Source organism: Paraliobacillus sp. JSM ZJ581 (genome assembly GCF_044383835.1).
In the GTDB taxonomy this organism is placed as follows: domain Bacteria; phylum Bacillota; class Bacilli; order Bacillales; family Amphibacillaceae; genus Paraliobacillus.
In genome coordinates, this window is the sequence record NZ_JBISEP010000006.1 from 57,226 (window position 1) to 139,616 (window position 82,391).

An 82,391-nucleotide genomic window follows, 5' to 3' on the forward strand; every position below is an offset into this window, starting at 1 on the left:
AAGCAAAAAGAACGATCATGGCTGGTCTAGTTTTTTCAGAAGAAAATCGCTTGGACAAACCAGGGATGAAAGTGGATGCTGATTTATCATTAAAAGTAAAAGGTAAAGCAATCCCTTATGTAGGTAGAGGTGGATTAAAATTAGAAAAAGCATTGCAGCGATTTAATATAAATTTAAATGACCGGACAATGGTCGATATTGGATCTTCAACAGGTGGGTTTACTGATTGTGCACTACAAAATGGTGTGGAAAAATGCTATGCCATTGATGTTGGGTATAATCAATTGGATTGGAAATTAAGGAATGATCCCCGTGTTGTTGTAATGGAGAGAACTAACTTTAGACATGTAAAAAAAGAGATGTTTACAAATGGTGTTCCTAATTTTGCAAGCATTGATGTTTCATTTATTTCTTTACGCCTAATTTTACCTGTCTTACAGACTATATTAGCGTCTGAAAGTGATGTTATTGCATTGATAAAACCACAATTTGAAGCTGGTAGAGAACAAGTTGGCAAAAAAGGAATTGTTAGAGACAAAAAAGTTCACAAACAAGTTGTTACTAAAATTATTTCCTTAGCAAATGACTTGGATTATACTTTAGAGAATATCACTTATTCACCGATTACTGGTGGAGATGGTAATATTGAATTTCTTGCCCACTTGTCTTGGAGAAAAAGTAGTCAAGCGGATCTAGCTGGTCAAGAACTTGAAAACCTGATTGATCAAGTAATATTAGAGGCACACAAAGTACATGAATAGGTATGAAATATGGAGATGTTTTTTGTATTTTGCTTAACTGAAACACTACAGGAGGTTTAACAATGACAAAGGGGCAACGTCATATAAAGATACGCGAATTAATTACTGAGAATGATATAGATACACAAGATGAATTAGTAGAGGCATTGCACAATCTCGGATATAATGTAACTCAGGCTACTGTTTCAAGAGATATAAAAGAACTTCATTTAGTAAAAGTCCCCATGGCTGATGGAAGATACAAATATAGCCTACCCGCAGATCAACGCTTTAATCCATTAGAAAAACTAAAAAGACTGATGCGCGATGCGTTTATTCGTATGGACCAAGCAAACAATCTTTTAGTATTGAAAACATTACCAGGTAATGCAAACGCGCTTGGTGCGCTGATTGATAATTTAGATTGGGTCGATATTTTGGGCACCATTTGCGGTGATGATACGATTCTTATTATTTGTAAAGATGAAGATATCGCTTTACAAACTCAAAATCGTTTTTTAGACATGTTGTAAAAGTAAAGGAATCTAATGAAAATGTGAGGTGTAACAAGTGTTAACCGAACTTTCAATTAAAGATTTTGCAATTATTGAAGAGCTAACTATTACGTTTAACAAAGGATTAACTGTTTTAACTGGTGAAACTGGTGCAGGTAAATCGATTATTATTGATGCTATTCAATTACTTGCTGGTGGAAGAAGCTCTGTTGAGTTTGTTCGACATGGAGCTAAAAAAGCAAGTTTAGAGGGACTATTTTCAATCGATAACGATCGTCATGCTGTATATACCATTAGTGAAACATTTGGAATTGATATTGATTCTGATGGAATGGTTGTTTTATCAAGAACAATCAGTTCAAATGGTAAAAGCATCTGTCGTGTAAACGGGCATTTAGTGACATTAGGGATTTTGAAAGAATTCGGAAAATCCTTGATTGATATTCATACACAACATGAAACACAGTCTTTAATGGATGTTGATCGTCATATTGAGTTATTAGATTTGTATAATAAAACACAAATGGAAGAAGCTAAGCGTGATTATCAAATGCTTTATCAAAAATTAATCACGATTCAAAGCAGATATAAGCAATTAAATGAAAACGAACAAGAAACAGCACAACGTCTTGATTTATTAACTTTTCAATTAAATGAGTTAGATCAAGCGAATTTAACCCCTGGTGAAGATGAACAGCTAAGAGATGAACGTGAGAAATTGTTAAATTATGAAAAAATTTTTACGGGTGTTCGTGATGCATATGAGTCCTTGAGTGGTGAACAGCGAGCAATTGATTGGCTCAGTATGGCGTTATCTGGTTTAGAAACAGTTAGTGAATATGATGCATCCTTTAAACAACAAAAAGAAGCATTCACAAATTATTTTTATCTTATTGAAGAGATGTCAATTGAGCTACGCAATTATCTAGATACACTGGAGTATGATTCAGAAAGATTGAATGAATTAGAGGGCAGGTTAAATGAAATAAACCGCCTTCAAAAAAAATACGGTTCAACTGTTGATGACATGCTTGAATACGCATCTGTTATCGAAGATGAATTGGATGAGATAAAGAATAAGGATTCATCTATTGAAAAACTGGAGCAAGAACTAACAGAAATCGGACAAGACGTATTAGTTGAAGCAAAGCATCTTAATGATTTGAGAATACAAGCAGCCAATGAATTAAAGCAGGCGATACAGCAAGAGTTAAAAGATTTATATCTAGACAAAGCAGTATTTGATATTAATATTTCCATAAAGAAAGGAAAAGTAGGGAATATTGAATTAGATGGCATACCGATTCAATTGAGCGAAAGTGGTTATGATCATGTCCAGTTTTTAATATCAACTAATCCTGGCGAACCGGTCAAAGAGTTAAATAAAGTGGCTTCTGGCGGTGAGTTATCTCGTATTATGCTTGCCATGAAAAAAATATTTGCGAATCATCAAGGAGTTACTAGTGTTATTTTTGATGAAGTAGATACAGGTGTAAGTGGAAGAGTTGCACAGGCTATTGCAGAGAAAATTCATAACATTTCTGTTGGATCACAAGTGCTATGCATCACACATCTACCTCAAGTAGCGGCGATGGCAGACACACATATGCTTATTCAAAAACAAGTAAAAGATAATCGTACAATGACATCGATAGAGTCCCTCTCCACCGAGAACAGAATAACAGAAATTGGGAGAATGATAACGGGAACTGAATTAACTGCTACATCACGAAAACATGCGCGTGAATTAATCGATCAAGCAGGAAAATTAAAGTAATTATATACATTTATATCTAATGAATCAACCATGTAGATTAAGGGCTACATGGTTTTGTCTTTTATGAACGAAAAATTATTATGTAATTAAGGAAATCATCTCCGTTTTTTCTGATCTTTGCAGGGTTTAAAAACACAATGGAAAGGTCACATTAGAAATACAGAAAAAATAAAAATGGGTCAAGGAACGAGGAGCGTGAATGATGAGAAAAATAAATATACGTGCAGTCGTAGGAATATTACTCCTTGTTACTTTCCTAAGTATGCCTTTTATTACACCTATTCAAGATTATGTTTCAATTCCTGACAAAATCACGATTTTCCACAATGATGATGATGTACTTGACTTACCTAAAATAAATGAAGTACAACAAACTACCGCACAAAGTGATGAAGTAATTAAAGCGATAGATGCATCAACCTTTAAATCCGTAGATGATGGTAAAAGTTCAATTATTTATGAATTTGCGGATTTCCCAATAAAAAAAATTGATGTTGATGTATTAAATCAGTATAAAGTAGTTCCAGGCGGACAATCTGTTGGTGTTAAACTACAGACATTGGGAGTGTTAGTAGTTGGCCATCATCTAATCGAAACAAAAGCTGGGGAGAAATCACCAGGGGAAGATGCTGGTTTGCAAGTAGGAGATGTAATATTGAAAATAAACAATCAAGAGGTCAAGCAAATGGAAGAAATAACACCATTTGTAAAACAGGCTGGTGAAAAAGGAGAAGCCGTTCAGTTATTAATTAAACGTGGAGATAAAACAATGGAAAAAAAATTATTTCCTGCATTAGATAAAAATGAACAGGCTTATCGAATTGGATTATATATTAGAGATTCGGCAGCAGGTATTGGGACAATGACATTTTATGATCCGAAAACAAAAAAATATGGTGCGCTTGGGCATGTCATTTCAGATATGGATACAAAAAAACCAATTCAAATTCACAATGGGTCGATTGTAAGGTCGTCAATTACTAATATTCAAAAAGGTAATAATGGCGTACCTGGTGAAAAACAAGCTTCCTTTGATGAAGAAAATCAGCCGTTAGGTTCGATTGTAAAGAACAGTCCATTTGGAGTATTCGGAGAAATAAACCAAAAACTACAGGACAGTAATTGGAATAAACCGATGCCAATCGCATTGTCTCATCAAGTGGAAGAAGGAGAAGCACAAATTTTAACCGTTGTAGATGGAGAAAAGGTTGAAGCTTTTGATATAGAAATTGTAAACAGTGTAGAACAAAATAATCCAGCAACAAAAGGGATGATTATTAAAATCACTGATAAAGAATTGCTAGATAAAACTGGTGGTATTGTGCAGGGGATGAGTGGCAGTCCAATTATTCAAAAAGGAAAGATAATTGGTGCAGTAACGCATGTATTTGTCAATGACCCTACAAGTGGATATGGTATACACATTGAATGGATGCTACAAGAAGCAGGTATTGATATATACAAAAAAAATAAAAAAGCAAGTTAATAAAAAAACTCTTATTGTTACATGCAATAAGAGTTTTTTGGTGTATGTATGTGACTTATAAATTATTGTATTAATTTGTCGTAAATAAACGGATATGGTCGAAATCATTAGAAAACAAGAGTAAATCTAAAAAAAAATAAGTTTTTTCAGTAATTTGAAGGAAAAAAATAACTTATGTCGAAAATAATTAACTGAGATTAAATAGAAATAGGGAGGATAAAAATGGTTGAAAAAATTAAAGTTTGCTTGGTGGATGATAATCAAGAGTTAATTGAGTTAATGGAAGATTACTTCGAAAGTCAGTCAGATATTGAAGTTATTGGAACTGCTTATAATGGGAAAGATGGGCTGAATTTAATTCAAGAGAAAGAGCCGGATATCGTTGTGTTAGATATTATCATGCCACATATAGATGGATTGGCAGTATTGGGTAAGCTAAAAGAAATGAATTTGCATAAAAGACCAAATGTTATTATGCTTACGGCTTTTGGACAAGAAGAGGTCATGAAAAATGCTGTAAACTTAGGTGCTTCCTATTTTATTTTAAAACCTTTTGATTTAGATAGTTTAGCTGAACAAATTAGGCAAGTATATGGCATACCTGTTTCAAAGGCAATAGAAAAGCCAGCAAAGGAATACAATAAATTTGATTTAGAAACAAGTATCACACATATCATTCATGAGATAGGTGTTCCAGCACACATAAAGGGTTATATGTATTTACGAGAAGCGATCACAATGGTTTATAACGATATAGAACTATTAGGATCTATAACAAAAGTATTGTATCCGGATATTGCTAAAAAGTTTAACACGACAGCTTCACGTGTAGAACGTGCAATTAGACATGCTATCGAGGTGGCATGGAGTAGAGGAAACATTGATTCGATTTCCGCACTTTTTGGCTATACGATTAATGTTTCTAAAGCAAAGCCGACAAATAGTGAATTCATAGCAATGGTTGCTGATCGACTTAGATTGGAACATCGTGTTTCCTAAAGCTATCACCTGCTAAGTAATCCCTTCTCTTTTGACATATTTTTATGTGAAAAGAGGAGGTATTATTTTATTGCATACAAACATTTTACATGTATAAATTTCCTTTTATGTGACACCTTAAACAAAAAAGGAGGTAATAAATTGAGAAAATTAATATGTATTGCTGTATTATTGAGTAGCTTTTTTATGCCTATACATGTATTTGCAAGCACAAGTTATACGGTGCAATCAGGTGACACAATGTGGAAAATTGCAGTTCGTTATCAAATTGGTGTTACTGAAATTATTGAAGCTAACCCTCAAGTTAAAAATCCTGATTTAATTTATCCAAAACAACAGCTAACTATACCAGACATAGACGCTGTGAAACGTACGGAACATTTGGTCATACAATTGACAAATCAAGAGCGAGCGAAATATGGTCTACCTGCTTTAAAACCTGATTGGGAACTATCTCGTGTAGCACGATATAAATCGACAGATATGAAGAACAAAAACTATTTTTCCCATCAGAGTCCAACATACGGCTCACCGTTCACTATGATGAAAGATTTTGGGATTTCATACAAAAGAGCAGCAGAAAATATTGCAAGAGGACAACAGACGCCTCAACAAGTTGTTAGAGCTTGGATGAATAGTGCGGGACACAGAAAGAATATCTTAGGAGATTTTTCACATATTGGTGTAGGGTATGTATCAAACGGAAAGTATTGGACGCAATTATTTGTGAAAAAATAAATGAAAAGCCTTGATTTTTATATCAAGGTTTTTTTAAAACGTGTATAAGTGTATATTTCAGTGAATAAAGGTATCTAATCGATTCTAATGACCTAGATAGCTGAATACGCAAAGATAATCTTGAATAATCAGAATTTTATCATAACATTTTTTGAAAAAGTATGGTAATATTTAATACTATAGAAAATATAAATGGAGAGGTTTTTTAATGAAAGTATCAAAATTCGGAGGAAGTTCAGTAGCGAGTGCTGAGCAACTAAAAAAAGTAGCAACAATTATTCATGAGGATTCAGATAGAAAAGTGATTGTCGTCTCAGCACCAGGGAAACGCACATCAGACGATACGAAAGTAACAGATTTATTAATAAAATTAGGAGAAGCATATGTAAATGGACAGCCTTATCAGTCACAATTGGAACTTGTGTTAGACAGATTCCATTCTATTTTAAAAGAACTTGATCTTACAGATAAGGTAATCACTGAGATAAAAGATGATTTTGAAGCAGTCATTGTTAGTCATTATTCTGTACCATTTAAACTAGAAGCAATTAAGTCGATTGGAGAAGACTCTCTAGCTAAAGTATTAAGTGAATATCTTGTGAAAATAGGTCTGAATGCTACATATTTAAATCCAAAAGAAGCCGGAATTATACTTAGCGATCAACCTGGTAGTGCCCAAATTTTAGATGAAAGTTTCGATCTGCTATATAAATTGCATGAGCGCAAAGAAATTGTTGTCATCCCTGGATTTTTTGGTTACACAAAAGAAGGAAAATTAGTTACATTTTCTCGTGGTGGTTCTGATATCACGGGTTCTATTGTAGCTGCAGGAGTGAAAGCTGATTTATATGAGAATTTCACAGATGTTGATTCTGTTTATTGTGTTAACCCAACTATTGTTGATAATCCAAAAGAAATTACATCCTTAACCTATAAGGAGATGCGTGAGTTGTCCTATGCTGGTTTTTCTGTATTTCATGATGAGGCACTTTTTCCAGCATTTAAAGCAAAAATTCCTGTATGCATTAAAAATACAAATAATCCTGATGGTCTTGGTACAATCATTGTTTCTGAAAAAGAAGTCAGAGGAAACCCTGTTGTAGGAATTGCATCAGATACAGGATTTTTAAGTTTATATGTTAGTAAATATTTAATGAATAGAGAGTTAGGATTTGGTCGTCGCTTACTGCATATTCTTGAAGATGAAAATATTTCTTATGAACACACACCATCTGGTATCGATGACCTTTCTGTTATAATTAGAGAAAGTCAATTGCCTCTTAAAAAAGAAGCAAAAATAATTAAACGTATTCAAGAAGAACTAGAACCAGATTTAGTTTATACAGAAAGAGATTTGGCATTAATTATGATTGTAGGAGAAGACATGAATAGTACGATTGGAGTTGCGTCAAAAGCTACAGAAGCTTTTTCACGCGCGAACGTTAATTTAGAGATGATTAATCAAGGATCTTCTGAAGTATCATTGATGTTCGGGGTGAAAGAAGAAGGGGTAGAACGAGCAGTTCGTTCATTATATCAAGCTTTTTTTAATGAAGAATAAAAGGAATTACACTAATAAATTTAAAAAGTATTAATTTAATAAAAAGTGATATGGCAGGGATACGCTAGACATTGATATGACGTGCGCCTGCCTTTTTTATTATTTTGAAAAGTTATTTATGATAACATAACTTGCTAAAAAGAATATAAATAGCTATGATGGAACTATATAAAATACAAAGACAAGTATTTTTTGTAATTAGAGTTAAGGAATGGCTATTTCAAATCGCTTATACACTTCATTAAAAGTTAATACATTAGCGTAGAAGTGCCCCTTTCTTGCTTTAGGAGGTGCAACAATGGGAATTTTAAATTACATGGAAACGTATGATTATGAACAATTAGTCATTTGCCAAGATAGACAGTCAGGCTTAAAAGCAATCATTGCGATACATGATACGACACTAGGACCAGCTCTTGGTGGGACTAGAATGTGGAATTATGATTCTGAAGATGCAGCAATTGAAGATGCGCTTCGCTTAGCAAGGGGTATGACATATAAAAATGCTGCTGCTGGATTAAATCTAGGCGGAGGAAAAACGGTCATCATAGGTGATCCAAAAAAAGATAAGAATGAAGCAATGTTCCGAGCATTCGGAAGATATATTCAAGGACTAAATGGTCGTTATATAACTGCCGAAGATGTGGGGACTACAGTGAAAGATATGGATATCATTCATGAAGAAACGAACTATGTTGCGGGAATTTCACCTGCTTTTGGCTCTTCAGGAAACCCTTCACCAGTAACTGCATATGGAGTCTATAAAGGAATAAAAGCAGCAGCGAAAGAGCAGTTTGGTACTGATTTATTAGAAGGAAAAACAATTAGTATACAAGGTATTGGTAATGTAGCTTTTACTTTATGCGATTATCTTCATAAGGAAGGTGCTCAGTTAATTGTAACTGATATTAATAAAGCAGCAGTGGAAGCAGCAGTTAATACATATGGTGCAAAAGCAGTAGATCCAGCTGATATATATGCAGAGGAGTGTGATATATATGCCCCTTGTGCACTAGGTGCTACTATTAATGACGAAACCATTCCTAAAATAAAAGCTAAAATTATTGCAGGAGCGGCAAATAATCAATTGAAAGATAAGGCGCATGGGGATAAGCTTCATGAGCGAGGAATATTATACGCACCTGATTTTGTTATAAATGCTGGTGGAGTAATTAATATTGCTGATGAACTAAATGGATATAATAAAGACAGAGCACTGAAAAAAGTAGATATGATTTATGATAATTTATTAGAAATATTCACAATTGCAAAACGAGATAATATACCTACGTATGCAGCGGCAGAGAGAATGGCTGAAGAAAGAATACAACGTATAAGTCGTGCGCGTAAGCAATTTTTACAGAGTGAGCACCATGCTATCAGTAGATTTTAATAGAAGATAAGAATGAATAATATGTTAGATTTAAAAAAGTATGTTTTTTGAGCAATTGAATGAATGTGTAGGTAATTCCTTATTTTTTACCTTATATTTAAGGAGGGATTTTTATGGCTAAAAATTATGACCTAGTCATAATAGGTGGTGGTACTGGTGGTTATGTTGCGGCAATTCGAGCTTCTCAATTAGGGTTGAAAACAGCTATCGTAGAAAAAGAAAAATTAGGTGGTACATGTCTGCATCAAGGTTGTATACCATCAAAATCTTTATTAAAAAGTGCAGAAATATATCAACAATCTTTGGAAGCATCCATTTATGGTATTGATATAAATGATATAAGTATTGATTTTCTTAAAGTTCAAACAAGAAAGCAAGCAATAGTGAATCAACTATATCAAGGTATTATCGGGCTAATGAAAAAAGGGGAAATTGATATATATGAAGGTGTAGGCAGAATATTAGGACCATCGATTTTCTCACCAACTGCAGGAACTGTCTCTGTAGAAATGAATGATGGGACAGATAACGAAATGCTTGTAAGTAAAAATGTTGTCATAGCAACAGGTTCTAATGCTAGAACATTAAAACACCTTGAAATAGATGGTGATACGATACTATCCTCCAATGAAGCATTGCAGATTCAACAATTACCAGATTCTATGCTGATTGTTGGAGGAGGGGTAATTGGGGTAGAATGGGCATCGATGCTTGCAGACTTCGGTGTACAGGTTACCTTGATTGAAACCGCAAAGCAAGTTTTACCTACTGAAGATCGTGCTGTTGCAAAGGAAATGCAACGTTTACTAAAGAAAAAAGGTGTCATCATTTATACAGATGCGCATTTACAAGTAGATACACTTAAAAAGAATAATGATGTAAAGGTTCAGGTGAAACAAAAGCAGAAATTGATTGATTTGCAAGCAGAAAAGCTACTAGTCGCAATTGGACGTACTCCAGCTGTAAATGGTATAGGACTTGAAAATACTGCTATCGCGCTAGATGATTCCGGATTTATTAAAGTGAACCAACATTACCAAACGAAAGAATCACATATTTATGCTATTGGGGATTGTATTGGTGGTATGCAGCTTGCTCATGTAGCTTCTCATGAAGGCAAACATGCAATAGAGCATATCGCTGACTTACATCCAACACCAATAAATTATCAAACTGTTCCTTCGTGTATCTATGCAAACCCTGAAGTTGCCCACATCGGTTATACAGAGCAAGAAGCGAAAGAAAAGGGTTATCAAATCAAAAAGGGAACCATTCGATTTGGTGCTATAGGTAAAGCCCTGATTAATGGGAAGTCTGATGGCTTTGTTAAAATAATTTCTGATCAACAGACAGGAGATTTGTTAGGAGTTCATATTATTGGTGGAAATGCAACAGAATTAATTTCAGAAGCAGGTCTTGCGAAAATGTTAGATGCAATTCCTTGGGAAATTGGAGAAACGATTCACCCACATCCTTCCATGTCAGAAGCATTAGCCGAAGCGGCATTAGATATTAATAAAATGAAAATTCATGGATAAGAGGAGGAAGATATATGAGTGAAAATAAACACCAAAAGCTTGGATTATCAAATCAAGATCTGATAGAAATGTATCGTGTGATGTTGTTAGCACGCCGAATTGATGAGCGGATGTGGCTTTTAAATCGATCTGGAAAAATACCGTTTGTTGTTTCCTGTCAAGGACAAGAAGCACTACAAGTAGCGGCTTCGTTTGCATTAAACCGTTCTGAAGATTACGTTGCACCTTATTACCGTGATGTTGGCGTAGTGCTTTCATTCGGAATGACGACAAAAGAACTAATGCTTCAAGCATTTGCAAAAGCAGAAGATCCAAACTCAGGTGGAAGACAAATGCCAGGACATTTTGGGCAAAAGAAGAATCGTATGTTAAGTGGTTCCTCGCCGGTAACTACACAAGTTCCTCATGCAGTAGGTATTGGACTAGCTGCGAAAATGGAGAATAGATCTATCGTTAGTTTTGTAACACTTGGAGAAGGATCTTCCAATCAAGGTGATTTTCATGAAGGGTTAAATTTTGCTGCTGTACAAAACCTTCCTGTCGTTACCATGGTTGAAAATAATCAATATGCTATATCTGTTCCTTTAGATAAACAAGTGGCATGTAAAAATATTTCTGATCGTGCGATTGGTTATGGCATGCCAGGAATCACTGTTGATGGTAATGACCCATTGGCTGTGTATGAAGCGGTGAAAAAAGCAGCAGATAGAGCAAGGAATGGTGAAGGTCCGACCTTGATTGAAGCTGTTTCCTATCGATTAACACCGCATTCTAGTGATGATGACGATCGAAGTTATCGAAAAAGAGAAGAAGTAGAACAAGCAAAAAAGAAGGATGGCTTACTTACTTTTGCAGTGTATTTGCAACAGCAAAATATATTGACAGATGAGCTTCTAGAACAGATGGAGCAGAAAATAAAAGAAGAAATTAATCATGCAACAGATTACGCAGAAAATGCTGCCTATGCCAGCCCAGAAACAATTTATGATTTCGTATATGGAAGCTAAGGGAGGGGAAATAATGCCAGTTTTATCATATATTCAAGCAATTACAAAAGCATTACAAGAAGAAATGGAACGTGATGAAAAAGTATTTGTCCTAGGAGAAGATGTGGGAGTCAGAGGTGGAGTGTTTCGTGCCACTGATGGCTTATATGAGCAATTTGGAGAAACGAGAGTAATTGATACCCCCTTAGCTGAATCAGCTATTGCTGGAGTAGGAATAGGAGCAGCAATGTATGGCATGCGACCGGTAGCTGAAATGCAATTTGCTGATTTTATATTACCTGCAGTAAACCAGATCATATCAGAAGCAGCAAAGATGCGTTACCGATCTAATAATGATTGGACATGCCCGATTACGATACGCGCACCATACGGTGGTGGTGTACATGGGGCACTTTATCATTCCCAGTCGATCGAGGCAATTTTTGCAAATCAACCAGGCTTGAAAATTGTAATGCCGTCTTCCCCTTATGATGCAAAAGGATTATTAAAAGCAGCAATTCGTGATGAGGATCCTGTATTGTTTTTAGAACATAAACGTGCCTACCGTTCAATAAAAGAAGAGGTTCCAGATACCGATTATACCTTACCTATTGGGAAAGCAGACATCAAACGAGAAGGTACTGATATTACCGTAATTACTTATGGTTTATGCGTGCAGTGGGCTTTACAAGCAGCAGAAAAATTAGCATCAGAAGGAATTGATGTGCACATCCTAGATCTTCGTACGATTTACCCTTTAGACCAGGAGGCAATTAAACAGGCAGCATCAAAAACAGGAAAAGTATTATTAATTACTGAAGACAATAAAGAGGGCAGTATTATCGGTGAAGTAGCAGCTATCATAAGTGAGCATTGCTTATTTGATTTAGACTCACCCATTAAACGTTTAGCTGGTCCTGATGTACCTGCTATGCCATATGCTCCACCGCTAGAAAAAGAATTTATGATTAACCAAGATAAAATAGAAGATGCGATGCGAGATTTAGCTGAATTTTAAAGGAAACATGAGGTGATAGTATGGTTCTTGAAAATATAACAATGCCACAACTTGGTGAAAGTGTAACAGAAGGAACAATTAGTAACTGGCTAGTTCAACCCGGTGATCACATAAGTAAGTATGACCCAATTGCAGAAGTTCTGACTGATAAAGTAAATGCAGAAGTACCATCGTCTTTTACTGGAATTATAAAAGAGATTATTGCTGAAGAGGATGAAACGATTGCTGTCGGTAAGGTAATATGTACAATCGAAACTGCAAGCAAAGAACAATCTAACTCTACTGATCAGACAAACAAGTCACCATCAAAAATAGAGAGCACTCAATCCATTGAAACAGATCAATCGGATATGAAAAAAAGATATTCGCCGGCTGTTTTACGTTTAGCGCAAGAAAATGATATTGATCTTTCAGAAGTAAAAGGAAACGGGCGTGCAGGCAGAATTACGAGAAAAGATATAGAAAAAGTAATAGCAGATAAAGGAAATCAAAAAGATTCAGCACCGATATCCATGGACAAACCAAAAAAATCAAGAAACATCATACATGCAAAAACAGGAGATAAAGAAATTCCGGTTACAGGTATTAGAAAGGCAATAGCAAGTAATATGGTGCGATCTACTACTGAAATTCCTCACGCGTGGATGATGATCGAAGTAGATGTTACTAACTTAGTCAAGTATCGCAATGCAGAAAAAGACCTATTTAAAGAAACAGAAGGATATAATTTATCGTACTTTGCTTTTTTCTTAAACGCGATTGCAAAAGCATTGAAAAAATTCCCTGAATTAAATAGTTCTTGGGCTGGCGATAAAATTATTCAACATAAGGATATTAATTTATCGATTGCTGTAGCTCATGGAAAAGAACTATTTGTTCCTGTCATTAAAAATGTAGATGAAAAAAGCATTAAAGGAATAGCAAAAGAAATCGCTCAACTATCTCAAAAAGCTAGGAACGGTAATCTTACGCAAGAGGATATGAAAGGTGGCACCTTTACTGTTAATAACACTGGTTCATTTGGGTCTGTCCAATCAATGGGAGTAATTAATTACCCACAAGCAGCAATTATACAAGTCGAATCAATAGTTAAACGACCTGTTATTATTGATGATATGTTTGCTGCAAGAGACATGGTTAATTTATGTCTATCGCTTGACCATCGCGTATTAGATGGAGTTATTTCTGGTCAATTCATGTCACATATTAAAGAAATATTAGAAAATATTTCCGTTGATACCACACCAATTTACTAATATAAACTATTTATTTTGTTTTGATATAGTTGCGTTAAATAGTAATAAAAGTCTAAGAGATGATACTAGCATCTCTCAGACTTTATTCTTTATATGCCGAGAAGCTAAAAATTATTATAGATAGAGTGGCAATTTTTCCTTCATAAAGCATGAAGGAAAATGATAAAATATTAGATAGTAAGTTAATGAAGGAATGAAAAACAATAGGTGAGGTGATTAGATGAGGAAACTACAATTAGGAAAAAGTGCATTGGAAGTTGGTCAAATTTCATTAGGTTGCATGAGAATGAATGCCCTTTCAAAGAAAGAGGCTAGTGATGTCATTGATCATGCATTAGATTTAGGGATTGATTTATTTGATCATGCCGATATTTATGGGGATGGAGAATCGGAAAAAGTTTTTGCTGAAGCGATACAAGAGAATCGAACCATTCGGAATAAAATTTATTTACAATCAAAATGTGGCATTCGCAAAGGGTTTTTTGATTTTTCAAAAGAGCATATCCTATCATCGGTAGAAGGAAGTTTAAGACGACTACAAACAGATTATTTAGACGTACTACTTCTTCATCGACCTGATACTTTAATGGAGCCTGAAGAAGTTGCTGAAGCATTCAGTAAATTAAAAGAAAGTGGTAAAGTTCGCTATTTTGGTGTGAGTAACCAGAACCCTTATCAGATCGAGTTGTTAAAAAAGTATCTATCAGATGATTTGATCGTAAATCAAATGCAATTAAGCCTCATGCATACACCAATGATTGATGCTGGCTTAAATGTTAATATGCAGCATGAAAAAGCAGTCGATCGCGATAATGGTGTATTAGAATATTGTCGTTTAAATGATATCACGATTCAAGCATGGTCTCCGTTTCAATACGGAATGATTGAGGGGCCTTTTATAGGTAATGATGATTTCCCGCAAGTAAATAATAAGTTAAATGAATTAGCTGAGAAAAAAGGTGTGACAGCAACTACAATAGCTATTGCATGGATTTTACGACACCCAGCAAAAATACAACCTGTTGTAGGGAGTATGAATATACAAAGATTAAAACAGATTGAACAAGCATCTCAGATTGAACTAACAAGAGAAGAATGGTACGAGCTTTATCGATCTACTGGTAATACATTACCTTAAATTGAAGCGTGTTTCTTTTTTAGGAACACGTTTTTTTATTGGAAAATTTTATTTGAATTTAGTGATAGTAGGTAGTTTAGTGGTATTTTTACTCTTTTTTAAAAAATAATGAAATATTTCACAAAATTGACATTAAATCAATGTTATCTTTCATGTATAATTTTCTTTAATGTCTATATTTCAAGTAAATAAATTTCTAATAAAGGTAGGGAGATAATGTTAAAGAAAATTAAAAACAAATGGAAAAACAGAGGGATTCGTAGTACGCTCATTACATATTTTAGTTTTATTGCGATATTACCCATTTTGATTATGGGCATAATTACTTACTTTCAATCATCACAAGCTTTGGAACAAGAGGTTGGTCATAAAGTAAAAGACTTTGCTGCTGTACATATGGAGAAATTAGACAGGATGATGTATGAAAGATCGAGGGATATAAAGCTTTTAGCAAATGAATTATCAAATATAGATAGTAATGATTTGGAGCAATCATTCTTTGCAGGCTTTTTTGATCGTCAAGTAAATCAAATGGAGTATTTTTCTTCTCTTTCTTTCACTAATGAAGACGGAGATTTAGTTGGCTTTTCGAGTAACTTAACTAATGAATATCAAATGAAACAAGAAACAATTGCTAAATCATCAGATGAAATGGCTTATTCTGATGTGTATTACAATAGTGAGTTAGATAAACATGTTATTGCGATTTCTATTAATGTAATGAAAGGTCAAACTAAAGTTGGTACTTTGGAAGGTACATTTAATGTAGCGTATATTTGGGAAGATGTTAATCGTATTTCTACAGATGATATGGTTGTTGAATTGATTAATCAAAGCGGTGAGAAAGTAGCTGATACAGTTACAAGTGCCAGTGCAACAGATGAAGAAACAAGCGAGTTGGCATTTCAAGTATCTCCTGCAATGTTAAATCGCTTAGAAGCAGTAAAATCTGGCGACTCAGCATATTATTCTGGTGAAGGGCATCATAATCAAGAAGCGATTATCGGATACGCTAAAAGTGATGGTTATCTAGATTACCCGGGATTTGAATGGACATTGGTTGTAACTGAAGCGAAAGCAGAGGCATTGTCTTCAATTGCGTCGATTAGAAATGTTATTTTAATCATTGCTATCTCTACATTTGTTAGTGTTGTAATTATATCTATCCTATTATCTAAAATGATTGCAAAACCATTGATTCATTTGAAAAATAAAGCGCGTACGATTGCAGCAGGAAATCTTACTGATCGTGTAGATGTAAAAGGTAAAGGTGAAGTAAAACAGCTTTCACATGCAATGAATCAGATGGTTGATCATTTAAGAGAAGCAATTTCTTATACTAAAATAGCATCTAATCGTATTAATGACCAAAGTAATGCTTTAAAAGATATTAGTTATAAACTACGAGATGGCAGTGAACAACTTACTTCAACGACGCAAGAGTTAGCGGCAGGAGCTGATGAACAAGCTAGTTCTTCTGCTCAAATAGCTATAGCAGTACAATCTTTTGACAATAAAGTGAAGCAAGTAAAGCAAAATGCAGATCAATTAAAGCTGTCTTCTACAGAAGTTTCTGGGTTGGCGATCAAAGGAAATAATCAAGTGAATCATTCTATCGAGCAAATGGACACGATTAATAATAATGTGAAAAAAGCAGTTGATAATGTGAAAGAGTTAGAGGAACAGTCACAGTCGGTTGCGCAATTAACAACGGTTATTAACAAAATTACAGAACAAACTAATTTACTTGCCCTCAATGCAGCAATTGAATCTGCAAGAGCGGGTGAGGCCGGAAAAGGCTTTACAGTAGTTGCAAATGAAATTAAAAAGTTGGCAGAACAGGTTAGTGTTTCCGCGATTGATATTGCTGAAGTGATGGGAAATATGCAAAAAGAAACAAATCGTTTGCAATTATCGCTTGAAAACACTTATGAACAAGCAGATATAGGTGTTCGAGATATTAAAGAATCTGCCTCCTATTTTTCAACAATAACGACTAAGGTTGAAGGGATGAATCACCATATTAGTACAGTTGCAGATAACTTACAATCAATCGAATTAAATAGTAATGAAATGAATAAAGGAATTGAACAGATCGCATCTGTTTCTCAAGAAAATGCTGCAAATATGGAAGAAACGACCGCTTCTATTCAACATCAAAAAGATGCTGTGCAATACTTAGCCAATCAGTCAACTATATTAGAAAACTTGTCAAAAGAGTTAAAGAATATCATAACTAAATTTACTATTGAATAACGACAAATAATGAATAAAGTAGATAACAATTCTACTTTATTCATTTATTTTTATTACTTGGTATTGCGATTTGTTCAAAGTTATCAAATAAATGTTTCAACCCTTTATCTAGCAAATCTCCTTCCATTGGTAAACCATGACCAGCTAATAATAATTTTGGTCGTAATTTGATAATGTGAGCAATTGTTTGTTTAGCGATATCCCAATTATCTGTAAAAAAGGCAGGAGGCCCGTATACTTTACTAATTGGAAAAACCATCGCTAAAGCAGATTCCGGATTTTCAGTTGCTACTGCATCTCCAGCAATTAGCGTCCGATTTTTTTTATTAAATAGCGAAATGTGACCAGGAGTATAACCGGGAGTATGAATGATACGCCAATCATCTATTAGTCCCTGTTCCATTTTTTCTGTAATTGGTTTTAGCCACTTTGATAGTTGAATTGGCTTTTTTGGAAAAAGAGGAGACATTAACGAGATCAATCCTCCTCCCACAGTAGGATCAGCTGGTGGGTATGCCAACGATCCATTTAGATAAGGAATTTCTTGCGGGTGTGCATAGATTGGGACATCCCAATATTTAGCCAAGGCTTTGGCTGAACCAGCGTGATCAAAGTGTCCGTTAGTAAGGATAATTGCCTTTGGTGGAATGTTTGGAAACCGTCTTTGAGCAGCAACTAGAATTCTTTCATGATATTGAGCCACCCCTGTATCTATTAAATACCATAATTGATTTGAAGGCTTACCTACCATATATATATTGGATACGAGTGTACGATACATAGCGATATCATCTGAAATTTCTTTTACTCTAGCGTTATCAAATTCATCTTGATGTTTCTCCATTAGTTTATTAATATCCATAAATTAATATGTCTCCTTCTATCTAGATAAAACGTAAACATAGGATGTCACTAAATCCATTACTTTATACAATAGAGAAGCATACTTAAAAGCTGTAATCATATTACGAAAGGAATTGCTGCTGTATATATGCGTAGGTTAATGCATTATTTTATCTAACCAATACGATTTTTGCGCTTTCCCAGGAAATATTAAAAAGGATTAAATGATAAAAAACTTCTTTATTCACATACTAATGAAAAAAAGGAATGAACAGTTAAAATGAAATTATTGCACCTTACTATCTTATTATTTCTGTCCCCATTATGGCCTTTAGGCGAAAATCCAACAGATCAATCTCCCTTTGTCATCGTTAACAAAGCAACGTTACAATTGGCGTTTATAAATGAAGGAGAAGTAAAAAAAGTTTATTCAGTTGCAACTGGTGTAACAAAAGAAAAAACACCAGAAGGGATGTTCAACATTATTGTGAAAGCAGAGCAACCGTACTATCGAAAAAAAAATATTCCAGGTGGGAATCCCAACAATCCTTTAGGAGCTAGATGGATAGGGTTTGATGCTGAAAACACAAATGGTAGAGTATATGGAGTACATGGAACGAATCAACCAGAAACGATTGGACAGCGTGTCTCTGCAGGTTGTATTCGTATGAAAAATAAGGATGTAATTGTTCTATTTAACAAAATCCCTATAGGAACAAAAATTTGGATTGTAGATACAACAGCTAGCTTTGAAAAATTGGCAAAGTTAAAAGGTGCGATAAAAGAATAGAAATTGTAGGTGGTTGATTGCCGATGTATGAATTTAAACGCCATCGTTGTAAAGAAAGAGAAAGCTTACCAATCAATGGGCATAGCTAACTTTAACTCGATATATAATATTTTAAATATATTACTAAGCAAAAATAAAACCAGTCATTGATCGACTGGTTTGATATTATGAATTAATAAAATGAGCTAGCCCTGCTGTGAATGCGGAGAGTACCATCGCTGTAATCATAAGGTAAACAATTATTTTATTGCGTCGCTGACGTTTCGATAACTTTTTGGATTTACTTTTCATTTGTTTGTTTTGATTTGTTGATTTAGCCATTCATTCTGCCTCCTTTATCCTATAAGTATTTTATCGTGAAATAAGAAAAGGTACAACCCTGATTTGTAAGTTGAACTGGGAGGACACAAATCGTCTTTATCATGCTCTGTAACGGTATCCTTTCAGTCTCACCTAGTGTTAGGTGGCTTTGAAATAAAGTTGCGAAGGTTTATTCTTTTAGATATGATTGTCTAAAGGAGTGTTCACATGAAAGTTAATAAAGAAAGATTATTAAAAGAGTTTCTAGAATTGGTTCAAATAGATTCAGAAACAACCGATGAAGCTAAGATTGCAAACATATTGAAACAGAAGTTTACTGATCTGGGCGTCGATGTGTATGAAGATGAAAGTGCTGAAATAACTGGGCATGGTGCCGGTAATTTAATCTGCACCTTAAAAGGAGACCCATCTATTGAACCCATTTATTTCACATCTCATATGGACACCGTAGTGCCAGGACGAGGGGTGAAACCACAAGTAACGGAAGACTATGTTACTTCTGATGGAACAACGATTTTAGGAGCAGATGATAAAGCGGGATTAGCTGCAATATTAGAGTCGATCCGCGTTTTAAAAGAGAATAACGTAAGTCATGGTGATATTCAATATATTATCACTGTAGGTGAAGAGTCTGGTTTAGTTGGTGCAAAAGCACTAACGAAAGAAAAAATTCATGCATCATTTGGTTATGCAATCGATAGTGATGGGGAAGTGGGCGACATTGTTGTTGCAGCACCAACACAAGCAAGAATAAAGGCCATTGTAAGAGGTAAGACTGCGCACGCTGGTGTCGCTCCAGAGAAGGGAGTTTCCGCAATTACAATAGCTGCTAAAGCGATATCTAATATGCCATTAGGAAGGATCGACAAAGAAACAACCGCTAACATTGGTCGATTTGAAGGTGGACAAAAGACAAATATCGTATGTGATTACGTCGAAGTCTTGGCAGAAGCCCGTTCGTTAGTTCCGGAAAAAATGGAAGCACAAGTTAATGCGATGAAAAAGGCGTTTGAAGATGCAGCATCTGTACTTGGTGGTGAAGCTGAAATAGAAACGACTGTTATGTATCCAGGGTATAAACAACAGTCAGGTGATCTAGTTGTCGAGGTTGCTAGACGTGCTGCTAAAAAAATAGGAAGGGAGAGTGAATTAAAACAAAGCGGTGGTGGAAGTGATGCGAATGTCATTTCTAGCTTAGGTATACCAACGGTCAATTTAGCGGTTGGTTATGAAGATATTCATACGACTTCTGAAAAAATGCCAATTAGTGAATTAAACAAAATTACTGAATTAATTGTAGCTATTGTTGAAGAGACAACGATCAGCTAATACTTTCTTTTTCTAAGATTGTTTGATTTGATAAGGCTAGAAGTTTTTATCGATATATGCTATATTAATGTGGACAGAACGCACGTTCCTAAAGGAAGAGATAAATGTCTAAATGGTATCCTAAAAATGGTAGGGTTATTTTTCATGTTGATATGAATAGTTTTTATGCATCTGTAGAAGCAGCGTACAATCCGTCACTAAAGGGAAAGCCATTAGCTATTGCAGGCAATCCAGAAGAACGACGAGGGATTGTTGTGACGAGTAGCTATGAAGCTAGAGCAAGAGGTGTGAAAACGACGATGCCACTTTGGGAGGCAAAACGATTATGCCCAAATTTAATTGTGATGCGTCCGAACTTTGATCGTTATCGAAAGGCTTCTAGTGAAATGTTTAAAATGTTAGCAGAGATCACACCTTACGTACAACCTGTATCTATAGATGAAGGATATATGGATATTTCGTCTTGTGAAGCGCTTGGCTCACCTTTAGAAATTGCGAAAAGCATACAAAACCGTATAGCAAATGAATTAGATTTACCATGTAGTATTGGGATAGCTCCGAATAAATTTCTTGCAAAAATGGCTTCGGATATGAAAAAGCCGATGGGAATAACGGTTCTAAGACTTCGTGATTTACGGGATAAACTATGGCCGCTTCCAATTGAAGAAATGTATGGTATAGGTTCAAAAACTGCAGAAAAATTGCATAAGTTAGAGATCAAAACGATAAAAGATGTCGTTGAAGCAGACGTGTATGTATTAAAACGTGTGCTTGGTATTAATGGTGAACGATTACAGAATCGTGCAAAGGGAATTGATCCGAGTATTGTCGACCCAGACGCGATTTATGATTTTAAAAGTATTGGCAACTCGGAAACATTACCAGAAGACACGACAAACGATCAGGAAATTAGGCAGCTGCTTAGAAAACTCTCTCGTAAAGTCTCCATAAGGCTTAAACGAAAAAAGGTAGTAGGCCAACATATCCAGCTGACAATTCGTTTTCATGATCGAAAGACGATTACTAGAAGTAAGAAGTTAGTTGACTTTATTGAGGAAGAGACATCGATATTTAATTATGCTTTAGGTTTATTAGATGAACATTGGAATGGAAAACCTATCCGATTGTTGGGTGTTACGGTGCAAGATTTACAAGATAAACAAGAACTCGTCCAGCAATTAGATTTATTCACATATGAAAAAGAAGCATCTAAAGAAAAGCTTTATCAAGCGATGGAGCAGTTAACAGAGAAGTATGGTGCAGATACGTTTAAAAAAATGAATGATCCCGAAGATAAAACACAACCAAGCACAAGCTTTCAAAAAGATTATTTAGACGACTATAAAAAATAGCGAAGCATTTAAGCCTCGCTATTTTTTATTAAATAAGAAAGCGTAAGTTTGATTTTGTTATGTGCTTGTATAGGAAATATCGATGTTCGGTTTCAGCGCCAAGTAAAGCTTTCACGTTATTAAACAATCGCTTACGCCTTTCTTATTTCGTATTCAAAAAAATCATAAGCTATTTGGACATCTGGGAAAATAGTAGCTGCTTCAACCTGTAATTGTTCACTTTTGTCACCAGCATAACGCGAAGAAATATGGGTCAGTAATAAATGCTTGACTTGCGCTTGATTCGCTAATTGTGCCGCTTGTTCAGTTGTAGTATGAAAGTAATCGTGAGCTAAGTCTTTTCCATCTTTGGCAAACGTGGCTTCATGTACTAGCACATCACTATTTTTAATGAATTCAATAAAACTTTTATCATACCGAGTGTCACCAAGAATGCTAATTATGTTTCCACTTTTATTTGGCCCGAGTACGTCATTTCTATGAATGACCTCACCATTCGGCAAGGATGTCATTTCGTTTTCTTTTATGTGTTGATAAATAGGGCCAGGACTGATCCCCATTGCTTGTAACTTATCGATTAATAGTTCTCCTGGTTGATCTTTTTGTTCGATTCGGTAACCATAGCTTGGAATGCCATGCTGTAGTTTTTTTGCATAAACAACAAAGTCATTGTCAGCAAAAATTATTCCATCGTCTACTTCTTTGAAATAAAGCGGATATCTTAAATGTGTTTCACTAACTTCTAGGCTAGTTTTAACAAAAGCTTCTATTCCTTTGGGACCGTATATGGTAACTGGAGTAGTACCATCTTGAAAGGAACGGCTACTTAGAAAGCCAGGTAAGCCATAAATATGATCTCCATGTAAATGTGTAATAAATATATTTTCAATTTTTCTTGGTTTAATCGTTGTTCGTAAAATTTGATGCTGTGTCGCTTCACCACAATCAAATAACCATGTTGTTCCTCTTTCTTGCAAAAGATCTAAAAGTATAGCAGAAACATTTCTTTCTTTAGAGGGAATACCTGCTCCGGTCCCTAAAAATATTAGCTTCATTTATAACCAACCTCGCTCATATGATTTAGGTGCATCTAAATCAAACTGTAATTCGTTCGCTGCTTGTTTTGCCCAATAAGGATTACGTAATAGTTCACGACCTAAAAAGATTAAATCTGCACGATTATTTTGTAATACTTCTTCTGCTTGTATACTTGATGTAATTAATCCGACAGCACCTGTTGGGATAGCTACATGTTTCTTTAATATCTCAGCTTTTGGCACTTGATAGCCAGGGAATGGCTGAATCGTTGCAGGAACAACACCACCAGTACTACAATCAATCAAGGAAACACCTTGTTTTTTTAATTGTTCAGCATAATAAATAAAGTCTTCCATATTATTGCCATCTTTGTGATATTCATCTGCTGAAATTCGTACAAAGATTGGTGCTTTCCAGATGGTTTTTATCGCTTCAAGAATTTCTGATAGAAAACGATAGCGGTTTTCTTTAGCACCACCATAGCTATCTGTTCGTTTGTTAGTTAATGGTGATAAAAATTGATTAATTAAATAGCCATGTGCCGCATGAATTTCTATCACATCAAATCCTGCTTGATTTGCCCGATCCGCAGCAACTTTAAATGATTGAATCGTTTCATTTATTTGATCGATTGACATCGCATTCGGTGTTTTATAATTTTCATTAAAAGCGATCGCACTTGGTGCCAAAATATCATTAGGTAAATTAGCTTTTCTCCCGGCATGGGCTAATTGTATACTACTCTTTGCGCCGTGAGTGTGAATGCGATCACTAACTTTTTTTAGTCCTTCAATATGTTTCTCACACCATATGCCTAAGTCTTTCGTAGAAATTCTACCCTCTGGTTGTACAGCAGTTGCTTCTAGCATAATTAGTCCTACCTGACCAACTGCTCTTGATTCATAATGCGTTACATGAAAATCTTGTACGGTACCGTCTTCTGGTTCACAAGCATACATGCACATCGGTGACATGACAATTCTATTTTTTAAAGTAACTTCTTTAAATGTAATTGGACTAAATAATTTATGCTCCATTTTCTATCCTCCATTATTGGATAATATCTTGTTCGAATAGTTCCCTCGTCTCTATTGCAATATAAGGTAAATCAGTGAAAATAGCATGACATCCGGTATGATAGCATCGCATCATTTGTGAGACTCGATTCACCGTATATGTAGCAACATAGATATCCTCTTGTTTCGCTTTATTGATAAGACTTTGATTCATTAATCTATTTTTTATATGAATACCTTTTGCACCTAGACGCTTTGTATAATTGATTAAATCTACTTTTTTCTTAGATGTTAAAAATGCAGTTGTAACTGTAGCGTCGATCTGGTGCATGTTTAATAAACTATCAGGATTAAAGCTAGAAATTACTGTGTGACCTAATTGGTCGTATTTAACAAGCAAGTCATACACAATTTGTTCAATGTGCTTGTATGAAATAATATTTGTTTTTAATTCCAAATTTAATATTAAGTTTTTATTTGTTGTCCACAACAAAAATTGCTCAAGAGACATAATTCGTGTGTTCGCATAATGCTTAGAGAACCAAGCTCCTGCATCTAATTTTTGTAACTGTTCAAAGGTATAATCTTGGATAAACCCGGTTCCATTTGTTGTTCGCCTTACCGTTTCATCATGAAACAATATAGGGATACCATCTTTTGTTAATTGAACATCTGTTTCAATTCCGTCTGCTCCTGATTCATATGCGAGCTCGAACGCAGGTAATGTGTTTTCCGGCGCATGTTTACTTGCTCCTCTGTGTGCATAAATAATCGTTTTCATCACTTCACCTCATAATCAAGGTATTCTTAATGATTGTGTAATATTTCAAAAAAAAAGTCAATCGAAGCAAAACTAGGATGATGGTGATTACAATGAAAAAGCATGTTATATTATGATATAGATTAACAGATCAGAAGAACGGGGGATATTATGCGCAATTTTTTAAATAAAACGATTTTAATTACTGGAGCTTCAAGTGGAATAGGGGAAGGCTTAGCAACATCGCTCGCTGCTCATGGTGCTAATTTAATATTGCTTGCACGTTCAACTGATAAACTTGATGCTTTAAAACAATCTTTAGAAAACAATTATTCAATACATTGTGATGTTTATTCCGTAGATTTAGCGAACAGGAAAGCAAGGACTGATACATTTAAAAAAATTTATCAACAATATCCAACAATCGACGCATTAATTAATAATGCTGGTTTTGGAATTTTTGATTCGATAGAAGAAGCAAAGATAAGTGATATCGAACAAATGTTTCAAGTTAATGTTTTGTCGCTAGTTGAAAGTATTCAGCAACTGCTTCCTTCTTTATCAGCAGCTAAAAAAGGTCATATTATTAATATAGCATCCTTCGCTGGAAAAATAGCAACCCCAAAATCTTCTATTTATGGCGCTACAAAGCATGCTGTATTAGGATTCAGTAACGCATTACGCTTAGAAATTGAACAACAAGATTTATATGTGACTACAGTGAATTTAGGACCTGTAAAAACAAACTTTTTTCAAACAGCTGATCCAAGTGGGAATTATCAAAAAAATGTAGAACGCTATATGCTATATCCAAATGATGTAGTAGATGCGATTGTTCATGCATTATTCAAGCGGAAAAGAGAAATCAATTTGCCTAAATGGATGGAGATTGGAAGTCGATTGTATCATTTATTTCCTGTGATGACAGAACGATTATTAAAAAAACAATTTAATAAAAAGTAGCAAACAATAAAAAAAGGAAATGGCTATTACTATTAATTAGCCGTTTCCTTTTGAATGATAAAATAAATAGATGGTGTAGTTAGCGATGATTCGCATAGAATGTTTGTTTCGTTATTTTTTGTAACTTTTCATACAATGATGTTGGTAAGGCATGTGATTGTAAAATAGCAGACACATTGGCATCAAGCTGTTTCAACGAGCTAGCTCCTGTTACGACACTTGCTACTGCAGGGTGGTCTAATACATAACGTAATGCAGTAGAAGTTAATGAATCATTAGCTAAGTCTGTTTGATTCAATTCATTAATGATTGTGCTCAATTCATCACTAGAATAGGAAAGATATCCTTCGTCCCCTTTGTTTTCTACGACTGCTTTTGCCTGATCAGTTAAAAAGCCTTTCGCTAATGAACCTCTTGTAACGACACTTATACCTTCTTGATGTAAGAAGTCTAGCATGGATTCTTCTGGTCTACGGTCGAATAAGCTATACTGCATCATGACAGAAACAATGGACGAGCGTCTTGCATACTCTTTAATCACGTTTGGTCTGATAGAGGAGATGCCATAATAACGAATCAATCCTTCTTGGATTAACTCTTCAAAGGCTTCAATCGTTTGGTCAATTGGATCATTAATCGTTCCACCATGGAGTTGATATAAATCAATATAATCGGTCTGTAATCGCAGCAGGTTTGATTTTACTTGTTCTTTTATATAAGCTTTCGACGGATCCCAAAACCAAGTTCCGTCTGGTTGGAGATGATTTCCCACTTTCGTTGCAAGGATGATCTGTTCTCTTTTTCCTTTCAGCGCTTGACCAACAATCGATTCATTTACGGTTTGATCATATAAATCTGCTGTATCTAGATAATTAATTCCGACGTCAATTGCTCGGTCAATCATAGTACTCGCTTTTCGGCGATCGGTACCTAGAGACATACAACCGATCCCCATTTCAGATATATACAAGTTTGATTTTCCAAGTTGATTTTTCCTCAATATAAACACTCCTTTCATTCATATTCTAAAAATAAAAAGAATGAAATACAACCATTACAATCAGTATGTTAAAATAAGTAATAATATATGAATGAAAGAAGGAACCCGCCGTGAGTAATACATTTGAGGAAAAAACAATTGCAACGACGCAAATTTTTAATGGGAAGATCGTACAGCTACAAGTTGATGATGTCACATTGCCAGATGGAAATACTTCTAAAAGGGAAATCATTAAACATCCTGGTGCGGTTGCAATTATTGCAATGACGGATAATGATGAGTTGTTAATGGTTGAGCAATATCGTAAACCATTGAATAAGAGCATCATTGAAATACCAGCGGGAAAGCTAGAACCAGGAGAAGAGCCAGCAGTAACTGCAATACGAGAGTTAGAAGAAGAGACGGGATACACAACTGAAAAAATAGACTATGTTACATCGTTTTATACGACACCTGGTTTTTCCAATGAATTATTATATCTTTATTTCACGAAAGAGCTGATCTTGTTAGACGAAAAAAAACAATTGGACGAAGATGAATTCGTTGTTGTACATACAATTTCCTTGTCTGAAGCGGAAAGATTGTTACAAACACAAGCGATTCATGATGTTAAAACAGCATATGCACTTTTGTATGTTAAAGAACAAATAAACAAAAGAGGTTAACTATCGATGCATTTACAATCAATTTATGCAGACTTACATGTGCATGTTGGTCGTGATAAGTACAACAAACCGGTTAAAATCACTGGTGGGAAATCACTGACATTAACAAACATTTTAAAAGAAGCTAGTCGAAATAAAGGTATTCAAATGGTAGGAGTGATTGATTGTCATTCACCTGCTATTCAAGAAGAATTGTCAGATTTAGTTCAAGTAAGTAAAGCAGAAGAGTTAAAAGGTGGAGGGATACGATTTGAGGAAGTTACTCTTATTCTAGGTACTGAAATCGAGATTTATGATGAAACATGTGCTGGACCGATTCATGTGCTATGTTTCTTGCCAACTTTACAACAAATGAGACAATTTACTTCTTGGCTTAGCACACGAATGACAAACATAAACTTGAGTTCACAACGATTTTATGGTAGTGGAAAAAGTTTGCAACAGCAAGTGAGAGAACTTGGAGGATTATTTATTCCTGCACATATTTTTACGCCGTTTAAAAGTTTATATGGTAAGGGTGTTGTTCGATCCTTAACAGAAGTTTTAGATCCTGAGATGATCGACGCAGTAGAACTTGGATTAAGTTCTGATACAAGTATGGCAGATCAAATCAGTGAATTACATGGTTACACATACCTGACAAACTCTGATGCACATTCTTTAGCTAAAATCGCACGAGAGTATCAAGAACTTAGGCTAAAAGAAGGAACATTTTCGGAATTGTCTCTTGCTTTACAAGAAAAAGAAGGAAGGAAAGTTGTAACAAACTATGGTATGCACCCTAAGTTAGGAAAGTATTATCATACAGTCTGTAAAAATTGCCTTGCTCCAGGTAAATTTGGTTTCACGTGTCCCGATTGTGGTTCGGATAAGGTGATTAAAGGAGTTGCTGAACGCATTCAAGAATTAGTATCAAAGCATGAGCAACTCCAACATAGTAATCGTCCGACTTATATTCATCAAGTTCCATTAGAATACATCCCTGGTTTAGGGGAAAAGTCATATCATAAATTATTAAAAAACTTTGGAACAGAGATGGAAATCATTCATCATGCTACGAAAGAGCAATTAAATGATGTTGTACCAGATAACATCACAAAACATATTTTACAAATGAGAAAAGGAATCCAGCACGTGAAGTCGGGTGGTGGAGGTAAATACGGAAAGTTACTAGAATAGATTATAGATTTGCTGGTCTATTTATTACAATTTCCTCATAGATTTTTACTATAGTCAGTAAGAACGGAGGAACTGTGATGAATCGTAGTCAATCAATTGTGTACAATCATATGAAAAAATATCATTTAATCTACTTTTTTATGATTGTTTTATTCCTAATTGGTGTTGTTTTTGGTGCAGTGATTGTAAATAGTATGGACTTTATCCAAAAACAAAATTTATCCTTCTATGTCAATCAATTCTTAAACCGATTACTCGAAGGGCCAATTGTAGGGAATAGTGAGATTCTTAAAACTTCTTTTATTTATCATTTCCAATACTTAGCTCTTTTTTTTATTTTAGGCTTATCCGTAATTGGTCTACCAATTATATGGATTCTCATTTTTATAAAAGGTGTTGTTGTTGGATTTTCAGTTGGATTTTTTGTAACTGAATTAGAGTGGGGTGGACTTTTATTTTCTGCTGCGTCTATTGCTCCTCAGAACTTAATTATTATACCAGTCTATTTACTTGCAAGTGGAATTGCGATGATTTTTTCTTTAGCATTGATTCAAAAAATATTCTCTAGAAAACTGCAAAAAGAACCGATTGGACAATACTTTGTTCAATATTTTGTTATTTTTATTATATTAATAGTTATTGCCGCAATTGCCTCAGTCATAGAAGCATTTGTATCTGATCAAATGATGAAATGGGTAATTGAATGGTTAATTTAAAATCAATATAATATAAAAATAATTATTTGTTGTGATTAATAATAATTTTAATTGACACAATTTCTTGCTGTGCTTATAATTGATAGAAGAGGGAGGTTTTATATATGGAACATCGTATTGATCGTATTAAAAAGCAACTACACGCGCAAAGCTATAAACTAACTCCCCAACGTGAGGCAACGGTTAGAGTACTTCTAGAACGTGAAGAAGATCATTTAAGTGCAGAAGATGTCTATTTATTAGTGAAAGAAAAATCTCCGGAAATTGGATTAGCTACAGTGTATCGAACACTAGAAATATTGTCCGAGTTAAAGATTGTTGATAAAATAAATTTTGGAGATGGTGTATCACGATATGATTTGCGTAAAGAGGGCGCTACCCATTTTCATCATCATTTAGTTTGTACAGAATGTGGGTCTGTTGAAGAAATAATGGATGATTTATTGGAAGATGTAGAAGAAATTGTAGAAAAAGATTGGAATTTTAAGGTAAAAGATCATCGTCTTACATTTCATGGGATCTGCAAAAAATGTCAAGAACAAGAATGGAAAGCTTCTTCCTAAGAGCCTTTATTGAAGAAGGCTTTTTTGTTTAATAAAAAAGTGATGTATAATATCTCTCCTTTTTGGCATATCTTTTAAAAGAGCTGCGATTTATTAGACTCTTATGATATTAAAAAAGGAGTAATCGGGATGCGTGGATTATTAACGTATACAAAAGATGTAATTAAACTATTCTTCTTATTTATTTTATGTACTTCGCTTTTTTATTTTGGCTTACAAGCAATCCATCAGGAATATGAAAATTATCATCGCTATGATCCACCAGAAGGAAATGCTGTAAAAGTAGATAAACAAGTTAGGTATGAGTGGATTGATCGAATATCTATTTTTTTTCGATTAGGGGAATAAAAATGAAAGATGCATTAACAGATTTTTTTCATTATCTTCAAATAGAAAGAGGATTATCAGATAATACACTGCAATCCTATCAACGAGATATGAAGCAATATAAGCATTTCTTAGAAAACGAGTTACAGATTCATACATGGGAACAAGTAGAAAGAAATCATACTTTAAAATTCTTGTATCATTTAAATGATCAAGACCGTTCGCAAGCTACGATGGCTAGAATGTTATCCACGATACGATTGTTTCATCAATTTTTAGTGCGTGAGTATCATTTACCTCATGATGCGAGTTTACATATTGAAACACCTAAAAAAACGCGCAGTTTACCTAAAGTACTATCCAAACAAGAAGTAGAAAAGTTGTTATCCATTCCAAGCGACTCCCCGCTGAATATTCGTAATAAAGCGATGCTTGAAATGCTTTATGCCACTGGATTAAGAGTCTCAGAATTGATGCAATTAAAGCTAGAAGACATTCATTTAACAATGGGCTTTGTCAGGTGTGTTGGTAAGGGAAACAAAGAGCGAATTGTTCCACTTGGTAATATAGCCAAAGAAGCAGTTGAAGAATATTTGATGATGTCTCGTAGTGCGTTAGTTAAGCAAAAAAAAATTGAACAAATATTTGTCAATCATCACGGTAATCCATTATCAAGACAAGGTTTTTGGAAAATATTAAAAACGTTAGCAAAACAAGCAGGAATAAAAAAAGAAATTACGCCACACACACTGAGACATTCTTTTGCAACACATTTATTAGAAAATGGTGCTGATCTTCGTTCTGTGCAAGAAATGCTAGGTCATGCCGATATTTCCACTACACAAATATATACACATGTTACACAAGCGAGATTAAAAGATATTTACACTAATTTTCATCCTAGAGCTTAAACTCACTTCATTAAATGGAGTGAGTTTTTTTTGTTATAAAAATTGATGAACATGGAGAAACTAGGAACATTACATATTTGGAGGTACTAACATGAAAAAAATAATAAGCTCACTTTTTGTTTTATTGTTTACCATTTTCTCTGTTCAAACTGTACATGCTAACGAAAAAAATACAGCTGATTTGTCTTTAGCAGATTCGGCGAGTTCAGCAATATTAATTGAAAGAGATTCGGGTGGAATTATGTATGAAAAAAATGCACATGAACAACTGCCACCAGCAAGTATGACAAAAATGATGACATTATTATTAATTATGGAAGCACTAGATGATGAAAAAATTACGTTAGATGAAAAAGTTCGTGTTAGTGAGCACGCAGCCTCTATGGGTGGATCGCAAATTTTTTTAGAAGAAGGAGAAGAAATGTCAGTAAATGATTTGTTAAAAGGTGTTGCGATTGCATCTGGAAATGACGCTAGTGTTGCCTTAGCAGAAAGAGTTGCGGGAAGTGAAAAAGCATTTGTCGTTATGATGAATAAGAAGGTAAAGGAGTTAGGGTTAGAAAATACCATTTTTCAAAATACAACAGGATTACCGGCAGACAATCATTTTTCTACAGCTTACGATATGGCCGTCATTGCAAAGGAACTATTAAAATACGAACAAGTAACAAATTATACAAAAATTTATGAAGATTATTTGAGAAAAGATACAGAAGATGAATTCTGGTTAGTGAATACAAATAAACTAGTCAAATTTTATCAAGGGGTAGATGGTTTAAAAACTGGTTATACATCTGAAGCAAAGTACTGTTTAACTGCAACAGCCAAAAAAGATAACATGCGTGTCATTGCAGTTGCAATGGGTGCAGAGTCACCAAAGGAGAGAGCGAAATCAATTACACAAATGTTAGACTATGCCTTCTCGCAATATAAAACAGAATTATTGTACAAAAAAGATCAACCTGTTACACAAATTTCAATGCTAAAAGCTGATAAAAATAACGTTAATGTTATTACCGGAGATTCGGTATCTGTACTTTTAGAAAGAGGAACGGATGTATCAGGTGTTGAAACCACTGTGAAAATAAATAAGCACATGACATTGCCACTTGAAAAAGGAAGTAAGGTTGGGGTTTTACAAGTGAAGCATAACGGAAAAATAATAACTGAAACCCCTTTATTACTTGAACACTCAATGAAACAAGCTAATATGTGGAAGCTGTTTAAATACTCAATGAGAAAATTGGTGAAAATCTAATAAATGTGTAGCTTATGCACTAGTTTTGTCAAGAGGCAGGAAACTAGAGAAGAGAAATAGAAAGATAAGCTTAGAAAAAATAAACGTTCACAAGATAGAGATAAATTGTAACGTTTACAGGATAAGTAAGCTATTCTGTTACCGAAATCACATAAGGTAAAAGGAGGAGACATAGTGAGTTTAAAGGTAGATTGGAATGTTAAAGAAAATGTGTTATTAGTGCGACTTTCGGGTGAATTGGATCACCATGAAGCGGAGCGATTTAAAACAGACTGGCAAAGAATACTGTATGAGGTAGATGTACAACATGTGATACTTAATTTAGGTGAGTTAACGTTTATGGATAGTTCAGGTCTTGGAGTCATATTAGGACGCTACAAAGAGTTGAAACAAATTAAAGGAGAAATGATTGTTTGCTCCATTTCTCCGGCAGTTAAACGATTATTTGAACTATCAGGCTTATTTAAAATTATTCGATTGGAAGATAGTGAGATGCATGCGCTTATTCGATTGGGGGTTGCATCATGAGAAATTCAATGGAATTGTCGTTTACTAGTATAAGTGAGAATGAATCATTTGCTCGTGTGACTATTGCGGCTTTCGTTGCTCAGTTAGATCCAACCATGGAAGAATTGACAGAAATAAAGACGGTTGTTTCAGAAGCGGTAACAAATGCAATTATTCATGGGTATAACAATGATGACAGTCAACGAATCCTTATGACTTGTTCTATTGACGAGAATAAAGTAGAACTTACAATTGAGGATCATGGTATTGGTATTGACAATATTGATGAAGCTATCCAGCCATTGTATACTTCTAAGCCTGAACTAGAGCGATCTGGTATGGGTTTTACGATTATGGACAACTTTATGGACAACGTAGAAATTGAATCAAAATTAGGAGAAGGAACCAAAATATGTTTAATAAAATACTTTAATAAGTCCAAAACCTTATGTAATTAAGGGGTTAAGACAATGGAGATGAAATATAAACGAAATGACGTTCAATTAACCGATGAAGAAGTAAAGACGTATATAAGGAATAGCCAAAAAGGCGATCAATCAGCAAAAGATATTTTAGTAGAACGGAATGTCCGTTTGGTATGGTCTGTTGTGCAACGATTTATGAATCGTGGATATGATCCAGACGATTTATTTCAAATTGGCTGTATTGGCTTATTAAAATCTATTGATAAATTTGATCTATCCTATGAAGTGAAATTTTCGACGTATGCAGTGCCGATGATTATTGGAGAAATACAACGTTTTATTCGAGACGATGGTAGCTTAAAGGTAAGTCGTTCATTGAAAGAAGTCGGTAATAAAGTAAGAAAAAAGAAAGATGAGCTTACTAAATTACTAGGAAGATCTCCAACGATATCTGAGATAGCGGAATCATTAGATCTTTCGATAGAAGAAGTGGTACACGCCCAAGAAGCATCGAAATTACCGCATTCCATTCATGAAACTGTTTATGAAAATGACGGTGATCCAATAACATTAATGGACCAAATTTCAGATCAGGACAGTAAGTGGTTTGATAAAATAGCAATACAAGAAGTAATACGAGAAATGAATGAACGAGAACGACTTATTGTCTATTTGCGTTATTACCAAGATAAAACTCAATCAGAAGTAGCGGAGCGATTAGGAATTTCACAAGTCCAAGTGTCGCGGTTAGAGAAGAAAATTCTAGAATGGATGAAAAGCCAAATAGGGGTATTAGAATGACAAGCCATTGAAAAATTTCAATGGTTTTTTGTTGTTTCATTTTAGAAAAGCTTCATCTTTTGATAACTATGCACGATGTATGATTTTATCATACTTGCCTTATACTAATTGAGGGAAGGGACAGATGAAAGGAGTATTATTGTGCAAAACAATTTATATATGCGTCTAAAAAAATATGCCTATATTAAACCACCACAGAGAGTCACGGTTAAGGACTTAGCATTTATAACAGGACCAGAAAAGTTAGTTTCAATTTGTAACGAAATAATCATTCACCATAAAAAAGAGTTAAAAAATAAATCTTATGTAATAGAAGCATTAACAATAATTCAAATCATTCAAAAATACCTTCCAAATGTGGATATTCAACTTCTAGGGTCCAATCAATGTATCATTCATAAAAAAGAAGCAAAAAACAAATCAAACTTACTGCTTGTATTAATTGTGTGGTTACTCTTATTCATTGGTTCAGCAATGGCGATAATGAATTTTCACTATGATGTAAGTATGCAAAGCGTTCAACAACGATTGCATTATTTGCTAACAGGACAACAAGTTGAATACCCATTATGGTTGCAAATACCATATTCAGTCGGATTAGGGTTAGGAATGATACTTTTTTTTAATTATTTATTTAAAAAAAGGTTAAATGATGAACCTAGTCCTATGGAGATAGAAATGTACAAATATCAACAGGAAATTGATCAGTATATACAATATTATGAAAATCCATTAAATCAAAAAAATGATGATCAATCATAGTATGGATATCATTGTAGGATTAGCTTCTGGTTTAATAGTTGGCACCGGGTTCGTAGCTTTTATTACTGTACTAGGCATCATCCCTCGACTAATTCAACTAAGTAAAACAAATAAGTTTCTACATTTCTATGAATTTGGAGTTGTAAGTGGTGTGATGTTTGGTAGCTACTTATCTTTTACACCTTTTCATCTCAAAGTTGGTGTTCCATTTGTTTTAATTTGGGGCTTACTTCACGGTGTGTTTATTGGTATGTTGGCAGCCGCATTAACAGAAGTTCTTAATGTGTTTCCTATATTGGCAAAACGAATAAATGTTGATCAACAAATTATCTGGCTAATGTTAGCAATTGTACTTGGAAAAATAGCTGGCTCTCTATTTCAATGGTTACTATTTGTGAAATAATAGTAAAATTTACTATCGAAAGGATATATCATGAAGCGTAAAGAAATAATAATTATTACAGATGGTGATCATTATGCTAGGGAAGCGATAAAGTATGTCTCAAAGCAACTTGGTGGTACGGCATTAATTACATTAGCTGATAATCCAAGTAAAATCACTCCTTCCGAGATGATTCATGCGATTAAGCAAGCTAGCACGAAGCTTGTATACGTGTTAATAGATGATGCAGGATTTTCTGGAGTAGGTGCTGGAGAGATTATTTTACAAGCTTTAGCTAATGATCAATCGATTGTAATTATTGGTGCCGTTGCAGTTGCAGCGCACACGAAAAATAAGGAATGGACTCGAATAAATTTTTCAATTGACCGAGATGGAAATGTAATAAATGACGGTGTAAATAAAGCAGGTATTCCGACATATGAGCGTGGACGGATTAATGGTGACACGGTATATTTGCTTGATCAATTAGCTATTCCTACAATAGTTGGGGTTGGAGATATAGGGAAGATGGATGGTCATGACGATGTGAGTAAAGGATGTCCGATTACAACAAAAGCGATTGAACTTATTTTGGAAAGGAGACAACAGGGACATGACGAAAAAAACTCCAATAACTGCTAATATTAAAGAGAATCAAAAACAAATGACTAAAAGATTAGGTATCGGTACATCTTTTGATATAGGTTTTCGTGAAATCATTTTATTAGATCAAAAAGTTCAACTTTATTACGTTACAGGACTTTGTGACACATCCATTGTTGTAGAGTTATTGAAAAAATTAACAGCTATTAATGATGAAGAACCGAATAAAGACCAATTATCAACTATTATAGAAAACAGGCTTGTCCATCAACAGGTAGAGAAAAAGCATGAGCTTAATGAAGTGATTACACAATTGTTGTCAGGTTTAATCGTCATTTTTGTGGAAAATACAGATCATGCATTTATAGTTGATGTAAGAAACTATCCTGGTAGAGGACCAGAAGAGCCAGATACGGAAAAAGTTGTTCGAGGCTCTCGAGATGGATATACAGAAAATATAATAGAAAACACTGGTTTAACAAGAAGGCGTGTTCGGGATGAGCGTTTACGCAATCGAATTCTTCAAGTAGGTGAACGATCGAAAACAGATATTTGTGTTTCTTATATTAAGGATATTGCTGATGATGGATTGGTGAAAACAATTATTAAAGAGATTAAGAAAATTGATATTGATGGGTTAGCAATGGCAGATAAAACGATTGAAGAGTACCTTGTGAAGCAGGGGATGAATCCTTTTCCTTTAGTTAGATATACTGAGAGACCAGATGTAGCTGCCAATCATTTATTTGAGGGCCATGTACTAATTATGGCAGATACATCACCTAGTATGATCATCACACCAACAACCTATTTTCACCATGTGCAACATGCTGAGGAGTATCGACAGTCACCAGTAGTAGGCTCGTTTATTAGATGGATTCGTTTTATAGGTATGCTCGCCTCTGTGTTCTTATTACCGTTGTGGTTAATATTGACAATGGAGCCAAGCTTGTTACCTGAATCACTACATTTTATTGGACCGAATGAAGTTGGTAATATTCCAATAGTTATTCAAATCATTTTTGCTGATATTGGTATTGAATTATTACGTATGGCAGCTATACACACGCCAACACCTTTATCTACAGCAATGGGATTGATTGCAGCAGTTCTCATTGGTCAAATAGCTATTGATGTAGGCTTATTCAGTGCTGAAGTCATTTTGTATGTGGCTATTAGTGCAATCGGTTCTTATGCAACGCCAAGTTATGAATTGAGTATAGCAAATAAAATAAGTCGTGTACTATTAATAATAGCAACAGCATTATTTGGAGTGAAAGGTATAATTATTGGTTTTACGCTTTATGTCATGCATTTAATACATACTAAATCAATGAATACGCCATATCTCTGGCCATTTGTTCCGTTTAATGGTGCTGCGTTAATCCAAATTATATTTCGTTTTTCTGTACCGACTACAAAAAAACGCCCAAGTATTGTCCATCCTAAAAATAACTATAAACAACGATAAACATGATCTATTCAATAAATAATACTATCTCCCTCTTAATATTGTTGAATAGGTTTAGAAGTTGTGGTAAATTAACGATATTAGTTTAAATTACTATTGCTAACATGTTCTAGTTATACAATACTGAGAAAGAGTTAAATCCCTTCCTTTATGCAGAGGTAATACATTTTTTGTGTTAATTGGCAAGGGTTTTTATAGTTCATGGGTATATGAGGGGAGGGGAGGTGTATCGATGTACGAAAATCAAAAAATCAATGATCAGGGACATCTAACAATTGGTGGCGTTGATACTGTTTATTTAGCGGAAAAGTATGGTACACCATTGTTTGTTTATGATGTAGAAAAAATTAGAGAAAACGCGCGTGCATTTGTAAACACATTTGATATGTTTGGTGTGAAGGCACAAGTTGCCTATGCAAGTAAAGCATTTTCATCTATTGCTATGCTACAAGTTGCTAAGCAAGAAAATTTGAGCCTTGATGTGGTATCGGAAGGAGAGCTTTATACTGCTTTGCAAGCTGGATTTCCAACAAACAAGATTCATATGCATGGCAATAATAAAAGTAGAGCAGAACTAGAAATGGCAGTCCAAAACGATATAGGTTGTATTGTAGTAGATAATTTTTATGAAATAGATTTATTAAATGATATTTTATCAAATAATCATAAGAAGATGGAAGTTTTACTTCGAGTAACTCCAGGAATTGAAGCCCACACACATGATTACATATTAACTGGAAATGAAGATTCAAAGTTTGGTTTTGATTTAGCGAATGGGCAAGCTGAAGAAGCTTTTAACAAGTTACAACATCTTGAGTATGTTCATGTAAAAGGGCTTCACTGTCATATTGGTTCACAAATATTTGAGACAGATGGTTTTGTTATGGCAATTCGTCGTTTGTTTGACGCACTTAATAAATGGAGTAAAAAGTATAATTTTGCCCCTGATGTACTTAATCTTGGTGGTGGTTTTGGGATTAAGTACACGAGTGAGGATGAGCCATTAGCTTTAGAAGAATATGTGAAGGCACTTATAAAAGAAATAGACATGCAAGTTAATGATTTGAATATGGATTTCCCTGAGATATGGATTGAACCTGGTCGTGCGATTATAGGCAATGCAGGATTAACGTTATATACGATTGGGTCTCAAAAGAAAATTCCCAATGTTCGTGATTATATTGCGGTCGACGGTGGAATGACTGATAATATTAGACCAGCACTATATCAGGCAAAGTACGCTGCTGTTGTAGCCAATAAAATGAATCATCCAACACGTAATATAACCTCTGTTGCTGGTAAATGCTGTGAATCAGGTGATATGCTTTTGTGGGATATTTCACTCCCTGAAGTTATTTCTGGAGATATTTTAGCTGTGTATAGTACAGGGGCATACGGTTATTCAATGTCTAATCATTACAATCGATTCCCTAAAGCCGCAGTAGTCTTTGTTGAAAACGGTAAAGACAGGCTAGTAATAAAAAGAGAAACATATCAAGACATATTAAGAAATGATTTATCTTATGAATAAGAGGAGGAGTTTAGATAATGAAAACAGCAACGATTTCTTTTGAAAATGGTGAAAAAATAATAATTGAAATGTATGAAGATGCAGCTCCAAATACAGTGGCTAATTTTGAAAAATTAGCAAATGAGGGTTTTTATGATGGGTTAACTTTCCATAGAGTCATTCCTGGGTTTGTTGCACAGGGGGGTTGTCCTCATGGAACAGGAACAGGAGGTCCGGGTTATACGATTAAGTGTGAAACAGAAGGAAATCCACATAAACATGTAGCAGGTTCTTTATCAATGGCTCATGCTGGGAAAGATACTGGTGGCAGTCAATTCTTCCTTGTTCATGAACCTCAGCCACATTTGAATGGTGTCCATACAGTATTTGGGCAAGTTATTGAAGGAATGGACACAGTTTTAAGAATCAAACAAGGTGATCGTATGGAGAAGGTAATGATAACAGAAGGTGAGTAAGCCATTTAAGGCTTGCTTTTTCTGTTTATTGTAGGTTAAGTCATAAAATTGTTAGATTTTCCACTTAAACATTTATCTTTATCATGACAATTAATCAAAAAAGTAGTATGATTTTAATATAATAAATTATAATCTGTTTTTTTGAAACATTTCTTTTTGTATTTTCGTTATACTATATAAAAGATTTATATGATGAGGGGTAACTATGTTAATTCGATATAAAAAGTCGCTAGAAAAAATTGCTATGGGGCTATTATCTTTTATGCCTGAAGAGAAAGATGTGAAAAAACTGCAACAAACAATTAAGGCTTATGAAGATAATGAGAATTGGTTTTTACACCTTTGGAAAGAAGAAGATGTTGTAGGTGCTATTGGTGTATTTGTGAATGAGCAGGAAAAGAAGTTAGTCGTTCAGCACATTTCAGTTAATCCATCCCATAGAAATTCAGGTATAGGTAGAAAAATGGTTCAGGCAATTAGAGAACAATACAGTGATAAGTATTTTATATGCGCAAACGATGTCACGAATCATTTTTTCGAAAAATGTAATGACAATGATGACCAACTCTAATTGAGTTGGTTTTTTTATCTGTTGTTATTGTTGCTTATTAGTATATAAGGTAAGAAAAACATCTTAAGTTTATGCTAACAATTGTGGTAGAATAAAAGAATAAATAAAAAGAATGGCAGAAGGAGAAGGAAGTTATGCACGAATCTTATCAAGTGAAATTAGATGCATTCGAAGGGCCGCTAGATCTTTTATTGCATTTGATCAATCGTTATGAAATTGATATTTATGATATTCCTGTCTCTGAAATTACCGAACAATACATGCAATATATTCATACAATGAAACAATTGGAATTGAATATAGCGAGCGAATATCTTGTGATGGCATCCACATTGCTTGCTATGAAAAGTGCACTATTATTGCCAAATCAAGAGCTTGATGAAGCGGATGATGTATATGAAGAAGATCCTCGTGAAGAATTGATGCATCGTTTAATTGAATATCGTAAATATAAAGAAGCTGCGACGCAATTTAAAGAAAGAGAATTAGAAGCTAGTTATAGTTATACTAGATCGCCACAACCATTGCAGAAAAATCAACAGCACGTACCGATTCAAAACAATGGAGAGGTTTCCATTTATGATATGTTATTCGCTATGCAAAAAGTTTTGACTCGAAAGAAGTGGAATCGTCCGATGAATGCAACTGTCCAGCGAACAGAAATACCTATCAAACAACGAATGAAAGAAATATTAATACATCTTCAAACACATACTGATGGTGTAACATTTGACACCTTGTTTACATACCCAACTCGTTCGCATATTGTTGTTACATTTGTTGCCTTATTAGAGTTGATGAAAAATAAAGAAATACAGTGTACACAACATAAACATTTTGATACACTTACGATTTATCCTAACACGTAAGTATATTTTTTAATTATATATATTAATATAGCCTCAACTTATTTTATGAAATTTAGAAACACGTATGACTTGGAGGAACATGTTGTGAGCAATAATAACTTTAAAGCTATTTTAGAAGGTTTGCTATTTGCAACTGGTGACGAAGGATTGAGTATACGTCAATTGAAATCTGTATTAGAGCTAGATAAAGATACAATTATGTGCATCATTGACGAATTAAAATATGATTATGAACACACGGATAGAGGAATCATGTTGGTTGAAGCGAAAGGAGTCTATCATCTTGCTACTAAACCAGAGCATACGGCTTATTTTCAAAAATTGATGGAATCACCTCATGCATCTAAATTATCTCAAGCAGCATTGGAAACACTAGCAATAATCGCCTATAATCAGCCGATAACCCGAACGGAAATTGAAGATATTCGGGGAGTAAAAAGTGATCGTCCAATACAAACATTAGTATCAAGGGCTTTGATTGAAGAGATAGGCCGGAAAGACGCAATTGGTAGACCAATCATGTTCGGCACGTCTGTTGATTTTTTAACGTATTTTGGATTGCGATCTATTGAAGAGCTACCTCCTTTACCAGAAGATATAACAGATTCAGATGTAGCGGAAGAAGCAGATTTGTTTTTTAGTAAACTTGATTCTGACATGAATGAATAAATCAATTAGAAAAAGTTAGTGTCACAATGGCACTAACTTTTTTTGTCTGCATAGGCTAATTTGAGGTGAGAGTATATGAATCAACAGAACAAAAATTATTTAGCAAAAGTAATTACATGGTCAAAACAAATAGATGAATTATTTCTTGATCGTAGTGAAGAAACTATTCTAAAAGACTGGAATAAGTGGAAAAGTAAAATTAACGATATTTGGCGGAAAGAATCGCTCTCTGATCATAACGTTTTAAAAATAAAACAAGAAGCAGAATCATATTATGATCAATGGCTTCAAAGATTGAATGAACAAGAAGTTCCCATTGGAAAACATAAACTACCGAATCTACCCTATGCATATGATGCACTAGAGCCCTACATCGATGAAAAAATAATGAAATTACATCACCAAAAGCATCATCAATCCTATATAGATGGGCTTAATCGTGCAGAAATAGCATTATACAGCCCTACGAACGATTCAGTTAATCAAAAATATTGGTTGCGAGAACAAGCCTTTAATGGATCAGGTCATTATTTGCATACTATATTTTGGTTTAATATGTCTCCCTATCGTGGAGAAGTTCCCAACAAAAATCAATCCATACTAAAGCAAATCAATCGCGATTTTGGTTCCTTCAAGATGTTTATAAAGAAGTTTACTGAAGCTGCATCATCTGTAGAAGGAAGTGGTTGGGTTATTTTAGCATGGAGTCCTCGCTCTCGTAGGTTAGTCATTCACATATTGGAAAAACATCAACATTTTGCTTTAGCTGATACTATTCCTTTATTAGTTTTAGATCTTTGGGAGCATGCTTATTATTTGCAATACAAAAATGTAAGAAACGATTATATTAAAGCTTGGTGGAATGTTGTAAATTGGGATAATGTCAATCAACGCTTTATTCAAGCTAATAAGGTTATATGGCAGCCTTTTTAAAAATAATATAAAGAAAAGCTACGTATACTTTTGCAATGGTGTCACACATAACAATTATTCTTCTATCAAAATTTAAATTATTAACTGATTTGGATAACGGTTTATGCTCACTCAACAAAGATAGATGTATTATTTGTGCGTTATCATACGCTTGTCCTTTCTGCATATACTTTTATAGAAAAGTGTGGAGAGGGTGAACGAATGGTGCGCATATTTATTTTTATATTAGTTACATTTTCAATGATTTTGTTTCCAATTAATTCAGTTGCGAAACCAGATGTTACAGCTAGAAATGCAATTTTAATTAACCAAGGAACTGGAGAAGTATTATATGACAAAGCCGCACATGAAAAACATCTCATCGCTAGTATTACAAAAATGATGACAGCAATCATTGCAATTGAGTCAGGTAAATTAGAAAAAATGGTTACAATAACAAAAGAGGCAGTCTACACAGAAGGATCTTCTATTTATCTTGAAATAGGAGAAAAAATATCATTAGAGGACTTAGTTTATGGCTTAATGCTACGATCTGGTAATGACGCGGCTACAGCCATTGCAGAATATGTGGGAGGAAGTGTGGAAGGATTTTCTTATCTAATGAATGAAAAAGCAGAATGGTTGGGGATGGATAACACACATTTTGACAATCCCCATGGACTGGACTCTAAAACTCATTATTCAACAGCCTATGATATGGCGCTTTTAACAAAGTATGCAATGAATAATGACACGTTTGCACGTATAACAAGGGCAAAATCATACAAATCGAAGCAACGAATGTATACATGGGCTAACAAACATAAGCTATTAACACATTATTATCCATATACGATTGGTGGAAAGACAGGCTATACGAAAGCAGCTGGTCGAACGTTGATTTCCATTGCTGAAAAAAATGACGTTATATTAATAGCAGTCACACTACAAGATCCCAATGATTGGCAGGATCACGTTCGTTTATTTGATTGGGGATTTGATCACTTTACAACTACTACAACGAAACATACAACAACTAAATCTATTGAAAAAAAAGGATTTTGGCCACAAGTTGTAACGACCTTTACGCAGTTAATAGGTGTGAAATGAAATGGTTAATTACATTTGGGCAGCACTAGCGATTATTGGGATTGTTTATGCAATGTTTAATGGAACAATGGAGGAAGTTAATCAAGCTTTGTTTTCCAGTGCACAAGAAGCTGTTACCTTAGTTATAGGTTTAGTTAGTATTCTAATATTTTGGCTTGGATTAATGCGTATAGCAGAAAAAGCTGGCATTTTATCTTTGTTAGCAATGGTCTTTAAGCCTTTTATTACCAGGTTATTTCCGGAAATACCCAAAGATCATCCGGCCATGGGATATATTTTATCTAATTTTATTGCAAATCTTTTTGGATTAGGTAATGCTGCAACACCAATGGGAATCAAAGCAATGGAAGAAATGAAGAAGCTTTCTAAATCTAATCATGCTAGCAGATCAATGATTACTTTTTTAGTAATTAATACCTCAAGTTTAACACTCATTCCTACAACTGTTATTGCAATCCGGATGCAATATGAATCAACTGCTCCAACCGAAATCGTGGGAACAACGATTATTGCAACATTTTTCACAACAATAGTTGCCATAATGGTTGATCGATTATTTCATTATAGAAGGGAGCGGAAGAATAAAAAATGAATGTGATTTCAATGATCAGTATATGGATTATACCTGTTATTATTTTGTTGATCCTAATAACTGCAGTAATGAAAAAGCTCCCTAGTTATGAATTGTTTGTAGAAGGTGGTAAAGAAGGAATAACAATGGCCGTGTCACTTTTACCGTATTTATTAGGAATGATTGTTTCAATCACAATATTTCGTAGTTCTGGAGCAATGGATGCTTTAATTAATATGTTCCAGCCAATTCTTCAATGGATTGGTATTCCTAGTGAAATTGTCCCTTTATCATTTACTAGACCGTTATCAGGAACTGCCGCGTTGGCAATTACTGCCGATTTAATTAAAACCTATGGACCTGACTCTTTTATTGGTAGACTAGCTTCCACCATGCAAGGGAGTACAGATACTACGTTTTACATTATCACGGTTTATTTTGGTGCAGTTGGGATTAAGAAAATGGGTGATGCATTAAAAGTTGGACTTATAGCTGATTTTGTTGGTATAATAACATCGATTATCATTATTTCAATGGTATTTTCAAATTGAGGCGTTAACACATGTGTTAACGTTATTGTTTTGTATAGAAGTTTCTGTCAAAATGGATATGTTAATATAGAAGGGTACAGTGATGATATAATGACGAATAAACAAGAACGCCTGCAAAAGGTGATTGCTCAAAGTGGGGTAACTTCTAGAAGAAAAGCAGAAAAATTAATTGAAGAAGGAAAAGTAAAAGTAAATGGGAAAGTTGTCAATCAACTAGGCACGAAAGTAATACCAGATGATAAAATCGAAGTGAATAATATTCCTCTAGAAAAAGAAAAACGAGTATATTATATGCTTTATAAACCTAGAGGAGTCATTTCAAGTGTAAAGGATGAGAAAGGAAGAAAAGTAGTATTAGATTTGTTGCCAAATATTGATCAACGTGTCTATCCGATCGGTCGCCTTGATTATGATACTTCTGGGATTATTTTACTTACTAATGATGGAGAATTTGCTCAGTTATTGATGCATCCTAGTTATGAAATAGATAAAGTATATGTAGCAAAAGTAAAAGGGATACCAACAAATGATGCATTAAAACAATTAAAAAAAGGGGTGCAAGCAGATGGCGAACGATTAAAGGCGGTACATGCTCAACTCCTATCAACAGATCGAACAAAAAACACCGCTATTATTGAATTAACACTTCATCAAGGTAAGAATCGTCAAGTTCGTAGAATGTTTGAAAAAATTGATTTTCCAGTAATGAAATTGAAACGAGAAAGATATAGCTTTCTCACACTTCAAGGATTACAACCAGGCGAATTTCGAGAATTAACACCGTATGAAATTAAGCAACTTAGACACGTTGCTACAAAGGGTAAATAATTGATAAAAGAATGAAAAGTCATTCACTTTGTAATTATGTTAATCAATTATTTATTTTATGAAATAAATATATAGATATATAAATGTAATATGGGGTTAGCTAGGAAGGGGTTATTGGGATGGATGAATTAAACAAAATCCTCGTCATTGAGGACGAAGAAAGAATTCGAAGATTGTTGAAAATGTATCTTGAACGTGAAGGTTATGCTATTGATGAAGCAAGTGATGGAGATAAAGGTCTCCAATTAGCAATGGATAATGACTATTCATTGATTCTTTTGGATTTAATGCTACCAAAAAAAGATGGCATTGAAGTTTGTAAAGCATTGCGAACTAAGAAAACAACACCAATTATTATGCTTACAGCCAAAGGAGAGGAAGCTAATCGAGTAGAAGGTTTCGAAGTAGGGACGGACGATTATATTGTAAAGCCATTTAGTCCAAGGGAAGTGGTTTTAAGAGTAAAAGCACTATTACGTAGATCTGCTACTACCTCTTTAACGAATGTAAGCACGACAACAAAAGATGTATTAGAGTTTGAGCACATTGTAATAGACAATGATGCTCATCGAGTATTAGCGGATGGACAAGAAGTTAATTTAACACCTAAAGAATACGAGTTATTACTTTTTTTAGCTAGTTCACCAGATAAAGTATTTGATCGAGAGCAATTATTAAAAGAAGTATGGCAATACGAATTTTTTGGTGATTTGCGAACCGTTGATACACACGTCAAGCGTCTACGTGAAAAGTTAAATAAAGTTTCAGAAGGTGCAGGTAAAATGATTTTGACTGTTTGGGGTGTAGGTTACAAGTTTGAAGTGACAGATGAATGATTTTTCTACGTGGTGTTGTCGTTAAACTATGGTTTACTTTTTTAATTGTCATTTTTGTTGTTTTAGCGATCATTAGCTTTTTATTACTTGAATTTTTTAATGGCTATCATTTAAACCAAGCAGAAAATCAACTACTCAATCAAACAACCAAAATTGCTGCATTATTGGAAGATACTTCTCATCAAATGGATATCGATAAAATTGCAGAAACAATAAAAGATGATAGTAGCCGTATTACCATTGTTTTGAATGATGGTAATACGTGGACTTCTTCTAGTGATGAAGATTTGCCAATGATCACAGTTGAATGGCTTAAAGAAAATGATAAATTTAACTCGGTTATCACACACGAAAACAGTGTAACTGACCAAGTGACTTTACCATCTAACATGGAAGTTTTAATGGCTGGATCAAGTCTTTATGATGGAAAGGGTGCAGTATTTGCCTATCAATCTTCTGAAGTAGTTGCCAAAACAACGAAACAAACAAGTGAAATAATCTTATTAGCTGCAGGAATCGCAATTGTATTAATGACTATCTTCGCTTTCTTTTTATCTACACGTATTACGCAACCGTTAATTAAGATGAGGGAAGGGGCATTAGAGCTAGCTAAAGGTGAATTTAAAACGAGGGTGCCTATCTTAACACATGATGAAATTGGGGAACTTGCCATGGCTTTTAATCGGATGGGAAGACAACTAAATTACCATATTGAAGCCTTGAGTCAAGAAAAAGAACAATTATATAGTATTCTACGTTCCATGGCTGATGGCGTGTTAACATTTAATCGAGAAGCTGAAATTATCCTTTCTAATCCACCCGCACAGAAATTCTTACATGATTGGCGATATGAATACGATGTAGATTCAGTAAATTTTTTACCGGAAGACATATTACTTTTGTTAAAAAAAGTTATTGCTTCAGAAACCGAACAAGCCCAAGAAGTTACTGTACAAGGACGGAATTGGGTGATGGTTATGACTCCTTTATATGCTGAAACTAAGGTTCGTGGAGTTGTGGCCATCATACGTGATATGACAGAAGAGCGTAAAATGGATCAGCTACGTGAGGAATTTATTGCAAATGTTTCTCATGAATTACGCACACCTATTGCTATGATGCAAGGGTACAGCGAAGCGATAGTAGATGATATTGCTGTATCTACAGACGAAAAAAATGAGCTGGCATCTATCATTAGAGATGAATCGATGCGAATGGGACGTTTAGTGAATGAGTTGTTAGATTTAGCTCGAATAAAAGCCGGTCATGTACAACTGAACAAAGAAAAAATAGATTTAGTGCAGTTTATTGAACGAATTATCAGGAAGTTTCAGGGTCCGGCTAATGATCAAGGCATCGAGTTAGATGGAGCTGTTAAAACAGATGTAGGAATGATGTATGTTGATCAAGATCGGATAGAACAAGTTTTGACAAATCTAATTGATAATGCAATGCGCCATACGCAAACAAACGGGAAAGTACAGCTACTTGTTGAAAGTGAGCATGAAAAAATACGCTTTTCTATTATCGATACCGGATCTGGTATTTCGGAAGAAGATTTACCTTTTGTATTTGAGCGATTTTATAAAGCGGATAAATCAAGAATGAAAACAGAAAAACGCAAAGGCACTGGTCTTGGTTTATCTATTGCAAAAAATATTATTGAAGCACACCATGGTACTATTTCTGTCCAAAGTAAAATAGAGGAAGGAACGACATTTACCTTCGTGATACCGACGAAATGATGTGCATGGAGTATTTGGTGCATAAGTATAGGGAATCTGGTGTAAATCCAGAACTGTCCTCGCAACTGTAAATGCAAACGAAATGAACGTAACCACTGTATCAGCAAGGTATGGGAAGGGTTCAAAGTAGACAAATGCACAAGTCAGTAGACCTACCAATACTCCGAAAACTATCAAACCTTCGAGGGTTGAGCGTTTGATTAAGATTAATAAATGATCAAATAAATAAACGTTTAATCCTCCACTATACTTGTTGGAGGTAGAAAATGAAGAAAATAACAAAATTTTTTTTACTATTATTATTGAGTGTGTTTATTGTTGGTTGTGGGCCTAATGAGCAAACAAATAAAGCGAACGAGAACGTAACTATAACTATATCTGAGAATAAACAGCAAGAAATAATTTCTGAAAAAGTGATTCAATTAAAAGAAGAAACCAATTTGTTAACTATACTGAAAGAAAATTTTACTATTGTAGAGGAAGATGGATTTATTACTTCGATTGAAGGAAAAAAGCAAGATGCTAGTGAAAACAGGTATTGGATGTATACAGTTAATGACGAGCATGCAAATGTTGGAGCAGGAGAATATGATCTATCTCCAGATGACAAAGTGAATTTTGATTTGCAAGAAGTGAGTTATTAATGTCAAAAACGTACCGAATAACTTTAATTGCAATGCTAACTGGAATGGCAATTAGTGGACGATTTATATTTCAGTTTATACCTAACGTACAGCCAGTAACATCACTTGTGATATTAACTGGTTTTTTTTTCGGTCCAGCCTCGGCAATTTTTCTAGGTGTCATCACAGTGTATGTAACTAATTTATTTATGGGAATGGGGATTTGGACTTTTTGGCAAATAGCTGCCTATATCTTTATTGGATTATTAAGTGGTATCATCGGTTTTAAGTTGAAAAGAAACCAGTTTATTGTATTGATCTTTTTATCAATTGCTTCAGGTTTTTTGTATGGTCTGTTCTTTGCTTTAACAAATTATATGATTACGGGATTCTTTTGGGGTTATTATTTAAGTGGTTTGCTATTCGATGGCTATCATGCTTTTGGTAATGTACTATTTATACTTGCAAGTTATAAACCGTTTAAATATTTAGCAAATCGATATAAATATATCCATCAATTATAGAAAGTATGTAACTTTAAACAAATGTAAAACGACTGATTAATGAATGACGGGAGTTCTTGTAAATGAAGACCACTTTCGAGTCACTGTACGATAACTATCATAACGATATAAAAAATATATTTCAATATATTTTTTATATCGTTAAAAACGTGAACAAGCAGAAGATATTATTCTAGTAGTGTATATGAAAGTTCTGAAGTCTATGCAGACTTTTAGAGGGGATAGTAGTGAAAAAAACTTGGTTATTTTCAATTGCTAGACATACAACTTTAGATTTTTTTCGAAAGCGAAATCGGGTGAATGATTTTTTTCCTGGGAAACGGAGGAGCAAACATTACCAAATCACAACGCATTACCAGAAGAAATGGTTGTAATAGATGATGAAATGAAGCATATTTATGATAAATTAAATCAATGTAGTGAAGATCAGAAGCAGATTATTATATTACGTTATATCCAATCATTCTCGATTCAAGAGACCGCAGCTATCATGTTTAGGAAATTTTATTGAATGCTTTTCTTTGGAATCATTATAGTAGAAGAACAATAAGAATAAAAACCCTATTGTTCTTAACGAAAACATTAGTCGAATAATAAAGGATTGCCATTAAAACATTTTTTTGATAATTTAATCGAGTCTGTTGGACAACCTTCATATGCATCGAGCATATCATCCTCTAATACTTCAGGGATTTCGACAATACCTTGATTATCATCTAAAAGTACATAGGCAATTCCTTCATCATCATAATCATATATATCAGGAGCAGAAGCACCACATGCTCCACATGCAATGCAAGTTTCTTTATCAACGATTGTATAGTAAGCCATAATGATGCACCTTTCAATGAATTAAAGTTATCTTGTCCAATTTTACATCTGATTTCTCTCTTTTGCAATATTCACTTATAAAAGGCTTCATGGTATGGTATGATCAGATGATTTTTAAAAAAATCGAATGATGTGTTTTTATGTAAGGTTAAATAAGAAGGTGATTATACTGTTTTTTTATATCCTATTAGAATGTTTGTATAAAATAAGCGAAGAAAGAACAACAGCTTCTGTTTATCATTTGTTAAAAGGTAAACGATCAAGCCAAACGATTCAGGATGCTAATATTTATCAGCTTTCTAGTTATTTCGGGATTTTAAAACATCTGAATCGTTCAGTTTTTGAACAAGCCATTGTTGCTTTGAAAGAAAAAGAATTGCTTACAATAAAAGAAAATAACATAGCTGTTCCAACGATAAAAGGTGTTCGGTATCTAGTGTCACATAAAAATCAATTTCCTATCGGATTTTTTAATGGAATGGAATTTTCGAGTGAAATTGATGCATTTTATACGAAATTGCAATTAGCAATTCAAACATATTCGAATGTAGCCAACGATAATCATCAATTTATTCCTATAACTGACGATAGATTGATACAAGAATTTGTAAAAAAACATTATCACTATCATATTAGTAATTTAGATGGATGGTTGTATGATGTATACCAAGAGTTATTGCGTTTTTTAGATCAATTACCTTCTGAACAAGCACAGTTATTCGTTGATAGATTAAGTGGTTATAATAAGATTGGTTTGTCACTAAATCAATTAGCCTATAAAAATAGTATGTCAACAACCGATGTATCACTAAATTTGACCTGTATCCTTCACCAACTATATGCTTATTTAAAAACTGAGAGCAATCGAACACTTCAGTTAAGTAGATTTGTTTCTGCTAATCGTCAAACTTTGGTGATTACGCAATCTGCACAACAAACAAACCAATGGTTACTAAAAGGCTTTTCTATTGCTCAAATTGCAAAGATTAGAAAACTAAAATTAAGTACAATTGAAGATCATATTATAGAAATTGCTTATGCGGATCCGCAATTTAATTTATCATTGTTTATTGACGATCCAACATACGATACTATTTCAACCGCTATTAAGCAAACAAATACAACAAAATTAAAAGAGATCAAAGAAATGCTAAATGATAAATATAATTATTTTCAAATTCGCTTAGTTTTAGCTTATGTTAAAGATCGAAAAAGGAGTATAAAATAATGAGCAAGCTAAAAGAAGTATTATACAATTACTTTGGCCATCATACCTTCCGAGAAGGACAGCAAGCCATCATTGAAGATGTATTAAATAAAAAATCCGTTTTAGGTGTTTTGCCTACTGGATCAGGAAAATCGATTTGTTATCAAATACCATCTATTATGCTAGAAGGAAGTGTTATTGTCATCTCTCCCTTATTGTCTTTAATGGAAGATCAGGTGAAACAATTGAAAACAAAAGGGTTCAAAGATGTTGTAGCAATCAATAGCTTTATTCGTCGAAATGAAAAAAAGAAAATAATTAACAATCTCTCACGTTATAAATTAATATATGCGTCACCAGAAATGGTTCAAAATAAGCAACTATTAGAACGTTTAAAGCAAATGCGCCTTTCTTTATTTGTTGTAGATGAAGCTCACTGCATCTCTCAATGGGGTCATGAATTTCGACCAGATTATTTAAAACTAGTAGATGTTATTGCACAACTGGGCAACCCGTCGGTATTAGCTTTAAGTGCGACAGCGACACCTGATGTACAAAAAGACATTCTGAAATATTTAAATACACCAGATATGAAAAAACATATCTATCCAATGGATCGGGAGAATTTAACTTTTACTGTTCAAGCATGTGATCATAAACAAGAAAAATTAAGTTACATGAAAGTTCTGCTAAAAAAGTTTGATGTGCCAACAATGATATATTTTTCAAGTAAAAAAGAAGCTGAAGTAGTAGCTGATCAATTAAGTCGTGATTTACCTGATTTACGAATTGCATTTTATCACGGTGGGATGGATGGAATGGATCGAACGTTAATTCAACAGCAGTTTATGCAAGATCAGTTAGATGTTATTTGTTGTACGAGTGCGTTTGGAATGGGAATTGATAAATCCAATGTGAGATTAATTATACATTACCATTTACCAACCCAAATGGAGTCATTCATTCAAGAGGTTGGCCGTGCGGGGAGAGATGGGGAATCGAGTGTATCTGTAGTTTTATATGCACCATTTGATGAAATGTTACCTCAGCGATTAATTGAATCTGAGTTGCCTAACATGGATCAAGTAGAGTCCCTGCTCTTTATGCTAGAAAAAAAATATCAATCAAATATTAAAACGATAGATAAACATGAAATGATGATGTATCTTCAGTTAAGTGAAATACAATGGAGATTTATCGTCTATCATTTAGAAAATCATGATATACTTAAGGAAAGTCAGATCTTGCCGATATATAATCAAAAAGAAATGTTTTTGTCAAAGGTTGAAACAGTTATTAATGAAAGATATACATATAAGTTTAAAAAATTAAACGAGATGGTTGCATGGGTGACAGCAACAACTTGCCGAAGGAAGTCACTATTTCGCCCGTTCCAAACATCCACTAAAAAACCAAAATACGCTTGTTGTGATTATTGTGGTTTTGACTTTACTCATTGGGAACCACTATATGAAACAAAGAAAGCAGCTACGATAAAAGATTGGAAGACAGATCTAGCTATGTTGTTTTTGCAAAGTAATAGTAACTAATTTTTAAGAGGTTAAATGGTGTGTCTAATATTATGTTATCGGAGGGATACAATCATGAATAAACAGGAAGATCAAGCTGCAAATTTAAGAGAACATATGAAACATAAAGATCCAATAGATCAAAATGAAGAAATAGAGCATAAAGAAATAGATGTATTAGATTTACCACCTAGGAGTGAAATTCATCAAGGTAAAAGTAAAAAAACACGTTGGAAAATTAATTTGATTTTTCTGCGATTTTTATTCTTGCTGTTTATAATAGTCATTATTTTGGTCATAACCTATCAGTATTGGGGCAAAGATTTGTTGGATAAAGCTGTGCAAGAAGATAATTCAAAACGTACTAGTGCTGAGACAGTACAAGTTGTCTCTCCAACGAATGAATTATCAGAAGAAGTGACTATTCAGCTTGAATTAGGAGAAAAGGTGACAGATCAAATCGAATTAACAGGTAGGTATTACTTCATTTCAAACGAAGAAACATTAGAGGACATTGCCATGGAATATTATAATACACTAGAGGTCGTAGAGATGCTAAAGCGTGTAAATCAACTAGAAGCTGAAACGATTAAGCAAGGAGAAAAATTGTTTCTTCCGACAATTGACGAGCTATAAACCAAAGCTAGAAAACTAGCGTGTGTTTTTCTAGCTTTGATAAACTATTTTTTACAACGTTTTCTGTTTAAGTTGCTATACATGTTTATCACTGCATTCACAACTAAAAAAATTGTTTTTTGTCTTTTTCATCAATTAACATTTGTGCTGCTTCTCGGAAGCGTTGTGAGTGAATAATTTCTCGTTCTCTCAAAAATTTCAGACTATCATTTAATTCTGGGTCGTCTGACAAATTAATAATCCACTGATAAGTAGCTCTAGCTTTTTCTTCTGCTGCGATATCTTCATAAATGTCTGCTATCGGATCACCTTTTGATTGAATATAGGTAGCTGTCCATGGATCCCCAGCCGAGTTGTGGTAAAATAATGCATGATCACGATTTGCATAACTCGATGCTAACCCTGCTTCCTTCATTTGTTCAGGGGTTGCATCTTTCGTTAATTTATACACCATTGTAGCAATCATCTCTAAGTGAGCAAATTCTTCTGTACCGATATCATTAAGTAGTCCGACAACTTTATTAGGGATTGTATAGCGCTGATTTAAATAACGTAATGCGGCAGATAATTCTCCATCGGCTCCCCCATACTGTTCTATTAGATATTTTGCAAGTTGTGGGTTACATTCTCTAACACGAACAGGATATTGTAATTTTTTTTCATAATACCACAAATTTCATTCCTCCTTTTACACTTGCCAAGGCCAAGGAGTATCATTCCAATCCCAAGGATACCGTGAATAGCTTTGACCAAAATGCATAAGTGGCCCAAATTGTTTTTCAAACTGTTTTTTTAATTTTTTACTTTCATACGCATGTTGATTAAATTGTTGAATCGCATTTGTGTCATTTGGATGTGTGTCGAGATAAAGGTTCAGTTCGACCAATACAAAATCAATTGCCTGAATTTCTTCTAATAAATCATAATAAGCTTGAGGTACTTGTTGAGGTGTACTCAAGTATCTTCTCTCCCTTCTTTTGATGGATAGGAATCATGAAATGCAGGCCATAGTGTGCCGCAATATAGTGCTTGTTTTGCTGTGTTAAATTGTGCTAGATTAGGTGGCTGAAATCCCATGTACAATTGTGGTGGTGTAGAATAGCTTTTTCTAATAATAGGAGGACAAGGGTCAAACGGACTTATATAGGGGTAATAATATTTTGTGTTCGTTTGATGCATTTATTAACCTCCCTCATTTTTAAATTTTTAACATCAATTAATTGTATGGCATAGAAGCATAACTTATGTATATAATGTAATTGACTAATAGTGTTTAACGTTTTACAGGACGGGAATAATATAATAATTGAAAAATAAAATTATTTAAAGTGAGGTGTTGGACATGTTTGTACGCAGCACAATGAAGCCCATTTATCAATGTCATGTTGCCTTACCAGATTACTCTTTAAAAGACGCACTGAGCAAACTGGAAGAAAAAGAAATCCATGCAATGCCAGTGATTGACAAAAAGGAAACGTTTTTAGGTATGATTTCTGCACAAACAATTTATAAAGCTTCTTTTCATACGGATAAAAAGCAAGAATCTTTTTTAAATAATACAAAAGTTTCAGATATTATGACACATCCTAACCTGTATATTTTAGAAGATGAAGTATTTGAAAAAACATTGACTACGTTTAAAGGCTACCCAATACTTGCTGTTGTAAATGAAAAGAAAAAATTCTTAGGTATTGTTACACGATTTGATGTGTTGGAGCAGTTTGAAAGTGTTTTTGGTATGAATAAGTCTGGTGTGAGAATTGCTTTTACATCTGAAGAGTCATCTGGACGCTTTGCAAAACTTGCGGACATCTTACGACATTTACATGCGAATATAATTTCCATAACTACTTTTGATGAAACGGATAAATTGGCAAGAAGAATTGTTTTAAAAGTTGATAAAAATGTAAAAACTGAAAAATTGGAAGTTAAATTAGAAAAAGCAGGATTCCGTGTGCTTGATATAACTAACTTCTAAATATAATATAAAATAATACTTTTGGTTTTTAAAACATAATGTTGTATAATATAGAATCATCCGCAGAGTGCTTTGGTATGAAGAAGTACTCTGTTTCTTTTCATTCTCAAGATCAAGATGTACAGCATATATTATTAAAGGTAATAGGTAAAGGGGGCATGAATATGCGGTTGGAGCGGATTTCATCTAATCAATTTAAAATATTTCTAACTTTTGATGATTTAATCGAGAGAGGATTAACTAAAGACGATTTATGGCGTGATCTACCAAGCATGCAAGCACTATTTCATGACATGATGTTTGAGGCAAGCGATGAGTTAGGGTTTGAATTAGAAGGTGTTTTGTTAGTTCAAGTTCATGTGCTCCAAGCTCAAGGTATGCTAATTATCGTTACACAAAATGAAATGGAACAAGAAGATGACGAATATTTAGAAATGAAAGTAACACTGGATGAGAGTAATGAACTAATCTTTTTGTTTGATACATTTGAAGATATTATACAATTTTCAAAATCAGTGATTCGTTCTGAGGTAAACGGTGGGTCAGTGGTGTATTATGACAACCATTACTATATGTTGCTTACGGATAAAGATGTAGAAGGTGCAAACCGGGAAAATATAATTGCTTTACTGTCAGAATATGCCTCACCAAGTGTTGTTACTTCTTACCGACTACTTGAGTATGGTAAAATAATAATAGATAAAGATGCAATTGAACAATTAAACACCTTTTTTTAACATTGATTTAGCTTTCGTATTTTAGGGGGATAACAATGCAGAAAGAACAAGTTATCATTATTGGTGCTGGTCCATGTGGAATGTCAGCAGCTTTGTCACTTCAAGATAAAGGAATAAAGCCATTACTAATTGAAAAAGGGAATATTACAAATTCTATTTACAACTATCCAACTCATCAAACCTTTTTTAGTTCTAGTGAACGTTTAGAAGTAGGTAATATTCCGTTTATTACGGAAAAGAAGAAGCCGGTTCGCAATCAAGCCTTAGCCTATTACCGAGAAGTTGCAAGTAGAAGGTTGTTGCGAATTAATAGCTTTGAAAGAGTTACTGATGTTGCAAAAGATGGTGATGCATTTATAGTTAACACACTGTCAAATAAACATGAAAGTCAATCATACAAAGCTAAATTCGTTGTTGTAGCGACAGGTTATTATGATCAACCGAATGAATTAGGAGTAAAAGGTGAAAGTTTTCCTCACGTGTATCATTATTTCAAGGAAGCACATCCTTTTTATCGAAAGAAAGTAGTTATTATTGGTGGGAGAAATTCAGCTGTCGATGCAGCATTAGAGTTACATAAAGCAGAAGCGGATATAACCGTTTTATACCGCGGATCTGATTATTCAGAAAGTGTGAAGCCTTGGATTCTGCCGGAATTTAAAGCTTTAGTTGATAAAAACCATATTTCAATGGAGTTTAAGGCAACGATAAATGAAATAACAGACAATCAAGTTGTGTATCAAGTGAATGGTGAAACGAAAGTAGTGGAAGCATCTTTTGTATTTGCGATGACTGGCTATCGACCAGACCATCAATTTATTCGATCGATGGGAGTAAACATTGAATTGGATACAGGAAGACCTGCTTTTAACGTAGACACAATGGAAACGAATGTGAAAGGTATTTATATCGCTGGCGTAATTGCAGCTGGATATAACAATAACGAAATATTTATTGAAAATGGCCGTTATCATGGTCCATTAATTGCCGATGACATAGCAAAAAAATACTAAAATAGAGAGCAGTTCCATATGAGCTGCTCTCTATTATTATTCAAAATAAGCGTGAACATCTTGATTGCGTGTTGATTCCAAAACCATTAATAATTTTATACGAGCTTTTTGACCGTTTAATCGTTTAGCGAATATGATTCCCATGTCGTGTAATTGCTTCCCCCCTCCTAGATAAGAGTAGGTAGGTTGTACAACGCCTTTAAAACTTCTAGATACTAATACAACAGGGATATGATTGTTAAGTAGTTTTTTTAATGGGTCAACCATTTCTGGTGGTAGGTTTCCTTGTCCGAATCCCTCAATAACTAATCCATCTATATTCATTTCTAATAATGCCTCAAACAATCCTTTATCCATTCCAGCGTAGGCTTTGAGCAAAGGAACTTGTTTTGAAATTTGTTCACATTCATATTTTTCATATGAAATCCATTTATGATAAAAATAAATGTCTTGTTTGGTTATCATTCCAATAGGGCCAAATTGTGGGCTTTGAAATGTAGCAACATTACTCGTTGCAGTTTTGGTAACATAAGCGGCAGTATGAATTTCATCGTTCATCACAACAAGTACCCCCTTTTCAAAGGACTCATCAACTGTTGCGACACGAATTGCACAATTTAAATTATAAAGTCCATCTGAGCCAATTTCATTGCTAGAACGCATCGCACCTGTAATAACAATTGGTTTTTTCGTTTCGATATATAAATCTAAAAAATAAGCAGTTTCTTCTAATGTGTCTGTTCCATGAGTAATGACAACACCATCAAATTCGCCTATTCTTGATTCAATGTACTTACCAATTTCAAGCATATGATTTGGTGTAATGTGAGGTGAGGGGAGATGATATAACACTCTTTCTTCTATTTTTGCAAATTGTTTAATTAATGCTTGTCCTTCTATAAGTGGGTTCGATGCAGTTGTACTGACTGCACCAGTCTCTTGATCTTCTGACATTGCTATCGTTCCACCTGTATGTATTAGTAAAATGTTTTTCAATTTATTCACCAACTTTTCATATTTTCATTTTTCTTATTTCATGATACGATGAAAGTAATTTTTATGGAAGAGGGTATCATAGTATGTTAGTACTTCTATCAGCTGGAATAGCGCCTGCATTAGCGTTAATGACCTTTTTTTATTTAAAGGATCGTTTTAATACAGAACCCATTTTACCTATTGTTCAATCGTTTGTTTATGGTGCTTTACTAGTATTTCCAATTATGTTTATTCAATATGCATTTGCCGCTGAAGAAGTTGCACAAGGGTTTTTTCTTTCTTCATTTATATTGACTGGGCTTTTAGAAGAATTTTTTAAATGGTTTATTTTTGTTTATACAGTATATAAATTTACAACCTTTAATTCTTTTTATGATGGAATCATATATGGCGTGGCAATTAGTTTAGGTTTTGCAACTGTTGAAAATATATTATATCTTGTTGCTCACGGGATAGAGTATGCTCTTGCTAGAGCTTTTTTCCCTGTTTCGTCTCATGCATTATTCGGTGTGGTAATGGGTTATTATCTAGGTAGGGCACGATTTAATCCTCTAAAGCCGAGGTTAATGATGTTTGTAGCATTATTATTACCTTTTCTATTACATGGTTTGTATGATTATATTTTACAAACAACGAAAGGAAATTGGTTATACATATTAACTCCATTTATGATTCTATTATGGTTAAATGCAATAAAAAAAGTGAAGCAAGCAAATCACTATACAAGATGGAGTAACCATCCGACATCAAAACAGAATATCGATCTATTATAAAGTGTGTGTAGCGTGATTTAACCAATCATAAAACACACATTTTTTTATGTCATCACATTAAACGTATAGATTAAAACAAAATAATGAATAAAAAAAAGAATTAGCCTAAAAATACCACTAACGAATGTATTTAGATAGCAGGAGGCTTCGTTATGTCTATGAAAACAAAAAAGTTATGGTTAATTGGTTTTTTCCTTTTAGTATTTACATCAATGGCTATGCAACCAATTGAAGAAGTGAACGCTTTTAGTCCGCAAATTATACAACATGGTGCAACAGGAGAAGATGTCATTGAATTACAAGCAAGGTTACAATATGTAGGCTTTTATAACGGAAAGATTGATGGGGTGTTTGGATGGGGGACCTATTGGGCACTTCGAAATTTTCAATATGAATTTGGAATGAAGATAGATGGATTGGCAGGACAGCAAGTGAAAGATAAGTTAGTAAAAGTATCAAAGTATGATAAACAATTTATTAAAAAAAATATAGAATCGGGAAATAAGTTTACTTATTACGGAGGCACCCCTAAGCAAGAACAAGTAAAACAGAATAATAAAAATAATACAAACAAAGCAAATGATAATAAACAAGCAACAGATAACCAAAATACATCATTAGAGCCTACTTCGGTTAATGTTCCAAATGGTTATTCTCAAAATGATATACAGCTAATTGCGAATGCGGTTTATGGTGAAGCAAGAGGGGAGCCTTATGAAGGTCAAGTAGCGGTTGCTGCTGTTATTTTAAATCGTGTTCAGAGCACATCTTTTCCAAACACAATTTCTGGGGTTATTTTTGAACCACGCGCATTTACAGCTGTTGCAGATGGTCAAATTTGGCTCACACCGAATGATACTGCAAAAAAAGCAGTAGTTGATGCTTTAAACGGATGGGATCCTACAGGTGATGCAATCTATTATTTCAATCCAAACACCGCAACGTCTAGTTGGATTTGGTCTAGACCACAAATTAAACGAATTGGAAAACATGTATTTTGCATGTAAGAAAGGAGTAAACTTAGTATGTTTAGATGGATTTCGATAACATTATTATCCATTGCGATTTTTGCAACAGCTGCATGGGGCTATCAAGAGCACCAAGAGAAAAATGCGATATTAGTGCAGGCAGAAAATAATTACCAACGTGCATTTCACGATTTAACTTATAAAATTGATTTACTACATGACAAAATTGGAACAACATTAGCATTAAATACGAAAGAGACGTTATCTCCTCAACTAGTTGAAATATGGAGAATTACTTCAGAAGCGAACACGGACGTCGGTCAATTACCACTAGCTTTATTACCATTCAATAAAACGGAAGAGTTTTTGTCTAATATTGGTGACTTTACTTATCGGACAGCTGTTCGAGATCTGGAAAATAACCCACTGTCAGACGAAGAAATAAAGGACTTGAAAGATTTATATCAAACATCTGGAGATATTAAGAAAGAGCTACGAAAAGTACAGCATGTTGTATTAGAAGATAATTTACGGTGGATGGACGTGCAGTTAGCTTTAGTTAATAATGATGAACAACAAGATAATACGATCATCGATGGTTTTAAAACAGTAGATCAGACAGCAAGAGAATATGCTGAAAGTACGCTTTCCACTAATATTACAGGTATATCAAATGAGAAGCATGATTATCGATTTATTTCAGGAAAGAAAATAAAAGAAAATGAGGCCGAAAAAAAAATTCGTCAGCTGTTTTCATTACCAAAAGAAACAAACGTAGTAGTTGCAAAAAGTGGGAAAGGTGCGACATTACCAACGTATAGTGGTTCTTTTAAATCAAATGGTGTTCATGGTTATATTGATTTATCTGAAAAAGGTGGAAACACACTTTCCTTTATGCTAAACAGAAAAATAAAAAAGCAACAGTTAAGTTTAAATGAGGCAGCAAAGAAAGCTTCCACGTTTTTAGAAAAAAATGGTTTGACAAAAATGGAGCTTTTTCAAAGTAGTCAATATGATCATGTCGGTGTATTTCAGTTTTTGTATAAACAAGATGATGTGCGAATGTATCCTGATAAAGTTCAATTGAAGGTTGCATTAGATAACGGTGAGATATTAGGTTATATGGCAAATGACTATTATCGCAACCATCAGGAAAGAACGATCAAAGAACCAACGATTTCTTTGGATGATGCTAAAGCAAAGGTGAATCCATCTGTTACTGTTCAAGATCAACATTTAGCTGTAGTAGAAAATGATGTAGCAGAAGAGGTATTGGCATATGCATTTTTAGGAACAATGGGTGAGGAAACGTATCGAATATTCATTGATGCAAACAATGGAAATGAATTACAAGTGGAAAAATTAAAAGCTGTAGAAACAAAATGGAATTTAGATTAGGGAGTGGATGTAAATCCTTCCCTTTTTTCTTTCATTTTAGGTAAAAATGTTGTATAACTATAATGAGTATTTATTCTTAGTACTAAATAAGCAGAAGAAAACTAATGCTTCTTATAGGAGGGTTTTTGAAAGTTGATAAAAATAGGTATGACATTAAGACTACAAGCATTAGAAGAGGAAGAGTCGTCAAATTATCGTAGCAAAGTGGTTGAACAAGAAGGCTCTACAATATATATTGATTACCCGATTAATGAAACGACTGGCAGAACGAATATTTTCCCGAAAGGAACAACTTTTAATGTAAGTTTTGTTGATCAATCCCAAACTGTTTATCAGTTCAAAACAGAAATCATTGGTAAGAAAATGGGGAAAATCCCAATGCTAATGATTTACTTCTCACAAGATGATATGATACGGATTCAGAGAAGAGAATATGTAAGAGTAAATAGTGCTTTAGATATTTCGATCCATGACATGAAAAGTATCAAAAAACCTTTTCATTCGATTACCACCGATATTAGTGGTGGAGGGTTATGTGCACTTTATCCAATTGAGGAGTTATATCATAACGGAGATGTTGTAGATATATGTGTTGTATTACCAATGGAAAATGAAAGAACAGAATATATTATGACAGAGGCATCCGTCATTCGTATCTTCAAGAAGGATGAGGCAGATAAGCCGTTGCTTACTCTTGAATTTAAGGATATTTCTGAAAGGGATCGACAACTCATTATCCGTCATTGTTTTGAAACGCAATTAAAAAATCGAAGACGTGAATTATAATTTTTGAGGAAACGTATCTAACATTATGTTAAAAATATGTTATCCTTTACTTATGAAATACATAAGTAGACGATTATTTTGTGGTTTATGCAGAGAGGAAGTAGAATGATGAAAAACAACAAAATTGCTATTGCAATTGATGGTCCAGCAGCTGCCGGTAAAAGTACAGTAGCAAAAAAGGTAGCATATCAATTAGATTACATATATATTGACACAGGAGCAATGTATCGTGCATTAACTTATAAAGCTTTACGACATAATATACCGCTATCAGATGGTGATAAGCTTTTTGAATTAATTAAAACGTCGACTATTCGACTACAACAAGTGAATAATAAACAAATGGTGTTAATCGATGAAGAAGATGTGACGGATGCTGTTCGAGGAGAAGATGTAACGAACCATGTTTCCGTTGTGGCACAGCATCGACTGGTACGTGAAGAAATGGTTAAACAACAAAAACAATTGGCCGCTAAACGTGGAGTTGTAATGGATGGAAGAGATATTGGAACACATGTCATACCCGATGCAGAGGTGAAAATATTTCTTATTGCGTCTGTAGAAGAGAGAGCTATCCGCAGACATGATGAAAATGTATCAAAAGGTTTCACATCGGATTTAGAAAAATTAAAAGTAGAAATCGCTAATCGAGATAAATTGGATTCGGAACGTGAAGTATCTCCACTTATTAGAGCAGAAGATGCAATTGAAATTGACACAACATCACTGTCTATCGAAGAAGTGACACATAAAATTTTAACAATTGTTTCTAATACAAAGGAGTAAAACAATGAGTTTTTATCGATTTGCTAGATCAGTCGTTTATATCATACTACGCCCTATTTATCGCTTTAACGTTATTGGAAAAGAAAACATTCCAAAAAAAGGGCCAGTAATTATTTGTTCCAATCACATATCTAATTTAGATCCACCTGTTGTTGGAATTACGTGTCCAAGAGATATTTATTTTATGGCAAAAGAAGAATTATTTAAAAACAAGTTTTTAGGTGGTCTACTTTTGAAGTTACATGCATTTCCAATCAAAAGAGGAATGAAAGATCGAGATGCATTAAGAAGTGCTTTAGCTATTTTGAAAGACGGAAAAACATTAGGATTATTTCCAGAGGGCACAAGAAGTAAGACAGGAGAAATTGGCAAAGGGCTTTCTGGTGTTGGTTTTTTTGCATTACGATCTGAGGCGACAGTTATACCATGTGCTATTATTGGCCCGTATCAAAAAGGCAAGCGTTTGAAGGTAGTGTATGGAAAAGAGATCGCGATGGATGATTTAAGGGAAAACAAGGTCAAAGCAAGTGAAGTGACGAATGTTATTATGGAAAATATAAAACAATTAAAAGCTAAATACTCGTAGTTTTTATTGTCTATTGCTTGACAAATAAGCAAAAATGTTAGAAGTTAGAAAAAAAGACAAGTTACTTTTAAGTTTTGTCACAAATTCAAGGAGGCCGTTTTTATGGATGAGTTAAATAAAGAAGTAACAGATTTCAAAGGACTAACAGAAGGTGATACAGTTACAGGTAAAGTTGTAAAAGTAGAAGAAAAACAAGTGTTGGTCGATATTGATTACAAGATGGATGGTATTGTGCCAATAAGTGAATTATCAAGTCTTCACATTGAAAAGGCTAGTGACCTTGTGAATGAAGGAGACGAATTAACTTTAAAAGTTAAAAAAATCGAAGAGGAAGAGGTTATACTTTCCAAAAAAGCGATCGATGCGGAACAAGCATGGAATGACTTGGAAGACAAATTAGATAAAGGTACCGTTTTTGATGCTACAGTAAAAGAAATTGTAAAAGGTGGATTAGTTGTAGATGTTGGTATAAGAGGATTTATACCTGCTTCATTAATTGAAACTTACTTTGTTGAAGATTTTTCTGATTATCAAAATAAAACAATTTCTTTAAAAGTCGTTGAACTAGATAAAGCTAAAAATCGTGTCATTCTTTCTCACCGTGCTGTTGTTGAAGCCCAAGAAACAGAGAAAAAACAACAATTACTGGGGTCTATTGAGGTAGGTCAAACCTTAGAAGGAACAGTAGCTCGTATTACTTCATTTGGAGCTTTTGTTGATTTAGGTGGAATTGATGGATTAGTGCACATTTCACAACTTTCACATGAGCATGTGGAAAAACCAACAGAAGTAGTATCAGAAGGTGAAACAGTTAATGTGAAAGTATTATCCGTTGATGAAGATAATGAACGTATTTCGCTGTCCATTAAAGATACTTTACCAGGGCCATGGGAAAATATAAGTGAAAAAGTACAACCTGGCAGTATTGTTGAAGGAACGGTTAAAAGGTTAGTTAACTTTGGAGCTTTTGTTGAAGTATTGCCTGGTGTAGAAGGTCTTGTCCATATTTCACAAATATCGACTGAACATATTGGTACTCCTCAAGAAGTCTTAGAGGTAAACCAACAAGTTAATGTGAAAGTATTAGATGTGAGTGAATCGGATCAGCGTATTTCTTTAAGCATTAAAGAAGTTGAAGCTGAAAAAAATCAACAAGTATTTAAAGCATACGAGAAGGAAGAAGATAATGCTGGGTTTCAATTAGGTGATATGATCGGTGACAAATTAGACAAATATAAATAAACTATTAAAAACTGGGTAAACAAAAAGTTACCCAGTTTTTTGTTTGTGAGGTTTAGAAATATTGTTTTTAGTTATACTTTTTAATGGTGATGAAAATGATCGTAGTTTATTGGTTTCTCTGGATATATTGGGTAATTGTAACTTTCTTAATGGAAAAAGGAAAAAAACGAAATAACATCGCTTGTTTTATGTTGTTATTAATTACATGTAGCTCTTTTAACTTAAGGTGGTTTGGTATTACAGTAAATCTATCCGTTATATTTCTGTTTATTGTGAGTAATATATTGCTAGTTTTAGCAAGAAGAAAGCTGTTTTTGTTTTTAGCGTGCTTATTTATTGCACATGCTTATGCTGCACTTCAATTGTGGGATATTACGAATCCGGTGTGGGTGTTTGCTCCAAAAATAATCATATTTAGTTTGATTTTAGCATTTTTGGTTTTGTTTATTACTTCTAATATGGTCGAACGATTCATTATTGCTTGTACATCTATTATTATCGGAGAGATTGTATATAGTTTGGTGGTCTATCGTCTAGAGTGGGATGTTACCATTGGAGACACATTTATGTTCCTCTTACTCTGTTCATTAACGTGTACGATTTTGCTTTATCATTTTTTCCTTGAAATAAAAATAAAACTCCAGGACATACTACATATGTTAGAACAGCAAAATAAGAGGTGGACAAATGAATGAATATACAATGCCAATTATATATGGCGTAACTGTCGGAACGATTGCTAGAGCACTTATGTTACGCACAGATTATCGGCAATATCCAACCTATTTACACGGTAAAGTAATTCATCTGGCATTGGGGTTTATTGCTGCAGGACTAGGATCTGTAGCAATTCCCGCAATTATGGAAAAAGAGTTTACTGCTGTAACTTTTTTAACCATCGCAGCATCACAATTTAGAGAAGTAAGAAACATGGAAAGAAATACTTTGGCAGAGTTGGATGGATATGAACTAGTTCCGAGAGGTAATACATATATCGAAGGAATTGCTATTGCATTTGAAAGCCGAAATTATCTAGTCATATTTACTGCCTTTTTAACTACTTTTGCATATATCGTGATGAATTGGTCCGGGGCAATCGTTACAACCATTATTTGTTTTATTCTTAATAAAAAATTAATGAGTGGTTCAACATTAAAAGAAATTGTAGATATTTCTTTATCAGAGATTTATTTTGATGGAGCAGGTTTATATGTTGATAACATCTATATTATGAATATTGGTTTACCGGAGAGACAAGAAGAAATAAAGAAATTTGGCATGGGGTTTGTTTTAACACCTAAAAATTTTGACGTGCGTTCAACGATTGCAAATTTAGGCCAACGACAAGCAATTTTACATGATGTGTCTGTTTCCTTAGGTGTTTTCAGAGATTCTGGTACGCCAGCTTTAGTCCCTTTAATAAAACGTGATTTAGATGATGGTCGAATCGGTGTATTTATTTTGCCACAAAATCAAGATCCAAAAAAAGCGGCAAAAATTATAGGTGCAGTACCGGTTTTAGAAAATGCGATACGTATGCCGTCAGAATCGAAAGTTAGTAAAAAAAATCGAGGTGTATAGCATGACCATAGATAAAGCAATTTTAGCGGTTATTACTACGAATCAACAAAAGATAGATGGAGGTGCACCAATCTTTTGTTGCGAAACAAGGGAGGAAATGAACAAAGTTGCTGCGAATTTAGAAGCCATTCTAGATGGAATTAGTCATGCATTAAGTGATGAATTATACATAATTGTAAAGCATTAAATAAAACAATGTTGTTTCTATGCATTGCTTTTGCTAAACTATATAGGTTAAGAACTATAATTTTCAAAAAGAAAGTTACGATGCATCAATGAAAATGCAAGTATAAAAGAAAGGATGTACCTTTCATGAGAAAATCAATTGTAGCAATAGTAGGTAGACCCAACGTTGGAAAATCAACCATTTTTAATCGACTTGTAGGAGAACGAATATCTATTGTCGAGGATACACCTGGTGTAACAAGAGACCGGATTTATGCTCAAGCTGAATGGCTGACCACTACGTTTAATTTGATTGATACTGGTGGTATTGAATTAGGTGATGAGCCATTACTTGTTCAAATGCGGGAACAAGCAGAAGTGGCGATTCATGAAGCGGACGTTATTATTTTTATGGTAAACGGTCGTGAAGGTATTACTGGTGCAGATGAAGAGGTTGCTAAACTATTATTTAAATCAAATAAACCTGTCGTACTTGGGGTAAACAAAATAGATAATCTAGAAATGAAAGAGCACATTTATGAATTTTATTCTCTTGGATTTGGTGAGCCTTTTCCAATTTCAGGAACACATGGCTTAGGATTAGGTGATTTATTAGACCAAGTAGTAAGTTATTTTCCTACAAAACAAACGGAACAAGTGGAGGAAGATACGATTTATTTTAGTTTAATCGGTAGACCAAATGTAGGTAAATCATCATTAGTAAATGCTTTATTACAACAAGAGCGAGTTATTGTTAGTGAGATTGCAGGAACTACTAGAGACGCTATAGATACACCGTTCACTAGAGACGAACGTGATTATGTGATTATTGATACTGCTGGCATGCGTAAACGAGGTAAAATTTATGAAACTACTGAAAAATACAGTATATTACGTGCGTTGAAAGCGATTGAACGTTCAGATGTTGTTTTGACGTTAATTGATGCTGAAACAGGAATTATAGAACAAGACAAAAAAATTGCTGGTTATGCACATGAGGCAGGTAAGGCAGTAGTTATTGTAGTGAACAAGTGGGATACTGTTGATAGTAATGAGAAAACGATGAAGGCATTTGAAGATAAAATTAGAGCTCATTTTCTATTCTTGGATTATGCTCCAATTGTATTTTTATCTGCAAAAACGAAAAAACGAACACATACACTTCTGCCACAAGTATTAGAGGCAAGTGAGAATCATACAAAAAGAGTGGAAACAAATGTACTAAACGATGTAATCATGGATGCACTTGCAGTGAATCCAACTCCGACGATTAAAGGGAAACGCTTGAAAATACTCTATGCAACACAAGTAGGAGTAAAGCCGCCTAGTTTTGTTGTTTTTGTAAATGACCCAGAACTATTACATTTTTCATATGAACGTTTTTTAGAAAATAGAATACGCGAAGCATTTGGATTTGAAGGAACTCCGATAAAAATTTTCGCAAGACGTAGACAATAGAGGAGGATAAGCATGGAAAAAATAGCTGTTTTAGGTGCAGGTAGTTGGGGAACTGCATTGGCAATGGTGTTAAAGGATAATGGACATGATGTGCGATTATGGACACATAATCAATCACATGCAGATGAAATTAATCATACACATACAAATAAAAATTATTTACCAAATGTTGTATTACCTGAGTGTCTTAAAGCTTACACATCATTAGATGAAGCGTTGAAGGATGTATCGACGATTGTGTTTGTGCTACCTACAGAAGCGATAAGAGAAGTGTGCCGAAAAGTAGCTAAGATCTTAGAACATCGTGTAACTATTATACATGGTACAAAGGGGATTGAACCTCAATCGCTAAAACGAGTATCTGAAATGATGGAGGAAGAGTTACCTCAAGAATGTTATACAGACATCGTTGTTTTATCAGGACCAAGCCATGCAGAAGAAGTTAGTCTCAAACATCCGACAACGGTAACAGCATCTTCTAAAACGATGGCAGAAGCAGAAAAAGTACAGGATCTATTTATCAATGAACATTTCCGTGTGTATACAAGTGCTGATATGATTGGTGTTGAACTTGGTGGATCACTTAAGAATATTATTGCATTAGGTGCGGGTATTTCTGATGGGCTAGGTTATGGTGATAATGCAAAAGCAGCATTAGTTACGAGAGGATTAGCAGAAATTGCGCGTTTAGGGACAGCAAAAGGTGCTGATCCACTAACATTTGTAGGATTAAGCGGTGTGGGTGATTTAATTGTTACTTGTACTAGTGTACATAGTCGGAATTGGAAGGCGGGGAATCTTTTAGCAAAAGGTAAAAATCTTGATGATGTCTTGGGTGAAATGGGGATGGTAGTTGAAGGTGTTCGCACAACTAAAGCAGCTTATGAGCTAGCTGAAAAAGAAAATGTTGAAATGCCTATTACTAAAGGATTGTATAAGATTTTGTTTGAAGATGCTAATCCAAAAGATGTTGTTGATCAATTAATGACACGTATGCGCCGACACGAAATGGAAGATTTATCAAACGTTTTATCTAATAGATATCAGCAATAATGAACAATGATAATCCGACTTGCATATAGTATCTAGAAGATATTAGTCAAGGAGGAGAGCGTGTGAGCGATTTTCAAAAAAATATGTTTGATCAGATTCAAAAAAACTCTAACATAAGTCCCGATCAAATTTTAAACGTTGCTAATTCAGTACAAAATGCTGATTTCTCAAATGAAAAAACAGTTCGTGATCTTGTGAGACAACTTGCCAAAATGGCAAACAAACCAATTTCAAAAGAAAAAGAAGACAAATTGGTGCAATCCATTACTAAAAATAACGTACCTAAGGATATAAACGCATTAGGACAATTATTTAAAAAGTAACCGAATTGGGCTGATGAGGATACAAACACTCCAGAATCCGCATAAAATAAAGCGCACAGGTATTTATTTTAGGGTTGCTTTGGGTATTATTTAGTCATACCGAGATAGAGATTTAAATACTCTATCTCTTTTTTTGTTTAACATAGCATATAACTAATTCTTTTTAAAAATCGATAAAATTAAAATAATCTATAATTCCCCTTCTATTATTTGTTTAATTGGCATAACTATTTAAGAGAGATCGATAAGAATCGGCTTTGTGAATGATCATGAACTACATTTGCTCCATTATCTTAAATTTTTCATATGATTAAGTCATATTTTAATGGGACAATGTCATAGAATGAAATTGTCAAAGGTTCGTAATCGTGAAGGCGTTAAGGAGATCAGGAGGGGATCACTTGGAAAGAGTTGATATTTTTAAGGATATTTCAAAACGAACAAATGGTGATATCTATTTAGGGGTTGTAGGAGCTGTACGTACTGGTAAATCAACTTTCATTAAAAAATTTATGGAGCAAGCTGTTTTACCGAACATTACCGACGAAGGTGAACGAGTAAGAGCACAAGATGAATTACCTCAAAGTGCAGCAGGAAAAACAATTATGACAACAGAGCCCAAATTTGTCCCAAATCAAGCTGTAAGTGTACAAGTCGATGAAGGATTGGATGTGAATGTTAGATTAGTTGATTGTGTGGGCTATGCGGTAAACGGTGCGCAAGGATTTGAAGACGAGAATGGGCCAAGAATGATTCATACGCCATGGTACGAAGAATCGATACCGTTTCATGAAGCGGCGGAAATCGGAACAAGAAAAGTGATTCAAGAGCATTCCACAATGGGTGTGGTTGTAACAACAGATGGAACAATTGGTGACATTCCAAGGGAAGAATATTTAGATGCAGAAAAAAGAGTTGTAGAAGAACTACGAGAAGTAGGGAAGCCGTTTATCATGGTAATTAACTCTGTACAGCCTTATCATCAAAATACAGAGCTTTTAAGACAAGACTTAGCAGAGACATACGATATTCCCGTTTTATCTATGAGTGTTGAAAACATGCGAGAACATGATGTGTATAATGTACTTAGAGAAGCTCTATATGAATTCCCTGTATTAGAAGTTAATGTGAACTTACCGAGTTGGGTCATGGTTTTAAATGAAGAGCATTGGTTGAGGGAAAGCTATCAATTAGCTATACAAGAAACTGTAAAAGATATCAAGCGGCTTCGAGATGTAGATAGAGTGGTTGGCCAATTTGATGATTATGACTATATTGATCAAGCTAAAATAGCCGGTATTCAAATGGGTGAAGGTATTGCTGAAATTGATTTAGAAGCTGCTGATTATTTATATGATCAAGTCTTAAAAGAGATTGTTGGAGAAGAAATCAGAGGTAAAGATCATCTGCTTCAATTAATGCAAGATTTCACTGAAGCCAAAAGAGAATATGATCAAATAGCCGATGCCTTACAAATGGTCAAGCAAACGGGCTATGGTGTGGCTGCTCCATCGATCAACGATATGCGTTTAGATGAACCAGAAATTATTCGACAAGGAGCTCGCTTCGGGGTACGATTAAAAGCAGTTGCGCCATCTATTCATATGATAAAAGTAGAAGTAGAATCAGAATTTTCTCCAATTATTGGTACCGAAAAACAGAGTGAAGAATTAGTTAGGTACTTAATGCAAGATTTTGAGGAAGATCCTTTATCTATTTGGCAGTCTGATATCTTTGGCAGGTCATTAAGCTCAATTGTAAGGGAAGGTATTCAAGGAAAGCTATCATTAATGCCTGAGAATGCTAGATATAAACTAAAAGAGACCTTGGAACGTATTATAAATGAAGGTTCCGGAGGTTTAATAGCAATAATTTTGTAACGACTTGTAAATCAAGTCGTTTTTTGTCTGAAAAAAAAGTGTGAAAAGCTAATATATCAATGTTTGTAAACACTTGCAATATAAGTTTTCTTATGGTAAGATTCAATTGAAATTAGCAAGATTGGCAGGTTATTACTAGGACGAAAGAACAAATTATTATAAATTTTTCTATTTTTTGTTGAATTTAAAGGAAAAGTCGTTTATTATAAGCCTTGTCATCATTTAATTGATGATTGGAAGTATATGTACTATCTTTGTGAACAAATGGTATATGTATATCATTTATGTTCGTACGCTTCAAAGGTAATTGATTTTGGGAGGAGGTGAATATCATGAACAAAACAGATTTAATTAATTCAGTCGCTGAAAAAAGCGAACTATCCAAAAAAGATGCAACAAAAGCTGTAGATTCAGTTTTTGAAACTATCATGGATTCACTAAAAGACGGTGAAAAAGTACAATTAATCGGTTTCGGTAACTTCGAAGTACGTGAACGTGCTGCTCGTAAAGGTCGTAACCCACAAACAGGTGCTGAAATTGAAATTCCAGCTAGCAAAGTACCTGCGTTTAAACCAGGTAAAGCCCTTAAAGATAGTGTAAAATAAACATTTACATATGGGCGCAAAAAAAAGGGTGCATTATGCACCCTTTTTCTATTATATGAAAAAATGAGAGGGATGCTAATATGAAGGAGATATCGCAAGGGGATTTTTTTATTGTCAAAGCACTAGAAAATGGCGTACAAGTAATTGGCTTAACGAGGGGAATGGATACAAAATTTCATCACTCTGAAAAACTTGACCAAAATGAAATGTTAGTCGTTCAATTTACAGAACATACTTCAGCTATTAAAATTAAAGGAAAAGCTATTATTGAATCTAGCGTTGGTCAAGTGCGAAACGATCAATAATCAATTGCTACATACAAAAGCAAAATGATATAACTTATGTTATACTATTTTTAATGAAATTCCGTTTTCGGTATGGTTTTTTGGAGAAAGGGTTTAGGTGATCCTATGACAGACGTATCATTTAATAGCATAAAAGTAGAGTTAGAAGATAAACTTCAACATCCATACTTAAAAAAGTTTATTAAAAAGCCAGTTATAAACAACGATAAGCTTGTGATCTTATATAACTTGATAGAACAAACATCTTATTCAGAAGAAAAGAAGAAAAATTACATTTTAACTACGATGCTAGTACAAATAGCATTAGATACACACGATTTAGTATCAGAAAAACATGATCAAGAATCAAAACAAACAACAAAAAGCAGACAGTTAACCGTTTTGGCAGGCGATTATTTTAGTGGCATATATTATTATATGCTTTCTAAGCTTGAAGATATTGCTATGATTGCTACGTTGGCGTCTACCATTAAAGAAATCAATGAAATAAAAATGACATTGTTCTATGAGAAGAAACAGTCTTTAAATGATTGGGTGGATGGAGTAAAAGCATTGGAATCTATTCTCATTGTTCGTGTAGCAAATCACATTAACAATCCTTCGATTGATTCTTTTATCCAACAATGGCTTTTAACAAAACGGTTACTTCAAGAAAAAACTGCATTTTTAACGAAACAACATTCCCCATTATTTGAACTATTTATTGAACAATTAAGCAAAGAACAAGTAATTGCTAATCAACTGTTAGAAACAATTGAATCAACAATACATAAGCATTTTCTGCTATCAAAAGAACTGTTTTATAACGTACCGACACAATTCCAATTTTTAAAAACGTATGCTCAGTCCTTTTTTATAAAAGATTCTAACCATTATAAGTTATCGGTGGAAGAAGGGTAAGAAATGAAAGAACAGACAAAAGAAGAACGTGTACATCATGTGTTCGAGAAAATTTATCAACGTTACGATTGTATGAATTCTATTATTTCTTTTAATCGACATAAAGCATGGAGAAAAGATGTAATGAAAAAAATGAAAGTAAAAAGGGGATCTTCGGCACTAGATGTTTGTTGTGGGACAGGAGATTGGACTTTTGCATTAGCTGAGCAGTCTGGACGTTCAGGCAAAATCATCGGTCTAGATTTCAGTGAGAACATGTTATCTATTGCTAAAGATAAACATAATAACCAGATTCAACCTCAGCTTTCATTTATCCAAGGTAATGCAATGCAATTACCGTTCGAATCAAATACTTTTGATTTTGTGACCATTGGATTTGGCTTGCGTAACGTGCCAGATTATCAGCAAGTATTAAATGAAATGGCAAGAGTGGTTAAACCTGGAGGCAAGGTCGTTTGTCTTGAAACATCTCAACCAACTTTACCTATCTTTCGGCAATTATATTATTTCTATTTTAAATTTATTATGCCTACCTTTGGAAAGGTTATGGCGAAAAGCTACAAAGAATATGCGTGGTTGCACGAATCAGCGAAAAACTTTCCAGGTAAAAATAAACTAAAAAAAATGTTTGAGGATGCAGGTTTGACTGCTGTTGAAGTGAAAAGCTACACAGGTGGGGTTGCTGCTATGCATATGGGTAAAAAAGAACGGGAAGCAAGATAGAATAAATTAAGAATAACAAATTTAAAGGTGAATTATATAATGAAACTAGCAATGACATATTCTTATCTAAAATCTGATCTGCAGGTGATTGAACAGGGATTGGAAGAAACAATCCATGCCAAACACCCCATATTGAATGATGCCTCAACACAACTTTTAAAAGCTGGAGGTAAAAGACTACGTCCAATTTTTGTTTTGTTAGCAGGTCATTTTGGTGATTATAATTTATCACATTTAAAATCTGTAGCTGTATCATTAGAATTGATTCATATGGCTTCTTTGGTTCATGATGATGTCATTGATGATGCAAAATTAAGGCGCGGAGAACCAACTGTTAAGGAAAAATGGGACAATCGAACTGCAATGTATACTGGTGATTATATATTTGCGCGGTCATTAGAGTATTTATCTAATCTTAACAATCCAAGAGCACATCAAATCTTAGCTAAAACGATGATTGATTTAACGGTTGGTGAAATAGAGCAAATAAAAGACAAATATAATTATGATCAACATTTGCGTCATTATCTAAGAAGAATTAAACGAAAAACAGCTTTACTCATTTCATCAAGTTGTCAATTAGGTGCAATTGCAGCAAATGTTCCAATAGAACAGGAACGACAATTAAAGCAATTTGGCTATTACATTGGAATGTCTTATCAAATTATTGATGATATATTGGATTTTACCTCATCTTCCAAACAGCTTGGGAAACCGTCAGGAAGCGATTTAATTCAAGGTAATATTACGTTACCAACTCTGATTGCTATGAAAGATAAGGCATTTTATAATGAAATAGTAGAAGTGTTTTCACATCAAACGATTCATCAAGGTCAAATTGATCCACTTATTGAATACATAAGAAACTCTGATGCGATAGAAAAATCTTTTCAAATAAGTAATCGATACCTGAATAAAGCATGTAAATCTCTAGAAACATTACCTGATATAAAGGCAAAAAAAACATTTGAAGAAATAACTAATTATATTGGGAAAAGAAAGGCGTAACTATATCATTGTATTAGGAGCTGATTCTTAAACATGGAACAAACATTCATTATGATAAAACCAGATGGTGTAAAGAAAGGTATCATTGGACAAGTAATTTCTCGGTTTGAAGCAAAAGGATATCAATTGGTTCGAGCGTCTGTAATAACCATTTCACCTGAATTAGCTGAAAAACACTATGAAGCTCATAAACGTAGAGATTTTTTTAATGATTTAGTTTCCTTTATTACTTCTGGATCAGTTGTTCCAATGGTATGGCAAGGTGAAAATATTATTGAGGAATCACGAAATTTAATTGGAGCAACCGACCCCAAAAAAGCCGATCCTGGTACGATTCGTGCAGATTTCGGTGCTAGTATTCGTTCCAACGTAATTCATGGCTCAGATTCTAAAGAAAATGCTCTAAGAGAAATTGGTCTTTTTTTCAATATTTGACTTTAACGTGTTAGTCATACGCATATATAGTAATATTCTTTATCCGGCGTAGGTAAATCACTTGCGTCGTGTTTCGTTCCAACAATAAATATAATTATTTTTCCCCTCGTCATTGACGGGGTTTTTACTATTAGCTCATCGACAGGAGGAGGAGAGTAAATGACTGATTATCAATCATTTAGTCAATCAATAAAAAATAAAACTGGGATAGACTTGTCTCTATATAAAGAAGTGCAGATGAAACGGAGGTTGACCTCACTTAGAGACAAAAAAGGGTTTAAGGATTTTAATACATTTTATAAAGCATTAGTATCTGATCAGTTACTAATGGAAGAGTTTTTAGATAAAATAACGATAAATGTTTCTGAATTTTATCGCAATTCAGCAAGGTGGGGTGTTTTGGAAAAAAAAATTTTACCTCAATTATTGAATAAGAAAGATAACTTGAAAATATGGAGCGCGGCATGCTCCACTGGAGATGAACCGTACACATTAGCAATGATGCTTAGTCAATATATCGATTTGTCAAAAGTAACGATTATTGCAACAGATATAGATGAAAAAATATTGACTCGTGCCAGGAAAGGTGTATATTCGGAGCGTGCGTTAAAAGAAGTGCCGAAAGATCTAAAAGACAAATTTTTTGTGAAACATAATTCAGAGTACGTTATTGATGAAAAATTAAAAAAGGCGATAACTTTTAAAAAGCATAACCTCTTGTCTGATCCATATCCTGAGAATTTTGATTTGATTGTTTGCCGCAATGTACTGATTTATTTTACAGAAGAAGCAAAAGAAAAAATTTATCATAATTTTAATAATTCATTGAATTCACAAGGGGTATTTTTTGTTGGTAGTACGGAACAAATATTCACGCCAGATAAGTATGGATTTAAAGTGATAGATACATTTTTTTATCAAAAAATAGAATAATACGGTCAATTTAAGATTAATTTTCGAAAAAATAGAATAATCTATCAATTTGCTACACACAGAATCGGAAAGGTATGATATAGTAATACAAAATTATAATAATCTGGGGGGATTGTAATGCGTTATTTAACAGCTGGAGAATCACATGGCAAACAATTAACGACAATTATTGAAGGCATTCCCGCGTTAATGCCACTAACTACAGAGAATATTAATGAATCATTGCTGAGACGACAAAAAGGACATGGTCGTGGTAAGCGAATGCAAATAGAAAAAGATTTAGTAGATATCGCTGGCGGTGTAAGACATGGATATACATTAGGATCACCAATTGCCTTAATTGTCCATAATGATGACTTTAAACATTGGGAAGATATTATGGGAGAAGATCCCGTTGATCCTGATAAGAAAATACGTAGAAAAGTAACTCGTCCTAGACCGGGGCATGCGGATTTAAATGGCGCAATGAAATATGGACATAGAGATATGCGTAACATACTAGAACGATCATCTGCAAGAGAGACTACTGTGCGTGTTGCTGCTGGTGCTGTTGCTAAAATATTACTTCATCACCTAGGGATTGAGATTGTAGGTTATGTGAATGAAATTGCTGGTATTACCGCAGAAGAGAAAGACTATTCTATGAAAGAAAAAATAGAAATTTCTGAAGCATCTCCAGTACGCTGTTTAGACGAAGAAGCAGGAAAAGAAATGATGCATGCCATTGATCAGGCCAAACAAGATGGTGATTCTATTGGTGGAGTTTGTGAAGTGTTTGTAACGGGGATGCCAGCTGGTGTAGGTTCTTACGTACATTATGACCGTAAATTAGATGGAAGGATTGCTGGTGCTGTTCAAAGTATTAATGCTTTTAAGGGTGTAGAGTTCGGAATTGGTTTTGAGGCAGCAAGAAGAAATGGAAGTCAAGTCCATGATGAAATCGCATGGAAAAAAGAAAGAGGATACTATCGAAAAACCAATCGTCTCGGAGGTTTTGAAGGTGGTATGACAACTGGTATGCCGATTGTGGTAAAAGGTGTTATGAAACCAATCCCGACATTGTATAAACCGCTGCAAAGTGTGGATATTGACACGAAGGAACCGTTTAATGCAAGTATTGAACGTTCTGATTCCTGTGCCGTGCCAGCTGCTGCTGTAGTAATGGAGCATGTTGTAGCATTTGAAATAGCGAAAGCCTTGTTAGAACAATTTCCACATGATCAATTTCCGAAATTACAGCAAGCAATTGAAGCATATCGTGAAGAAATAAGGTGTTTTTAATGGAAACAATTTCGGTTCAAACAAGTACAAATCATTATCAGGTTTCCATTGGTAGGCAATTACGGTTTAAAGTCAATCAGTTTGTTAATAAAACATATAGTAGTATTTTTATTATTACGGATAGTAATGTGGAAGAATTATATTTACATGATATCATTTCGACACTTCAGTCAGAACACACTGTTCACTACACTGTTGTTCCAGCTGGCGAAAATTCAAAGAGTATTCGTGTGTATTTTGATATTATTACAGAAGCAATTCAAACTGGGTTAGATAGACAAGGGTTAATTATCGCACTAGGAGGTGGGATGATTGGTGACTTGGCTGGTTTCGTAGCATCAACCTTCATGCGTGGAATAGACTATATCCAAATGCCGACTACCGTTTTGGCTCATGATAGTAGTGTTGGTGGTAAGGTGGCTGTCAATCACCCAGAAGGAAAAAACTTAATTGGTAATTTCTATCCTCCTCAAGCAGTTATTTATGATGTTGAAACATTACACACGATTCCGTTAAGAGAATTACGTTCAGGGTATGCTGAAATTGTAAAACATAGTCTTATTCACAGTCCATCTTTTTGGGATGAAATGCAGACGGTAGATGTGACGAAGCCATTATCTGATCAAGAACTAATGAAACACTTAGTAAAAGGCATTTCAGTTAAAGCAGATATTGTAGAAAAAGATGAAAAGGAATCACATATTCGTCAATATTTAAACTTTGGTCATACGTTGGGGCACGCACTTGAAGCTGAACTTGGTTATGGAGAAATTACACATGGAGAAGCAGTGGCAATAGGAATGCTATTCGCTTTTCGCGTTAGTGATTATGTGTACAATACTTCACTACCATATGAATCATTATTGGAATGGATTAAAAAAAATCAATTTCCAACAACGTTACCACCACTTCAAATTACAAAGTTAATTAACCGTATGAAAAAAGATAAGAAAACGAAAAACCAAACTGTACAAATGGTTTTGTTAAAATCACTAGGTTCACCGACTGTAGCTGTTGTTGATGATCGTGATTTAGCTTATTTATTAGAAAAATTCATACGAGAGTTGGTGAAAAAGTGATACGTGGTATTCGAGGAGCGACAACAGTTACGAGGAATGACAAGCACGAAATATTAACGAATACAGCAATTCTTGTAGAAGATATGATAGAAAAAAACAAAATTATTCCTGAAAATGTAGCATCTGTATTTGTTTCTGTAACAGCAGAATTAAATGCTACTTTTCCAGCGCAATCAATACGAAAACTGGATGGTTGGAATTATGTTCCTGTCATGTGTATGCAAGAAATTGATGTACCAGGTAGCTTAAAAAATTGCATTCGTGTAATGATTACTGTTAATACATCAACTAAACAATCAGAAATTCAACATATCTTTCATCATGAAGCAAAAAAGTTAAGACCGGATTTAATGAATATGTGATTGGAGCGTTTTTATGAAAGCTAAAAAAGTACTAAAACAAATGAAACCTTATAAACCCGGAAAACAAATAGAAGAGGTTAAAAAAGAATATAACTTAAATCGTATCATTAAATTGGCTTCAAATGAAAACCCGTTTGGTTATTCAGATGAAGTGAAAAAAGCATTACCTGCTTTAACTACGCAATTTGAATTATATCCAGATGGTTATGCGGCAGAACTAAGAGAACAGTTAGCTAAAAAACACAGTATAGCTAAGGATCAGCTTGTATTTGGATGTGGTTCTGATGAAGTAGTTGATATTATCTGTCGCACTTTTTTAGAACCAGGGACAAATACCATCATAGCCAAACCCACTTTTCCACAATATAAACATAATGCGTTAATACAAGGAGCTACCGTCAAAGAAATCCCTTTAGAAAATGGGTATCATAATTTAGAGGCGATGCTTGAAGCTATTGATGCTGATACAAAAGTAGTTTGGTTGTGTACACCAAATAATCCAACAGGTTGCCTCATTAGCAATGAATCATTAGCATATTTTATGAATAATTGCCCGGATAACGTATTAGTAGTAGTTGACGAAGCGTATTATGAATACGTTACAGTATCAGATGCACCTGAAACAATCCAATCGATTAGTCAGTACACTAATCTAGTTACTTTAAGAACGTTCTCAAAAGCTTACGGTCTTGCCGGTTTACGTGTCGGTTATGGCGTTGCATCAGAAGATATTGCAAACTTACTCAACATCACTCGAGGACCATTTAACACGACTACTATTGCTCAACAGGCAGCTATGATCGCTTTAGAAGATACTCATTTTTTACAAAATTCTGTCAATAAAACAGTGGAAAACAAGCAGCTATTTTTAACTTTTTTAGATGAGTTGGGTTTAAAATATTACGACTCGGAAGCTAACTTTGTTTTTGTTAAACTTCCTATTACGGGTGATAAGTTATTTGAGCATCTACTAACAAAAGGGTTTATTATCCGTTCAGGCGAAGCGTTAGGGCATCCAAAAGGCGTTCGTATTACAATTGGTCATCAACAAGATATGAAGGAATTACAAGATTTATTACATGATTATCTTCGTCCTTTAATTGAGAAGGATCAATCATGAGTAAAAGAGTGGTGATTGCGGGGTTAGGGTTAATTGGTGGTTCGCTAGCAATTAATATTAAGAAACGTTCAAATACTACGCTTATTGGTTATGATACAAATCGAAAAACATTAGATTATGCTTTATTACATGGTATTGTTGATGAGATTACAACTGATTTTGCTAAGGCATTGTCTAACGCTGATTATTGCATTTTAGCAGCTCCTGTATCTAAAACGGTTGAGCTTATTAATCATTTAAGAGATGTCCATGTAACCAATTCATTACTAGTTACTGATGTTTCTTCTGTTAAACAACCAATAATGGATGCGGCAAAGGAAATAAAACAACCAAATGTAACGTTTATAGGTGGACATCCAATGGCAGGGTCTCACAAAAAGGGTATCCAGGCAGCAAAAGCGCATTTATTCGAGAATGCTATTTATATTCTGACCCCTGAGGCACAGGTAAGTCAAGAAAGAGTAGAAGAGCTAAAACAATTATTAGCTGAGACAAAATGCTCTTTTTTAGAATTAGATCCAACAGAGCATGACGAAATGACAAGTGTGATCTCTCATTTCCCCCACCTTATTGCATCTTCTTTAGTTCATCAAGCTAAAAAATGGCAAAAAAAACATGAGCGAATACCTAATTTAGCAGCGGGTGGGTTTCGGGATATCACGCGTATTGCATCTAGTAATCCATCGATGTGGCAGGATATTTTCTTCCAAAATAAAACAATTATTAATCGTTTATTGAAAGATTGGATTAATGAAATGACAGAATTGCAAACACTTCTTCAAACGAATGATAAAATATCTATGTATCATTATTTGGAACAGGCAAGAGAATATCGTGATGGATTAGGCGCAAAGAAAAAAGGTGCGATTCCTTCTTTTTACGACGTATATGTTGATATTTTTGACCAAACAGGTGCCCTATTAAAAGTGGTCTCATTACTAGCTGAAAATGATATAAGTATAAAAAATATAGAAATTTTAGAAATACGAGAAGGCATTACTGGTGTACTTCGATTAAGCTTAGTCACACAAGAACAACAATTAGATGCTCATCGCATTTTAATTAAAAATGGTTATGAAACAATGCTTCAAGAGTAAAGGAGGTTTGATGTATTGACTAATAAAATACTACACGCTATTCAATCGGGAATAAAAGGGAACCTAACTGTACCAGGAGATAAATCGATTTCTCATCGAGCAATTATATTTGGATCATTATCGAAAGGACGGACTGTAGTCTCTAATTTCTTAGATGGTGAGGATTGCTTGCGAACAATTCATGCATTTAGAGCAATGGGAGTAACCATTCAAAAAGAAGGGTCAAATGTAACGATTGATAGCAATGGAATAGATGGTTTAAAGGAACCAAAACAGCCGATTGATTTAGGTAATTCAGGTACAACCGCTCGATTATTATTGGGCGTATTGGCTGGTTTACCTTTTCACGTTACATTATTTGGTGATGATTCACTTACGAGTCGACCAATGGATCGAGTCGTTCGCCCATTAAGACAAATGGGAGCAAAAATTGACGGTCGTGAAAACGGAAAGTATTTACCTATTTCTATCAGAGGTGGTGCAATTCAATCGATTAGTTTTATTCCACCTGTTAAAAGTGCCCAAGTAAAATCTGCTGTTCTATTAGCAGGACTTTTTGCAGATGGTAATACAAACATTATTGAACCTACAACCACTCGAGATCATACTGAGAACATGCTTCAAGCATTCGGTGGAGATATAACGATTGACCAAAAAACAATTACCATACTTACCAATCAATCATTAAAAGGAACAACAATTGATGTTCCTGGAGATATATCATCAGCTGCCTTTTTCTTAGTTGCAGCTGCAATTGTACCAGACAGTAAGCTGACCATCCATGATGTCGGTTTAAATCATACGCGCACGGGAATAATTGATGTACTAAAGAAAATGGGAGCTTCCATTGAAGTGAAAGAAGAACGTCATATTGGAGGAGAAATTATTGGTTCGATTACAATTGAATCATCTGATTTAAACGGAATAGAGATAGGTGGCGACCTTATTCCGCGTATGATCGATGAAATACCAATTGTAGCTTTATTAGCGACGCAAGCGAATGGTAGAACGGTTATTCGTGATGCTGAGGAGTTGCGATATAAAGAATCAGATCGAATCCAGTCTGTTGTAGACACATTACAAGGTCTAGGAGCATCCATTCGTGCTACTGAAGATGGAATGATTATTGAAGGGAATACTTCATTAACAGGTGGAGTTGGAAATTCATACGGAGATCATCGTATTGGCATGATGATTGCAATTGCATCTTTAATTGCTGAACAAGACACGCAATTGATTGATCCGGCGTGTATAAATATATCTTATCCGTCTTTCTTTGCGGATTTAGCTAATGTACAACAAAAATAAACACAAAACACTTTTCTATCAATGACTGTAGCATTGATAGAAAGGTGTTTTTTCGGTTCTACGTCAAATCACGTTGGTGAGTCAGAATAGTCAACTGAATTATTTTATGTTCGCGTCCTAAAGTAGCTAAG

Annotated in this window: 91 protein-coding genes and 1 riboswitch (1 of these 92 running past the window's edge); of the genes, 80 read left to right on the forward strand and 11 right to left on the reverse strand. The window is 34.3% G+C overall.

Annotated elements, in window-relative coordinates:
- From ACH6CY_RS05540 to ACH6CY_RS05605, 14 genes are all read left to right on the forward strand, one after another.
- Positions 1–761, forward strand: partial view of a TlyA family RNA methyltransferase gene (locus ACH6CY_RS05540; RefSeq protein WP_374066279.1) — the 3' portion only. Its footprint begins 64 nt before the window's first position; 761 of the gene's 825 nt are visible here — the last part of the coding sequence; its start codon lies beyond the left edge, outside the window; the stop codon is at positions 759–761.
- Positions 762–823: 62 nt separating this feature from the next.
- The gene (ahrC, locus tag ACH6CY_RS05545; RefSeq protein WP_374066280.1) at positions 824–1,273 is read left to right on the forward strand and encodes a transcriptional regulator AhrC/ArgR; all 450 of its coding nucleotides are present in this window, start codon (positions 824–826) and stop codon (positions 1,271–1,273) included.
- A gap of 37 nt (positions 1,274–1,310) precedes the next feature.
- Positions 1,311–3,032 carry a DNA repair protein RecN gene (gene recN, locus ACH6CY_RS05550; RefSeq protein WP_374066281.1) on the forward strand — a complete coding sequence of 574 codons (1,722 nt, stop codon included), beginning with the start codon at positions 1,311–1,313 and terminating at the stop codon, positions 3,030–3,032.
- Positions 3,033–3,234: 202 nt separating this feature from the next.
- A complete protein-coding gene (gene spoIVB / locus ACH6CY_RS05555) occupies positions 3,235–4,518 on the forward strand; it encodes a SpoIVB peptidase (RefSeq protein WP_374066282.1) in 1,284 nt (427 codons plus the stop codon).
- A gap of 222 nt (positions 4,519–4,740) precedes the next feature.
- The gene (gene spo0A, locus ACH6CY_RS05560; protein WP_374066283.1) at positions 4,741–5,517 is read left to right on the forward strand and encodes a sporulation transcription factor Spo0A; all 777 of its coding nucleotides are present in this window, start codon (positions 4,741–4,743) and stop codon (positions 5,515–5,517) included.
- Between the two features lie 186 nt (positions 5,518–5,703).
- Positions 5,704–6,255, forward strand: a complete 552-nt coding sequence (gene safA, locus ACH6CY_RS05565; protein WP_374066374.1) for a SafA/ExsA family spore coat assembly protein — start codon at positions 5,704–5,706, stop codon at positions 6,253–6,255.
- Positions 6,256–6,463: 208 nt separating this feature from the next.
- Complete coding sequence (locus ACH6CY_RS05570; RefSeq protein WP_374066284.1) at positions 6,464–7,816, forward strand: aspartate kinase; 1,353 nt, start codon at positions 6,464–6,466, stop codon at positions 7,814–7,816.
- 298 nt (positions 7,817–8,114) lie between these two features.
- Positions 8,115–9,209 (forward strand): Glu/Leu/Phe/Val family dehydrogenase, encoded by a 1,095-nt coding sequence (locus tag ACH6CY_RS05575; RefSeq protein WP_374066285.1) that lies wholly within the window; start codon positions 8,115–8,117, stop codon positions 9,207–9,209.
- A 113-nt stretch (positions 9,210–9,322) separates the two neighbouring features.
- Positions 9,323–10,747 carry a dihydrolipoyl dehydrogenase gene (gene lpdA, locus ACH6CY_RS05580; protein WP_374066286.1) on the forward strand — a complete coding sequence of 475 codons (1,425 nt, stop codon included), beginning with the start codon at positions 9,323–9,325 and terminating at the stop codon, positions 10,745–10,747.
- 14 nt (positions 10,748–10,761) lie between these two features.
- Positions 10,762–11,754 (forward strand): thiamine pyrophosphate-dependent dehydrogenase E1 component subunit alpha, encoded by a 993-nt coding sequence (locus ACH6CY_RS05585; RefSeq protein ID WP_374066287.1) that lies wholly within the window; start codon positions 10,762–10,764, stop codon positions 11,752–11,754.
- Positions 11,755–11,767: 13 nt separating this feature from the next.
- Positions 11,768–12,751 carry an alpha-ketoacid dehydrogenase subunit beta gene (locus ACH6CY_RS05590; protein WP_374066289.1) on the forward strand — a complete coding sequence of 328 codons (984 nt, stop codon included), beginning with the start codon at positions 11,768–11,770 and terminating at the stop codon, positions 12,749–12,751.
- 20 nt (positions 12,752–12,771) lie between these two features.
- Positions 12,772–14,007, forward strand: a complete 1,236-nt coding sequence (locus tag ACH6CY_RS05595) for a dihydrolipoamide acetyltransferase family protein (protein WP_374066290.1) — start codon at positions 12,772–12,774, stop codon at positions 14,005–14,007.
- Positions 14,008–14,227: 220 nt separating this feature from the next.
- On the forward strand, positions 14,228–15,145 hold the full coding sequence (locus ACH6CY_RS05600; RefSeq protein ID WP_374066291.1) for an aldo/keto reductase: 918 nt from the start codon (positions 14,228–14,230) through the stop codon (positions 15,143–15,145).
- A 216-nt stretch (positions 15,146–15,361) separates the two neighbouring features.
- Positions 15,362–17,401: a methyl-accepting chemotaxis protein gene (locus tag ACH6CY_RS05605; protein ID WP_374066292.1), complete on the forward strand. Its 2,040-nt coding sequence runs from the start codon at positions 15,362–15,364 to the stop codon at positions 17,399–17,401.
- Positions 17,402–17,441: 40 nt separating this feature from the next.
- Here the strand turns inward: ACH6CY_RS05605 and ACH6CY_RS05610 are convergent, their stop codons facing one another.
- Positions 17,442–18,263 (reverse strand): MBL fold metallo-hydrolase, encoded by an 822-nt coding sequence (locus ACH6CY_RS05610; protein WP_374066293.1) that lies wholly within the window; start codon positions 18,261–18,263, stop codon positions 17,442–17,444.
- 261 nt (positions 18,264–18,524) lie between these two features.
- On the opposite strand from ACH6CY_RS05610, the gene ACH6CY_RS05615 reads away from it, so the two are divergent.
- A complete protein-coding gene (locus tag ACH6CY_RS05615) occupies positions 18,525–19,034 on the forward strand; it encodes a L,D-transpeptidase (RefSeq protein ID WP_374066294.1) in 510 nt (169 codons plus the stop codon).
- Positions 19,035–19,199: 165 nt separating this feature from the next.
- Here the strand turns inward: ACH6CY_RS05615 and prli42 are convergent, their stop codons facing one another.
- Complete coding sequence (gene prli42, locus ACH6CY_RS05620) at positions 19,200–19,355, reverse strand: stressosome-associated protein Prli42 (RefSeq protein WP_374066295.1); 156 nt, start codon at positions 19,353–19,355, stop codon at positions 19,200–19,202.
- 207 nt (positions 19,356–19,562) lie between these two features.
- On the opposite strand from prli42, the gene ACH6CY_RS05625 reads away from it, so the two are divergent.
- The gene (locus tag ACH6CY_RS05625; RefSeq protein ID WP_374066296.1) at positions 19,563–20,684 is read left to right on the forward strand and encodes a M20/M25/M40 family metallo-hydrolase; all 1,122 of its coding nucleotides are present in this window, start codon (positions 19,563–19,565) and stop codon (positions 20,682–20,684) included.
- 104 nt (positions 20,685–20,788) lie between these two features.
- On the forward strand, positions 20,789–22,036 hold the full coding sequence (locus ACH6CY_RS05630; RefSeq protein ID WP_374066297.1) for a DNA polymerase IV: 1,248 nt from the start codon (positions 20,789–20,791) through the stop codon (positions 22,034–22,036).
- Positions 22,037–22,167: 131 nt separating this feature from the next.
- On the opposite strand, the gene rnz is transcribed toward ACH6CY_RS05630, so the two are convergent.
- Genes rnz through ACH6CY_RS05645 form a run of 3 tightly spaced genes read right to left on the reverse strand, consistent with a single transcriptional unit; the run spans position 22,168 to position 24,871 of the window.
- Positions 22,168–23,091 (reverse strand): ribonuclease Z, encoded by a 924-nt coding sequence (gene rnz / locus ACH6CY_RS05635; protein ID WP_374066298.1) that lies wholly within the window; start codon positions 23,089–23,091, stop codon positions 22,168–22,170.
- Positions 23,092–24,111, reverse strand: a complete 1,020-nt coding sequence (gene namA, locus ACH6CY_RS05640) for an NADPH dehydrogenase NamA (RefSeq protein WP_374066299.1) — start codon at positions 24,109–24,111, stop codon at positions 23,092–23,094.
- Between the two features lie 13 nt (positions 24,112–24,124).
- Entirely contained in the window at positions 24,125–24,871 is a 747-nt protein-coding gene (locus tag ACH6CY_RS05645) for a glycerophosphodiester phosphodiesterase (RefSeq protein WP_374066300.1), read from the reverse strand.
- A gap of 150 nt (positions 24,872–25,021) precedes the next feature.
- On the opposite strand from ACH6CY_RS05645, the gene ACH6CY_RS05650 reads away from it, so the two are divergent.
- Positions 25,022–25,813, forward strand: a complete 792-nt coding sequence (locus ACH6CY_RS05650) for an SDR family NAD(P)-dependent oxidoreductase (RefSeq protein ID WP_374066301.1) — start codon at positions 25,022–25,024, stop codon at positions 25,811–25,813.
- A gap of 79 nt (positions 25,814–25,892) precedes the next feature.
- Here the strand turns inward: ACH6CY_RS05650 and ACH6CY_RS05655 are convergent, their stop codons facing one another.
- Positions 25,893–26,813, reverse strand: coding sequence for an aldo/keto reductase (locus tag ACH6CY_RS05655; RefSeq protein ID WP_374066302.1), 921 nt, complete (start codon positions 26,811–26,813; stop codon positions 25,893–25,895).
- Positions 26,814–26,923: 110 nt separating this feature from the next.
- Here ACH6CY_RS05655 and ACH6CY_RS05660 point away from each other — a divergent pair, with 110 nt between their 5' ends.
- The 29 genes from ACH6CY_RS05660 to ACH6CY_RS05800 all read left to right on the forward strand — a co-directional run bounded on the left by ACH6CY_RS05660 (position 26,924) and on the right by ACH6CY_RS05800 (position 49,689).
- Positions 26,924–27,478: an NUDIX domain-containing protein gene (locus tag ACH6CY_RS05660; RefSeq protein ID WP_374066303.1), complete on the forward strand. Its 555-nt coding sequence runs from the start codon at positions 26,924–26,926 to the stop codon at positions 27,476–27,478.
- A gap of 6 nt (positions 27,479–27,484) precedes the next feature.
- Complete coding sequence (locus ACH6CY_RS05665) at positions 27,485–28,657, forward strand: endonuclease Q family protein (protein WP_374066304.1); 1,173 nt, start codon at positions 27,485–27,487, stop codon at positions 28,655–28,657.
- 77 nt (positions 28,658–28,734) lie between these two features.
- On the forward strand, positions 28,735–29,373 hold the full coding sequence (gene spoIIM / locus ACH6CY_RS05670; RefSeq protein ID WP_374066305.1) for a stage II sporulation protein M: 639 nt from the start codon (positions 28,735–28,737) through the stop codon (positions 29,371–29,373).
- A 104-nt stretch (positions 29,374–29,477) separates the two neighbouring features.
- Positions 29,478–29,936 carry a ferric iron uptake transcriptional regulator gene (fur, locus tag ACH6CY_RS05675; RefSeq protein ID WP_374066306.1) on the forward strand — a complete coding sequence of 153 codons (459 nt, stop codon included), beginning with the start codon at positions 29,478–29,480 and terminating at the stop codon, positions 29,934–29,936.
- A gap of 129 nt (positions 29,937–30,065) precedes the next feature.
- Positions 30,066–30,284, forward strand: a complete 219-nt coding sequence (locus tag ACH6CY_RS05680; protein ID WP_374066308.1) for a DUF4227 family protein — start codon at positions 30,066–30,068, stop codon at positions 30,282–30,284.
- 2 nt (positions 30,285–30,286) lie between these two features.
- A complete protein-coding gene (gene xerD, locus ACH6CY_RS05685) occupies positions 30,287–31,174 on the forward strand; it encodes a site-specific tyrosine recombinase XerD (RefSeq protein ID WP_374066309.1) in 888 nt (295 codons plus the stop codon).
- A 91-nt stretch (positions 31,175–31,265) separates the two neighbouring features.
- A complete protein-coding gene (locus tag ACH6CY_RS05690) occupies positions 31,266–32,432 on the forward strand; it encodes a D-alanyl-D-alanine carboxypeptidase family protein (protein ID WP_374066310.1) in 1,167 nt (388 codons plus the stop codon).
- Between the two features lie 174 nt (positions 32,433–32,606).
- Positions 32,607–32,960 carry an anti-sigma F factor antagonist gene (gene spoIIAA, locus ACH6CY_RS05695; RefSeq protein WP_374066311.1) on the forward strand — a complete coding sequence of 118 codons (354 nt, stop codon included), beginning with the start codon at positions 32,607–32,609 and terminating at the stop codon, positions 32,958–32,960.
- A complete protein-coding gene (gene spoIIAB / locus ACH6CY_RS05700; RefSeq protein WP_374066312.1) occupies positions 32,957–33,397 on the forward strand; it encodes an anti-sigma F factor in 441 nt (146 codons plus the stop codon). Before spoIIAA ends, spoIIAB begins: the two co-directional genes overlap by 4 nt.
- 12 nt (positions 33,398–33,409) lie before the next feature.
- On the forward strand, positions 33,410–34,165 hold the full coding sequence (gene sigF / locus ACH6CY_RS05705) for an RNA polymerase sporulation sigma factor SigF (RefSeq protein WP_374066313.1): 756 nt from the start codon (positions 33,410–33,412) through the stop codon (positions 34,163–34,165).
- Positions 34,166–34,306: 141 nt separating this feature from the next.
- The gene (locus tag ACH6CY_RS05710) at positions 34,307–34,927 is read left to right on the forward strand and encodes a stage V sporulation protein AA (RefSeq protein ID WP_374066314.1); all 621 of its coding nucleotides are present in this window, start codon (positions 34,307–34,309) and stop codon (positions 34,925–34,927) included.
- Position 34,928: 1 nt separating this feature from the next.
- Positions 34,929–35,330 carry a stage V sporulation protein AB gene (locus tag ACH6CY_RS05715; protein ID WP_374066315.1) on the forward strand — a complete coding sequence of 134 codons (402 nt, stop codon included), beginning with the start codon at positions 34,929–34,931 and terminating at the stop codon, positions 35,328–35,330.
- 30 nt (positions 35,331–35,360) lie between these two features.
- Positions 35,361–35,951 carry a stage V sporulation protein SpoVABEA gene (gene spoVAEA, locus ACH6CY_RS05720; protein WP_374066316.1) on the forward strand — a complete coding sequence of 197 codons (591 nt, stop codon included), beginning with the start codon at positions 35,361–35,363 and terminating at the stop codon, positions 35,949–35,951.
- Complete coding sequence (locus ACH6CY_RS05725; protein ID WP_374066317.1) at positions 35,923–37,383, forward strand: spore germination protein; 1,461 nt, start codon at positions 35,923–35,925, stop codon at positions 37,381–37,383. The genes spoVAEA and ACH6CY_RS05725 overlap by 29 nt, the downstream gene beginning before the upstream one ends.
- 232 nt (positions 37,384–37,615) lie before the next feature.
- The gene (gene lysA / locus ACH6CY_RS05730) at positions 37,616–38,914 is read left to right on the forward strand and encodes a diaminopimelate decarboxylase (RefSeq protein WP_374066318.1); all 1,299 of its coding nucleotides are present in this window, start codon (positions 37,616–37,618) and stop codon (positions 38,912–38,914) included.
- A 17-nt stretch (positions 38,915–38,931) separates the two neighbouring features.
- Positions 38,932–39,369, forward strand: a complete 438-nt coding sequence (locus ACH6CY_RS05735) for a peptidylprolyl isomerase (RefSeq protein WP_374066319.1) — start codon at positions 38,932–38,934, stop codon at positions 39,367–39,369.
- Positions 39,370–39,574: 205 nt separating this feature from the next.
- Complete coding sequence (locus ACH6CY_RS05740) at positions 39,575–39,940, forward strand: GNAT family N-acetyltransferase (RefSeq protein ID WP_374066320.1); 366 nt, start codon at positions 39,575–39,577, stop codon at positions 39,938–39,940.
- 134 nt (positions 39,941–40,074) lie between these two features.
- Positions 40,075–40,809, forward strand: a complete 735-nt coding sequence (locus tag ACH6CY_RS05745; RefSeq protein ID WP_374066321.1) for a segregation/condensation protein A — start codon at positions 40,075–40,077, stop codon at positions 40,807–40,809.
- 84 nt (positions 40,810–40,893) lie between these two features.
- The gene (gene scpB, locus ACH6CY_RS05750) at positions 40,894–41,478 is read left to right on the forward strand and encodes an SMC-Scp complex subunit ScpB (protein ID WP_374066322.1); all 585 of its coding nucleotides are present in this window, start codon (positions 40,894–40,896) and stop codon (positions 41,476–41,478) included.
- A gap of 75 nt (positions 41,479–41,553) precedes the next feature.
- Positions 41,554–42,411 carry a superoxide dismutase gene (locus tag ACH6CY_RS05755; RefSeq protein ID WP_374066323.1) on the forward strand — a complete coding sequence of 286 codons (858 nt, stop codon included), beginning with the start codon at positions 41,554–41,556 and terminating at the stop codon, positions 42,409–42,411.
- A gap of 201 nt (positions 42,412–42,612) precedes the next feature.
- Positions 42,613–43,500 carry a D-alanyl-D-alanine carboxypeptidase family protein gene (locus tag ACH6CY_RS05760; RefSeq protein ID WP_374066324.1) on the forward strand — a complete coding sequence of 296 codons (888 nt, stop codon included), beginning with the start codon at positions 42,613–42,615 and terminating at the stop codon, positions 43,498–43,500.
- Between the two features lies 1 nt (position 43,501).
- Positions 43,502–44,092 carry a nucleoside recognition domain-containing protein gene (locus ACH6CY_RS05765; protein WP_374066325.1) on the forward strand — a complete coding sequence of 197 codons (591 nt, stop codon included), beginning with the start codon at positions 43,502–43,504 and terminating at the stop codon, positions 44,090–44,092.
- Positions 44,089–44,622 carry a spore maturation protein gene (locus ACH6CY_RS05770; RefSeq protein ID WP_374066326.1) on the forward strand — a complete coding sequence of 178 codons (534 nt, stop codon included), beginning with the start codon at positions 44,089–44,091 and terminating at the stop codon, positions 44,620–44,622. The genes ACH6CY_RS05765 and ACH6CY_RS05770 overlap by 4 nt, the downstream gene beginning before the upstream one ends.
- Before the next feature lie 90 nt (positions 44,623–44,712).
- The gene (locus ACH6CY_RS05775; protein WP_374066327.1) at positions 44,713–45,450 is read left to right on the forward strand and encodes a pseudouridine synthase; all 738 of its coding nucleotides are present in this window, start codon (positions 44,713–44,715) and stop codon (positions 45,448–45,450) included.
- 119 nt (positions 45,451–45,569) lie between these two features.
- The gene (locus ACH6CY_RS05780) at positions 45,570–46,286 is read left to right on the forward strand and encodes a response regulator transcription factor (protein ID WP_374066328.1); all 717 of its coding nucleotides are present in this window, start codon (positions 45,570–45,572) and stop codon (positions 46,284–46,286) included.
- A complete protein-coding gene (locus ACH6CY_RS05785; protein WP_374066329.1) occupies positions 46,283–48,031 on the forward strand; it encodes an ATP-binding protein in 1,749 nt (582 codons plus the stop codon). Before ACH6CY_RS05780 ends, ACH6CY_RS05785 begins: the two co-directional genes overlap by 4 nt.
- A riboswitch (cobalamin riboswitch) is annotated at positions 48,029–48,205 on the forward strand. Its footprint overlaps the gene before it by 3 nt.
- Positions 48,206–48,297: 92 nt before the next feature.
- Positions 48,298–48,675, forward strand: coding sequence for a DUF4430 domain-containing protein (locus ACH6CY_RS05790; protein WP_374066330.1), 378 nt, complete (start codon positions 48,298–48,300; stop codon positions 48,673–48,675).
- On the forward strand, positions 48,675–49,178 hold the full coding sequence (locus ACH6CY_RS05795; RefSeq protein WP_374066331.1) for an ECF transporter S component: 504 nt from the start codon (positions 48,675–48,677) through the stop codon (positions 49,176–49,178). The genes ACH6CY_RS05790 and ACH6CY_RS05795 overlap by 1 nt, the downstream gene beginning before the upstream one ends.
- Before the next feature lie 364 nt (positions 49,179–49,542).
- Positions 49,543–49,689 (forward strand): RNA polymerase sigma factor, encoded by a 147-nt coding sequence (locus ACH6CY_RS05800; RefSeq protein ID WP_374066332.1) that lies wholly within the window; start codon positions 49,543–49,545, stop codon positions 49,687–49,689.
- A gap of 71 nt (positions 49,690–49,760) precedes the next feature.
- On the opposite strand, the gene ACH6CY_RS05805 is transcribed toward ACH6CY_RS05800, so the two are convergent.
- Entirely contained in the window at positions 49,761–50,009 is a 249-nt protein-coding gene (locus ACH6CY_RS05805; protein WP_374066333.1) for a ferredoxin, read from the reverse strand.
- Between the two features lie 196 nt (positions 50,010–50,205).
- On the opposite strand from ACH6CY_RS05805, the gene ACH6CY_RS05810 reads away from it, so the two are divergent.
- The 3 genes from ACH6CY_RS05810 to ACH6CY_RS05820 are packed head-to-tail and all read left to right on the forward strand — an operon-like array spanning position 50,206 to position 53,381.
- Positions 50,206–51,237, forward strand: coding sequence for a YpbB family protein (locus tag ACH6CY_RS05810; protein ID WP_374066334.1), 1,032 nt, complete (start codon positions 50,206–50,208; stop codon positions 51,235–51,237).
- Entirely contained in the window at positions 51,237–52,766 is a 1,530-nt protein-coding gene (locus ACH6CY_RS05815; RefSeq protein ID WP_374066335.1) for a RecQ family ATP-dependent DNA helicase, read from the forward strand. The genes ACH6CY_RS05810 and ACH6CY_RS05815 overlap by 1 nt, the downstream gene beginning before the upstream one ends.
- A gap of 54 nt (positions 52,767–52,820) precedes the next feature.
- A complete protein-coding gene (locus ACH6CY_RS05820) occupies positions 52,821–53,381 on the forward strand; it encodes a hypothetical protein (RefSeq protein ID WP_374066336.1) in 561 nt (186 codons plus the stop codon).
- Positions 53,382–53,484: 103 nt separating this feature from the next.
- Here ACH6CY_RS05820 and ACH6CY_RS05825 read toward each other — a convergent pair whose 3' ends face one another.
- Genes ACH6CY_RS05825 through ACH6CY_RS05835 form a run of 3 tightly spaced genes read right to left on the reverse strand, consistent with a single transcriptional unit; the run spans position 53,485 to position 54,560 of the window.
- The gene (locus ACH6CY_RS05825; protein WP_374066337.1) at positions 53,485–54,054 is read right to left on the reverse strand and encodes a manganese catalase family protein; all 570 of its coding nucleotides are present in this window, start codon (positions 54,052–54,054) and stop codon (positions 53,485–53,487) included.
- A 15-nt stretch (positions 54,055–54,069) separates the two neighbouring features.
- Positions 54,070–54,339 carry a spore coat protein CotJB gene (locus ACH6CY_RS05830; RefSeq protein WP_374066338.1) on the reverse strand — a complete coding sequence of 90 codons (270 nt, stop codon included), beginning with the start codon at positions 54,337–54,339 and terminating at the stop codon, positions 54,070–54,072.
- Entirely contained in the window at positions 54,336–54,560 is a 225-nt protein-coding gene (locus ACH6CY_RS05835) for a spore coat protein CotJA (RefSeq protein WP_374066339.1), read from the reverse strand. Before ACH6CY_RS05835 ends, ACH6CY_RS05830 begins: the two co-directional genes overlap by 4 nt.
- Before the next feature lie 163 nt (positions 54,561–54,723).
- Between ACH6CY_RS05835 and ACH6CY_RS05840 the strand changes: the two genes are divergently transcribed.
- The 3 genes from ACH6CY_RS05840 (at position 54,724) to ACH6CY_RS05850 (ending at position 57,109) form a co-directional block, all read left to right on the forward strand.
- Positions 54,724–55,359 carry a CBS domain-containing protein gene (locus ACH6CY_RS05840; protein ID WP_374066340.1) on the forward strand — a complete coding sequence of 212 codons (636 nt, stop codon included), beginning with the start codon at positions 54,724–54,726 and terminating at the stop codon, positions 55,357–55,359.
- Between the two features lie 77 nt (positions 55,360–55,436).
- Positions 55,437–56,096, forward strand: a complete 660-nt coding sequence (locus ACH6CY_RS05845) for a genetic competence negative regulator (RefSeq protein WP_374066341.1) — start codon at positions 55,437–55,439, stop codon at positions 56,094–56,096.
- Between the two features lie 35 nt (positions 56,097–56,131).
- Positions 56,132–57,109 (forward strand): YpdA family putative bacillithiol disulfide reductase, encoded by a 978-nt coding sequence (locus ACH6CY_RS05850; protein ID WP_374066342.1) that lies wholly within the window; start codon positions 56,132–56,134, stop codon positions 57,107–57,109.
- 36 nt (positions 57,110–57,145) lie between these two features.
- Here ACH6CY_RS05850 and ACH6CY_RS05855 read toward each other — a convergent pair whose 3' ends face one another.
- Positions 57,146–58,105, reverse strand: coding sequence for an asparaginase (locus ACH6CY_RS05855; RefSeq protein ID WP_374066343.1), 960 nt, complete (start codon positions 58,103–58,105; stop codon positions 57,146–57,148).
- 83 nt (positions 58,106–58,188) lie between these two features.
- Between ACH6CY_RS05855 and prsW the strand changes: the two genes are divergently transcribed.
- From prsW to aroA, 27 genes are all read left to right on the forward strand, one after another.
- Positions 58,189–58,878, forward strand: a complete 690-nt coding sequence (gene prsW / locus ACH6CY_RS05860; RefSeq protein ID WP_374066344.1) for a glutamic-type intramembrane protease PrsW — start codon at positions 58,189–58,191, stop codon at positions 58,876–58,878.
- A 212-nt stretch (positions 58,879–59,090) separates the two neighbouring features.
- Positions 59,091–59,885: a spore cortex-lytic enzyme gene (sleB, locus tag ACH6CY_RS05865; RefSeq protein ID WP_374066375.1), complete on the forward strand. Its 795-nt coding sequence runs from the start codon at positions 59,091–59,093 to the stop codon at positions 59,883–59,885.
- A gap of 18 nt (positions 59,886–59,903) precedes the next feature.
- A complete protein-coding gene (gene ypeB / locus ACH6CY_RS05870) occupies positions 59,904–61,244 on the forward strand; it encodes a germination protein YpeB (RefSeq protein ID WP_374066345.1) in 1,341 nt (446 codons plus the stop codon).
- A gap of 132 nt (positions 61,245–61,376) precedes the next feature.
- A complete protein-coding gene (locus ACH6CY_RS05875; protein ID WP_374066346.1) occupies positions 61,377–62,030 on the forward strand; it encodes a flagellar brake protein in 654 nt (217 codons plus the stop codon).
- Between the two features lie 108 nt (positions 62,031–62,138).
- Positions 62,139–62,816 carry a (d)CMP kinase gene (cmk, locus tag ACH6CY_RS05880; protein WP_374066347.1) on the forward strand — a complete coding sequence of 226 codons (678 nt, stop codon included), beginning with the start codon at positions 62,139–62,141 and terminating at the stop codon, positions 62,814–62,816.
- A 4-nt stretch (positions 62,817–62,820) separates the two neighbouring features.
- Entirely contained in the window at positions 62,821–63,402 is a 582-nt protein-coding gene (locus ACH6CY_RS05885; protein WP_374066348.1) for a lysophospholipid acyltransferase family protein, read from the forward strand.
- Positions 63,403–63,504: 102 nt separating this feature from the next.
- On the forward strand, positions 63,505–64,644 hold the full coding sequence (gene rpsA, locus ACH6CY_RS05890; protein WP_374066349.1) for a 30S ribosomal protein S1: 1,140 nt from the start codon (positions 63,505–63,507) through the stop codon (positions 64,642–64,644).
- Between the two features lie 89 nt (positions 64,645–64,733).
- Entirely contained in the window at positions 64,734–65,339 is a 606-nt protein-coding gene (locus tag ACH6CY_RS05895; protein ID WP_374066350.1) for a YphA family membrane protein, read from the forward strand.
- Entirely contained in the window at positions 65,332–66,225 is an 894-nt protein-coding gene (locus ACH6CY_RS05900) for a YIEGIA family protein (RefSeq protein WP_374066351.1), read from the forward strand. Before ACH6CY_RS05895 ends, ACH6CY_RS05900 begins: the two co-directional genes overlap by 8 nt.
- Before the next feature lies 1 nt (position 66,226).
- Positions 66,227–66,412 (forward strand): capping complex subunit for YIEGIA, encoded by a 186-nt coding sequence (locus tag ACH6CY_RS05905; RefSeq protein ID WP_374066352.1) that lies wholly within the window; start codon positions 66,227–66,229, stop codon positions 66,410–66,412.
- A 125-nt stretch (positions 66,413–66,537) separates the two neighbouring features.
- Positions 66,538–67,848, forward strand: a complete 1,311-nt coding sequence (der, locus tag ACH6CY_RS05910; RefSeq protein ID WP_374066353.1) for a ribosome biogenesis GTPase Der — start codon at positions 66,538–66,540, stop codon at positions 67,846–67,848.
- A 12-nt stretch (positions 67,849–67,860) separates the two neighbouring features.
- The gene (locus tag ACH6CY_RS05915) at positions 67,861–68,901 is read left to right on the forward strand and encodes an NAD(P)H-dependent glycerol-3-phosphate dehydrogenase (RefSeq protein WP_374066354.1); all 1,041 of its coding nucleotides are present in this window, start codon (positions 67,861–67,863) and stop codon (positions 68,899–68,901) included.
- Positions 68,902–68,963: 62 nt separating this feature from the next.
- On the forward strand, positions 68,964–69,224 hold the full coding sequence (locus ACH6CY_RS05920; protein ID WP_374066355.1) for a stage VI sporulation protein F: 261 nt from the start codon (positions 68,964–68,966) through the stop codon (positions 69,222–69,224).
- Positions 69,225–69,625: 401 nt separating this feature from the next.
- Positions 69,626–71,104: a stage IV sporulation protein A gene (spoIVA, locus tag ACH6CY_RS05925; RefSeq protein WP_374066356.1), complete on the forward strand. Its 1,479-nt coding sequence runs from the start codon at positions 69,626–69,628 to the stop codon at positions 71,102–71,104.
- A gap of 332 nt (positions 71,105–71,436) precedes the next feature.
- Positions 71,437–71,709, forward strand: a complete 273-nt coding sequence (locus tag ACH6CY_RS05930) for an HU family DNA-binding protein (protein ID WP_374066357.1) — start codon at positions 71,437–71,439, stop codon at positions 71,707–71,709.
- Between the two features lie 80 nt (positions 71,710–71,789).
- Positions 71,790–72,014 (forward strand): trp RNA-binding attenuation protein MtrB, encoded by a 225-nt coding sequence (gene mtrB, locus ACH6CY_RS05935; RefSeq protein WP_374066358.1) that lies wholly within the window; start codon positions 71,790–71,792, stop codon positions 72,012–72,014.
- Between the two features lie 105 nt (positions 72,015–72,119).
- The gene (locus ACH6CY_RS05940; protein WP_374066359.1) at positions 72,120–72,914 is read left to right on the forward strand and encodes a heptaprenyl diphosphate synthase component 1; all 795 of its coding nucleotides are present in this window, start codon (positions 72,120–72,122) and stop codon (positions 72,912–72,914) included.
- A 3-nt stretch (positions 72,915–72,917) separates the two neighbouring features.
- Positions 72,918–73,637: a demethylmenaquinone methyltransferase gene (locus tag ACH6CY_RS05945; RefSeq protein ID WP_374066360.1), complete on the forward strand. Its 720-nt coding sequence runs from the start codon at positions 72,918–72,920 to the stop codon at positions 73,635–73,637.
- A 39-nt stretch (positions 73,638–73,676) separates the two neighbouring features.
- Complete coding sequence (gene hepT, locus ACH6CY_RS05950) at positions 73,677–74,645, forward strand: heptaprenyl diphosphate synthase component II (protein WP_374066361.1); 969 nt, start codon at positions 73,677–73,679, stop codon at positions 74,643–74,645.
- A 33-nt stretch (positions 74,646–74,678) separates the two neighbouring features.
- A complete protein-coding gene (ndk, locus tag ACH6CY_RS05955) occupies positions 74,679–75,080 on the forward strand; it encodes a nucleoside-diphosphate kinase (RefSeq protein WP_374066362.1) in 402 nt (133 codons plus the stop codon).
- A gap of 159 nt (positions 75,081–75,239) precedes the next feature.
- A complete protein-coding gene (locus ACH6CY_RS05960) occupies positions 75,240–76,013 on the forward strand; it encodes a CheR family methyltransferase (protein WP_374066363.1) in 774 nt (257 codons plus the stop codon).
- Positions 76,014–76,130: 117 nt separating this feature from the next.
- Positions 76,131–77,294 carry a chorismate synthase gene (aroC, locus tag ACH6CY_RS05965; RefSeq protein ID WP_374066364.1) on the forward strand — a complete coding sequence of 388 codons (1,164 nt, stop codon included), beginning with the start codon at positions 76,131–76,133 and terminating at the stop codon, positions 77,292–77,294.
- The gene (aroB, locus tag ACH6CY_RS05970) at positions 77,294–78,373 is read left to right on the forward strand and encodes a 3-dehydroquinate synthase (protein WP_374066365.1); all 1,080 of its coding nucleotides are present in this window, start codon (positions 77,294–77,296) and stop codon (positions 78,371–78,373) included. Before aroC ends, aroB begins: the two co-directional genes overlap by 1 nt.
- Positions 78,370–78,735, forward strand: a complete 366-nt coding sequence (gene aroH / locus ACH6CY_RS05975) for a chorismate mutase (protein WP_374066366.1) — start codon at positions 78,370–78,372, stop codon at positions 78,733–78,735. Before aroB ends, aroH begins: the two co-directional genes overlap by 4 nt.
- A 13-nt stretch (positions 78,736–78,748) precedes the next feature.
- A complete protein-coding gene (gene hisC / locus ACH6CY_RS05980) occupies positions 78,749–79,855 on the forward strand; it encodes a histidinol-phosphate transaminase (protein WP_374066367.1) in 1,107 nt (368 codons plus the stop codon).
- Entirely contained in the window at positions 79,852–80,952 is a 1,101-nt protein-coding gene (locus ACH6CY_RS05985; protein ID WP_374066368.1) for a prephenate dehydrogenase, read from the forward strand. Before hisC ends, ACH6CY_RS05985 begins: the two co-directional genes overlap by 4 nt.
- A 15-nt stretch (positions 80,953–80,967) precedes the next feature.
- A complete protein-coding gene (gene aroA / locus ACH6CY_RS05990) occupies positions 80,968–82,260 on the forward strand; it encodes a 3-phosphoshikimate 1-carboxyvinyltransferase (RefSeq protein ID WP_374066369.1) in 1,293 nt (430 codons plus the stop codon).
- Positions 82,261–82,391 lie beyond the last annotated feature (131 nt).

Coding starts and splice junctions, on each gene's coding strand:
- ahrC (WP_374066280.1), top strand. CDS start 824: ATGACAAAGGGGCAACGTCATATAAAGATACGCGAATTAATTACTGAG.
- spoIVB (WP_374066282.1), top strand. CDS start 3,235: ATGAGAAAAATAAATATACGTGCAGTCGTAGGAATATTACTCCTTGTT.
- spo0A (WP_374066283.1), top strand. CDS start 4,741: ATGGTTGAAAAAATTAAAGTTTGCTTGGTGGATGATAATCAAGAGTTA.
- safA (WP_374066374.1), top strand. CDS start 5,704: ATGCCTATACATGTATTTGCAAGCACAAGTTATACGGTGCAATCAGGT.
- ACH6CY_RS05570 (WP_374066284.1), top strand. CDS start 6,464: ATGAAAGTATCAAAATTCGGAGGAAGTTCAGTAGCGAGTGCTGAGCAA.
- ACH6CY_RS05575 (WP_374066285.1), top strand. CDS start 8,115: ATGGGAATTTTAAATTACATGGAAACGTATGATTATGAACAATTAGTC.
- lpdA (WP_374066286.1), top strand. CDS start 9,323: ATGGCTAAAAATTATGACCTAGTCATAATAGGTGGTGGTACTGGTGGT.
- ACH6CY_RS05585 (WP_374066287.1), top strand. CDS start 10,762: ATGAGTGAAAATAAACACCAAAAGCTTGGATTATCAAATCAAGATCTG.
- ACH6CY_RS05590 (WP_374066289.1), top strand. CDS start 11,768: ATGCCAGTTTTATCATATATTCAAGCAATTACAAAAGCATTACAAGAA.
- ACH6CY_RS05595 (WP_374066290.1), top strand. CDS start 12,772: ATGGTTCTTGAAAATATAACAATGCCACAACTTGGTGAAAGTGTAACA.
- ACH6CY_RS05600 (WP_374066291.1), top strand. CDS start 14,228: ATGAGGAAACTACAATTAGGAAAAAGTGCATTGGAAGTTGGTCAAATT.
- ACH6CY_RS05605 (WP_374066292.1), top strand. CDS start 15,362: ATGTTAAAGAAAATTAAAAACAAATGGAAAAACAGAGGGATTCGTAGT.
- ACH6CY_RS05610 (WP_374066293.1), bottom strand. CDS start 18,263: ATGGATATTAATAAACTAATGGAGAAACATCAAGATGAATTTGATAAC.
- ACH6CY_RS05615 (WP_374066294.1), top strand. CDS start 18,525: ATGAAATTATTGCACCTTACTATCTTATTATTTCTGTCCCCATTATGG.
- prli42 (WP_374066295.1), bottom strand. CDS start 19,355: ATGGCTAAATCAACAAATCAAAACAAACAAATGAAAAGTAAATCCAAA.
- ACH6CY_RS05625 (WP_374066296.1), top strand. CDS start 19,563: ATGAAAGTTAATAAAGAAAGATTATTAAAAGAGTTTCTAGAATTGGTT.
- ACH6CY_RS05630 (WP_374066297.1), top strand. CDS start 20,789: ATGTCTAAATGGTATCCTAAAAATGGTAGGGTTATTTTTCATGTTGAT.
- rnz (WP_374066298.1), bottom strand. CDS start 23,091: ATGAAGCTAATATTTTTAGGGACCGGAGCAGGTATTCCCTCTAAAGAA.
- namA (WP_374066299.1), bottom strand. CDS start 24,111: ATGGAGCATAAATTATTTAGTCCAATTACATTTAAAGAAGTTACTTTA.
- ACH6CY_RS05645 (WP_374066300.1), bottom strand. CDS start 24,871: ATGAAAACGATTATTTATGCACACAGAGGAGCAAGTAAACATGCGCCG.
- ACH6CY_RS05650 (WP_374066301.1), top strand. CDS start 25,022: ATGCGCAATTTTTTAAATAAAACGATTTTAATTACTGGAGCTTCAAGT.
- ACH6CY_RS05665 (WP_374066304.1), top strand. CDS start 27,485: ATGCATTTACAATCAATTTATGCAGACTTACATGTGCATGTTGGTCGT.
- spoIIM (WP_374066305.1), top strand. CDS start 28,735: ATGAATCGTAGTCAATCAATTGTGTACAATCATATGAAAAAATATCAT.
- fur (WP_374066306.1), top strand. CDS start 29,478: ATGGAACATCGTATTGATCGTATTAAAAAGCAACTACACGCGCAAAGC.
- ACH6CY_RS05680 (WP_374066308.1), top strand. CDS start 30,066: ATGCGTGGATTATTAACGTATACAAAAGATGTAATTAAACTATTCTTC.
- xerD (WP_374066309.1), top strand. CDS start 30,287: ATGAAAGATGCATTAACAGATTTTTTTCATTATCTTCAAATAGAAAGA.
- ACH6CY_RS05690 (WP_374066310.1), top strand. CDS start 31,266: ATGAAAAAAATAATAAGCTCACTTTTTGTTTTATTGTTTACCATTTTC.
- spoIIAB (WP_374066312.1), top strand. CDS start 32,957: ATGAGAAATTCAATGGAATTGTCGTTTACTAGTATAAGTGAGAATGAA.
- sigF (WP_374066313.1), top strand. CDS start 33,410: ATGGAGATGAAATATAAACGAAATGACGTTCAATTAACCGATGAAGAA.
- ACH6CY_RS05715 (WP_374066315.1), top strand. CDS start 34,929: ATGGATATCATTGTAGGATTAGCTTCTGGTTTAATAGTTGGCACCGGG.
- spoVAEA (WP_374066316.1), top strand. CDS start 35,361: ATGAAGCGTAAAGAAATAATAATTATTACAGATGGTGATCATTATGCT.
- ACH6CY_RS05725 (WP_374066317.1), top strand. CDS start 35,923: ATGACGAAAAAAACTCCAATAACTGCTAATATTAAAGAGAATCAAAAA.
- lysA (WP_374066318.1), top strand. CDS start 37,616: ATGTACGAAAATCAAAAAATCAATGATCAGGGACATCTAACAATTGGT.
- ACH6CY_RS05735 (WP_374066319.1), top strand. CDS start 38,932: ATGAAAACAGCAACGATTTCTTTTGAAAATGGTGAAAAAATAATAATT.
- ACH6CY_RS05740 (WP_374066320.1), top strand. CDS start 39,575: ATGTTAATTCGATATAAAAAGTCGCTAGAAAAAATTGCTATGGGGCTA.
- ACH6CY_RS05745 (WP_374066321.1), top strand. CDS start 40,075: ATGCACGAATCTTATCAAGTGAAATTAGATGCATTCGAAGGGCCGCTA.
- ACH6CY_RS05755 (WP_374066323.1), top strand. CDS start 41,554: ATGAATCAACAGAACAAAAATTATTTAGCAAAAGTAATTACATGGTCA.
- ACH6CY_RS05760 (WP_374066324.1), top strand. CDS start 42,613: ATGGTGCGCATATTTATTTTTATATTAGTTACATTTTCAATGATTTTG.
- ACH6CY_RS05765 (WP_374066325.1), top strand. CDS start 43,502: ATGGTTAATTACATTTGGGCAGCACTAGCGATTATTGGGATTGTTTAT.
- ACH6CY_RS05770 (WP_374066326.1), top strand. CDS start 44,089: ATGAATGTGATTTCAATGATCAGTATATGGATTATACCTGTTATTATT.
- ACH6CY_RS05775 (WP_374066327.1), top strand. CDS start 44,713: ATGACGAATAAACAAGAACGCCTGCAAAAGGTGATTGCTCAAAGTGGG.
- ACH6CY_RS05780 (WP_374066328.1), top strand. CDS start 45,570: ATGGATGAATTAAACAAAATCCTCGTCATTGAGGACGAAGAAAGAATT.
- ACH6CY_RS05785 (WP_374066329.1), top strand. CDS start 46,283: ATGATTTTTCTACGTGGTGTTGTCGTTAAACTATGGTTTACTTTTTTA.
- ACH6CY_RS05790 (WP_374066330.1), top strand. CDS start 48,298: ATGAAGAAAATAACAAAATTTTTTTTACTATTATTATTGAGTGTGTTT.
- ACH6CY_RS05795 (WP_374066331.1), top strand. CDS start 48,675: ATGTCAAAAACGTACCGAATAACTTTAATTGCAATGCTAACTGGAATG.
- ACH6CY_RS05800 (WP_374066332.1), top strand. CDS start 49,543: ATGGTTGTAATAGATGATGAAATGAAGCATATTTATGATAAATTAAAT.
- ACH6CY_RS05805 (WP_374066333.1), bottom strand. CDS start 50,009: ATGGCTTACTATACAATCGTTGATAAAGAAACTTGCATTGCATGTGGA.
- ACH6CY_RS05815 (WP_374066335.1), top strand. CDS start 51,237: ATGAGCAAGCTAAAAGAAGTATTATACAATTACTTTGGCCATCATACC.
- ACH6CY_RS05820 (WP_374066336.1), top strand. CDS start 52,821: ATGAATAAACAGGAAGATCAAGCTGCAAATTTAAGAGAACATATGAAA.
- ACH6CY_RS05835 (WP_374066339.1), bottom strand. CDS start 54,560: ATGCATCAAACGAACACAAAATATTATTACCCCTATATAAGTCCGTTT.
- ACH6CY_RS05840 (WP_374066340.1), top strand. CDS start 54,724: ATGTTTGTACGCAGCACAATGAAGCCCATTTATCAATGTCATGTTGCC.
- ACH6CY_RS05845 (WP_374066341.1), top strand. CDS start 55,437: ATGAAGAAGTACTCTGTTTCTTTTCATTCTCAAGATCAAGATGTACAG.
- ACH6CY_RS05850 (WP_374066342.1), top strand. CDS start 56,132: ATGCAGAAAGAACAAGTTATCATTATTGGTGCTGGTCCATGTGGAATG.
- prsW (WP_374066344.1), top strand. CDS start 58,189: ATGTTAGTACTTCTATCAGCTGGAATAGCGCCTGCATTAGCGTTAATG.
- sleB (WP_374066375.1), top strand. CDS start 59,091: ATGGCTATGCAACCAATTGAAGAAGTGAACGCTTTTAGTCCGCAAATT.
- ypeB (WP_374066345.1), top strand. CDS start 59,904: ATGTTTAGATGGATTTCGATAACATTATTATCCATTGCGATTTTTGCA.
- cmk (WP_374066347.1), top strand. CDS start 62,139: ATGAAAAACAACAAAATTGCTATTGCAATTGATGGTCCAGCAGCTGCC.
- ACH6CY_RS05885 (WP_374066348.1), top strand. CDS start 62,821: ATGAGTTTTTATCGATTTGCTAGATCAGTCGTTTATATCATACTACGC.
- rpsA (WP_374066349.1), top strand. CDS start 63,505: ATGGATGAGTTAAATAAAGAAGTAACAGATTTCAAAGGACTAACAGAA.
- ACH6CY_RS05895 (WP_374066350.1), top strand. CDS start 64,734: ATGAAAATGATCGTAGTTTATTGGTTTCTCTGGATATATTGGGTAATT.
- ACH6CY_RS05900 (WP_374066351.1), top strand. CDS start 65,332: ATGAATGAATATACAATGCCAATTATATATGGCGTAACTGTCGGAACG.
- ACH6CY_RS05905 (WP_374066352.1), top strand. CDS start 66,227: ATGACCATAGATAAAGCAATTTTAGCGGTTATTACTACGAATCAACAA.
- der (WP_374066353.1), top strand. CDS start 66,538: ATGAGAAAATCAATTGTAGCAATAGTAGGTAGACCCAACGTTGGAAAA.
- ACH6CY_RS05915 (WP_374066354.1), top strand. CDS start 67,861: ATGGAAAAAATAGCTGTTTTAGGTGCAGGTAGTTGGGGAACTGCATTG.
- ACH6CY_RS05930 (WP_374066357.1), top strand. CDS start 71,437: ATGAACAAAACAGATTTAATTAATTCAGTCGCTGAAAAAAGCGAACTA.
- mtrB (WP_374066358.1), top strand. CDS start 71,790: ATGAAGGAGATATCGCAAGGGGATTTTTTTATTGTCAAAGCACTAGAA.
- ACH6CY_RS05940 (WP_374066359.1), top strand. CDS start 72,120: ATGACAGACGTATCATTTAATAGCATAAAAGTAGAGTTAGAAGATAAA.
- ACH6CY_RS05945 (WP_374066360.1), top strand. CDS start 72,918: ATGAAAGAACAGACAAAAGAAGAACGTGTACATCATGTGTTCGAGAAA.
- hepT (WP_374066361.1), top strand. CDS start 73,677: ATGAAACTAGCAATGACATATTCTTATCTAAAATCTGATCTGCAGGTG.
- ndk (WP_374066362.1), top strand. CDS start 74,679: ATGGAACAAACATTCATTATGATAAAACCAGATGGTGTAAAGAAAGGT.
- ACH6CY_RS05960 (WP_374066363.1), top strand. CDS start 75,240: ATGACTGATTATCAATCATTTAGTCAATCAATAAAAAATAAAACTGGG.
- aroC (WP_374066364.1), top strand. CDS start 76,131: ATGCGTTATTTAACAGCTGGAGAATCACATGGCAAACAATTAACGACA.
- aroB (WP_374066365.1), top strand. CDS start 77,294: ATGGAAACAATTTCGGTTCAAACAAGTACAAATCATTATCAGGTTTCC.
- hisC (WP_374066367.1), top strand. CDS start 78,749: ATGAAAGCTAAAAAAGTACTAAAACAAATGAAACCTTATAAACCCGGA.
- ACH6CY_RS05985 (WP_374066368.1), top strand. CDS start 79,852: ATGAGTAAAAGAGTGGTGATTGCGGGGTTAGGGTTAATTGGTGGTTCG.